The organism is Paenarthrobacter sp. NyZ202 (genome assembly GCF_049860755.1).
In the GTDB taxonomy this organism is placed as follows: domain Bacteria; phylum Actinomycetota; class Actinomycetes; order Actinomycetales; family Micrococcaceae; genus Arthrobacter.
In genome coordinates this window covers 2,625,170-2,738,624 of the sequence record NZ_CP187556.1, presented here as the reverse complement: position 1 = coordinate 2,738,624, position 113,455 = coordinate 2,625,170, and the positions used below count along the sequence as shown (strand labels likewise).

The 113,455-nt window shown below is 64.0% G+C and carries 105 protein-coding genes, 5 tRNA genes, 1 other RNA gene and 1 riboswitch (2 of these 112 cut by a window edge); of the genes, 76 read left to right on the top strand and 35 right to left on the bottom strand.

Annotated features, from left to right (window positions below; translation table 11 throughout):
• A protein-coding gene (locus ACPFL9_RS12705) for an NAD(P)H-dependent glycerol-3-phosphate dehydrogenase (protein WP_426003070.1) crosses the window boundary here: on the top strand, window positions 1–35 show its 3' end. 1,018 nt of this gene lie to the left of the window's left edge; the window shows 35 of its 1,053 coding nt (coding positions 1,019–1,053); its start codon lies beyond the left edge, outside the window; its stop codon occupies window positions 33–35.
• Complete coding sequence (locus ACPFL9_RS12700) at window positions 36–1,172, top strand: D-alanine--D-alanine ligase family protein (RefSeq protein ID WP_426003068.1); 1,137 nt, start codon at window positions 36–38, stop codon at window positions 1,170–1,172.
• A 49-nt stretch (window positions 1,173–1,221) separates the two neighbouring features.
• On the opposite strand, the gene ACPFL9_RS12695 is transcribed toward ACPFL9_RS12700, so the two are convergent.
• Window positions 1,222–1,731: a DUF3515 family protein gene (locus ACPFL9_RS12695; protein WP_426003067.1), complete on the bottom strand. Its 510-nt coding sequence runs from the start codon at window positions 1,729–1,731 to the stop codon at window positions 1,222–1,224.
• 134 nt (window positions 1,732–1,865) lie between these two features.
• Between ACPFL9_RS12695 and thiL the strand changes: the two genes are divergently transcribed.
• Genes thiL through rsmD form a run of 4 tightly spaced genes read left to right on the top strand, consistent with a single transcriptional unit; the run spans window position 1,866 to window position 6,757 of the window.
• The gene (thiL, locus tag ACPFL9_RS12690) at window positions 1,866–2,879 is read left to right on the top strand and encodes a thiamine-phosphate kinase (RefSeq protein WP_426003065.1); all 1,014 of its coding nucleotides are present in this window, start codon (window positions 1,866–1,868) and stop codon (window positions 2,877–2,879) included.
• Window positions 2,880–2,901: 22 nt separating this feature from the next.
• Window positions 2,902–3,933 (top strand): DAK2 domain-containing protein, encoded by a 1,032-nt coding sequence (locus ACPFL9_RS12685; RefSeq protein WP_426003063.1) that lies wholly within the window; start codon window positions 2,902–2,904, stop codon window positions 3,931–3,933.
• On the top strand, window positions 3,923–6,178 hold the full coding sequence (locus tag ACPFL9_RS12680; RefSeq protein ID WP_426003062.1) for an ATP-dependent DNA helicase RecG: 2,256 nt from the start codon (window positions 3,923–3,925) through the stop codon (window positions 6,176–6,178). Before ACPFL9_RS12685 ends, ACPFL9_RS12680 begins: the two co-directional genes overlap by 11 nt.
• A gap of 12 nt (window positions 6,179–6,190) precedes the next feature.
• On the top strand, window positions 6,191–6,757 hold the full coding sequence (gene rsmD / locus ACPFL9_RS12675; protein ID WP_426003060.1) for a 16S rRNA (guanine(966)-N(2))-methyltransferase RsmD: 567 nt from the start codon (window positions 6,191–6,193) through the stop codon (window positions 6,755–6,757).
• Here rsmD and ACPFL9_RS12670 read toward each other — a convergent pair.
• Both ACPFL9_RS12670 and ACPFL9_RS12665 read right to left on the bottom strand, forming a co-directional pair.
• Window positions 6,754–7,545 (bottom strand): spermidine synthase, encoded by a 792-nt coding sequence (locus ACPFL9_RS12670; RefSeq protein WP_426007558.1) that lies wholly within the window; start codon window positions 7,543–7,545, stop codon window positions 6,754–6,756. The genes rsmD and ACPFL9_RS12670 overlap by 4 nt on opposite strands.
• The gene (locus tag ACPFL9_RS12665; RefSeq protein ID WP_426003058.1) at window positions 7,542–8,792 is read right to left on the bottom strand and encodes an aminotransferase class I/II-fold pyridoxal phosphate-dependent enzyme; all 1,251 of its coding nucleotides are present in this window, start codon (window positions 8,790–8,792) and stop codon (window positions 7,542–7,544) included. Before ACPFL9_RS12665 ends, ACPFL9_RS12670 begins: the two co-directional genes overlap by 4 nt.
• Window positions 8,793–8,827: 35 nt before the next feature.
• Between ACPFL9_RS12665 and coaD the strand changes: the two genes are divergently transcribed.
• From coaD to ACPFL9_RS12625, 8 genes are all read left to right on the top strand, one after another.
• Complete coding sequence (gene coaD / locus ACPFL9_RS12660) at window positions 8,828–9,328, top strand: pantetheine-phosphate adenylyltransferase (protein ID WP_426003056.1); 501 nt, start codon at window positions 8,828–8,830, stop codon at window positions 9,326–9,328.
• A gap of 167 nt (window positions 9,329–9,495) precedes the next feature.
• On the top strand, window positions 9,496–10,023 hold the full coding sequence (locus ACPFL9_RS12655) for a YceD family protein (protein WP_426003054.1): 528 nt from the start codon (window positions 9,496–9,498) through the stop codon (window positions 10,021–10,023).
• Window positions 10,024–10,056: 33 nt separating this feature from the next.
• Window positions 10,057–10,260 (top strand): 50S ribosomal protein L32, encoded by a 204-nt coding sequence (rpmF, locus tag ACPFL9_RS12650; RefSeq protein ID WP_426003053.1) that lies wholly within the window; start codon window positions 10,057–10,059, stop codon window positions 10,258–10,260.
• A gap of 24 nt (window positions 10,261–10,284) precedes the next feature.
• Entirely contained in the window at window positions 10,285–10,995 is a 711-nt protein-coding gene (gene rnc, locus ACPFL9_RS12645; RefSeq protein ID WP_426003051.1) for a ribonuclease III, read from the top strand.
• 3 nt (window positions 10,996–10,998) lie between these two features.
• Window positions 10,999–11,955 (top strand): bifunctional DNA-formamidopyrimidine glycosylase/DNA-(apurinic or apyrimidinic site) lyase, encoded by a 957-nt coding sequence (gene mutM / locus ACPFL9_RS12640; protein ID WP_426003050.1) that lies wholly within the window; start codon window positions 10,999–11,001, stop codon window positions 11,953–11,955.
• 132 nt (window positions 11,956–12,087) lie between these two features.
• Window positions 12,088–12,768 (top strand): hypothetical protein, encoded by a 681-nt coding sequence (locus ACPFL9_RS12635; RefSeq protein WP_426003048.1) that lies wholly within the window; start codon window positions 12,088–12,090, stop codon window positions 12,766–12,768.
• 8 nt (window positions 12,769–12,776) lie between these two features.
• On the top strand, window positions 12,777–14,093 hold the full coding sequence (locus tag ACPFL9_RS12630; protein WP_426003047.1) for an MFS transporter: 1,317 nt from the start codon (window positions 12,777–12,779) through the stop codon (window positions 14,091–14,093).
• Complete coding sequence (locus tag ACPFL9_RS12625) at window positions 14,090–15,118, top strand: TolB family protein (RefSeq protein ID WP_426003045.1); 1,029 nt, start codon at window positions 14,090–14,092, stop codon at window positions 15,116–15,118. Before ACPFL9_RS12630 ends, ACPFL9_RS12625 begins: the two co-directional genes overlap by 4 nt.
• 75 nt (window positions 15,119–15,193) lie before the next feature.
• Here the strand turns inward: ACPFL9_RS12625 and ACPFL9_RS12620 are convergent, their stop codons facing one another.
• Complete coding sequence (locus tag ACPFL9_RS12620) at window positions 15,194–20,068, bottom strand: DUF4082 domain-containing protein (RefSeq protein ID WP_426003044.1); 4,875 nt, start codon at window positions 20,066–20,068, stop codon at window positions 15,194–15,196.
• Window positions 20,069–20,404: 336 nt separating this feature from the next.
• On the opposite strand from ACPFL9_RS12620, the gene smc reads away from it, so the two are divergent.
• Both smc and ftsY read left to right on the top strand, forming a co-directional pair.
• A complete protein-coding gene (smc, locus tag ACPFL9_RS12615; RefSeq protein WP_426003042.1) occupies window positions 20,405–23,983 on the top strand; it encodes a chromosome segregation protein SMC in 3,579 nt (1,192 codons plus the stop codon).
• A gap of 20 nt (window positions 23,984–24,003) precedes the next feature.
• Window positions 24,004–25,206: a signal recognition particle-docking protein FtsY gene (gene ftsY / locus ACPFL9_RS12610; protein WP_426003041.1), complete on the top strand. Its 1,203-nt coding sequence runs from the start codon at window positions 24,004–24,006 to the stop codon at window positions 25,204–25,206.
• On the opposite strand, the gene ACPFL9_RS12605 is transcribed toward ftsY, so the two are convergent.
• Entirely contained in the window at window positions 25,203–26,582 is a 1,380-nt protein-coding gene (locus ACPFL9_RS12605) for an MFS transporter (RefSeq protein WP_426003039.1), read from the bottom strand. The two genes, ftsY and ACPFL9_RS12605, sit on opposite strands and share 4 nt — an antisense overlap.
• Before the next feature lie 77 nt (window positions 26,583–26,659).
• Here ACPFL9_RS12605 and ACPFL9_RS12600 point away from each other — a divergent pair, with 77 nt between their 5' ends.
• Window positions 26,660–28,009: an ammonium transporter gene (locus ACPFL9_RS12600; RefSeq protein WP_426003037.1), complete on the top strand. Its 1,350-nt coding sequence runs from the start codon at window positions 26,660–26,662 to the stop codon at window positions 28,007–28,009.
• On the top strand, window positions 28,006–28,344 hold the full coding sequence (locus ACPFL9_RS12595; protein WP_426003035.1) for a P-II family nitrogen regulator: 339 nt from the start codon (window positions 28,006–28,008) through the stop codon (window positions 28,342–28,344). The genes ACPFL9_RS12600 and ACPFL9_RS12595 overlap by 4 nt, the downstream gene beginning before the upstream one ends.
• A 105-nt stretch (window positions 28,345–28,449) precedes the next feature.
• Here the strand turns inward: ACPFL9_RS12595 and ACPFL9_RS12590 are convergent, their stop codons facing one another.
• Window positions 28,450–29,850, bottom strand: coding sequence for a glucose-6-phosphate dehydrogenase (locus ACPFL9_RS12590; RefSeq protein WP_426003034.1), 1,401 nt, complete (start codon window positions 29,848–29,850; stop codon window positions 28,450–28,452).
• A 110-nt stretch (window positions 29,851–29,960) separates the two neighbouring features.
• Here ACPFL9_RS12590 and ffh point away from each other — a divergent pair, with 110 nt between their 5' ends.
• Window positions 29,961–31,538 (top strand): signal recognition particle protein, encoded by a 1,578-nt coding sequence (ffh, locus tag ACPFL9_RS12585; RefSeq protein WP_426003032.1) that lies wholly within the window; start codon window positions 29,961–29,963, stop codon window positions 31,536–31,538.
• A gap of 50 nt (window positions 31,539–31,588) precedes the next feature.
• Entirely contained in the window at window positions 31,589–32,311 is a 723-nt protein-coding gene (locus ACPFL9_RS12580; protein WP_426003030.1) for an alpha/beta fold hydrolase, read from the top strand.
• Here ACPFL9_RS12580 and thiC read toward each other — a convergent pair.
• Window positions 32,294–34,117 carry a phosphomethylpyrimidine synthase ThiC gene (thiC, locus tag ACPFL9_RS12575; protein WP_426003029.1) on the bottom strand — a complete coding sequence of 608 codons (1,824 nt, stop codon included), beginning with the start codon at window positions 34,115–34,117 and terminating at the stop codon, window positions 32,294–32,296. The genes ACPFL9_RS12580 and thiC overlap by 18 nt on opposite strands.
• Window positions 34,112–34,219: riboswitch (TPP riboswitch) on the bottom strand. (Overlaps the previous gene by 6 nt.)
• Window positions 34,220–34,305: 86 nt before the next feature.
• On the opposite strand from thiC, the gene ACPFL9_RS12570 reads away from it, so the two are divergent.
• The 17 genes from ACPFL9_RS12570 (at window position 34,306) to ACPFL9_RS12490 (ending at window position 47,578) form a co-directional block, all read left to right on the top strand.
• Window positions 34,306–35,394 (top strand): amidohydrolase family protein, encoded by a 1,089-nt coding sequence (locus ACPFL9_RS12570; RefSeq protein ID WP_426003027.1) that lies wholly within the window; start codon window positions 34,306–34,308, stop codon window positions 35,392–35,394.
• A 72-nt stretch (window positions 35,395–35,466) separates the two neighbouring features.
• Window positions 35,467–36,354, top strand: a complete 888-nt coding sequence (locus ACPFL9_RS12565; RefSeq protein WP_426003026.1) for a VOC family protein — start codon at window positions 35,467–35,469, stop codon at window positions 36,352–36,354.
• Between the two features lie 77 nt (window positions 36,355–36,431).
• Window positions 36,432–36,872: a hypothetical protein gene (locus tag ACPFL9_RS12560; protein ID WP_426003025.1), complete on the top strand. Its 441-nt coding sequence runs from the start codon at window positions 36,432–36,434 to the stop codon at window positions 36,870–36,872.
• A gap of 215 nt (window positions 36,873–37,087) precedes the next feature.
• Complete coding sequence (gene rpsP, locus ACPFL9_RS12555; protein WP_426003024.1) at window positions 37,088–37,504, top strand: 30S ribosomal protein S16; 417 nt, start codon at window positions 37,088–37,090, stop codon at window positions 37,502–37,504.
• 1 nt (window position 37,505) lies between these two features.
• Window positions 37,506–37,748, top strand: coding sequence for an RNA-binding protein (locus tag ACPFL9_RS12550; protein WP_207614856.1), 243 nt, complete (start codon window positions 37,506–37,508; stop codon window positions 37,746–37,748).
• A gap of 151 nt (window positions 37,749–37,899) precedes the next feature.
• Complete coding sequence (gene rimM / locus ACPFL9_RS12545) at window positions 37,900–38,442, top strand: ribosome maturation factor RimM (RefSeq protein ID WP_426003023.1); 543 nt, start codon at window positions 37,900–37,902, stop codon at window positions 38,440–38,442.
• Window positions 38,443–39,240: a tRNA (guanosine(37)-N1)-methyltransferase TrmD gene (trmD, locus tag ACPFL9_RS12540; protein ID WP_426003022.1), complete on the top strand. Its 798-nt coding sequence runs from the start codon at window positions 38,443–38,445 to the stop codon at window positions 39,238–39,240. It abuts the gene before it with no gap.
• A gap of 280 nt (window positions 39,241–39,520) precedes the next feature.
• Window positions 39,521–39,874, top strand: a complete 354-nt coding sequence (rplS, locus tag ACPFL9_RS12535) for a 50S ribosomal protein L19 (protein ID WP_426003020.1) — start codon at window positions 39,521–39,523, stop codon at window positions 39,872–39,874.
• 80 nt (window positions 39,875–39,954) lie between these two features.
• Entirely contained in the window at window positions 39,955–40,629 is a 675-nt protein-coding gene (gene lepB, locus ACPFL9_RS12530) for a signal peptidase I (protein WP_426003018.1), read from the top strand.
• Window positions 40,630–41,451: a signal peptidase I gene (gene lepB / locus ACPFL9_RS12525; protein WP_426003017.1), complete on the top strand. Its 822-nt coding sequence runs from the start codon at window positions 40,630–40,632 to the stop codon at window positions 41,449–41,451.
• A gap of 56 nt (window positions 41,452–41,507) precedes the next feature.
• Window positions 41,508–42,221, top strand: coding sequence for a ribonuclease HII (locus tag ACPFL9_RS12520; protein WP_426007557.1), 714 nt, complete (start codon window positions 41,508–41,510; stop codon window positions 42,219–42,221).
• A gap of 41 nt (window positions 42,222–42,262) precedes the next feature.
• Window positions 42,263–42,598, top strand: coding sequence for a DUF2469 domain-containing protein (locus tag ACPFL9_RS12515; protein ID WP_021470793.1), 336 nt, complete (start codon window positions 42,263–42,265; stop codon window positions 42,596–42,598).
• Window positions 42,599–42,698: 100 nt separating this feature from the next.
• A complete protein-coding gene (locus tag ACPFL9_RS12510) occupies window positions 42,699–43,064 on the top strand; it encodes a YraN family protein (RefSeq protein WP_426003015.1) in 366 nt (121 codons plus the stop codon).
• Entirely contained in the window at window positions 43,064–44,605 is a 1,542-nt protein-coding gene (locus tag ACPFL9_RS12505; RefSeq protein ID WP_426007555.1) for a YifB family Mg chelatase-like AAA ATPase, read from the top strand. Before ACPFL9_RS12510 ends, ACPFL9_RS12505 begins: the two co-directional genes overlap by 1 nt.
• A gap of 53 nt (window positions 44,606–44,658) precedes the next feature.
• The gene (dprA, locus tag ACPFL9_RS12500) at window positions 44,659–45,831 is read left to right on the top strand and encodes a DNA-processing protein DprA (RefSeq protein WP_426003013.1); all 1,173 of its coding nucleotides are present in this window, start codon (window positions 44,659–44,661) and stop codon (window positions 45,829–45,831) included.
• A gap of 65 nt (window positions 45,832–45,896) precedes the next feature.
• Window positions 45,897–46,823 (top strand): tyrosine recombinase XerC, encoded by a 927-nt coding sequence (locus ACPFL9_RS12495; protein ID WP_426003011.1) that lies wholly within the window; start codon window positions 45,897–45,899, stop codon window positions 46,821–46,823.
• A 251-nt stretch (window positions 46,824–47,074) separates the two neighbouring features.
• Window positions 47,075–47,578, top strand: a complete 504-nt coding sequence (locus ACPFL9_RS12490; protein ID WP_426003010.1) for a DUF3145 domain-containing protein — start codon at window positions 47,075–47,077, stop codon at window positions 47,576–47,578.
• Window positions 47,579–47,665: 87 nt separating this feature from the next.
• On the opposite strand, the gene ACPFL9_RS12485 is transcribed toward ACPFL9_RS12490, so the two are convergent.
• The 6 genes from ACPFL9_RS12485 to aceE all read right to left on the bottom strand — a co-directional run bounded on the left by ACPFL9_RS12485 (window position 47,666) and on the right by aceE (window position 55,691).
• On the bottom strand, window positions 47,666–48,901 hold the full coding sequence (locus tag ACPFL9_RS12485; RefSeq protein WP_426003009.1) for a beta-ketoacyl-[acyl-carrier-protein] synthase family protein: 1,236 nt from the start codon (window positions 48,899–48,901) through the stop codon (window positions 47,666–47,668).
• 132 nt (window positions 48,902–49,033) lie between these two features.
• Window positions 49,034–49,279 carry an acyl carrier protein gene (locus ACPFL9_RS12480; RefSeq protein ID WP_011692310.1) on the bottom strand — a complete coding sequence of 82 codons (246 nt, stop codon included), beginning with the start codon at window positions 49,277–49,279 and terminating at the stop codon, window positions 49,034–49,036.
• A 134-nt stretch (window positions 49,280–49,413) separates the two neighbouring features.
• Window positions 49,414–50,475 (bottom strand): beta-ketoacyl-ACP synthase III, encoded by a 1,062-nt coding sequence (locus ACPFL9_RS12475; protein WP_426003006.1) that lies wholly within the window; start codon window positions 50,473–50,475, stop codon window positions 49,414–49,416.
• Window positions 50,472–51,401, bottom strand: a complete 930-nt coding sequence (locus ACPFL9_RS12470) for an ACP S-malonyltransferase (RefSeq protein WP_426007554.1) — start codon at window positions 51,399–51,401, stop codon at window positions 50,472–50,474. The genes ACPFL9_RS12475 and ACPFL9_RS12470 overlap by 4 nt, the downstream gene beginning before the upstream one ends.
• Window positions 51,402–51,489: 88 nt before the next feature.
• Window positions 51,490–52,734, bottom strand: a complete 1,245-nt coding sequence (locus ACPFL9_RS12465) for a PucR family transcriptional regulator (protein WP_426003004.1) — start codon at window positions 52,732–52,734, stop codon at window positions 51,490–51,492.
• A gap of 158 nt (window positions 52,735–52,892) precedes the next feature.
• Window positions 52,893–55,691: a pyruvate dehydrogenase (acetyl-transferring), homodimeric type gene (gene aceE, locus ACPFL9_RS12460; protein ID WP_426003003.1), complete on the bottom strand. Its 2,799-nt coding sequence runs from the start codon at window positions 55,689–55,691 to the stop codon at window positions 52,893–52,895.
• Window positions 55,692–56,071: 380 nt separating this feature from the next.
• On the opposite strand from aceE, the gene ACPFL9_RS12455 reads away from it, so the two are divergent.
• The 7 genes from ACPFL9_RS12455 (at window position 56,072) to ACPFL9_RS12425 (ending at window position 61,042) form a co-directional block, all read left to right on the top strand.
• Window positions 56,072–56,491, top strand: coding sequence for a DUF3052 domain-containing protein (locus tag ACPFL9_RS12455; protein ID WP_364157971.1), 420 nt, complete (start codon window positions 56,072–56,074; stop codon window positions 56,489–56,491).
• Complete coding sequence (locus ACPFL9_RS12450) at window positions 56,488–56,991, top strand: peroxiredoxin (protein ID WP_426003001.1); 504 nt, start codon at window positions 56,488–56,490, stop codon at window positions 56,989–56,991. The genes ACPFL9_RS12455 and ACPFL9_RS12450 overlap by 4 nt, the downstream gene beginning before the upstream one ends.
• Window positions 56,988–57,950: an NAD-dependent protein deacetylase gene (locus ACPFL9_RS12445; protein WP_426003000.1), complete on the top strand. Its 963-nt coding sequence runs from the start codon at window positions 56,988–56,990 to the stop codon at window positions 57,948–57,950. Before ACPFL9_RS12450 ends, ACPFL9_RS12445 begins: the two co-directional genes overlap by 4 nt.
• 77 nt (window positions 57,951–58,027) lie before the next feature.
• Window positions 58,028–58,103: transfer RNA gene (locus ACPFL9_RS12440), tRNA-Val, on the top strand.
• A 113-nt stretch (window positions 58,104–58,216) separates the two neighbouring features.
• Window positions 58,217–58,507 (top strand): hypothetical protein, encoded by a 291-nt coding sequence (locus ACPFL9_RS12435; RefSeq protein ID WP_426002999.1) that lies wholly within the window; start codon window positions 58,217–58,219, stop codon window positions 58,505–58,507.
• Window positions 58,508–58,752: 245 nt separating this feature from the next.
• A complete protein-coding gene (locus tag ACPFL9_RS12430) occupies window positions 58,753–59,547 on the top strand; it encodes an IclR family transcriptional regulator (protein ID WP_426002998.1) in 795 nt (264 codons plus the stop codon).
• Between the two features lie 136 nt (window positions 59,548–59,683).
• Window positions 59,684–61,042 carry an MFS transporter gene (locus tag ACPFL9_RS12425; RefSeq protein WP_426002997.1) on the top strand — a complete coding sequence of 453 codons (1,359 nt, stop codon included), beginning with the start codon at window positions 59,684–59,686 and terminating at the stop codon, window positions 61,040–61,042.
• A gap of 70 nt (window positions 61,043–61,112) precedes the next feature.
• Here ACPFL9_RS12425 and ACPFL9_RS12420 read toward each other — a convergent pair whose 3' ends face one another.
• Window positions 61,113–62,180 carry a D-2-hydroxyacid dehydrogenase gene (locus ACPFL9_RS12420; RefSeq protein WP_426002995.1) on the bottom strand — a complete coding sequence of 356 codons (1,068 nt, stop codon included), beginning with the start codon at window positions 62,178–62,180 and terminating at the stop codon, window positions 61,113–61,115.
• 70 nt (window positions 62,181–62,250) lie between these two features.
• Here ACPFL9_RS12420 and ACPFL9_RS12415 point away from each other — a divergent pair, with 70 nt between their 5' ends.
• Genes ACPFL9_RS12415 through ACPFL9_RS12405 form a run of 3 tightly spaced genes read left to right on the top strand, consistent with a single transcriptional unit; the run spans window position 62,251 to window position 65,011 of the window.
• A complete protein-coding gene (locus ACPFL9_RS12415; RefSeq protein ID WP_426002994.1) occupies window positions 62,251–63,156 on the top strand; it encodes an NAD(P)-dependent oxidoreductase in 906 nt (301 codons plus the stop codon).
• Between the two features lie 35 nt (window positions 63,157–63,191).
• Window positions 63,192–63,962 (top strand): SDR family oxidoreductase, encoded by a 771-nt coding sequence (locus tag ACPFL9_RS12410; RefSeq protein WP_426002993.1) that lies wholly within the window; start codon window positions 63,192–63,194, stop codon window positions 63,960–63,962.
• The gene (locus ACPFL9_RS12405; protein ID WP_426002992.1) at window positions 63,962–65,011 is read left to right on the top strand and encodes an L-idonate 5-dehydrogenase; all 1,050 of its coding nucleotides are present in this window, start codon (window positions 63,962–63,964) and stop codon (window positions 65,009–65,011) included. The genes ACPFL9_RS12410 and ACPFL9_RS12405 overlap by 1 nt, the downstream gene beginning before the upstream one ends.
• On the opposite strand, the gene ACPFL9_RS12400 is transcribed toward ACPFL9_RS12405, so the two are convergent.
• Complete coding sequence (locus tag ACPFL9_RS12400) at window positions 65,008–65,736, bottom strand: FadR/GntR family transcriptional regulator (RefSeq protein ID WP_426002990.1); 729 nt, start codon at window positions 65,734–65,736, stop codon at window positions 65,008–65,010. The two genes, ACPFL9_RS12405 and ACPFL9_RS12400, sit on opposite strands and share 4 nt — an antisense overlap.
• A 228-nt stretch (window positions 65,737–65,964) precedes the next feature.
• On the opposite strand from ACPFL9_RS12400, the gene gndA reads away from it, so the two are divergent.
• Both gndA and ACPFL9_RS12390 read left to right on the top strand, forming a co-directional pair.
• Complete coding sequence (gene gndA / locus ACPFL9_RS12395; protein ID WP_426002988.1) at window positions 65,965–67,401, top strand: NADP-dependent phosphogluconate dehydrogenase; 1,437 nt, start codon at window positions 65,965–65,967, stop codon at window positions 67,399–67,401.
• A gap of 77 nt (window positions 67,402–67,478) precedes the next feature.
• Window positions 67,479–68,312, top strand: coding sequence for an oxidoreductase (locus ACPFL9_RS12390; RefSeq protein ID WP_426002987.1), 834 nt, complete (start codon window positions 67,479–67,481; stop codon window positions 68,310–68,312).
• On the opposite strand, the gene epsC is transcribed toward ACPFL9_RS12390, so the two are convergent.
• The 3 genes from epsC to msrA form a co-directional block, all read right to left on the bottom strand.
• Window positions 68,309–68,893: a serine O-acetyltransferase EpsC gene (gene epsC, locus ACPFL9_RS12385; RefSeq protein WP_426002986.1), complete on the bottom strand. Its 585-nt coding sequence runs from the start codon at window positions 68,891–68,893 to the stop codon at window positions 68,309–68,311. The two genes, ACPFL9_RS12390 and epsC, sit on opposite strands and share 4 nt — an antisense overlap.
• Before the next feature lie 41 nt (window positions 68,894–68,934).
• Window positions 68,935–69,870, bottom strand: coding sequence for a cysteine synthase A (gene cysK / locus ACPFL9_RS12380; RefSeq protein WP_426002985.1), 936 nt, complete (start codon window positions 69,868–69,870; stop codon window positions 68,935–68,937).
• 65 nt (window positions 69,871–69,935) lie between these two features.
• On the bottom strand, window positions 69,936–70,460 hold the full coding sequence (msrA, locus tag ACPFL9_RS12375; RefSeq protein ID WP_426002984.1) for a peptide-methionine (S)-S-oxide reductase MsrA: 525 nt from the start codon (window positions 70,458–70,460) through the stop codon (window positions 69,936–69,938).
• 135 nt (window positions 70,461–70,595) lie between these two features.
• On the opposite strand from msrA, the gene ACPFL9_RS12370 reads away from it, so the two are divergent.
• Complete coding sequence (locus ACPFL9_RS12370) at window positions 70,596–71,507, top strand: Nif3-like dinuclear metal center hexameric protein (protein WP_426002982.1); 912 nt, start codon at window positions 70,596–70,598, stop codon at window positions 71,505–71,507.
• A gap of 71 nt (window positions 71,508–71,578) precedes the next feature.
• A complete protein-coding gene (locus tag ACPFL9_RS12365; protein WP_426002980.1) occupies window positions 71,579–72,316 on the top strand; it encodes a zinc ribbon domain-containing protein in 738 nt (245 codons plus the stop codon).
• Here the strand turns inward: ACPFL9_RS12365 and ACPFL9_RS12360 are convergent.
• Window positions 72,313–73,077 carry a YaaA family protein gene (locus tag ACPFL9_RS12360; protein ID WP_426002979.1) on the bottom strand — a complete coding sequence of 255 codons (765 nt, stop codon included), beginning with the start codon at window positions 73,075–73,077 and terminating at the stop codon, window positions 72,313–72,315. The two genes, ACPFL9_RS12365 and ACPFL9_RS12360, sit on opposite strands and share 4 nt — an antisense overlap.
• Before the next feature lie 57 nt (window positions 73,078–73,134).
• Here ACPFL9_RS12360 and rnpB point away from each other — a divergent pair.
• The 4 genes from rnpB (at window position 73,135) to ACPFL9_RS12340 (ending at window position 76,916) form a co-directional block, all read left to right on the top strand.
• An RNA gene (gene rnpB, locus ACPFL9_RS12355) (RNase P RNA component class A) lies at window positions 73,135–73,524 on the top strand.
• Between the two features lie 738 nt (window positions 73,525–74,262).
• Complete coding sequence (locus ACPFL9_RS12350) at window positions 74,263–75,714, top strand: glyceraldehyde-3-phosphate dehydrogenase (RefSeq protein ID WP_426007553.1); 1,452 nt, start codon at window positions 74,263–74,265, stop codon at window positions 75,712–75,714.
• A 72-nt stretch (window positions 75,715–75,786) separates the two neighbouring features.
• Complete coding sequence (locus tag ACPFL9_RS12345) at window positions 75,787–75,996, top strand: hypothetical protein (protein WP_426002977.1); 210 nt, start codon at window positions 75,787–75,789, stop codon at window positions 75,994–75,996.
• Between the two features lie 119 nt (window positions 75,997–76,115).
• On the top strand, window positions 76,116–76,916 hold the full coding sequence (locus ACPFL9_RS12340) for an HNH endonuclease family protein (RefSeq protein WP_426002975.1): 801 nt from the start codon (window positions 76,116–76,118) through the stop codon (window positions 76,914–76,916).
• On the opposite strand, the gene ACPFL9_RS12335 is transcribed toward ACPFL9_RS12340, so the two are convergent.
• The 4 genes from ACPFL9_RS12335 to orn form a co-directional block, all read right to left on the bottom strand.
• Window positions 76,901–77,722: an acyltransferase domain-containing protein gene (locus tag ACPFL9_RS12335; RefSeq protein WP_426002974.1), complete on the bottom strand. Its 822-nt coding sequence runs from the start codon at window positions 77,720–77,722 to the stop codon at window positions 76,901–76,903. The genes ACPFL9_RS12340 and ACPFL9_RS12335 overlap by 16 nt on opposite strands.
• A 35-nt stretch (window positions 77,723–77,757) precedes the next feature.
• Window positions 77,758–78,330 (bottom strand): peptide deformylase, encoded by a 573-nt coding sequence (gene def, locus ACPFL9_RS12330; RefSeq protein WP_426002972.1) that lies wholly within the window; start codon window positions 78,328–78,330, stop codon window positions 77,758–77,760.
• 103 nt (window positions 78,331–78,433) lie between these two features.
• Window positions 78,434–78,509, bottom strand: a tRNA-His gene (locus tag ACPFL9_RS12325).
• A gap of 132 nt (window positions 78,510–78,641) precedes the next feature.
• Entirely contained in the window at window positions 78,642–79,235 is a 594-nt protein-coding gene (orn, locus tag ACPFL9_RS12320) for an oligoribonuclease (RefSeq protein ID WP_426007552.1), read from the bottom strand.
• A 190-nt stretch (window positions 79,236–79,425) separates the two neighbouring features.
• On the opposite strand from orn, the gene mptB reads away from it, so the two are divergent.
• Window positions 79,426–80,982, top strand: a complete 1,557-nt coding sequence (gene mptB / locus ACPFL9_RS12315; protein ID WP_426002970.1) for a polyprenol phosphomannose-dependent alpha 1,6 mannosyltransferase MptB — start codon at window positions 79,426–79,428, stop codon at window positions 80,980–80,982.
• Window positions 80,983–81,007: 25 nt separating this feature from the next.
• On the opposite strand, the gene ACPFL9_RS12310 is transcribed toward mptB, so the two are convergent.
• Window positions 81,008–81,688, bottom strand: a complete 681-nt coding sequence (locus ACPFL9_RS12310; protein WP_426002969.1) for a DNA alkylation repair protein — start codon at window positions 81,686–81,688, stop codon at window positions 81,008–81,010.
• 57 nt (window positions 81,689–81,745) lie between these two features.
• Window positions 81,746–82,345 (bottom strand): single-stranded DNA-binding protein, encoded by a 600-nt coding sequence (gene ssb / locus ACPFL9_RS12305; protein ID WP_426002968.1) that lies wholly within the window; start codon window positions 82,343–82,345, stop codon window positions 81,746–81,748.
• Between the two features lie 196 nt (window positions 82,346–82,541).
• Here ssb and ACPFL9_RS12300 point away from each other — a divergent pair.
• From ACPFL9_RS12300 to ettA, 3 genes are all read left to right on the top strand, one after another.
• Window positions 82,542–82,614, top strand: a tRNA-Arg gene (locus tag ACPFL9_RS12300).
• 121 nt (window positions 82,615–82,735) lie between these two features.
• On the top strand, window positions 82,736–83,200 hold the full coding sequence (locus ACPFL9_RS12295; protein ID WP_426002966.1) for a DUF6993 domain-containing protein: 465 nt from the start codon (window positions 82,736–82,738) through the stop codon (window positions 83,198–83,200).
• Between the two features lie 86 nt (window positions 83,201–83,286).
• Complete coding sequence (gene ettA / locus ACPFL9_RS12290) at window positions 83,287–84,969, top strand: energy-dependent translational throttle protein EttA (protein ID WP_426002964.1); 1,683 nt, start codon at window positions 83,287–83,289, stop codon at window positions 84,967–84,969.
• 67 nt (window positions 84,970–85,036) lie between these two features.
• Here ettA and ACPFL9_RS12285 read toward each other — a convergent pair whose 3' ends face one another.
• Window positions 85,037–85,942, bottom strand: a complete 906-nt coding sequence (locus ACPFL9_RS12285; protein ID WP_426002962.1) for an acyl-CoA thioesterase — start codon at window positions 85,940–85,942, stop codon at window positions 85,037–85,039.
• A 63-nt stretch (window positions 85,943–86,005) separates the two neighbouring features.
• Between ACPFL9_RS12285 and ACPFL9_RS12280 the strand changes: the two genes are divergently transcribed.
• Entirely contained in the window at window positions 86,006–86,692 is a 687-nt protein-coding gene (locus ACPFL9_RS12280) for a hypothetical protein (protein ID WP_426002960.1), read from the top strand.
• Here the strand turns inward: ACPFL9_RS12280 and ACPFL9_RS12275 are convergent.
• A complete protein-coding gene (locus tag ACPFL9_RS12275) occupies window positions 86,681–87,154 on the bottom strand; it encodes a globin (RefSeq protein ID WP_426007551.1) in 474 nt (157 codons plus the stop codon). The two genes, ACPFL9_RS12280 and ACPFL9_RS12275, sit on opposite strands and share 12 nt — an antisense overlap.
• Window position 87,155: 1 nt before the next feature.
• Window positions 87,156–87,842 (bottom strand): mechanosensitive ion channel family protein, encoded by a 687-nt coding sequence (locus ACPFL9_RS12270; RefSeq protein WP_426007550.1) that lies wholly within the window; start codon window positions 87,840–87,842, stop codon window positions 87,156–87,158.
• Window positions 87,843–87,947: 105 nt separating this feature from the next.
• Here ACPFL9_RS12270 and ACPFL9_RS12265 point away from each other — a divergent pair, with 105 nt between their 5' ends.
• Window positions 87,948–88,940, top strand: coding sequence for an epimerase (locus tag ACPFL9_RS12265; RefSeq protein ID WP_426002959.1), 993 nt, complete (start codon window positions 87,948–87,950; stop codon window positions 88,938–88,940).
• Between the two features lie 5 nt (window positions 88,941–88,945).
• On the opposite strand, the gene ACPFL9_RS12260 is transcribed toward ACPFL9_RS12265, so the two are convergent.
• Window positions 88,946–89,425 carry an OsmC family protein gene (locus ACPFL9_RS12260; protein WP_426002958.1) on the bottom strand — a complete coding sequence of 160 codons (480 nt, stop codon included), beginning with the start codon at window positions 89,423–89,425 and terminating at the stop codon, window positions 88,946–88,948.
• A gap of 48 nt (window positions 89,426–89,473) precedes the next feature.
• Complete coding sequence (gene pepN / locus ACPFL9_RS12255) at window positions 89,474–92,035, bottom strand: aminopeptidase N (protein ID WP_426002957.1); 2,562 nt, start codon at window positions 92,033–92,035, stop codon at window positions 89,474–89,476.
• A gap of 130 nt (window positions 92,036–92,165) precedes the next feature.
• Here pepN and ACPFL9_RS12250 point away from each other — a divergent pair, with 130 nt between their 5' ends.
• The 3 genes from ACPFL9_RS12250 (at window position 92,166) to ACPFL9_RS12240 (ending at window position 94,621) form a co-directional block, all read left to right on the top strand.
• A complete protein-coding gene (locus tag ACPFL9_RS12250; protein ID WP_426002956.1) occupies window positions 92,166–93,176 on the top strand; it encodes a hypothetical protein in 1,011 nt (336 codons plus the stop codon).
• Between the two features lie 117 nt (window positions 93,177–93,293).
• A complete protein-coding gene (locus tag ACPFL9_RS12245; protein WP_426007549.1) occupies window positions 93,294–93,734 on the top strand; it encodes a ribose-5-phosphate isomerase in 441 nt (146 codons plus the stop codon).
• On the top strand, window positions 93,734–94,621 hold the full coding sequence (locus tag ACPFL9_RS12240) for an Fpg/Nei family DNA glycosylase (protein WP_426002955.1): 888 nt from the start codon (window positions 93,734–93,736) through the stop codon (window positions 94,619–94,621). Before ACPFL9_RS12245 ends, ACPFL9_RS12240 begins: the two co-directional genes overlap by 1 nt.
• Window positions 94,622–94,687: 66 nt before the next feature.
• Here ACPFL9_RS12240 and ACPFL9_RS12235 read toward each other — a convergent pair.
• Window positions 94,688–94,761: transfer RNA gene (locus ACPFL9_RS12235), tRNA-Gly, on the bottom strand.
• 127 nt (window positions 94,762–94,888) lie between these two features.
• On the opposite strand from ACPFL9_RS12235, the gene ACPFL9_RS12230 reads away from it, so the two are divergent.
• The 6 genes from ACPFL9_RS12230 to ACPFL9_RS12205 all read left to right on the top strand — a co-directional run bounded on the left by ACPFL9_RS12230 (window position 94,889) and on the right by ACPFL9_RS12205 (window position 100,155).
• Window positions 94,889–94,963 (top strand) — tRNA-Pro (locus ACPFL9_RS12230).
• Between the two features lie 70 nt (window positions 94,964–95,033).
• Window positions 95,034–96,413: a trigger factor gene (tig, locus tag ACPFL9_RS12225; RefSeq protein WP_426002953.1), complete on the top strand. Its 1,380-nt coding sequence runs from the start codon at window positions 95,034–95,036 to the stop codon at window positions 96,411–96,413.
• A 246-nt stretch (window positions 96,414–96,659) separates the two neighbouring features.
• Entirely contained in the window at window positions 96,660–97,274 is a 615-nt protein-coding gene (locus tag ACPFL9_RS12220) for an ATP-dependent Clp protease proteolytic subunit (RefSeq protein ID WP_426007548.1), read from the top strand.
• A 38-nt stretch (window positions 97,275–97,312) separates the two neighbouring features.
• Window positions 97,313–97,972 (top strand): ATP-dependent Clp protease proteolytic subunit, encoded by a 660-nt coding sequence (locus ACPFL9_RS12215; protein ID WP_426002951.1) that lies wholly within the window; start codon window positions 97,313–97,315, stop codon window positions 97,970–97,972.
• Window positions 97,973–98,154: 182 nt separating this feature from the next.
• Entirely contained in the window at window positions 98,155–99,444 is a 1,290-nt protein-coding gene (clpX, locus tag ACPFL9_RS12210; RefSeq protein ID WP_426002949.1) for an ATP-dependent Clp protease ATP-binding subunit ClpX, read from the top strand.
• An 81-nt stretch (window positions 99,445–99,525) separates the two neighbouring features.
• A complete protein-coding gene (locus ACPFL9_RS12205; RefSeq protein ID WP_426002948.1) occupies window positions 99,526–100,155 on the top strand; it encodes a DsbA family protein in 630 nt (209 codons plus the stop codon).
• A gap of 3 nt (window positions 100,156–100,158) precedes the next feature.
• Here ACPFL9_RS12205 and ACPFL9_RS12200 read toward each other — a convergent pair whose 3' ends face one another.
• Together ACPFL9_RS12200 and valS are read right to left on the bottom strand one after the other, a co-directional pair.
• Window positions 100,159–101,034 carry an Fpg/Nei family DNA glycosylase gene (locus ACPFL9_RS12200; RefSeq protein WP_426002946.1) on the bottom strand — a complete coding sequence of 292 codons (876 nt, stop codon included), beginning with the start codon at window positions 101,032–101,034 and terminating at the stop codon, window positions 100,159–100,161.
• Window positions 101,035–101,365: 331 nt separating this feature from the next.
• Complete coding sequence (valS, locus tag ACPFL9_RS12195) at window positions 101,366–103,987, bottom strand: valine--tRNA ligase (RefSeq protein WP_426002945.1); 2,622 nt, start codon at window positions 103,985–103,987, stop codon at window positions 101,366–101,368.
• A gap of 73 nt (window positions 103,988–104,060) precedes the next feature.
• Here valS and ACPFL9_RS12190 point away from each other — a divergent pair, with 73 nt between their 5' ends.
• Window positions 104,061–104,828, top strand: coding sequence for an SDR family oxidoreductase (locus ACPFL9_RS12190; protein WP_426002943.1), 768 nt, complete (start codon window positions 104,061–104,063; stop codon window positions 104,826–104,828).
• A 25-nt stretch (window positions 104,829–104,853) separates the two neighbouring features.
• Here ACPFL9_RS12190 and ACPFL9_RS12185 read toward each other — a convergent pair whose 3' ends face one another.
• Window positions 104,854–105,900 carry an endonuclease/exonuclease/phosphatase family protein gene (locus tag ACPFL9_RS12185; RefSeq protein ID WP_426002941.1) on the bottom strand — a complete coding sequence of 349 codons (1,047 nt, stop codon included), beginning with the start codon at window positions 105,898–105,900 and terminating at the stop codon, window positions 104,854–104,856.
• A 324-nt stretch (window positions 105,901–106,224) separates the two neighbouring features.
• Here ACPFL9_RS12185 and ileS point away from each other — a divergent pair, with 324 nt between their 5' ends.
• Genes ileS through ndk form a run of 4 tightly spaced genes read left to right on the top strand, consistent with a single transcriptional unit; the run spans window position 106,225 to window position 111,793 of the window.
• Entirely contained in the window at window positions 106,225–109,512 is a 3,288-nt protein-coding gene (gene ileS, locus ACPFL9_RS12180; RefSeq protein WP_426002940.1) for an isoleucine--tRNA ligase, read from the top strand.
• Between the two features lie 3 nt (window positions 109,513–109,515).
• Window positions 109,516–110,877 (top strand): bifunctional folylpolyglutamate synthase/dihydrofolate synthase, encoded by a 1,362-nt coding sequence (locus tag ACPFL9_RS12175; protein WP_426002938.1) that lies wholly within the window; start codon window positions 109,516–109,518, stop codon window positions 110,875–110,877.
• 2 nt (window positions 110,878–110,879) lie between these two features.
• Window positions 110,880–111,332, top strand: coding sequence for a DUF4233 domain-containing protein (locus ACPFL9_RS12170; protein WP_426002936.1), 453 nt, complete (start codon window positions 110,880–110,882; stop codon window positions 111,330–111,332).
• A gap of 41 nt (window positions 111,333–111,373) precedes the next feature.
• Entirely contained in the window at window positions 111,374–111,793 is a 420-nt protein-coding gene (gene ndk, locus ACPFL9_RS12165; RefSeq protein WP_426002934.1) for a nucleoside-diphosphate kinase, read from the top strand.
• Window positions 111,794–111,878: 85 nt separating this feature from the next.
• Here ndk and ACPFL9_RS12160 read toward each other — a convergent pair whose 3' ends face one another.
• Entirely contained in the window at window positions 111,879–112,550 is a 672-nt protein-coding gene (locus tag ACPFL9_RS12160) for a vitamin K epoxide reductase family protein (protein WP_426002933.1), read from the bottom strand.
• 472 nt (window positions 112,551–113,022) lie between these two features.
• Between ACPFL9_RS12160 and ACPFL9_RS12155 the strand changes: the two genes are divergently transcribed.
• Window positions 113,023–113,455: the 5' portion of an Rne/Rng family ribonuclease gene (locus ACPFL9_RS12155; RefSeq protein ID WP_426002932.1), read on the top strand. It continues 2,921 nt past the right edge of the window; 433 of the gene's 3,354 nt are visible here — the first part of the coding sequence; it begins with the start codon at window positions 113,023–113,025; the stop codon falls past the right edge of the window.

Here is a 113,455-nt window from a genome sequence, read left to right as displayed (position 1 = left end):
TGGCCCGGGCGCTGAAGTCCGAAGGCGACTACTGAATGGTGACTGAACAAAATCTTCCCGCTGGACGCCGCCCCCGCGTGGCGGTCCTCTTTGGCGGACGTTCGAGTGAGCATGCCGTCAGCTGTGTCACAGCGGCAGGCGTCATGGGCGCCATGGACAAGAGCAAGTACGATGTCGTCCCGATCGGCATCGCCAAGTCGGGACAATGGGTCCTGGCGGCGGGCGACACCAGCCAGTGGTCCCTGAGCGCCGCAGCGCTGCCGGAAGTCCCGCCGTCGGACAAGACTGTCACCCTGGCCGAGATCGGAGGCGAGCACCAGCTGATCGTCACCGCTCCCAACGCTGTTCCGCAGGAGCTCGGCTCCGTGGATGTGGTTTTCCCTTTGCTGCACGGCCCCTTTGGCGAGGACGGAACCATCCAGGGACTGCTGGAACTGTCCGACACGCGGTATGTGGGAGCCGGTGTCCTGGCTTCCGCAGTGGGCATGGACAAGCACTACATGAAGGTGGTCTTCGAAGCCGCGGGATTGACGGTGGGACCATACATCGCGGTGACGGACCGCGAATGGCTGACCGATGCCGACGGTGTCCGGAAACGGGTGGACAAGCTTGGTTTCCCTGTTTTCGTCAAGCCCGCCCGGGCAGGCTCCTCCATGGGCATTTCCAAGGTGGACTCCCTGGACGGCCTGGATTCGGCCATTGAAGAGGCACGCCGCCACGACCTCAAGCTGGTCATTGAAGCCGGTATCAGCGGCCGGGAAATTGAATGCGCCGTGCTCCAGGGACGCGGCACCGATGCTCCGCGGACGTCCATGCCAGGGGAAATCGCCGTCTCTGCCGGCGAGCACCAGTTCTACGATTTTGCCGCCAAGTATGTCGAGGACGGCGCAGCGGCGCTGAGCTGCCCGGCAGACATGCCGGAGGAGGCCATTGCCAGGGTCCGTGAGCTGGCCGCTGTGGCCTTCGATGCCGTGGGCGCCGAGGGACTCAGCAGGGTGGACTTCTTCTACACGCCGTCCGGTGAGCTGATCATCAATGAGATCAACACCATGCCCGGGTTCACCCCCAAGAGCATGTACCCGCAGATGTGGGCTGCGTCCGGGCTTTCCTACAGCGAACTCATCGACGAACTGATCCACTTGGCGCTGACCCGGAAGACCGGCCTGCGCTAGAACCGGACAACAGTCAGCGGGGCAGGCCGTGCCGCTCGGCCGGGGACGGCTACTGGCTTGAGGGCAGGTCCTGCAGTTCTTCCTGGCCTACGCAGCCCTTGGTTGCCTTGATCTTGCCGGCGGCGTTGGCCAGTTCGGTCAGGACGGTCGCAGAGCTGATATTGGCCGATTCGAGCTTGGCGGGGTCGATCAGGATTTCAGTGGCGGGCTCGCGGCCGAACGTGGTCAGCGTCCACACGGGGTTGCCTTCCTTGATAACCCAGTCGACATCGTTGACGCTGACACAGCGGTCGGTGGTGGGACCGGGTACGTTGACCCCGCACCGGAGGATCACCTGGGAAGGGTCACCCCAGGCTGCTGTTGCCTGGCTGTTGGTTTTCCGGAGCGTTGCATCGCCGATTGAATCCGGCAGCGCGACCATCATGGGGGCGCAGGCGGGGTTGGCCGCGTCGGCAGCGGCCGGGACGTCCACAGCGGGGGCGCACGCCGACAAAGCCAGCGCGGAAGCCGCACCCAGCGAAAGGACAAGGCTGGTACGGCGAACGAAATCCTGGTGCATCAGTCCAGACTATCCCGGCCCGCCGGACCCGCCGGCTTTACGTTGCGCTGGTCACATAGCCTCCGGGAAGGCGGTATTCCGGCGCTGGCAATGGCCACGGCTATTCTGTCGGCCGGCCGCGATAGCGTAGATGCGTGCACGAAGATCACCTCACCGTCGGCCAGTTGTCGGAGCCACAGCTCCTTGCCCGGATTTTTCCGCGGCTTCATCAGGGCCCCGCGGTCCTCCTGGGCCCGGGCGATGATGCTGCGCTGGTGGCTGCACCGGACGGCAGGACACTCATCTCCATTGATACCCAGACCCAGGACCAGGATTTCCGTGTCGAGTGGAACAACGGGTACCGGACCACGGGCTTCGACGTCGGTTGGAAGTCCGCCGCACAAAACCTGAGCGACATCAATGCCATGGGCGGAACCGCCACGTCCCTCGTCGTGAGCCTCAGCATGCCGCCGGCCACTCCCGTCTCATGGGTGGAGGAGTTTGCCGACGGGCTCACAGCGGGCATCTCAGGTTTAGGGGCAGCGGAATGTTCCGTGGCGGGGGGCGATTTGGGCCGGGGGCGTGAACTGTCCGTGACCGTGGCCGTCATGGGGACGTTGGCGGGCAAGCCGCCGGTGCTCCGCTCAGGGGCCCGGCCCGGCGATTCCGTGGCCGTGGCCGGAACCGTGGGTCGCGCTGCCGCCGGCCTGGCCCTGCTGGAAAGCGGCATGGCGGTCACTGGCCTCACGCCTGAACAGCGGGACCTCATGGACAGCCAGTGCAGGCCCTGGCCACCTCTGGCCGCGGGCCCCCTGGCGGCGGCCTCCGGAGTGTCTGCCATGATGGACATTTCCGACGGGCTCATCCGTGACGCCGCCCGGCTCGCCGCGGCCAGCAACGTGCTGATCGACCTCGACCCCGGCGTCCTCAAAAGCTATGCCACGCCGCTCGAACCTGCCGCTGCCCTGCTGGTCGCCGATGCCATGGAGTGGGTGTTGGGCGGCGGAGAGGACCACGGGTTGCTGGCCACTTTCCCAGCCGGAATTCAGCTGCCGGAGGGGTTCACTGCGATAGGCTCAGTGCATGCCGTTGCACCGCCGGGAGACAACGGGGTCCGGATTGCCGGGCAAGCTGCCGACACCGTGGGATGGGATCATTTTGCAGACTAAGATCGCCGCGAATGCGCACGCCATGAGACGTTGGCTAGGCAAAACGGAGGTGGTCCTGGGCAACCACAGCGACCGCCTCAACGCGATCAACATCTTTCCCGTCGCTGATGGCGACACCGGTACGAACCTCTATCTGACGGCCCGCGCAGCCTTTGCCGCCCTCGACGACTCTCCGGCCGGGACTACCGAAGCCGGTGCCGACGTCGGAGCGGTCCTTGCACACGCCGGCCAGGCTGCCATCGAACAAGCCCGTGGCAACTCCGGGACGTTGCTGGCCGTCTTCCTGTGCGCGGCCGCCGAACCGCTGGCCGGAAAAACCCGGCTGAGTGCGCCTTTGCTTGCCGCCGCGCTGCACCGGGCCCAAATCAGGGCCTGGTCCGCACTGAGCGAGCCCGTTTCCGGAACCATGCTCTCCGTCCTGGAAGCAGCAGCCCACGCTGCCCAGGCAGTAGACGCCACCCAGAACGGAGACGACTCCAACCATGCGCTCGGCCTTGCGCTGGATGCCGTGGTGGAGGCAGCGTTCCAGGCTGTGGTGCGCACCGAAGACCAACTGGCACCGCTCCACGATGCCCATGTAGTGGATGCCGGCGGGGTGGGCATGCTGTTGGTTCTCGATTGCCTCCGGTCCGCAGTGCTGGGAGAGGAGCTGCAGGACGAGCTCCTGGACGGCCTGCACGGTTACCAGCTGCAGGACCCGCACATCCACCAGCACATGCCGGCAGATGACGGCGTTGAAGTGATGTGCACCATCGACCTCCTGCCCCTGGATGCGGCGATCCTCCGCCAGCGGCTTGATGAGATGGGGGATTCGGTGATCATGAGCCAGGTGGGCAGCTCGGCAAACCATCACCAAGACGACGACTCCGCGGCGGAGGTGCGGTACCGCTGGCGCGTCCATGTCCACGTCCCCGACCCTGAGCCCGCAGTGGCCTTGATCCGCTCCCTGGGGGAGCCCACGGACCTTGCCGTGAGCCAACTTGCAGTTCCCCGGGAGCCCGCGGCAGTGCAGGATGCCGGGCCCGCAGCGCACCCTTCGCCGCATGAACACTGAGCTCGAACTGCCCCTGGAACGCCGGATCGGCAAACGCTCGGCAGGGGTGCTGGAGAAACACCTGGGCATTAAAACCACGGGTGCGTTGCTCAACTACTTTCCCAGGCGCTACCTCAGCCGCGGCGAGCTGACTCCTATCTCCAAGCTGCCGCTGGACGAAGAAGTAACCCTGATCGCACGGGTCATTTCCAACAGCACGCGTCAGATGCGTGCCCGCCGCGGTTCGATTACCGACGTCGTGGTCACGGACGAAGCCGGCGGCAGCACCGTGGCCGGGACGCTGAAAGTGAGCTTCTTCAACGGATTCCGGGCCAAGGCTGAACTCCTGCCGGGCCGGCGTGCGATGTTCTCCGGCAAAGTGACCCGTTACGGAGGGGCACTTGGCTTGACCAATCCCGACTTCCTGCTGCTGGACGAGGACCCGGATGTCGAAGGCGCCATGGATCCGGAAAAGCTGGCAGCCATGCCCATTCCCGTGTATCCGGCCACTGCCAAGCTGACCAGTTGGTCGATCCACAAGGTCATCACCACCCTGCTGCAGACGCTGGACCTGCAGTCACTCCCTGACCCCTTGCCGCGGCCGGTGGTCCACCGGGACAAGCTCCTGGGCGTGGCTGAGGCCTACCGCCTGATCCACATGCCGGAAACAGCCAGGGACTGGCAACGTGCCCAGGAACGCTTCCGGTACCAGGAGGCGTTGGTCCTCCAGGCCGCGCTTGCCCGGCGCCGTGCACAGCTTGCGGCGGAGGAAGCCACCGCACGCCGTCCCGTGGCCGAGGGCATCCTGGGTGTGTTCGACCGAAACCTTCCCTTCACCCTCACAGCGGGGCAGGCGGCCGTGGGAAAGACCTTGTCCGAAGAACTCGCACGGGACACACCCATGAACCGCCTCCTGCAAGGGGAAGTGGGGTCCGGCAAGACGATTGTGGCGCTCCGGGCCATGCTGCAGGTGGTGGATGCCGGCGGCCAGGCCGCCCTCCTTGCCCCGACGGAAGTACTCGCGGCCCAGCACTACGATTCCATCCGCCGGACCCTCGGCCCCTTGGCCCGCGATACGCTGTTCGGTGGTTCCGGGATGCTGGGCGGTGATGCCGCAGAGGAAGGCGTCCAGGTGGTGCTCCTGACCGGATCCATGCCCACGGCCGCCCGCAAGCAGGCCATGCTGGATGCCGCGTCGGGAAACGCGGGCATCGTGATCGGCACCCATGCCCTGTTGAGCGACAAGACCAGTTTCCAGGACCTTGGCTTGATCGTGGTGGATGAACAGCACCGCTTTGGGGTGGAGCAGCGTGATGCGCTGCGGGCCAAAGCGCAGCGACCGCCGCACCTGCTGGTCATGACCGCCACCCCCATTCCCCGCACGGTAGCCATGACGGTGTTCGGTGATCTGGAGACCTCCGTCCTGGATGAACTGCCGGCAGGCCGGGCGCCGATCTCCACCCACGTGGTAGGCCTGGCGGAAAACCCGGGCTGGGTGGACCGGATCTGGAAGCGCTCCCGTGAGGAAATTGACGCCGGGCACCAGGTGTACGTCGTCTGCCCCAAGATCGGAACGGACGACGACGGCGATTTCAGTCCGGGGGAGGCTGAACCGGGCGATGCCGAACTGTCGGCTGAAGGACCGTCCCGCGAGCTCGCGTCCGTCACGGCCGTGGTCGAAAGCCTCCTCCAGGAGCCTTCGCTGGCGGGAGTTCCCTTGGCCCCGCTTCACGGGCGGCAGGACCCGGTGGTCAAGTCAGAGACCATGGCGTCGTTCGCCGGGAACCAGACCAAGCTGTTGGTTTCCACCACCGTTATCGAGGTCGGTGTGGATGTCCACAACGCCACGCTCATGGTGATTTTGGATGCGGACAGGTTTGGCATTTCGCAGCTCCATCAGCTGCGTGGCCGGGTGGGCCGTGGCGGACTGCCCGGAACCTGCCTCCTGGTCACCACGCTGGAACCGGGCCATCCGAGCCGGCGCAGGCTTGATGCGGTCGCCTCGACCACGGACGGTTTCGAACTGTCCCAGGAGGACTTGAAGCTCCGCCGCGAAGGCGACATCCTGGGTGCCTCACAGTCAGGTGGGCGGTCAACGTTGAAGCTTCTGCGGGTCCTTGAGCACGAAGACCTCATTGCGCGCGCGCGATCGGACGCCCAGGACCTGGTGGCCGTCGATCCCACCCTGCGGGGCCAGCCTTCGCTGGCTGCTGCCATTGATGAGTACCTGAACCCTGAGAAGGAGGCGTTCCTTGAACGCGGTTAAAGGAGCACGTGCATGAGCCGCGTTATCGCCGGCGTTGCAGGCGGGAACCCGCTGACGAGCGTTCCGGGAACGGCCACCAGGCCCACCACCGACAGGGTCAAGGAGGCTTTGTTTTCCCGTCTGGAATCACTGGACGTGGTGGACGACGCCCGTGTCCTGGATTTGTACGCCGGGTCCGGTTCCCTGGGCATAGAGAGCGCCAGCCGCGGTGCACGCAGCGTTGACCTGGTGGAATTCGATGCCCGCGCCAGCGATGTGTGCCAGCGCAACGCAGACATGGTCAACCAGGTCCTTGGCGGCAGGAAAGTTTCGGTCCACCGTTCCAAAGTGGAGTCGTATCTGGACCGGACAGGGCCGGGCGACTTGTGGGATCTGGTGTTCCTGGACCCGCCCTACCCGCTGGCCGAACCGGCACTGGGTGCGGTGCTCGGCAAGCTTGCGCCGCACCTGGACGAAGGCGCCGTTGTGGTGGTGGAAAGATCCGCCCGCAGTGCGGAGCCCCAGTGGCCGGAAAGCCTGGAGTGCTTTGCGGAGAAGAAGTACGGCGAAACCAGGTTGTGGTTTGCTGAACCGGCCTAGCCGGTGATCTTGTCGAGGTCCACGCCCGTCAGCACGGCGGCGGGGTGCGGGCCGCGGGCCAGCAGTTGCGTCGTCCAGTCCTGTGGCCAGGGCGCCAGTGTGCCGGCCAGCACGATGTTTCCCGGGTAGCGGCCGTCAAACATGCCGCTTTCGGCGAACGCAGCAACGTCCGCCATGCTTTCCCTGAGCGCGGCCACCTGGCTTCGCACCAAGGTCAAAGCTGCTTCATCGCCGACGTTGACGATCAGGACTCCGGAGGGCTGCAAACGGGCCGCCGCTTCCTCGTAGAATTCCCGGCACGCAATATGTGCCGGGGCTTCGGGACCGGAAAAGATATCGAGGATGACGACGTCGAAGCGCAGCTTGGCGGGAAGCTCTGCCAGTGCGTCGCGGGCGTCGCCGATGTGCGTGTGAAGGCGGGTGCCCTCCGGCATGGGCAGGTGATGCAGGACGAAGTCCAGCAGTTCGCGTTCCAGTTCCACGGCGTACTGTTCCGAGCCTGGCCTGGTCGCCTGGATATACCGGGCCAGCGTCAGGGCGCCGGCGCCGAGGTGCAGCGCGGTGACGGGGATGCCTGGGCGGGCGGCCAGGTCCACAAGATGTCCGATCCTGCGGAGGTATTCGTAGAAGATGTCCTCGGGGTGGGCCAGATTGACGTGGGACTGCTCAGCCCCGCCGATGCTGAGGATGCAGGCGCCCTCCACCAAGGTGTCGGCCTCGATGGTGGCATGTTGTCCCGTGGCACGCAGGAAGCGGCTTGCAGCGTGGGGACCTCCGGTGCCTTTCAGAGCCGGTCCCTCAGGGTTGCGAGCCGTTCGGCAGCAGCTTCCAGGACTTCGCGTTTCTTGCAGAATGCGAACCGCAGGAGGGTCCGCGTCCGTTCAGCACCTTCGGCATGGCAAAACACCGGAACTGGTATGGCCGCCACTCCTGCCAGTTCCGGCAGGCGCCGGGCCAGGTCCACGGAATCCGCTATTCCCAGCGGGGCAGTATCTACGTTAACGAAGTATGTCCCGCTGGGGGTGTAGACGCCGAACCCTGCCGCGCGGAGTCCCTCGGAAAGGATGTCCCGTTTCTGCTCAAGTTCCCTGGCGATGCCGGTGTAGAAGTCGTCGGGAAGGGCAAGGCCCACGGCAATGGCGCTCTGGAACGGTGTCCCGGAACTGTAGGTCAGGAACTGCTTGACCGTACGGATCGCCGCCACGAGGTCTGCCGGCCCCGTGAGCCAGCCGACCTTCCAACCGGTGAAGGAGAAGGTTTTGCCCGCCGAGGAAATCGTGATGGTCCGTCCGGCGGCGCCGGGCACCGTAGCTACCGGTATGTGCGGCACGCCGAAGGTCAGGTGCTCGTAGACCTCGTCGCTGACAATGATGGCGTCGTGCTTGACGGCCAGCTCCACGATTTTGGACAGGACTTCAAGGGGGAAGACGGCGCCTGTGGGATTGTGCGGGTTGTTGAGGAGAACCACCTTGGTGCGGTCGGTGAAGGCGGTCTCGAGGGCCTGGAGATCGGGGAGGAAATCCGGGGCCTGCAGGGGAGCGGTCACGTGGCGGGCGCCGGCCATCCCGATGATGGCCCCATAGGAGTCGTAGAAAGGCTCGAAGGTGAGAACGTCGTCTCCGGGCTGTACAAAAGCCAGCAGCGATGCAGCAATGGCTTCCGTGGCTCCGGTGGTGACCACGACTTCAGCGTGCGGGTCAACATCCAGCCCGTAGAAGCGGTGCTGGTGGGCGGCCACGGCCTCACGGAGTTCGAGGACGCCCTTGCCGGGCGCATATTGGTTGGCGCCGGCGGCGATGGCCGCCTGCGCCGCTGCCTTGATGTCGGCCGGTCCGTCCTCGTCGGGGAAACCCTGGCCGAGGTTGATGGCACCTGTGGAGTTGGCCAGCGTGGTCATCTCTTCGAAGATCGTCATACCCAGCGTTCCGTCCGCGGACAACAGGTTGGCTCCGCTGGCTGCGCGTTGCCACGGGCTGGCGGAACTGCCGGGAGCGGCCAAGGGGACGGTGCTGCCTGCGGATGACATGTCAGCCATGGTATCCCGGCGAAGCTTTGGGGTAGGTTCGTCTCATGAGACGCGCGGTATGCCCCGGATCCTTTGACCCCATCCACAACGGCCATCTCGAGGTCATTGCCCGCGCGGCCGGCTTGTTCGACGAAGTCATCGTGGCTGTGTCCACCAACTACGCCAAGAAGTACCGTTTCAGCCTGGAGGACCGGATGGAAATGGCGCGGGAGACCCTGGCCTCGCTGCGTGGCATCATCGTGGAGCCCATGGGGGAGGGGCTTCTGGCGGAGTATTGCCGTCACCGTGGAGTGTCGGCGATCGTCAAGGGGCTGCGCTCGTCTTCCGACTTCGACTACGAACTGCCCATGGCCACGATGAACAGGCAATTGTCCGGTGTCGAAACCGTGTTCCTTCCGGCGGAAGCGCATTATGTCCATCTGTCCTCCACGCTGATCAAAGAGGTCAACGTCCTCGGTGGTGACATCTCGGACTTCGTGCCCAAATCGGTGCTCAAGCGCCTCCTGGCTGGCGAGCCTCCGTCGGACAGTCCGCGCAAGGGGTAGGCTTGTCAGGTGCCTCGATGGCTTGATGCCCCGGGGATCCAAACGGAAACCGCCGTGCTTTTGCGCGCCCCGGCGCCGGTTTGAGTCCTCACTCGCGATCAGGCTAAGATGGTACGTCGGTCATATGTTCTACAGGAGTTCTCATTAAGAGCGATGCAAGTTCGCCCTTGGCGCTGTCAGTCAAGGACCTCGGGCGCAGCCCGGGCACAATGCGGACACTCAACGAGCATGTACCTGCACCAAGTGACCTTGGTGTGGCACTCATTGGCGTGGAGGAAGGCTCGGATGTCGAGCTGGACCTTCGTCTGGAGGCCGTACACGAAGGAATTCTGGTATCCGGATCCGCGATCGTCGAAGTTACCGGCGAATGCGGGCGATGCCTGGATCCCCTTGCGTATGACCTTGAGGTCAATGTGCAAGAACTTTTCTTCTATGAAGGTGTTGAGCTTTCAGAAGGAGAAGACGATGAAGAGCAACGTCGAGTCGAGCACGATCTGATCGATCTTGAGCCGGTGTTGCGGGACGCAGTGGTAACCACGCTGCCGTTCCAGCCGGTGTGCCGGGAAGACTGCCAGGGCCTTTGTTCCGAATGTGGAATACGCCTGGAAGACGAGCCGGGGCACCACCACGAGGTCATTGACCCTCGCTGGGCTGCCCTAGCTGATCTGGCTAAGAATGACCGGCAAACTGATTAGTAAGTGTTGGACTAAGAGAGAAATGAGATAGCCGTGGCTGTTCCCAAGCGGAAAATGTCTCGCGCAAACACGCGCGCACGCCGTGCCCAGTGGAAGGCAACTGCCCCCAACCTGGTCAAGACCGTCGAAAACGGTCGCGTTACCTACAGCCTGCCGCACCAGGCGAAGGTCGTCACCGACTCCGCCGGTACCGCGCTGTTCCTTGAATACAAGGGCCGCAAGGTCGCAGACGCCTGATCTGCCGTCAAAGGCTGACCAAGGATGTCTTCAACTGAAGAGCTTCTGAAGCGTCTCGGTGTCTCCATTGACACCGAGACGCTTCGTCTTGCTCTGACACACCGCTCCTACGCGTACGAGAACGGCGGGATCCCCACCAACGAGCGCCTTGAGTTCCTCGGCGACTCCATTTTGGGTTTCTCTGTCACAGATTCCCTGTACCGGGAGAACCCCGAGCTGCCCGAAGGCGAGCTCGCAAAGCGGCGCTCCGCCGTCGTGAGTACGCGGGCCTTGGCCGGTATCGGCCGTCAGCTTGGCCTTGGGGAGTTCATCTATCTCGGCCAGGGCGAGAAACTGACCGATGGCAAGAACAAGGCCTCAATCCTCGCGGACACCATGGAGGCGCTGATCGGCGCAACCTACCTGTCCAATGACATTGAGACCGCCCGCCAGCTGGTCATGCGCCTGGTGGGGCCGCTGCTGAAGGACGCCGGTGCCTTGGGCGCGGGAACCGACTGGAAAACCAGCATCCAGGAGCTGACCGCCAGCCGACAGCTTGGCACTATCCACTACGCCGTGGAAGGCTCCGGCCCCGACCACGCACGCACCTTCGAGGCCGTACTGAACATCGGCGGTACGCCCTACGGCCGCGGGTCCGGACACTCGAAGAAGGAAGCCGAGCAGGAAGCCGCAGCCGATGCCTGGCGTGCCCTGACGGCGATGGACCAGGCGCCCGCCGGACCGGCTTCCGCCTGAACCATGCCTGAACTTCCCGAAGTCGAGGTTGTCCGCCGCGGACTGGCCCGCTGGGTCAGGGGCCGCACGATCACCGCCGTGGAGGTCCTGGACCCACGTTCCATCCGCAGGCATGCCCTGGGTGTGGAAGACTTCGTCGGCAACCTGGAACACACGAGGGTGGTGGACGTGGTCCGCCGTGGCAAGTTCCTGTGGATGCCCCTGGCCATGGACGACGGCCCGGCAATGACAGCGCCGATGCCCAAGGTGGCCTTGATGGCGCATCTTGGCATGAGCGGGCAACTGCTCATGCAGGACCCGGATGTTCCGGATGAAAAACACCTCAAGGTCAGGATCCGGCTCAGCGAGTCGGCCGGCATGCCGGAGCAACTGCGGTTCGTCGACCAGCGCATCTTTGGCGGATTGTTCGTGACGTCCATGGTGCCCACCCCGGACCACGGCCCCGGCGGTCTCGGTGAGACCCCGCTGCCGGAGATTGCCGAAGAAGCCTCGCACATTGCCAGGGACCCCCTGGATCCCCTGTTCTCCCTGGATGCGTTCCACCGCAGGCTCAAGGCCAGGAAAACAGGCTTGAAGCGCGCGCTCCTGGACCAGTCCCTCATTTCCGGGATCGGCAACATCTACGCCGATGAGGCCCTATGGCGGGCACGGCTCCACTATGCACGGCCCACGGACAGGCTGCGGCGCGCGGACACGGAACGGCTCCTGCAGGCGGTCAAGGACGTCATGGATGAAGCTCTCGCTGCCGGGGGAACGAGCTTCGATTCGCTGTACGTCAACGTCAACGGCGACTCCGGGTACTTCGCGCGGTCCCTCAATGCCTACGGGCGGGAAGGCCAGGCCTGCAGCCGGTGTGAAGCCGCCGGGCTGCACAGCATCATAAAGCGGGAACAGTTCATGAACCGTTCCTCCTACACGTGCCCTGTCTGCCAGCCGCGTCCCAGGAACGGGCGCTGGTAAAAGCCCTCCGGCAAGCACGCGGACCGCGCAATTTTCCGCACCGTTCAAACTGTTCCGCATCAGGGGTGGCAACTGGCAGACTGTCCCCATGAAAAGCTTGGCGCAAGGTGATGCGACAGGGCTGGACCGGCCATGACGGCGCGGCGGCTGGTGATCGTGGGGCTGTGTCTTGCCTTGGTGATTGCCGTGGCTGCCGTGGTTTTCGATCAGCTGGCCCGGCAGGGGAGTACCGCCTCCCCGGCCCCCTCCACCAGTACAAGCAGTGCTGCCGGTGCAGACCCTTCCGCCAGTGCCGCGGCACCCGGCTCCGGCAGCCCGACGTCGAACGCTTCCGAACCCAATCCGACCTACGGCGCCGCAGAGCAACCTTCCGGCACCAAGCCCCTGGAGGTCCTTCCGCCGGTCACGGCCACGCCGACGGGACTTCCTGCTCCGTCAGAGCCCGCCCCGCTGCTCACAGGAGCGCCACCGGCGCCGGGCACGGCCCAGGGAGAAGTGGTGGACGGCTGGCCGGCAGACATCCTCACCCTGCCCAAAGGGACCACCGTAGGCTCCACCAGCATTTCGACGTCGGGGGATATCGTGCAGCTGACCGCAGACGGGATCGTCGGCGCCTCCCAGTCTGACGTCCTGGCCAACTTCCGGCAGACCCTTGTGGGCCGGGGTTTCTGGTTCGAGGACGCCCCCGCCCCCGACGGTTCCCTGGCGCAGAGGTTTGTCCGGGGCGGGGACACGGTCACGGTATCGGTTTCGACGACAGGAACAGGGAGCTCACGCTTCCAGTTGCTGGGCAGCATCCGTACGGCAGGGTAGGGGCATGGATGTATATTTCTCTTTCTGACCGCAGCGGAGGTAAGCGGGACAAGCCGAAGAGCGCCGGTCCGGCGCCGGTGGACGGAATGTCAGCGGTCGACGTTCCGTTTCGTTTGTCTCCGGTCATTCTGTGGTTGGGCATCGTCAGCATGGTCACGGATGTTTCCTCCGAATCCGTGGCCGCTGTCCTGCCGCTGTACATCACCGGGTTCCTGGGACTTGGGACGATCGCCTTCGGATTTATCGATGCGATCAACCAGGGTGCCAGCGCGATCGTGCGGATTGCAGCGGGTTGGGCCGCCGACCGCACGGGCCATCCCAAACGTGTGGCCTTGGCCGGATACGGGCTTTCCATGCTGGCCCGCATCGGTTTCCTGTTTGCCGGCGGTTTCTGGACCATAGCGGCGATCGTCACGGGCGACCGGATCGGCAAGGGCATCCGCACCGCCCCCCGGGACGCACTTATTACGGTTTCTGCCCAACCGGAACACCTGGCGAGGTCTTTTGGTGTCCACAGGATGCTGGACAACATCGGTGCCGCTGCCGGACCCATGATTGCCTTCCTTGTCCTGCTGATGATCCCCAACGGCTTCAGCACGGTTTTCGTCGTCTCGCTTGCGTTTGCCGTCATCGGCGTGGCCGTGCTGGCCCTGGTGGTGCCGGACCTCAAGGCGCCCGGACTGCGGGACGCGCAGAGCGCCAAAACAGGGCCGGGCACCGAACGCCGCCTCTTCGCTCTCTCGTGGGGGCATTTCAAAGAACCGGGACTTGGCAGGTTGCTCATCGCAGCCGGACTCCTGGGCATCCTCACGATCGGCGATGCGTTCATCTACCTTGTCCTGCAGGCGCGCGATTCCTTTGCGGTCCAGTGGTTCCCCCTGCTGTTCGTGGGGACGAACGTGGTCTTCCTGGCATTCGCGATTCCCTTGGGACGGTTGGCTGACAGGGTTGGCAGGGTTCCCGTGTTCATCGGCGGCCACGTCGCTCTGCTCGCCTGCTACTTCCTGGCTGCGTTGCCATGGGGCGGCTTGTGGAGTACCGCGGGCTGCCTCATCCTCCTCGGCGCTTTCTATGCGGCCACCGACGGCGTGCTGGCCGCCCTGGCGGCCCAACTGACGCCGCATGGCAAGCTGGCCATGGGCATTGCGTCGGCGCAGACCGTGGTGGCGCTGAGCAGAATGGCCGCTTCAGCAGGATTCGGTGTGCTGTGGTTCGCCGTGGGTGCGACCACTGCCATGGTCATTGCCGGCGCTTTGCTGGCATGCGCCGTGGTGGCTGTGCTCTTCATCCTGCCCGGCGCCAAAGGCGCGAAGGCAAGTGCGTGAGCGGGACGATCGTCACGGGGCGGCTGCGCTGGGGCATCCTGCTGGCCGTGACGGCAGTGGTGCTGGCGGCGGCGGGAATCTATGCTGCCAGTGCCTATCAGCGCTTCCAGGAGAGCCTCACGGCGGCCCCTTCCGTTGGCGTGACTGCAGGCGGTCAGCTTCCTTCGGTTCCCTTTGTCCTGTTCAGGAACACCGCTGCGGGCCAAGGCTACGGCAACGCCGCAACAGTTCCCCTGTCCGAGCCTGACGGCACCCGGGCCGTCAGTGGCCAAGCCTGTGACAGGGTGTACGGGACCAGGTCGAGCGTGGTCTGCCTGAAGACAAACCGCGGACTCGTCACAGCTTTTCAAGCCGAGGTGCTGGACAAGGACTGGAACCGCGAACGCACGTGGCCTTTGCCTGGAATTCCCAGCCGGACCCGGACCAGTCCCGACGGCTCCATGATTGCCACCACCGTCTTCGTCACAGGACACTCGTACGCCACGGCCGGATTCTCCACGGCCACCGAAATCGCCCTGCCATCGGGCACCACCGGCAATCTTGAGGACTTTGCCCTGATGGTCAACGGCCAGCAACTGACGGCGGCGGACAGGAATATCTGGGGTGTCACCTTCGTGCCCGGTCAGGAGGATGCTTTTTATGCAACGGCAGCATCGTCCGGCCGCATCTGGCTGGTTCGGGGAAGCCTGTCGGCTAAGACCCTGACCGCCGTCCACGACAACGTCGAGTGCCCGTCCATCTCTCCGGACGGCACCAGGATTGCCTATAAGAAGAACGACGGCGGGACGCTGGCCGCCCACTGGAACGTCGCAGTTCTTGACCTCGCTTCAGGACGGGAAACAGTCCTGGCTGAGAAGCGCAGCGTGGATGACCAGATTGAGTGGCTGGACAACGACAACCTGCTCTATGGCCTCGCGGACGAGTCGCTGGAGGGCGACAGCAATATCTGGAAGCTGGGTACCGATCCGGCGTCCCAACCGTCCGTCTTCATCAAGCACGCGTGGTCGCCCAGCGTGGTTCGGTAATCTTTCACAACGATGCCGGCGTCCGCTCCTGGAGTTCGGGGGAACGGGCGCCGGCAGCTTAGGGGCGGTTGGGTTTCAGCAGGTCCGCAACAGCGTGCAGAGCAGTCCGCCGGATTGCGTTGTGGTGGGTGAGGGTGTTGGCGTGGGGCTCGGGGAAGCCGTTGCCGTACTGGTGGCTGTTGGGGTTGCCGTAGCCGTCTGTGTCTGGGCTGGTGCTGCTTGGGAGGTTCCGGTGGTCGCGAAGACAACGTCAACAAAGTAGTTTGTTGCATTCCACGAGTTGCCCGGCATCACACTGCCCGAGCCGTACCGGTAGAGGCCGTTGTTGGGTCCGGACGCAGTGAAGACTCCACTGGTCCAGGTTTGGTTGAAGAAGCCCGAGGTGTAGGAGTAGCGGCCGTTGGGTGCGCGGTAGGAAACCACGTACCGCTGGCCCGCCGTGAGCGCTACCGGCGTGGACAAGGTGGCTGTCTGCCAGCCCGTCGCCGTCTCGTTGGTGAACGTCACCTGGGCTATCCGCGTTCCCGCGGAATTCCAGAGCGAGCCCACATGCGTTCCGGAATTGCCCGTCCCCTTGTAGAAACGGATCGCTGTTACGTTGCCGGGCTGGGACACAGTGAAGGCCGTTCCCAGTTCAACGGGCTGCGGATCGGACGCTGCTGCCACCTGGGGAGCCAGAGACCCGAACATCGAGGACTGCTGGATAGTGGCAGCAGCAGTAGTGAACTGCCACGTGGTGGTGGGCAGGGTCTGGCCCTGTTGGGACACCACATTTGAAACAGTCGCCGTGACTGTTGCGCTCGCGGGGAGGGCCGTGGCGGGGGTGAAGACCAGCGTACGGGCGTCGGCCGACAATGCCGCGGTTCCGGCGATGGAGGACCCGTTGGTGCCCAGCGTGAACGTGGCGCCGGGACGGATTGCGCTGGAGAAGGTGATGGACGGCTTCACGTCGCCGGGTATGCCCGTGGCACCGGGTGCCGGAACCTGCTCACTGATGGTGAACGGAGGCGGGGTTACCGCGAACACCAGATCCACCAGGTAGCTCGAACTGGAGGAGACGTTGGGGAAGTCGCTGCCGTAGGCGAAAGCGCCGGAGTCGGACGCGGTCCGGAGGGGTCCGCTGGTGAAGCCCGGGCCGAAACCATTGGCCGTGTAGGAGTAGTTGCCCGTGGGTGACTTGTACGCCACCACGTACTCGACATCCGCTTGGATGGTGACGGGCTGGTTGAGCATTGCCGTTTGCCAGCCCATGGTCGATTCGTTGGCGAAAGCAACGCTGGCAAGCAGTTGGCCCGTTGCCGTGTACAGGAAGCCGGTGTGGGCTCCGGTGTTTCCGGACGACTTGTAGAACCGGATGCCGGTGACCTGGCCTTCGGTGTCGCTGGCGAACCTGACGCCGAGGGTCAGGGGAACGCCATCGTTGGCGTCCGGCGTTGCCGGTGTCACCGTGTCCTGATAGAGCGTGCAGGGGCAGGCGCCGGGTGTCCGCGGCGCAGGAACCGTGGTGAACGTCCACGTGGCATCGCTCAGTACCTGCCGCGACACTGCTGTTGCCGTGACGGTGGCCGTGTAGCTGGTAGCCGCGGCCAGTGGTGCGCTCGGCGTGAAGGTCGCTTTCCTGGTGTCCGTGTTGTAGGTCGAGGTGCCGGCCACCGTGGCGCCGGCCGCCGTCTTGACGGAGAGGCTGACTCCCGTGGCTGCCTCGGACAGCACCGCGCTGACGGCGGTGTCCAACGGAACACTGGATGATCCTGGCAACGGTGTCTTGTTGGTCGGCGTGAAGGCGGGCGGCGGCACGTTGACGATCACATCCACCAGGTAGCTCGTAGAGGACCGTGAACCGGGGAAGTCGCCGCTGTAGGTGTAGGCGCCGGCGTCGGAGCCCGTCCGCAGTGGTCCTACGCTCATGCCTTGGCCGAATCCGTTGGGCGTGGCCGAATAGGTCCCGGTCAATGACTTGTAGGACACGATGTATTCGGTGTTGGCTGCCATCTGGACCGGTTGGCTGAACATGGCGGACTGCCATCCGGAGGCAGATTCGTTGGTGAAGCTCACCGTGGCAAGCTGCTGCCCGGATGCTGTGTAAAGGGCTCCGTTGTGCGTGCCGGTGTTGCCCGCCGACTTATAGAAGCGCATACCCAGCACTTCACCGGCAGAAACGCTCGAGAACCGTACGCCGAGGGTCAGCGGAACACCTTCCCTCAGTTCCTCGATCCCGGGGGTGACGGAGTCGTTGAACAGGCTGCACGGGCACGAACCGGGAACGGGGATCGTGGCACCGGTGGTGAAGGACCACGTGCCGCCGGCCGTCACCCCGCCACCGCTGGTGTCGGTCCCGGACAGCGTTGCCGTGTACTGGGTGCTGAAGGCGAGCGCTGCTGACGGTGTGAAGGTTGCCCTGCGGGTGGCGGAGTCGTACGAGGTGGTTCCCGCCACTTGTCCGGAGCTGGAGGCGAGGTTGAGCTTCACGGACGCAGCTGCGACGGGCTTGGAGAATACCGCGCTGACGGAGGTGTTGACCGAGACACTGGAGGATGACGGCAGCGGGTTGTGCCCGGAGACGGTCATGGGACTGGTGTCCACCGTGCTGAACACCGCGTCAACGAAGTAGTTGCCACCGTTGAAGCTGGAGGTGGGGAAGCCCTGCCCGCCTGCATAGACACCGGCGGGTTCGGCGCCGAAGCCTCCGGCCACCGTGAGGGGCGCGGCGGTGGAGCCGAAACTTGCCCATTGGAATTCCTTGACGGCGTAGTGGCCGTTGGGTGCGGTGTAGGAGACGGTGTACTTTTGTCCGGCTGCTACGGCCACGGCCTGGCTGAAGAGGACGGTTTGCCAGCCGGTGGATGTCTCGTTGGTGAAGGTGGCGGTGGCCAGGCGGCTTCCGCTGGAGTTCCACAGGGAGCCGGTGTGGGTTCCTGTGTTGGCTGCACTCTTGTAGAAACGGACTCCTGTGATGAATCCGTCCACTGTCGGGGTGAACCGCAGTCCCATCTCGTAGGATCCACCGTCGCCGGAATCCGGTTTGGCAGGAATCGTTTGTCCGAAGACGCTGTAGGGACCGTTCACTGTGAGGCTTCGGGATGTTGCGGCACCGATGTTTGCGCTGTCGTCGATCGCGCGGGCCTGGATGGCGGCGGTTGCAAATCCCTGCTGAATGTAGCTGTAGGTCCAGTTCTGTTTGCCTTGGGCTGGATGCCAGGTGGCACCGTTGTCGGTGGAAACCTCGACGCCGGCCACCACGCCGCCGGTGTCCGCTGCGGTTCCCGTGACGGTCACCTTGGCGCCATGGGCGATCGCAGTGCCGTTGGCAGGGGCCGTTATTGCGGCGGTCGGCGCAGTTTTGTCGCTGCTCGCGGTGGCTGCGACCAGGCCTGCGGCCCGGGTGGCGGGTTGTGCACCCATGTCGGCCAGGAGGTTCACCTGGGCCTGCCGCATCCGGATGTCGGCGGCCGCGCCGTCTCCGTCATGCTCCTGGTCCAGGCCCCAGGTCCATTGGACGCTGCCGGCGGAGAAGACCAGTGCGCCACTGGCCGCCCTGTAGAGGGTCACGTTGTGGGTGGTCGTGCCTGGCGCCACGGTGTTGCCGAAGTCCTGCAAATACTGGGGTACGTTGCCCGTGGTGGTGGAGAGCCGGATCAACCCGGCGGGCCTGAAGCCGTTGTCCAGGTCCTCGTTGGATTCGTACCCCACCGTATGGGGTGCCAGCGCTGCGGATGTTCCCGCCGGAAGGGACGCGAGTGACGTGTTGCGCCACAGCCGGGTCTTGCCTTCTTCCGCGGAGACCGTCACCGGCAGGTCGGAGAAGTTGGACATGTAGAGCGTGCCGGTCAACCCGTTTTCGGGAAGTCCGCCTCCATTGCTCTGGGAGGCGAACCGTGGATCGCGCCAGGTGCCCGTCCACTGCGCCGTTGGGTCGATCTTTTCATTGGCCCAGGTTTCCTTGTAGCAGGTCAGCGTCCGGCCCGCCGCGCCGTCCACGCTGGAGGGCTCGAACCGGGTCCGCCAGTACATCTCATTTCCGGAGAGGAACTGCAGGTTGACGCCGGCGTCGCGTGCCGCCGTGACATTGGCGCGCTGGGGGCCTGACCAATACTCATCGTGGCCCACAGACAGGAACACCTTGTGGTTCAGCAGTTCGGCGCCGTTGCGGTCCGCGTCCAGCCCGCTGATGTAGCTGACGTTGTAACCGTTCTGTTCCAGGAAGCGGACCATGGGGTACTCATTGGCAAAGTAGAAATCACGGCCGCCAGGGCCACCGCGCGTTGCCATGGGCCGGTTGTAGCTGACCTTGTAGGCCCGCCCGTTGGCCCCTTGGTAGTAATCGGCGCCGCCATAGGAGTTGTAGGCCTGCCAGGTCTGGTCCGCCGTTTGGAAGACGATGTCCGAGCGGTTGCCGTCATTGCGGACAATGAACGTGATGTGGCTCTGGCCCCCGGTGTCGGGACGCGTCAGCAAGGCAAGGTAGATGCCGGAGACGGCCGTGGACGGCACCTGCCAGGTGGCTGAAACGGCCCATGTGCCGCAGTCGTACAGCTCGGTGGTGAGGTCATGGCGGCACGCCGGCTGGTTCTGCCGGAAAGCAGACGGAGTCACATCGGCAATCTTGCGGGCACCGTTGCCCCCGTACCAGCCGGTGCGGTAGATCGCGATCGTGTACGTGGAAGCGTTGGTATCGACCTTGAACTGGATGGGCTGGCCCGCGTTGACACTGATGGCCGTGGAGAAGCCCTGGATGGAGTCGTCACCGGCCCCTGAAATGTCCCATTCCGACGGCGGGCTGCCGGGTTTCGAGTTCTCGCACACCACGGGATTCACCACGGGGTCGCAGGGCCCGGCCGCCATGGCCGCAGGTGCCGTCAGGGGGAGCAAAGCGGCAACCATCGCAAGGACAAGGGGCACGAGGAAGCCCTTGAAGAGTGGTTGGGGCCGGGTGGCTGAAAGTCCGGGCATCGGAACTCCTGGGGGTATGCCATTGCAGTACGGGTCCGCGCAAACCGCCCGGTCCCTGCTTGCCGCTCCCCAGCCAGGGTCAAACCAAGATCTTCAGTTATCGCAACACGAGGGCCACAAAGCCTGCGGTGCTCCAAAACCACCCCGCTTGCCCTGAAGACCATGCAAGCGAAGGCGGGATCACCGGAGTAAACCGACAAGTAACCCTTGGCAGGAGTGTAGGGGCGGGGGAAGCCACCCGCAAGGCTTTTTCGGCTCCGGATCCAAGGTTTCATTCCAAACCGCAGTAGATTTAGGGGGTACAGCACCCGGGCCACCCAGGAGAACCGAAGCGCCTTGCATTTGAAAAGTTTGACCGTCCGCGGATTCAAGTCGTTTGCGTCTGCCACGACGTTCGACTTCGAACCCGGCGTCACCGCAGTGGTGGGTCCCAACGGTTCGGGCAAGTCCAACGTGGTGGACGCGCTCGCCTGGGTCATGGGGGAGCAGGGCGCCAAGACGCTCCGTGGCGGCAAAATGGAGGACGTCATCTTTGCCGGCACTTCAGGCCGGCCACCCCTGGGACGGGCCCACGTCTCGCTGACCATCGACAACACGGACAACGCCCTCCCCATCGAGTACAGCGAAGTCACCATCTCGCGGACACTGTTCCGCACAGGTGGTTCCGAATATGCCATCAACGGCGCCCCGTGCCGGTTGCTGGACATCCAGGAGCTCCTGTCGGATTCGGGACTGGGGCGCGAGATGCACGTCATCGTCGGCCAAGGCCAGCTTGACCGCGTCCTGCATGCCACCCCGGAAGACCGCCGTGGCTTCATCGAAGAAGCTGCGGGCATCCTCAAACACCGCCGCCGCAAGGAAAAGACGGTGCGGAAGCTCGAGGCCATGCAAGCAAACCTTGCACGGCTGGGGGACCTCACGGCCGAGATCCGGAGGCAGTTGACGCCGTTGGGCAAGCAGGCCGAAATCGCCCGCCGCGCCCAGACCGTCCAGTTCGACGTCAGGGACGCCCGTGCCCGTCTCCTTGCCGATGACCTCGTCCAGCTGACCACCGCCCTGGAACAGGACGTCGCAGACGAAGAGGCCCTCAGGGAACGCCGGCAGATCGTTGAGGCGGAACTGGGCAACGGGCGCAGGCGGCAGGCGGAACTGGAACAGCGTGCAGCCCACGCCACGCCCCGGCTCAATGCCGCACGCGACAACTGGTACCAACTCTCCGCAGCCAGGGAACGCTTCCGCTCCCTGGGATCACTGGCCGCCGAACGGCGCCGGCTCCTTGGCTCCTCGGAGCTCCCACCGGATACCGGCCGCGACCCTGACCAGCTGGAGCGCCAGGCCGCCAGGGTCCGGGACGAGGAAGCTGCTTTGGAACACGACATCCTGGCCAAGCAGGCTGCCTTGCTTGAAGCCACGGTGGCCAAGGATTCAGCCGAAGCCCTCGCCGCGGCGGAAGACAAACGGCTTACGGCCATGCTCCGGGCGGCAGCGGACCGTCGCGAGGGCCTGGCCCGCCTGGCAGGGCAGGTCGCGGCCGCCCGGTCACGGGCAGAGGCCGCAGAAGCCGAACGTGGGCGCCTCCGCGAATCACTCGCCGCCGGCAACGAACGGCGTCGCCAGGCCCAGAGTGAATTCACCGCCCTGGAAACACAGGTAGCGGGTGTTGAAGACGGCGAAGAAGGCCTGGATGCAGAATACGAGTCCGCCATGGAAGCCCTTGAGGCAGTCGTCGCGGAGATCGAAGAACTCACCGCGGCCGAACGCGATGCCCTGCGCGAGCGGGATGCCCTGACCGCCCGGAAGGATGCGCTGCAACTGGGCCTCAACCGCAAGGACGGATCCGGACGCCTGTTGTCAGCCGGCATCGACGGCCTTGTCGGTCCGCTTGCCGGCATGCTGGCCATCGAACCCGGTTTCGAGGCTGCCGTCGCCGCCGCCCTTGGCCAGGCCTCGGATGCCCTTGTCGTCTTGGACACAGCCGGCGCAGTGACAGCCCTGAACCTCCTGAAAGATGAAGACGCCGGGCGGGCAGCCTTGTTGCTCGCCCCGGAGACGGACCACCCCCGCCCGCAGGACCTGGACTTGCCTGGCGGCTGCCGCTGGACATCCGACGTCGTCAAAGTCACCGAACCGTCGGCCCAAGCCGCATTGGCGCTCCTGGCCGCCACCGCCGTCGTCGATGACCTGCAGGCCGCCGCGGCTCTGGTGGCTGAACGGCCCGAGCTCACGGCGGTCACCCGCGGCGGTGACGTCCTGACCTCCCTCACCGCCCACGGCGGGTCCGCCACCGCGCCGTCGCTGCTGGAGATCCAGGCGGAAGTTGACGACGCCGCTGCCCGGCTTCAAGAAGTAACCGGAGCACTGGAACGCGGACGTTTTGCGCTCGCAGGTGCGCGGGCACGTCGTGTGGAAGCGCAGGAGCGTGCCGATGCTGCCCTGGACCGGCTCCACGAATCGGATGCCCGGCTTGCCGCCGTCGCGGAACGGCTGGGCCACCTGAACTCGCTCCTGCGCAGCGCCGTGGGCGAAAGTGAGCGCCTTGAAGCCTCGCTGGCCCGGGCCGAAGCCAACATCGCCGAAGCGCAACTGGATCTGGAAGTAGCTGCCGAGCGCTTGGCTGCCGCCCAGGAAGCACCGGACGATGAGCCCTCCACGGACATCCGGGATGAACTGGCCGCAGAAGCGAGGTCGGCCCGGGCTGCCGAGATGGAGGCCCGCCTGGCACTGCGGACCGCCGAGGAGCAGCTGGGGGCTGTCAGCAACAGGGCGGCCTCCCTGGAACGGGCAGCAGCCACCGAACGCCGGGCACGCGAAGAAGCTGCACGGCGGGCGCGGCGGCGGCAGGCCCAGGCGCAACGGGCGGCTGCGGTGGCAGCAGCCGTTGAACAGGCCCTGCAGTTCATCGATGTTTCGGTGGACCTGGCCGGGAGGGAGCGCGACCTCGCCGAACAGGTCCGTGAACGATTGGAGCGGGACCTGTCCGAAGTACGCTCCGGCAACGACGCGTTCGCCCGGGAGCTGGCCGATCTTACCGATTCAGTCCACAAGGATGAGTTGGCGCGGGCACAGCAGAGGCTCCGGATCGAAGCACTCGAACAGCGCGCTGTGGAAGAGCTCGGGCTTTCTGCGGAGCAACTGGTGGCCGGGTATGGACCTGACCAGCCGGTGCCCGTACCGGCGGGGCCGGGAGCGGACAAGTGGGCCGAGCTGCGCGCACCCGTGGACGAGGACGGGAACCCCATCGTCGAGGGCATCCCGTTCGTCCGTGCGGAGCAGGAGAAACGGCTGAAGAAAGCCGAACGGGAACTTGCAGCCCTGGGCAAGGTGAACCCGCTGGCTTTGGAAGAGTTCGCTGCCCTCGAGGAACGCCACCAGTTCCTCAACACCCAACTGGAAGACCTGAAGGCCAGCCGGAAGGACTTGCTGGACATCATCAAGGAAGTGGACAACCGGGTCCAGCAAGTATTCACGGAGGCCTTCGCGGACACCTCCAGGCAGTTCGACCACGTCTTTGCGCGGCTCTTCCCGGGCGGCGAAGGCAGGCTGGTCCTGACCGACCCCGAGGACATGCTGACCACCGGCATCGAGGTCGAGGCACGTCCGGCCGGAAAGAAGATCAAGCGGCTTTCGCTGCTTTCCGGCGGAGAACGTTCGCTGACGGCGGTGGCGTTGCTGGTGGCGATCTTCAAAGCCAGGCCTTCGCCCTTCTATGTCATGGACGAGGTCGAAGCCGCACTGGACGACACCAACCTGGGCCGCCTCATCACCATCTTCGAGGAGCTCCGGGAGTCCAGCCAGCTCATCGTTATTACGCACCAGAAGCGCACCATGGAAGTGGCGGATGCCCTGTACGGGGTGACGATGCGGGGAGACGGGGTGTCCACGGTCATCAGCCAACGGCTCGGTGACGGGGCATAGCTTTGTGAGAAGGTAGGGGAGTGAATGATTTCCTACCCATAATTCTGTCCATTGTGGCTGCGCTCGTCGTGGTCGGCGGGCTGGTACCGGTGCTGATGAAAGCCCGGAAAACCGGGTCACGGTACACGGGAACCCGCGATGCCAACGACCCCGTCCAGACCCCGGCGGCAGGCGGCGGAACCTTGGTGGAGGACCGACCGGCTCCCACGCCGCCGGCCCCTCCCTTCGATGGAACTGTAGAAGAGACCGACGTCCCGGACGACGCCGCCGGCCTGGAAACCATCTCCGTTGAGACTCCCGCGCCAGTGGAAGGCCGCCTGAACCGGCTTCGCGCACGCCTGGTGAAGTCGAACAACATCCTGGGCAAGGGGCTGCTGGCCCTGCTGTCCGGCGACAAAATCGACGAAAACGTGTGGGACGAGGTCGAGGAAACCTTGCTCCTGGCGGACCTCGGCACCGAACCCACCATGCAGTTGGTCGAGTCGCTGCGTGAACGGGTCAAGGTCCTGGGGACCCGTGATCCGGAGCATGTCAAGGCCATGCTCCGTGAAGAACTCATCAAGCTCGTGGACCCCTCCATGGACCGCTCCCTGAACGTCGCCCGCCAAGGTGACCGGCCCGCCGTCGTGCTTGTTGTCGGCGTCAACGGCGTGGGCAAGACCACCACGGTGGGCAAGCTGGCGCGCGTGCTGGTGGCTGAAGACAAGGACGTGCTGCTGGGGGCGGCCGACACGTTCCGCGCCGCCGCCGCCGAGCAGTTGGCCACGTGGGGCCAGCGTGTCGGGGTCCCCACGGTCAAGTCGGACATTGACGGCGCCGACCCCGCTTCGGTGGCGTATGAAGCCGTCAAGGCGGGCATCGACCAGGAAGTGGATGTGGTCATGGTGGACACCGCCGGCCGCCTCCAGAACAAGACGGGCCTCATGGACGAGCTCGGCAAGGTCAAGCGCGTCATCGAGAAACTGGCGGAAGTGGACGAGGTCCTGCTGGTCCTGGATGCCACCACGGGGCAGAATGGCCTGAACCAGGCCCGGGTCTTCGCAGAGGTGGTCAACATCAGCGGCATCGTGCTGACCAAACTGGACGGCACCGCCAAGGGTGGCATCGTGGTGGCCATCCAGAAGAGCCTCGGCGTCCCCGTGAAGCTCATCGGTTTGGGCGAAGGTCCGGATGACCTTGCGCCGTTCGACGCCGAAGGATTCGTGGACGCCCTGCTGAACTAGCGCCGTCCGCCCGTGGACCCCAGGGGTTCACGGGCGGGCAGCCAGGCAGCTGCCGCCAGCAGGAGGATCCCGCCGGTGGCTGCGAAGGCCGGACCGTACCCCCAAAGGTCGGCAATGAGCCCGGCTACCACGGGACCAACAATGGCCCCGGTGTCGGCAGCCATCTGGAAGACAGCCAGGACCTTGCCGCCGGAGCGGCCCCTGCCGATCACATCGGCAACGGCCGCCTGCTGGGCAGGGCCCAGGAGGCCCGACCCGAAGCCCGCCACGGCGGAGGCTGCCAGCAAGGCCACGAGGTCCGTGGTGAACCCGATGAATCCGGTGGCCAGACCCGTCACCACCAGGCCAGGCAGCAGCAGCGGTTTGCGGCCCCACGCGTCGGCCAGCCGCCCGGAGAACGTCAAGGCGGCTGCGTTCCCTACAGCGAAGACGGCCAGTGCCCACGCTGCGGTTTCCGGCCGGGACTGCAGGACAGCCACCGCGAACAGTGGAATGGTGGCCATGCGGACGCCGAAGGTGGCCCAGCCATTGCTGAAGCTGGAGAAGACGGCCGCGCGGTAAGCCGAATCGGCCAGGGCCTCCTTGAGCGGCATGGGAGGGGCTGCGGCATCGTCCTGGCGTGTCACGCCCGAGCCGCTGAGCATGGTCCGCACCACCAGGGCTGCCAGCAACAGGGCAGCAGCATAGACAAGGAACGGAATCCTGAGCCCGAAGCCCGCCAACAGCCCGCCCACCACAGGACCCAGGACGCTGCCGATCAGGAACGCCGAAGCGTAGGCGCCGGACACCCTGCCGCGCCGTTCCGGCGGAGCCAGCCTGATCAGCAGGCCCATGGCAGCAACTGTAAACATCACCGAACCCGCCCCGCCCAGGCCGCGGAAGACCAACAGTTGCCAGTAATCCTGCGCAAAGGCGCACGCAGCGGTGGAGACGGCCACGATCAACAGGCCGGAGACGTAGACGTTCCGCTCCCCGAAGCGTCCGATCAATGATCCGCCGGCTGGGGCGAAGACCAACCGCATGAAAGCGAAGATGCTCACGATCACGGCAGCGGCGGTGGCGCCGACATCGAAGGTCGCGGCAAACTGCGGCAACACGGGTGCCACCAGGCCGAAGCCCAGGGCGATCAGGAAGGCAGCGGCCAACATCACCTTGATGTCGCGGGGAAGTGGTTCCTTTTCCGGCTTCACCCTCGTCGATTCAAGGGATCCGGGGGACTTGGCCATGCAGTGCTTGTCCTTCTTTTTCTGGTGGCTCGGGGCATATGTAACGCCTGAAACATACCCGTAACAACCACGATATCCACCATTTACGTTGGGGAGGTTGTTGTAACGGGCCCGCAATGTAAAACCTGCGCAGGTGAAACACAGCGGCACAAAACTCTTTAAGCAGGACGCACAAAGCGTCAGGTCAGCGGACGAACCGCAGAACTAGCAAGAGAGGAACGTGCACCATGGAACTTACCGCAGGTCACGTATGGGTCATGGTGGCGGCGGCGCTCGTGCTGTTGATGACTCCCGGTTTGGCATTTTTCTACGGCGGCATGACACGCGCCAAGGCAGCCCTGAACATGATGATGATGAGCTTCATCTCCATTGGAATCGTGGGCGTCGTCTGGGTGCTGTGGGGCGCTTCCATGAGCTCGGGCGAGGGCTTCCTGCAGATTGTCGGCAACCCCTTCGCCACGTTCGGACTTGAGGGCATTACCACCCCGGACGGCCTGATCAAGGTCGGCTACGCCGCAACGTTCGCCATCATCACCGTGGCGCTGATCAGCGGTGCCATTGCAGACCGCGCCAAGTTCGGCGCCTGGAGCCTCTTCGTGCCGGTGTGGGTCACCCTGGTGTACTGCCCCTTGGCCTACATGGTCTGGGGTGGCGGCCTGTTTGGTCCCGAAGGCGCCATCGGCCAGGCACTCGGCCCGGCCATCGACTTTGCAGGCGGAACCGTCGTGCACATCAACGCCGGCGTAGCGGCCCTCGTCCTGGTGCTCATCATCGGCAACCGCCGCGGCTTCGGCAAGGACCCCAACCACCGTCCGCACAACATTCCGTTCGTCATGCTGGGTGCAGCAGTGCTGTGGTTCGGCTGGTTCGGCTTCAACGGCGGCGCAGCAACTACTGCTGAGCAGGGCGGCCTGATCTGGATCAACACCCTCGCAGCACCGGCTGCAGCAATGCTCGGCTGGCTCATCACCGAACGTATCCGCGACGGACACCCGACCTCCCTGGGTGCCGCATCCGGCGTCGTCGCCGGCCTCGTGGCCATCACTCCGGCCTGTGCCAACGTCAGCCCTGTCGGTGCGTTGGGACTCGGCCTGGTGGCAGGCGTGGCTTCCGCCCTGGCGGTCGGCCTGAAGTTCCGCTGGGGCTTCGATGACTCCCTTGATGTTGTGGGCGTCCACCTCGTCTCCGGCGTCATCGGCACGGTGGCCCTGGGCTTCATCGCCCTTCCCACGGACGGCGTTGGTGGCGGCCTCTTCTATGGCGGCGGCTGGGCCCAGATGTGGGCACAGCTTGCAGCAGCAGGCATCGCGATCGCCTTCTCGGCCATCCTGACCGCCATCATCGCGTTCGCCATCCACAAGACCATGGGCTTCCGGGTCTCCACCGAACAGGAGAACGTGGGTGTGGACCTCAGCCTCCACGCGGAAACTGCTTACGAGTTCGGTGTGGGTGGCCACGGTGGAAGCTTCCAGCCGCTGCATGACGCGGTGACCGGCAAGGGCGACGCCCCGGCAGAAGGCAAGGCTCCGGCACAGGCCAAGGTTCCCGCAGAAGGCAAGGAGAGTGTCCAGGCATGAAACTCATCACAGCGATCGTCCGTCCCGAGAAGCTTGACGCAGTCCGGGAGGGCCTGGAGGCCTACGGAGTCCAGGGACTGACGGTCAGCGCAGCAAGCGGCTACGGCAGGCAGCGCGGCTACACCGAGGTGTACCGCGGCGCCGAGTACAACGTGGACCTGCTGCCCAAGATCCGGATCGAGGTTCTCGCTACGGACGAACAGGCCGACGACATCCTGGATGTCCTGATCGCCAGTTCCAACACCGGCCGCGCCGGTGACGGGAAAGTCTGGACCGTGGACGTATACGAGGCCGTCCGGGTCAGGACGGGGGAGCGCGGCGCAGCCGCCATCTGATCCCGGGCACGATGAACGGGCCGGGTACCGCACAGGTACCCGGCCCGTTCTGTCTTTTGGCTTATGCCCCGGGCAGGACGACGGCGGCAGGCGGCAGCGGCTTGCCTAACCCCCGACGGCGGTCGGCCAGGACGCCGGACCCGCGCTGCCGGCGTCGTACTCCTCCAACGGGACGGCGCCCCGGGACCAGGCGTGCAGCACCGGTTCGATGATCCGCCAGCAGTCTTCCGCGGTGTCGCCGCGGACAGACAGCAGGGGGTCCCCGGCAAGGATGCCCTCCAGCACTTCGCCGTAGGGAAGCATGCCCGGGGCGTTCAGTTCGGCAAGGAGGCTCGCGCGGTCCAAGGTGAAGATGTCGCCCGGGCCGTTGACGTCCACATCCAGCTGCAGCACATCCGGCCCGAATCCAATCCGGAGCTGGTTGGGCGAATCCACGCCGGAGAACCCGACCGGCAGGTGCGGCACCGGCCGGAACGTGACGATTGCCTCCTTGCGTTTGCGGCCCATCGCCTTGCCCGAGCGCAGGATGAAAGGCACCCCTTTCCAGCGCCAGTTGTCGATGTCCACGCGGACTTCGGCGAGCGTCTCGGTCTCCTTGGCCGGATCCACGCCGGCCTCGTCGGTGTAATCGGGAACATGCCGCTCGCCAAGGGTGCCGACCGTATACCGGGCCCGGCGGGTGGAGTCGCGGTAGGGCGCTTTGATGCTGCTGGCCCTCAGTACGGTGGCTACGGCATCCCGGAGGTCGCGTTCGTCGATGCTGGCGGGAGCGTCAATGGCCAGGAAAGCCATGATGTGCAGCAGGTGGCTCTGGATCATGTCGCGCAAGGCGCCGGCGTTGTCGTAATAGCGCGCCCGGCCTTCCAGGGCGAGATCTTCATCGAAGATGATCTCGACCTTTTCAATGTGTTCGCGGTCCCACACCGGCTCCAGGAAGCGGTTGGCGAAGCGCAGGCCCAGGATGTTCAGCACCGTCGCCTTGCCCAGGAAATGGTCCACGCGGTGGATATGGCCCTCCGGCACCAATTTCACCAGTGTCCGGTTCAGGTCGCTGGCCGACGCCGTGCCCGAACCGAAGGGCTTCTCCAGGACCAGCCGGGTTCCGGGTGGAACCTGCTCGGGCCGGAGGATTTCGCACGCTTTCTGGCTGACCTGCGGGGGCAGTGCGAAGTAGACGGCCACGGGACCTTCCAGCGAGGCCAGCAGTCCGGCCAGGGGGCCGTCGGCGGTCACGTCCACCTGATGGTAGACCGTGGTCGCGGCGACCGCGGAAAGGTCCCGTATTCCCTCCGGCCCCGCGGACTTCAGAGCGGCTGCAAAGGCCCCGTCAACCCGTTCCTTCCACTGGCCCGGGGTCCAGGGGTCGGACCCGGCGCCGACCAGTTTCAGGCCTGACGCCCTGCCCGTCGCCAGCAGCCCGGCCAGCCCCGGCAGCAGCAACCGTCCCGTCAGGTCTCCCGAAGCACCGAGGATGAGCAAGGTTTTCACAGTTGTTTTGCTGGTCACTGTGCCAGCATGCCATCTTGTAGGCTCGACTTGGTACCCTAGATAGTCGTCAAGACTCCGGCGGGCCGCAGTGGCCCCATTCGCAGACCATCGAAAGAAGTGCACGGCGCGTGTTCAATTCACTCTCTGACCGCTTGACAGCAACCTTCAAGAACCTCCGCGGCAAGGGCCGCCTCACGGAGGCCGATGTCGACGCCACAGTCCGGGAGATCCGTCGTGCCCTTTTGGACGCCGACGTTGCCGTGCCGGTGGTCCGCGGGTTCACGTCCCGGATCCGCGAACGTGCCCTCGGTGCGGAAGTATCCGCTGCGCTGAACCCCAGCCAGCAGATCGTCAAGATCGTCAACGAGGAACTCGTGGAGATCCTTGGCGGCGAAACGCGGCGCATCCGCCTGGCCAAGAACGGCCCCACCATCATCATGCTGGCCGGCCTCCAGGGTGCGGGCAAGACCACCCTCGCCGGCAAGCTGTCCAAGTGGCTCAAGGCCCAGGGCCACAGCCCCCTGCTGGTCGCCTGTGACCTCCAGCGCCCCAACGCCGTAACTCAGCTCCAGGTCGTGGGCCAGCGTGCCGGCGTTCCCGTCTTCGCGCCTCATCCCGGTGCCACGTCCGAGGTGGAACACCCTGCAGGCGACCCCGTCGCCGTTGCGCAGGCCGGTGTTGCCGAGGCCCGTCAGAAGCTCCACGACGTTGTGATCGTGGACACCGCAGGACGTCTTGGCGTGGACGCCGAGATGATGGACCAGGCCCGACGCATCCGCCAGGCGATCATCCCCAACGAGGTCCTGTTCGTCATTGACGCCATGATCGGCCAGGATGCCGTGAACACGGCCATGGCTTTCGATGAGGGCGTCAACTTCACGGGTATCGTCCTGTCCAAGCTCGACGGCGATGCCCGCGGCGGTGCCGCGCTGTCTGTTGCATCGGTCACCGGCAAGCCTGTCATGTTTGCCTCCACTGGTGAAGGCCTCGACGACTTCGAGCTGTTCCACCCGGACCGCATGGCTTCCCGCATCCTGGACATGGGCGATGTCCTCACCTTGATCGAGCAGGCGGAGAAGGCTTGGGACAAGGAAGAAGCCGCCCGGATGGCAAAGAAATTTGCCGACCAGGAAGACTTCACCCTGGACGACTTCCTCGCCCAGATGCAGCAGATCCGCAACATGGGCTCCATGAAGAAGATGCTCATGATGATGCCGGGAGCCCAGAACATCCGGCAGCAACTGGAGAACTTTGACGAGCGGGAGATCGACCGCGTCGAGGCAATCGTGCGTTCCATGACACCGCATGAGCGCGTGGCTCCCAAGATCATCAATGGTTCCCGGCGAGCCCGTATCGCCAAGGGCTCGGGCGTTCATGTTTCTGAAGTCAACGGCCTCCTGGAGCGGTTCGCCCAGGCACAGAAGATGATGAAGAAGCTCGCCCAGGGCGGCGGCATGCCGGGGATGCCGGGAATGCCTGGCCTGGGTGGCCCTGGTGGCGGGCGCAAGGGCGGCAAGAGCGCGCCGAAGAAGAAGGCGCGTTCGGGCAACCCTGCCAAAGCCGCCCAGGAACTGCGCGACGCCGAGGCCAAGCGGGCTGCGGCCGCATCGGCGCCCACGGGGGCTGCGTTCGGCCAGGGTGCCCAGGACTTCGATCCGTCCATGCTTAACCTCCCCAAGGGCTTCGATAAGTTCCTGGGCAAGTAGGCAGCCAACCCCCGGTTGGGATGTCAGTGCCGTGGAATACGCATTGGTCAATGCAGAAGCAGCGCGTTGTTTTTGTCCACGGCCTGGGCAGTTTCGGCGCTGCGGCCTGGCCCAAGCAACATGGCATGGCTTTGGACTATGACGCCTTGTTCCTCCGGCGCCACGGTTTCCATCCGGTGGAGGAGCCGTTGTCATCGGATGTGGCAGCGGACGTTGAAATCCTCGTCGGTGCGCTGGCAGACGTCGGCGGAGGCCATGTCGTAGCCCATGAACAAGGGGCGATCGCTGCCATGTTGGCAGCCCTGGACCGGCCGGAACTGGTGTTTTCCCTCTCCCTGGTGGAGCCGGCGTGCCTGTCCCTGACCGCTGAACTGCCCGCGACGGCAGCGCACCGGGCGCTGATGGAACCGCTTTTTGACGTGCGGAGCCAGCTCAACGACGCCGACTATGAACGCGAGTTCTACCGCCGTGCGTTTTCATCCGTGGCAGGCGTGCCCGATACACCCCAGGCCAGGCGCTCTGCCCGGCGGCTCAGGTTGCAGGCTCCGCCCTGGGAAGCCCCCTTGCACATCGTTCCGGGGGTCCCCACGCTGGTGCTGACCGGCGGTTGGGAGCCCCTTTACGAAGAGATCGCCGCGTACCTCCAGGAAACCGGTGCCCTCCGGCGCGTGGCCGCGGGAGGGCACCGGCCCCAGGACTCGGTGGAAGGTGACCGGATCATCCGATCGTTCATCGCCGAGGTCGGGCGGACTATGTCAGTTCGCGCGTCCTGAGGCTGCCGGTACCTGGAGTTCCGGCAGGTAGACCTTGCCGCCAGCTGCGAGGAATTCCTCGCTTTTTTCCCGCATGCCGCTGTACATGTCGGCGATCGCGGCCTGCGCTTCGGCCGAACCGTATTCGTCGCGGATGTCCTGGCTGATGCGCATGGAGCAGAACTTGGGGCCACACATGGAGCAGAAGTGCGCCGTCTTGGCCGGTTCGGCCGGAAGCGTCTCGTCGTGGAACGACTCCGCGGTCACCGGATCCAGGGACAGGGCGAACTGGTCCCGCCACCGGAACTCGAAACGCGCCTTGGAGAGGGCATCGTCACGTTCGTTCGCGCCAGGGTGTCCCTTGGCCAGGTCCGCGGCGTGGGCGGCGATCTTGTAGGTGATGACGCCGGTCTTGACGTCGTCCTTGTTCGGCAGGCCAAGGTGCTCCTTGGGTGTCACGTAGCAGAGCATGGCCGTGCCGTAGCGGGCGATCTCCGTGGCACCGATGGCGGAGGTGATGTGGTCATAACCGGGGGCAACGTCTGTCACGAGCGGCCCGAGGGTGTAGAACGGAGCCCCCTGGCACAGTTCCTGCTGGCGTTCCACATTCTCCCGCACCAGGTGGAAAGGGATGTGGCCCGGTCCTTCGACCATGACCTGGACGTCGTATTCCCAGGCTCGCTGGGTCAGCTCGGCAAGGGTGTCCAGTTCGGCGAACTGCGCGGCATCGTTGGCGTCGGCTGTGGCTCCGGGGCGGAGGCCGTCACCGAGTGAGAAGGCAACGTCGTACTTTGCGAAGATTTCGCACAGCTCATCGAAATGCGTGTAAAGGAAGTTCTCCTTGTGGTGGGCCAGGCACCAGCCGGCCATGATGGAGCCACCGCGGGACACGATGCCCGTGACCCGGTTGGCGGTGAGGGGCACGTACCGCAGGAGGACGCCGGCATGGATGGTCATGTAGTCCACACCTTGCTCGCACTGTTCGATCACCGTGTCACGGAAGATTTCCCACGTGAGGTTATTGGCCTCACCATTGACCTTTTCCAAAGCCTGGTAGATCGGAACCGTGCCGATGGGCACGGGTGAGTTCCGGATGATCCATTCGCGGGTCGTGTGGATGTCATCTCCCGTGGACAAATCCATGACGGTGTCTGCGCCCCACTGCGTGGCCCACTGCAGCTTGTCGACTTCCTCGGCAATGGAGCTGGTGACAGCCGAGTTGCCGATGTTGGCGTTGATCTTCACCAGGAAGGCCTTGCCGATGATCATCGGTTCCGATTCCGGGTGGTTGATATTGTTCGGGATGATGGCCCGCCCTGCAGCGACTTCGCTGCGGACCAGCTCCACGTCGCAGTTCTCCCGCAGGGCCACGAACCGCATTTCCGGGGTGACGATGCCCTGCCTGGCGTAATGCATCTGGGTGGCGGTCTTGCCTTCGACGGCGCGGCGGGGCACCGGTTGTGCACCCTTCCACTCCGCAGACGCTGCTCCGCGCCGCACGGCCGACTTGCCGTCGTCGAGCAGGTTGCGTTCCCGGCCCGTGTAGCTTTCCGTATCGCCGCGTTCCTCGATCCAGGCCTTCCTGAACGGTTCCAGACCGACTACCGGATCACTTCCCGGGCCGGCCGTGCGGTACACCCGCAAAGGATCGTTGGCCTGCCCGTTGGGGGAGGGTTCCAGGGCGATCTCGGTCACCGGTACGCGGATGCCGTGGCCCGGATCCTCCACCCAAGCCAGCGAATGGGACTTCAGCGACTGCGTGACGGCTTCCCCGGCTGGCGCAGTCTGGTTCCGGGCAGGGCTGTGCTGTGTTTCTGTGGTGCTCAAGGATTACTCACTTCCTTCGCCGGCATTACCCGGACAGGTTCGACGGTCGCAGACTGCTTCAGCCTGATCTCAGCCCCTGCAAGGGCTCCCGTGTGGTCAGGGAAGAAGCTACCACAGGGGCAGCGGGTGCTCCCAGTCACAAGCTTTCGAAAGGGGCGGGGCGGGGTTCGTCGCACTAGGCTTCTGCCATGGCCAACATCATTGAATTCAGCGGTCCGGTGCTGGTTGCAGCCGATGACGAACGCCGGGGATTGTGGTCAGTTGACGGAAAGCTGACTTTTGAACGTCCCGCAACGCCGCCGGACAGAGTGCTTGCCGGATGGGTGCTGCCGGGCTTCGTCGACGCGCATTGCCACATCGGGCTGGGGCCCGGCGGTGCGGTGGATGAGGAGACCACGCTCGCCCAGGCCATGGCGGACCGGAACGCCGGAACGCTGCTGATCCGCGACGCCGGTTCGCCCGGTAATACCCGCTGGGTCCAGCAAAGGGAGGACCTTCCGCACCTCATCCGGGCCGGCCGGCACATTGCCCGCAGCAAGCGGTACCTGCGGGGGCTGGGCCACGAAGTGGAGCCGGATGAACTGGTGGAGACCGTCCGGAAGGAAGCGCGCGACGGCGATGGCTGGGTCAAGCTGGTGGGCGACTGGATTGACAGGGGAGTGGGGGACTTGACCGCGTCATTTCCAGCCGGGGTCGTCAAGGAAGCCATAGCCGCCGCGCATGACGAAGGCGCCCGGGTTACCGCGCATTGCTTCGCGGAACAGACCATCGACCACATGCTGGACGGCGGAATCGACTGCATAGAGCATGTCACCGGGTTGCTGCCGCGGCACATTCCGCGCCTCGTGGAACAGGATGTTCCGATCGTTCCCACCCTGGTCAACATTGCCACCTTTCCCGACATCGCGGCGCAGGCCAAGCCAAAGTTTCCCGACTACGCGCAGCACATGACCAGCCTGTGGGAACGCCGGCGCGAGCGGGTTTTTGAAGCCTATGAGGCCGGCGTTTCCATTTATGCCGGCACTGACGCCGGCAGCGTCATCAAGCATGGCCGGATCGCCGACGAGATGCAGGAACTGCACGACGCCGGCCTGCCGCCTGCCGCGGTGCTGAATGCCGCCACGTGGGGTGCCAGGGCATGGTTGGGGACGGAAGGAATCAGCGAGGGGGCACCTGCCGATGTGGTGGTGTGCCGCGCGGATCCCCGTCAGGAGCTTGCCACCGTCCACCGGTTGAGCCACGTGGTCTTAAGGGGCAACGTCCTCCGCTGGGAATAAATTGAAGCTTCAAGTAATTTAGAGAGGTAGAACGAGCCGAAAAGCGGCCAGCTTGATCACCGGGAGCTTCACATGACCACTTCATCCAGCCAGGACCTGCTGCCTGCCGATCTCTCCATGGGCACTGTCATGCTCAAAGTGGGCGACATGAAGCTCATGAGCGACTACTACCAGCGCGCCTTGGGGTTGCAGGTGGTCGCGGAACAGGACGGCGGGCTGTACCTGGGCCGCCTCGGCAAGCCCGTAGTCCACCTGGCTCCGGCCGCAGGCCTGCAGATTCCCGGCAGGGGCGAGGCCGGCCTCTTCCATACTGCGATCCTGTTCGAAGACCAGCCCGCCCTGGCCGCGACCATTGCCACTGCCGCGCAATACGAGCCCCGTGCCTTCGTCGGCAGTGCCGACCACCTGGTCAGCGAGGCGTTCTACTTCACCGATCCCGAAGGCAATGGCATCGAGTTGTATTACGACAAGCCCCGGAGCGTGTGGCAGTGGGACGGAAAGAACGTGGTCATGGACAACGTTGCCCTGCCGCCGCAGGCCTACCTTCAGCAGTACCTGAGCGAAGAGGCGGTGACGGGCCAGGCCCGGGCCGGTGCCGGCGTCGGGCATGTCCACCTTCAGGTAGGCGACGTTGCGACGGCGCAAAAGTTCTACGTGGACACTCTGGGGTTCGAGCGGACCGCCGGCTGGCACGGCCAGGCCTTGTTCGTCTCGGCGGGCGGCTACCACCACCACATGGCCATGAATGTCTGGAACAGCCGCGGTGCCGGGCCGCGCCGGGACACGCTGGGCCTGGGTGAAGTCCTGATTGAAGTCCCTGGCGACGACCACGTCCTGGCGTTGGCGGACCGGCTGAAGGTTGCGGGCCTGTCCAGCCACCACACAGGCAAGGAGCTTCGTTTTGAGGACCCGTGGCGCAACCAGTTGCGGGTGGCGGTCGCGGGGCCCGGCCTGCACTAGGCTGGGCAATGTTGGAGCAGGGGCCGGCATGTCCTGCGCCCCTGCCGTGTCAGCACGACGGAATGGGATGACTTTCCATGGGCTTTGCCGAAATTTTTGTAGCCACCCACGATGAAGCACTCAAGCGGGCCGCCGCCCTCGACGGCGGAGCCGGCGTTGCCGGATCTGCTGTCCGGATTGACGGCATCAGTGACTTTGAGGTTGAACAACTCGGTGACCTCGCCGGGCAGGCGGTCCACGCAGCCGGCGCCGACTATGAGCTGGCCCTGGTGGATGTCACCAGCGATGCCCTGCTTGGGGTCCCCGAAGCGATGGTTCGCGCGTTGGCTGAATTGCTGACGTATGAAAGCGAAGGTGACGGCAATGTCCTTGATGACGTCGCCGAGGCCTGGGCAGGGCAGGAAGACATGCCTTTCGGGGCGGCCGAGTCCAAAGGGTACGTCCAGCAACTGGCAGCCCTTGCCTCCGATGTGGAGAAAGCGGACCGTGCCGGGCTTTACGTCTGGTCGGTGTCCTGACCCTCGCATGAAGGTGGACGTGACCAAGTCCACAGGGGTGGAGTCCGGCCAAGTCGTAATTGTGCGGCCCATCTGGCACAATGGACAGGTACTCGATCGGTGCGGCCCCTCTCTCCGTGCTCGTATCTTGTCCTTCGAACCCCCAAGTATGGCCCGCCCCACGGGTGCAGAACGTCGGGTTCAACCCCGTTTCAGAAACAGGAGTGACCACAAAAGTGGCCGTAAAGATTCGCCTTAAGCGCCTCGGTAAGATGCGCGCACCGTACTACCGCATTGTTGTCATGGACTCCCGCGCCAAGCGCGACGGCCGTGCCATCGAGGAAATCGGCAAGTACCACCCGACCGAGGAGCCCTCGTACATCGAGGTCGCTTCCGAGCGTGCCCAGTACTGGCTGTCCGTTGGCGCCCAGCCCACCGAGCAGGTTGCTGCGATCCTCAAGATCACCGGTGACTGGCAGAAGTTCAAGGGCCTGCCTGGCCAGGAAGGCACCCTGAAGACCAAGGCTCCGAAGGAAGCTTTCGTGGCTCCGGAGAAGGGTTCCGTCATCATTCCGGAAGCCATCACCAAGAAGGCCAAGAAGGACGACGCCGAGGCCGAAGCTGCTGAAGCAGAGACCACCGAGGCTGAGTAAGTTGCTGGCAGAAGCGCTCGAGCATCTGGTCCGTGGGATCGTTGACAGCCCTGAGGATGTCAAGGTCAGTGCCAAGAACAACCGCCGTGGGGAATCCCTCGAAGTGCGGGTTCACCAGGACGACCTCGGCCGGGTAATCGGCCGCCAGGGACGCACCGCCCGTGCCTTGCGCACTGTGGTTGCAGCCTTGGCTGGAGGCGAGCAGGTCAGGGTCGACGTCGTCGACACCGACCGTCGCCGGTAACGCGCTCAGCAACATTTGCCTTAGGTCCGGCCCCTTCACCGAATATGGTGGAGGGGCCGGACTGCTTTCTCGACAATCAGCTCCAGTAAGAATCCCATCAGCGCCCACCCGCCGGCACGGCACGGGGCACAACAAGAATCCAGAGGAATCCATGCAGCTCCAGGTGGCCCGGGTCGGCAAACCACACGGTATCCGCGGCGAGGTGACAGTCCAGGTGCTCACCGATGCTCCGTCCGAGCGGTTCGTTGCCGGGACAGAGTTTTTGGTGGAGCCGGCCACGGCAGGTCCCCTGACCATCCGCAGCGCCCGGTGGAACAAGGACATCCTCCTGCTGGGCTTCGAGGAAGTGCCGGACCGCAATGGCGCCGAACTGATCCGCGGGGCCAAGCTGTTCATCGAAACCGACGACCTCGACGAGGTGGACGACGAAGGCTGGTATGAGCACGAGCTGGTCGGCCTTGAGGCGCGGGTAGGAAACCAGGCGGTAGGCAGGATTGCCGCCCTGAACACCATGCCGGCCCAGGACCTGCTGGTCGTCGAAACCCCCGGCGGCAAGGAGATCCTGATCCCGTTTGTGGACGAAATCGTCCCCGAGGTCAATGTGGACGGCGGCTACGTCCTCATTACTCCCCCCGCGGGGCTCTTTGAGCTTAACGATGACGACGCCGGCACGTCCGATGGAGACGATGCCTGAATGAGGATCGACGTCGTCAGCATCTTCCCGGAGTACCTGGCTCCGCTGGAGCTCTCACTTATCGGCAAGGCGCGCCAGGACGGAATCCTGGACCTGAAGGTGCACGATCTCCGCACTTTCACCACTGACAGGCACCGGACCGTGGACGACACTCCTTATGGCGGCGGCGCGGGCATGGTCATGAAACCTGAGCCATGGGCGCAGGCGCTGGAGTCCGTGATGGGGGATACCGATGCCAAGCCCGTCCTCATTGTTCCCTCGCCGGCGGGGGAGCGGTTCAACCAGGCGCTGGCCTATGAGCTCGCAGAGGAGGAGCAGTTGGTGTTCGCCTGCGGGCGCTACGAAGGCATTGACGAACGCGTCATTGATTGGGCCCGCGAACATTTCACCGTCCGCCCCGTGAGTCTGGGAGATTATGTGCTCAACGGCGGGGAAGTGGCGGTGCTCGCCATGGTTGAAGCCATCGGACGTCTTCTCCCGGGGGTTGTTGGAAATCCCGAGTCGCTCATCGAAGAGTCCCACTCCGACGGGCTGCTTGAGTATCCGGTCTACACCAAACCGTCCTCCTGGCGGGACCACGAGGTTCCGCCGGTCCTGCTCAGTGGCAACCACGGGAAAATCGCCCAGTGGCGCCGCCACGAACAGTTCCGCAGGACCGCCGAGCGCCGGCCGGACCTGCTCACCGGCTTCGATGCCACCGGCTTGAGCCGCGCCGACCGCAACGCTTTCGCGGACCTGGGGTACGACGTCGTTGATGGCCGCCTTCGCGCCCGTCCCGGCGGCGACGGAAAGCAGTAGCTGAGCACCGCCGTCGTACTGGTGCGGCTGACTGGTGCGGCTGAGCGGGAAATTGGCCTGAAGGCAGGGGCCTGTGGCAGAATTAACCCTTGTGTCTGCTGGGCTGGCACCTGCCACAGGGGGAGTTCAGCCAACAGCCAGGCAACCCGGCCACGCCAACCACGGCGGCGCCGGTCACCTTGAATCTTCGGCGGAGATTTCCGGTCGGCCTTCATGGCCGGCGGGCTTGTCCGCCGTAACCCAAAGTGAATGACCTGTGGCGTTCACCAGGAGTGGATTAATGCATATCCTCGATAGCGTAGATGCAGCTTCGCTGCGCACCGATGTTCCTGAGTTCCGCGCGGGTGACACCCTCAAGGTCCACGTGAACATCATCGAAGGCAAGAACTCCCGTGTTCAGGTATTCCAGGGCTTCGTCCTGGGCCGCCAGGGCGACGGCGTTCGCGAAACCTTCACCGTGCGCAAGGTTTCCTTCGGTGTCGGCGTTGAGCGTACCTTCCCGGTGCACTCCCCGATCATCGACAAGATCGAGGTCGTTACCAAGGGTGACGTCCGCCGCGCCAAGCTTTACTACATGCGTGCACTGCGCGGTAAGGCTGCGAAGATCAAGGAAAAGCGCGACTTCGGCAACTAAGCGCCAGCTTTAGCAACGGGTCCAGGATTCGTGCCCGGCCAGTTCCGGAGCAATCCGCAACGCAACACAGGATACGAACCATGGACACTGCAGAACGCCAGCCCCGGAAACAGGGCTGGCGTTTTGTTGTACTGGCGCTTGTCCTGGCCATAGCCATCAGCGGGCTGGTGAGATCGCTCTGGGTTGACGTGTACTACATCCCCTCGGAGTCCATGGAGCCCCTGCTCGGCACGGGCGACCGTATCCTCGTCTCGCGCACCGCTTTCAGCAGTGAACCCATCCGCCGCGGCGATGTTGTGGTGTTTGACGGTCGCGGCTCCTTTGCACCACTGAACAGTGGCAAAGGACCGTTCGTTGATGCAGTCTCGGCAGCAGGACAGTGGTTCGGGCTGACAGGCAGCGATACGACCTACGTCAAAAGAGTCATCGGGGTGGCCGGCGACCACGTGGCGTGCTGCGAACCCTCGGGGCACCTTACAGTCAACGGCCAGGTGTTGGTGGAACCCTATATCTACCCGGGGGACGAGCCGAGCAAGCAGAAGTTCGACGTCGTGGTTCCGGCAGGCCGGTTGTGGCTGATGGGCGACCACCGCTCCCGATCCGCGGATTCCCGTGGCCTGCTGGGTGCGCCCGGCGGGGGCATGGTCCCGGTTGAGCGTGTCATCGGAAGACCGGTCCAGATCATCTGGCCGCTTGATAGATTTGCAGAGATGCCTCACGCAGTGCAGGCCGAACCATCAAAGAACGGACACTAAATGCCGGACAGAGCTCCCGGGAATCCCGAGCGGCGCGATGACGACGCCCTGCTCTCGGACGGAACGGACAGCGCGGCCGATGGCAACGGAGCCAAGGGCCACGACGCCGGTTCCGAAGCCACCGGGACGGACGGCAAACCGCGCCAGAACCTGGCGCTCGTTTGGCTGAAGGAGATTGCCACCGTGGTGGCGATTGCGCTGGTGCTGTCATTCCTGCTGAAGACCTTTCTCTTCCGCGCCTTCTACATCCCGTCCGAATCCATGGAAAACACCCTGGACGTATACGACCGGATTTTCATCAACCTGCTGGTACCGGGCCCCTTCGAACTGCAACGCGGCGACGTGGTGGTCTTCAAGGACAGCCAGGGTTGGCTTGAACCGGTGGAGAAGAAGCCCGCCGGGCCCATGGACTGGGTTGGCGACACGTTGGAATTCGTCGGACTCATGGCTGACGACAATGAGCAGCATTTGGTCAAGCGCATCATCGGGCTGCCCGGCGACAGGGTGTCCTGCTGCGATGCCGGCGGTAGGGTCAGCATCAACGGTGTGCCGTTGAACGAGACTTATATCAACCCTGCGGAAGTACCGCAGCCCAGCCCTTTCGACATCGTGGTCCCTGAAGGGAAGGTCTGGGTGATGGGCGACAACCGGAACCACTCCGCCGATTCCCGCGCGCACCAAGAGGTCAACGGTGGTTTCATTAACATTGAAGACGTCGAAGGCAAAGCCACCGTCATCGCCTGGCCCATCAACCGTTGGACGGTCCTGGACAACTACCCGGATGTCTTCAAGGACGTCCCCGCTGGTACATCAGGAAAATAATGGCCCGCGCAACCGGCATCACCAAAACACCAGCAGCCACGGCTGCTGAAACGGGCATGTCCCGCGGCAAGGGGAAAACCAAGGCCAAGCCCCAGGCGAAGACTGGTCCGGTTTTCCCGACCTTGGACGTTGAACGCTCCTTCCTGTCTTCCGGCGTCCGGCTGCTCGCCGGTGTGGATGAGGTGGGCAGGGGAGCCCTCGCCGGACCGGTAACGGTGGGAATTACAGTAGTGGACCTCGCGGACCACGGCCTGCTGGCCGACGTCCGCGACAGCAAGCTGCTCAAACCCGAGGACCGTGACAGGCTGGAACCCTTGGTCCGGGACTGGGCAATAGCCAGCGCCGTCGGTCATGCCTCGGCCCAGGAAATCGACCGGATCGGCATCATTGCCGCGCTGCGCCTGGCAGGTACCCGGGCGTGGGTGGACATTCTGGCGGGCGGTGTAACGCCGGACGCCGTGTTGCTGGACGGAAGCCATAACTGGCTCTCACCCGAGGTCCAGGCATCGCTCTTTGATACTGCTTCCGGCGAGCCTGCCTGCGACGCTCCGGTGCACACCCGGGTCAAGGCGGACATGAGCTGCCTGAGTGTCGCTGCAGCCAGCGTACTGGCAAAAGTAGCGCGGGACAGGATCATGGTGGAGCTCCATGCGGAGGCTCCGCACTACGGATGGAACGAGAACAAAGGCTACGCCACCGCGGCCCATCGTGAGGTCCTCCGGCTGCAGGGGCCAAGCCCGTATCACCGCACCAGCTGGCATCTCATGTAGTCCTGCCCACGGGGCGGGTCCCGATGGTGCAAGATGGAACCATGAGCGCCGAGGACCTTGAGAACTATGAAACCGACATGGAGCTGCAGCTCTACCGCGAATACCGGGACGTCGTTGGTCTCTTCAGCTACGTGGTGGAAACCGAGAGGCGTTTCTATCTTGCCAACCACGTTGATCTCCAGGCCCGCAGTGCCGACGGAGAGGTGTATTTCGACCTCACGCTCCAAGATGCCTGGGTTTGGGATGTCTACCGTTCCGCGCGGTTCGTGAAAAACGTCCGGGTCATCACCTTCAAGGACGTCAACGTGGAGGAACTGCCCCGTAACGAGGACCTTGCCCTCCCCAAGGACGGCGATCTCGGGGACCTGGGCAACTAGCCCTCCTTAGGGTTGACTCCTCCTCCACAAACAGGGTTGCCCACATAGCCCACCTGCTCCCTGCCGGTTCCAGCCTCCACCGTGAAGGCTGGAACCGGAGGTGGTGCTCATGCGAGCCAAAGACATTCTGGGCCGTGCCGGGGAGGCAGCGGCGGCCGGATTCCTTGAAGACCAGGGAATGCTCATCGTGGACCGTAACTGGCGGTGCCCTGACGGTGAGATAGACATCGTTGCACTTGATGGCGGAACCGTGGTCATTGTGGAGGTGAAGACCCGCCGCACCCTTGACTACGGTCATCCTTTCGAAGCCGTGGGGCCGGACAAACTGGCCCGGTTGCTGAGGCTGGCCTTCGCCTGGTGCAGGGACCACGGCCCCATCGATCCGGCCATCAGGGTAGATGTCGTCAGTGTCGTCCACGATGGCGTTGGTGAACCCCGGCTTGAACACCTGCGGGCGGTGGCGTGATGGCCGTCGGACGGAGCTACTGTGTGGCGCTGGTGGGCCTCAACGGCTACATCGTCGAAGTCGAAGCAGACATCGGGCAAACCCTGCCCGCCTTCGTCATCCTGGGCCTGCCGGATGCTGCCTTGAACGAAGCCAAGGAACGGATCCGGTCGGCCGCCCTGAACTCGGGCATACCGCTGAGCCGCCGGAAGATCACGGCCAACCTCATACCGGCGTCGCTGCCCAAACGTGGGTCGGGCTTTGACCTGGCCATCACCATGGCGGTCCTCCGGGCCGCAGGGGATATCCGCTCCATCAGCGGCACGGTGTTCATCGCCGAACTGGGCCTGGACGGAAGGCTGCGGCCGGTCCGGGGTATCCTTCCAGCGGTGATGGCTGCCGTCCAGGCCGGCCACGAGGACATCGTCGTCGCCGAGGCAAACGTTGCCGAGGCAGCCCTCGTCCCGGGGGCCAACGTTCGGGGCTACAAGACTCTTGCCCGGCTTGTCTTTGAGTTTGGCGCCGATCCCAGGGATCTTGCACTGGACTACAACCCGGGGCCCGAGCCGGTTCCCGGGGATGACGGCCCCTCCACGGGTACTGCACCGGACCTGTGCGATGTTGCCGGCCAAGCTGAGGCCAGGCGTGCCCTGGAGGTCGCCGCTGCCGGCGGCCACCACATGTTGTTGACGGGTCCTCCCGGAGCCGGCAAAACGATGCTTGCCGAACGTCTGCCTGGTCTGCTTCCGGACCTGGGGGACAAGGCATCCATGGAAGTGACAGCCATCCATTCCCTGGCGTCGGTCCGGGGTTCTGCCGCGCAGCTGATCCGCCGGCCACCCTTTGAGAGTCCCCACCACAGTGCCACGGCTGCGGCCATCATCGGAGGCGGCTCAGGTCTGCCCCGTCCTGGTGCGGCGTCCAGGGCACACCGCGGTGTCCTCTTCCTGGACGAGGCTCCGGAGTACGAGCGCCGGGTCCTGGATGCCCTGCGGCAGCCATTGGAAAGCGGGGAGTTGGTCATCCACCGCTCCGCCGGCACCGCTGCCTACCCTGCGCGCTTTCAGCTGGTTCTTGCCGCCAACCCGTGTCCGTGCGGGAAGGCTGCCGGCAAGGGAATGGACTGCACTTGTACGCCCGTCATGCGGAGGCGCTACTTTGGCAGGATGTCCGGGCCCTTGCTGGACCGGGTGGATATCCAGCTCCAGGTCCACCGCGTGGCCCTGGCCGGCTTCGGGCAGGCAGGGGACGGGGAAGACACTGCCACGGTCGCCGCCAGGGTGCGGGTAGCCAGGGGCAGGCAAAGGGAGCGGTTGCAGGACTTGGGGCTGGAGGCCAACAGCCAGATCCCCGGGCGCATCCTTCGCGGCACGTTGAGGCTTCCCCCTGCCACAACCCGCATCCTTGACACTGCCCTGGAACGGGGCATCCTCACGGCCAGGGGTTACGACCGCGTCCTCCGGCTTGCGTGGACGCTTGCGGACCTTGAAAAGTGCGACACCCCCTCTCCCGATCACATCGGACAAGCACTTGGCCTCCGGCAAGCCACGGCTGCGGCATGACAGGCATGATGAAAGGAGCACCGGCATTGGGATCGTTGGGAACACAGGAAAAGATGAGGCTTGCCAGAGCGGCGCTGGCGCGGCTGATGGAACCCCAGGACATGGCGGGACTGGCTCTCGTCCGTGCCGTGGGTCCTGTTGATGCCCTGGGGGTTGCCTCGGGGGAGTTGGATGCCGGAGCTGCCCTGGAACAGGAGATAAGTACCCTGCTTGCGGAGGAGGGCGGCGTGGTGTCGTGGCCCGGGCTGGCAGCGAGCAAGCGCCGCTGGTCCCCGCGCGTCCCTGATCTTGCACCGGAACGTGACCTGGACACGATGAAGCGCCTTGGCGGTCGGGTGGTGGTGCCGGGAGATGAGCTATGGCCCAAGCAACTGCAGGATCTCGGGCTCCAGGAACCGCTGTGTCTTTGGTGGCGCGGCCATGCCGAGCCCCTTCCGGTACTCCGGAACTGCGTGTCCCTGGTCGGCTCCAGGGACAGCACAAGCTACGGTGCAGCCGTGACCGGTGACCTCGCCTACGGCCTGGCGCAGCGGGGGTTCACCGTGGTGTCCGGTGGGGCATACGGCATAGATGCGCACGCCCACCGCGGGGCACTCAGCGGCGCTGCGACCGCCACCCCCACCATTGCTGTCATGGCGGGGGGAGTGGATCGCTTCTATCCCTCCGGGAACGAAGACCTCCTGCGCGCCGTTGCCCAGCAGGGCGCAGTGATCTCGGAGGTGCCGCCCGGGTCGGCGCCAACGCGTTACCGGTTCCTGCAACGGAACCGGATCATCGCGGCAATGGCGTCCGTGACGGTGGTGGTGGAAGCCCGATGGAGGTCCGGCGCCCTCAACACCGCCCACCATGCTGAAACCATCGGGCGGATCGTGGGCGCAGTCCCTGGATCCGTGCACAGTGCCAACTCGGCAGGATGCCACAGGTTGTTGCGGGATGGCGGCGCCGTTTGCGTCACGGACGTTGGCGAGATCGCTGAACTTGCCGGTCGCAACGGGGAGGCCCCTGCCGCGGACCGGGCGGCCAGTGCGCAGGAACACGACGGCCTGTCCCTGGAGGACCTGATCCTGCTGGATGCGCTCCCGCTCCGTTCCGCCAGCTCTGTGGAGAAGCTGGCAGCGGTGGCCGGATTAAGCCCCGATGCCGTTCGTGCCGGCTTGGGCCGCCTGGGACTCCTAGGTTTGGCGGCCTCGGAGCGGGGTGCCTGGAAAAGAACCAGGAAGGCCTAGGCAACTGACCTCGCCATGCATGTTGATTCAGCACAGGGGGAGCCATTGCTGGCACAGTTGGGAGTATGGACGGAGAATCCACCCAAGACCCATTCGAGGCAAACCTGGACGGGTTCCGACGCTACCTTGCCGGGGAACGTGCCCGGTCGGAACACACCATCCGGGCCTACCTCGCGGACGTCCGGAGCCTGCTTGAATTCGCTGCCCTGGAGGGCGACAAGGAGTTGCCGGACCTTGAACTTGGCACGCTCCGCCGGTGGTTGGGTGCACAAAGCGAAGCGGGGGTGTCGCGGTCCACGTTGGCGCGGCGCGCAGCTACGGCACGCTCGTTCACCAAGTGGGCCCTGAGGGAGGAGCTGATCTCCGTGGACCCCGCAATCCGCTTACAGGCCCCCAAGCGGGATAAAGCGCTGCCTGGCGTGCTGCAACAGCAACAGGTCAACCGGGCCGTCAGCAGTCTCGAGGACGCCGCCGAGGACGGGAACCCGCTCGCCGTGCGGAACCGGGCCATGGTGGAACTGTTGTATGCCACGGGCATCCGTGTTGGAGAGTTGGCCGGACTGGACATCGATGACCTTGATCCCGACCGGCGCACCCTCCGCGTCATCGGCAAAGGCAACAAGGAACGAACCGTGCCTTTCGGCGTCCCGGCCGCGGTCGCCGTCGACGACTGGCTTAGGAGGGGACGCCCCGCGGTGGTGACAGCCGGCAGCGGTCCTGCATTGTTCCTCGGAGCCCGTGGCAAGAGGGTGGATCAGCGCCAGGTGCGCAGTGTGGTGGAAGAGGTCCTCCACGCGCTCGGTGACACTGCTGCGACGGGGCCGCACGCCCTGCGGCACAGTGCCGCCACGCACTTGCTGGACGGTGGCGCGGACCTGCGTGCCGTGCAGGAGATTCTGGGGCACAGCAGTCTTGCCACCACGCAGATCTACACCCATGTCTCCGTGGAGCGGCTACGGAAGAGTTACCAGCAGGCCCATCCAAGGGCGTGAACATGACGTCCGGTGGCCCGCACTGGCGGAAAGGTTACTGGTACGGCACAATGTAAGCACCAAGGCCGAACCTTCAATGTATGGTTGAGGGTTCGTTCTGTGTAACAATCAAAGCACCATGCTTCGCGTGCGGAGCAGCCGGTGTCCATAACTTCATAGTTTGCAGGAGCCACGCCGTATGGCAGGGGGCAGCAAACAACCATCCAGTGGAGGTCGTTGGGGAAGACGTACCTACAGCTATGGAGGATGGAATGTCTGTTGCAACAACCCGCGGTGTCCTGTTCGTGCACTCGGCCCCAACGGCCCTGTGCCCCCACGTGGAGTGGGCCATTGGATCGGTCGTTGACAAGCGGACCGATCTTGAGTGGACCCCGCAACCTGCCGCGCCGGGAATGTTCCGCGCCGAGTTGTCCTGGACCGGCGCCCCAGGCACCGGCGCCCTTTTGGCGTCTGCTTTGCGTGGGTGGGCCCATCTGCGCTATGAGGTAACTGAAGAACCAAGCCAGGGCGTGGACGGTGCCCGGTGGTCACACACCCCGGAGCTCGGAATCTTCCATGCGGTCACGGATGTCCACGGGAACATCATGGTCAGTGAAGACCGGATCCGTTACGCCTACGAGTCAGGAGCGGGCGATCCTTCGGCTGTCTACCACGAATTGTCCCTTGCCTTGGGCGAAGCCTGGGATGAAGAGCTGGAGCCTTTCCGCCACGCTGCAGAGGGCGCCCCGGTCCGGTGGCTGCATCAGGTCGGGTAACCGGCGAACCTTTCCCTTTCCATAGCAAAAAAGCAGGGCCCCACCCGTGAACAGCGGTGGGGCCCTGCTTTGCGTGAGCTGGTGTTTCTAGATGCTGCGGACAGCGATGACCGCGTTGTGGCCACCGAAGCCGAAGGAGTTGCTCAACGCCACAATGTCGCCGGCCGGGAGGTCGCGGACCGACGTAACGACGTCGAGGGGAATCTCCGGGTCCTGGTTCTCCAGGTTGATGGTGACCGGTGCCTTCCGCTCGTGAACTGCAAGCACCGTCAGCACTGCTTCCACAGCCCCGGAGGCACCAAGCAGGTGGCCCATCTGCGACTTGGTGGCAGACACGGCCACGTTGTCCACGTGCGAGCCGAGGGCAGCACGGAGGGCCGTGTACTCGGGTTTGTCGCCCACGGGGGTGGACGTGGCGTGCGCGTTGACGTGGACCACGTCGGCTGCCTGGATGCGGCCGTCGAACATCGCCGCCTTCAGGGCGCGGGTAGCGCCGAGGCCTTCGGGATCCGGTGCCGTGATGTGGTAGGCGTCGGCCGTGACCGAAGTACCTGCAAGCTCGGCATAGATGCGGGCACCGCGGGCAATGGCGTGTTCCTCGGCCTCGAGTACCAGCGCACCCGCACCTTCGCCCATCACGAAGCCGTCGCGATCGGTGTCGTACGGACGGGAAGCGCGCTCGGGTTCGTCGTTGCGGCGCGAGAGTGCCTGCATGGAGGAGAACGCTGCCAGGGGCATCGGGTGAATGGCTGCCTCTGCCCCGCCGCACATGACTACGTCTGCCTTACCGGAACGAATCAGGTCCAGGCCGAGGTGCATGGCTTCGGTGCCGGATGCACAGGCGGAAACAGGGGTGTGCGCGCCGGCGCGGGCGCCGAGGTCAAGGCTGACTGCGGCCGCCACACCGTTGGGCATGAGCATGGGCACGGTCATGGGAAGGACCCGGCGGGGACCTTTTTCCTTGAGCGTGTCCCAGGCGTCCAGGAGGGTCCAGACGCCGCCGATGCCGGTGGCGAAAGCTACGGCAAGGCGGTCGTGGTCGATGTTGTCGATGCCGGCGTCGGCCCAGGCTTCGCGGGCAGCGATAACGCCAAACTGCGTGGAAGGGTCCATGCGCTTGGCTTCAACACGGCTCAGGACATCAAGAGCCGGCGTCGAGCACCGTGCAGCAAAGTGGACGGGGAGGTCGTACTTGGTTACCCACTCGTCGTGGAGTGTGTGGGCACCTGAGACCCCTTTCAGCGCGTTCTGCCACATGGTGGGTACGTCGCCGCCGATGGGAGTGGTGGCCCCCAGACCGGTTATGACTACTTTGCGTGCCATTCGATCACTCTCTGTCGGATCAGCCGTCCATCCTGCGGGTAAAGCCAGGACGCGGCCGGAAAATCTTTGGGCTGTGGTGCGGCTGTGCCGGGCGCAGGGTCAGTACCCTGGCCCGGCACAGGAAATCAGGCCTTAGGCCTGGGCGTTGGCGATGAAGCTCACTGCGTCACCGACGGTCTTGAGGTTCTTGACCTCTTCGTCCGGGATGCGCACGCCGAACTTCTCTTCGGCGTTGACCACGATGGTCATCATCGAGATGGAGTCGATGTCCAGGTCCTCGGTGAAGGACTTGTCCAGCTCGACGGCTTCGGTGGCCAGGCCGGTCTCTTCGTTGACGATTTCAGCCAGGCCGGCCAGGATCTCTTCGTTGCTAGCCATGATCGGCTCCTTTTCTTGTTGGACCGGCTGCTGCCGGAAAGGGGGACAAACCGTGGATTACGGCTTGGGTTTGTAAGTCATATTCAGTTGACTGGTGGCCGCCAGGGTCTACCAGGTCTGTTGCGGTGCCGACCCTAGGGAAGGACGACTACCTGGGCGCCGAATACCAGTCCGGCGCCGAAACCGATTTGCAGGGCGAGTCCACCGGTGAGCCCGGGGTTCTCCTGGAGCAGCCGGTGGGTTGCCAGCGGAATGGATGCTGCCGAGGTATTTCCGGCCTGGGCGATGTCGCGGCCGATCACCACGGACTCGGGAAGCTGAAGCTTCTTGACCATCTCATCGATGATGCGCATGTTCGCCTGGTGGGGAACGAAGGCTGCCAGGTCCGTGGGCTGGATGCCTGCTGCGTCCAGTGCCTGCTGGGCAACCTTTGCCATTTCCCAGACCGCCCACCGGAACACGGTCTGGCCGTCTTGCCGCAGGGTAGGCCAGACGTCCTGGGCGGCGGAAAGGATGGCGGGGTCGTCGGTTTCGTCCGAGTGGCGGGCGGACTCTCCGAGGTTCTTCACGTCCACCAGGGAGTGCGTCATGCCGATGGCGTCCCACTTGCTGCCGTCGGATCCCCACACGGACGGGCCGATGCCTGGAGTATCGGAAGGCCCGACCACCACTGCGCCGGCGCCGTCTCCCAGGAGGAAGGAGATGGTGCGTTCGTGGTTGTCGATGACATCGGAGAGTTTCTCCGCGCCAACAACAAGGACGTATTCAGCAGCACCTGAGCGCACCAGGGCATCTGCCTGGGCAACTCCGTAGCAGTACCCGGCGCAGGCGGCCGAGATGTCAAAGGCCGGAGCCGGCGTCGCACCCAGACGATCGGTAAGCGCCGCGGCAGCGGAGGGGGTTGCGTACGGATGGGTCACCGTGGAGACGATGACGCCGCCCAGTTGCGACGGCTCGATGCCGGCCTGCTGGAGGGCTTCGCGCGCTGCGCCCTCGGCCATGTCGATCACGCTGACGTCGGCGGCAGCACGGTGCCGCGTGATGATGCCGGTGCGCTGGCGGATCCATTCATCGGAGGAGTCGATCCACTGGCAGACGTCCTCGTTCGTTACGGTGATGTCCGGACGGTAGGCGCCGATGCCGTGGATCCGCGAGTACGCGTTGACGGGGGCCTGCTTCAGAACCGGGGTGCTCATGCCTGTCCCTCCAGTTCGGCAAACAGTGCCAGAGCGGCGGTGAGGTCTTCGGGCGTTTTGACGGCAACCGTCTTGACTCCAGGCATCCCCCGCTTGGCCAGTCCCGCGAGGGTTCCTGCGGGAGCGAGTTCAATGACACCGGTCACGCCGCGGGCAACCAGGGTCTCCATGCACTGGTCCCAGCGGACCGGGCGTGAGACCTGGGCGATCAGGCTGTCGACGGCGGCCGTTCCCGTGGTTACTTCCTTGCCGTCGAAGTTGGACAGCAGCGGAACGGTGGGGTCCTGCGGGGAAAGTGAGGGCTTGAGGGCCTCGAGCGCGCTGACGGCCGGTGCCATGTGTTCGGTGTGGAAGGCGCCCGCAACTTTCAGGGGAATGACCCGTGCCTTGGCCGGCGGGTTTTCCGCGAGGCTCTTGAGCTGTTCGAACGTCCCGGCGGCAACGGTCTGTCCTGCGCCGTTGACGTTTGCCGGGGTGGCGCCGGAGGCCTTGATGGCGTCCAGGACCTCAGTGGGGTCCCCGCCTACCACGGCGCTCATACCGGTTGGAGTGACGGCGGCTGCTTTGGCCATGCTGTTGGCGCGTTCACGCACGAACGTCATGGCTTCCTTATCCGTCAGCACACCGGCCAGGGCCGAGGCCGTGATCTCGCCAACGGAATGGCCGGCAAGGACCACCGGAAGCGTGTTGAGTTCGACGTCGAACAGCGACGAGGCGGCCACGAGGCCTGCGGCAACGATCAGTGGTTGGGCCACTGCGGTGTCCTTGATGGTTTCCTCGTCGGAGGTGGTGCCGTGGGCCTTGAGGTCGATGCCTGCGATCTCGCTCAAGCCAGCCAATTGTTCTTCGACGGAGGGGAGTTCCAGCCATGGGGCCAAAAATCCAGGGGTCTGGGAGCCCTGTCCAGGGCAGACGATTGCAAGCACGTATCCAGCTTTCCAAATTGCCACGTGATCCTCTGGTGTTTTGGTGCACCAAGCTCACTGGGTCAGTTTGTAGGAAGTCTACAACGGTTCAGTTCTGTGAACGCGATCCGTGACGCTCCGGAGAGGTCTTCGGAGGAGCCGACAAGCGACCCACCACAAGGGCTGTCTGGAGGACGAAAGCTTCCCGCGGAAGCAGGGGATCCCACCCTGTCACGTCGCAAACACGCTTCAAACGGTAGCGCACGGTGTTGGCGTGGACGAATAATTCACGTGCCGTGGCTTCAAGTGAATGCCCCAGTTCCAAGTAGGTTCCCAAGGTTTCCACCAGCCCGTTGGAGGCTGCGAGAAGGGGCCGGTAGATGTTCTTGATGAGTGACCTGCGGGCCGCGTCGTCGCCGGATACGACACGCTCGGGCAGCAGATCGTCGGCAGCGACCGGCCGGGGAGCAGACGGCCATGCCCGTGCGGCGGTGAGCCCGGCAAAAGCGGCCTGGGCGGAACTGCTGGCCTCAAGAAGCGATCCGGCCTCCGGCCCGTAGACAACGGCGCCCGGCGCGAAAAGTTCGCTGAGTTTAACGTAGGCCGTGTCACGGTCCTGGACGCCGCCGAGGATCAGGATGAGCCGGTCGCCCTGGATGCCCACGAGGGCGTCTTCGGCGAACCGTCCTGCGGTCCGGCGGAGTTCGCTGACGTAGCTGGCGCTTGGCTCCGACGGGGAGTTGCCCACCATGACGGTGAACCGTTCCTGTGCCTTCCACCCGAGCGCGGCAATCCTCGACCGGAGGGCATCGGTATTTTCCCCGCGCAGGATGGCGTCGACGATCAGGGCCTCCAGGCGGGTATCCCATGACCCCCGGGATTCGGCAGCGCGGGCGTACACGTCAGCGGCGGCGAAGGCGACTTCCCGCGAGTACCGGAGAACTGCTTCCCGCAGCGAGGGCTGGTCTGGTTCCGGGGCAATCACCGGCACCTGGTCTTCGACCACTTCCACCACGATCCGGATCAGCTGGAGGGCCTTTTGCAGGCTGATGGACCGGGTCAGCTCCGTGGGTGCGTTGCCAAAGACGTCGGTGAGGATCCACGAGGGTGAGCTGGGGCGCTCGTACCAGGTGACGAAGGCTGCGATGCCGTTCTGGGCGACCAGCCCCAGGGCAGACCTTTCATCGGAGCTCAACCGGCTGTACCAGGGGAGGGATTTTTCCAATTGCCGCATGGTGGTGGTGGACAGCTGGCCGACGTTGGCGCGGAGCTGGCGCAGGGTTTCGGCTTTCTCGGGAGACAATGCCGGGGTTGCTGTCTTGCGCTTGACGGGGGTCTTGGTCGACTCAGCCATGAGACGAGCATACGGCGCTTCGTTGGCAAGCTCCATTTGTGCGAAGGCTACAACTGGTGATGTCGCCGGTCACCCTCCGGCGGCAGGCTTCCAGACCCCGTTAAAGCCCGACGGCGGCCCCCACCTTCCGGTGGAAGCCGCCGCTGGGTCGGGGGAGGCTAGGCGTCGCCGCCTGCTCCGCCGGTGGTGCCGGCATTCACGTCCAGGAGCCGGTACTTGTCGATGGCCTTTTCCACCGCATCTGCGTCAACTTCGCCCTTCGCGGCGAGCAGTTGCAGGGTTTTGGTGACGATGGAGTGGGTGTCGTTTTTGAAGTAGCGGCGGGCGGCGGCGCGGGTGTCGGAGAAGCCGAAGCCGTCGGCGCCGAGGGTGGCGAAGTCGTTGGGGATGAATTGGCGGATTTGGTCGGGGATGGCTTTCATGTAGTCGGTGACGGCGATGACGGGTCCGGTGTGGCCGGCGAGTTGTTCGGTGATGAATGGTGTGGGTGCTGGTTGGCCGGGGTTGAGGAAGGCGTGTTCTTCGGCGGCGAGTCCGTCGCGTCGGAGTTCGTTCCAGGAGGTCACGGACCAGATGGTGGCGGCGACGTTCCAGTCTTCGGCGAGGGTCCGTTGGGCTTCGAGGGCCCAGGGGACGGAGACGCCGGAGGCGAGGATGTTCGCGGTGGGCCGGTTGGGGTCGCCTTCGGGGGCGTCGGCGAGTTTGTAGATGCCTTTGAGGAGCCCGTTGATGTCGAGGTTTTCGGGTTCGGCGGGTTGGGTGATGGGTTCGTTGTAGACGGTGAGGTAGAACATCACGTTTTTATCCGACGCTGTTCTTGTTCCTTGCGCGTCAGCGTCGCCGTACATGGTTTCGAGGCCGTGGCGGATGATGTGGCCGATTTCGTAGCCGTAGGCGGGGTCGTAGGTGCGCACGGCGGGGTTGGTGGAGGCGAGCAGGGGTGAGTGTCCGTCGGCGTGTTGGAGGCCTTCGCCGGTGAGGGTGGTTCGTCCTGCGGTGGCGCCGATGATGAAGCCGCGGGTCATTTGGTCGGCTGCGGCCCAGAAGGAATCGCCGGTGCGTTGGAAGCCGAACATGGAGTAGAACACGTAGATCGGGACCAGGGGTTCGCCGTGGGTGGCGTAGGAGGTTCCGGCGGCGGTGAACGCTGCGACGGCTCCGGCTTCGTTGATGCCGGGGTGGATCAGTTGCCCGGCGGGGGATTCTTTGTAGGCCAGGACGAGGTCGCGGTCCACGGAGAGGTAGTTCTGGCCTTTGGGGTTGTAGATTTTCGCGGTCGGGAAGAACGCGTCCATGCCGAAGGTGCGGGATTCGTCCGGGACGACCGGGACGAGGCGGTGGCCGAAGTTCTTGTCCCGCATGAGGTCCTTGAGCAAACGCACGAAGGCCATGGTGGTCGCGGCTTGTTGTTTCCCGGACCCGCGTTTGGCGACGTCGTAGGACTTGGCCTCGGGCAGGGTTACGGGGGTGTGGGTGCTGCGGCGTTCGGGTACGAACCCGCCCAGGGCGGCGCGGCGTTCCATGAGGTACTGGATTTCCGGGGCGTCCATGCCGGGGTGGTAGTACGGGGGCCGGTAGAGGTCCGCGTCGAGTTGTTCGTCCGTGATGGGGATGCGCAGGTGGTCACGGAAGGCTTTGAGGTCTTCCATGGTGAGTTTTTTCATCTGGTGGGTGGCGTTGCGGCCCTCGAAGTGCGGGCCCAGGCCGTAGCCCTTGACCGTTTTGGCCAGGATGACGGTGGGTTTGCCCTTGAACTCGGTCGCTGCCTTGTACGCGGCGTAGACCTTGCGGTAGTCATGGCCGCCGCGTTTGAGGTTCCAGATCTGCTCATCGCTCAGGTCCGCGACCATGTCCTTGGTCTGCGGGGACTTGCCGAAGAAGTGTTCCCGGACGAACCCGCCGGATTCGGCCTTGTAGGTCTGGTAATCGCCATCGGGGGTTTCGTTCATGATTTTCACCAACGCCCCGTCCTGGTCCGCTTCGAGCAGCGAGTCCCATTCCCGGCCCCAGACGACCTTGATCACGTTCCAGCCCGCGCCGCGGAAGAACGCCTCGAGTTCCTGCATGATCTTGCCGTTGCCGCGCACCGGCCCGTCCAGGCGCTGGAGGTTGCAGTTGATCACGAAGTTCAGGTTGTCCAGGTTCTCGTTCGCGGCCAGCTGCAACAGGCCACGGGACTCGGGCTCGTCCATTTCCCCGTCACCGAGGAACGCCCAGACCTGCTGATCACTGGTGTCCTTGATCCCGCGGTGGTGCAGGTACCGGTTGGACTGGGCCTGGTAGATCGCGTTCATCGGGCCGATACCCATCGACACGGTCGGGAACTCCCAGAACCCCGGCATCAGGCGCGGATGCGGATAGGACGAGAGGGCATGGCCTTCCCGGGACTTCTCCTGCCGGAACCCGTCCAAATCCTCCTCGGACAGGCGCCCTTCCATGAACGCCCGCGCGTACATGCCCGGAGACGCGTGGCCCTGGAAGAACACCTGGTCCCCGCCCGAAGGATGGTCCTTGCCACGGAAGAAATGATTGAACCCGACCTCGTACAACGTCGCCGCGCCCGCGTAGGTGGAAATATGCCCGCCCACCCCAATATCAGACCGCTGCGCACGATGAACCATCACCGCCGCGTTCCACCGCATATACGCCCGGTACCGGCGCTCGAACTCCTCGTTCCCCGGGAACTCAGCTTCCTGGTCCACCGGGATCGTGTTCACATAATCAGTGGTCGTCACCATCGGAACACCCACGCTCCGGGCACCGGCACGCTGCAACAACGAACGCATAATGAACTGCGCCCGCTCCGTACCCTGCTCCGCGATCAACGCATCCAGGGACTCAATCCACTCCGCCGTCTCTTCCGGATCACGATCAGGCAACTGGGCAGTCAACCCACTAAGGATGTGTGAGGTCTCTTCTCCTGCAGCCACGTCCAACCTTCCTTTTGGCGCATCCATCGGCGCCTCAGGTCCGGCAGGGTAACTGCCCGGCATGAACGCGTCGTGTGCGACATCTCAGTTCAACAGCCCGGTCGGATGCGCCGGGCGGGTCATGTGAGCGCATGGCTGCCCAGTAGAATTCCTCGGGGCGATCGCCCTGCAGCCATTGCGCTCATGGCCACTCTAGCTTTGACGGCCCTGCGATGCGTAGCCGCGGCGCCTCAAGGGCGTTGTATGTCACACCCCGGCAGGCTGCATGACGCCGGACACCGGATTGTCACAGCTTTGAAACCACGCAGGTGATGCGGATTATGGCGGATCGCGGGGACAATGGCTTGAAGCACAAGCCCAAAGGGTGTTGGCTGTTAGTAATGGAAGTCACTTCAAAAGGAGGAAACGTGAGCGAGGCCGACGCCGCCACATCGGTAAATGTGGCGGAAAGATTGGGTTTCAAGGATGGGGATCTGATTCAGGAACGCGGCTACGACGACGACGTCGATTTCGACTTGCGTGACGACATTGAAGATGTCACGGGCTCCGAGCTGCTTGATGAAGACGACCACGATGTTGTCGACGCGGTGATTTTCTGGTGGCGCGACGGCGACGGCGACCTGGTCGATGCCTTGATGGATTCGCTCACTACCCTGAAAGAAGGCGGAGTTGTCTGGGTGCTGACACCCAAGTCGGGCCGCGACAACTATGTTTCCCCCGCTGACATCCAGGACGCAGCCCCGACATCCGGCCTGCACCTGACGACGTCTGCCGGTGTCTCCAAAGACTGGAGTGCCACGCGGCTGGTGGCAAAGAAAAACAAGTGACTGACGGAGACCAATCGCGGGAAGATCCGCAGGTTCCCCGTCCGGGGCAGCAGGCGCCCGACTTTGAGTTGTCCAACCAGTACGGAGAGCCGGTCCGGCTGTCGGCTTTCCGCGGACGCAACGTGGTGATGATCTTTTACCCCTTTGCGTTCTCCGGTATCTGCACCAGCGAATTGCAGGCGGTCAGGGACCATCTCCCGGCATTCGAGGAACTGGACGCCGTGGTGCTGGCGTTGTCAGTCGACAGCAAGTTCGCCCTGCGGGCTTTTGCCGCGCAGGAGATTTTCGACTTCGATCTCTTGGCCGATTTCTGGCCGCACGGAGCCGTAGCCCGGGAGTATGGCGTTTTCGATGAGGCCACTGGGATGGCCCGCCGGGGATCCTTCGTCATCGATGCCCACGGCATCGTGCGGTTTGCCGTGGTGAATCCCCGTGGCCAGGCGCGGGAGCATACAGACTACTTGCGTGCCCTCTCCAATCTGGCGGGAATCCAGGCATGAGCGGCCAGCGGCCCGGCGTCGGTATGACTGGTTTCGCCAGTATGGCACCGGCCGGGCTTTTGCCCGCCTTGGGTTCTGCCGAGCAAAAGGCCATGGACCAGGCAGTGGAGATTCTCCGCGGCAAGCCCTTGGCCGTCCTCACGGGCGCCGGACTCAGTACGGATTCCGGGATTCCGGATTACCGGGGTCCCGGGTCGGCACCGAGGAATCCGATGACATACCAGGAGTTCATCAACAGTGCGGCGAACCGTCGCCGGTACTGGGCCCGCAACCACCTGGGTTGGTCGCATTTGCGGCATGCGGATCCAAATGCCGGTCACGCGGCCATTGCCGCGATGGAGCAACGGGGCCTCCTGACGGGGCTTATCACCCAGAATGTGGACCGCCTGCATGAGGACGCCGGGAGCAGGAACGTCGTGGACCTCCATGGCCGTTTCGACCAGGTGATCTGCTTGGAGAACGGGCACGTCATGTCGCGCAAGCTGCTGGCCGCAATCCTGGAGGAGTTCAACCCCGGCTTCGTTGATGCCGCGTTGGAGGCCGGCATTGTGGAGATGGCTCCGGATGCTGACGCGACCGTCGAGGATCCCGCTCTGATCAAGTCCTTTGTTGTTGCGGTATGTCCTGCCTGCGGAGGCACGCTTAAACCGGACTTCGTGTACTTCGGGGAAAACGTACCCAAGCCGCGGGTGGAGCGGTCCTATGCCATGGTGGACCAAGCCGGAGCACTCCTGGTGGCCGGTTCATCCCTGACCGTCATGAGTGGTCTCCGGTTCGTCCGCCATGCAGCCAAGGCCCGCAAACCGGTGGTCATCATCAACAGAGGGACAACGCGCGGGGACGGTTTGGCCGACTTGAAACTCGAGCTGGGCGTGAGTGCCGCCCTCGATTACCTGGCGCGGCATTTGCCCGATCTTCAAGGTGCCGTGAACCCGATTGGTGTTTCAGCCGACGCATGATGTAAAGTCATTGTTCGTTGGTTGAGCCGCCAAGGTAAACAACCCCGGTAGCACCAACGCCCTGCACTGCAGGAATTGGGTCTTTAGCTCAGCTGGTAGAGCGCCACGTTTACACCGTGGATGTCATCGGTTCGATCCCGGTAGGACCCACCAACCAAGCCCCGCCCTTCCGCACCTGTTGCGGAAAGGCGGGGCTTTTTGTGTGGGGAAGCGGGCCCTGCCGGCCGCCGGCATCAATGTCGGTGCCACCGCCTACCGTTCCATGCATGGAACACGTATTTCTCCGCAACGGACCTGGGAACGTGCCGGAGGCTGTTGTCAGGGGCGGCAGGGAATGGCAGATTGCAGTGACTCCGGTCCGTTGGTTCGAGCGGATTCCGTGGTGGGAACAGTCGAGGCGCATGCCGGCTGGCCAGGGCCGGGTGGATGTTGAGGTTCTGCAAGTGCAGGTGCGGCTGGGAAATAACCAGCGCTCCACCCTGGCCACCTGGGAGCTGGTGGGGGATGGCATGGGTGGCGGCTGGCAACTGCGGGCAGAGGAAGCCGTGGCCGCCTGACCGTCGCCGGTTCGATGCCGGTCGGAAACTGGATGAGCTCTCCACCACGACTATTGGGGGATGCCGCGGTGGAGAGCTCGAAAATGAATATACAGCGAACTTTTGGATTTTGAAAAGCGCGGGGCCTGATGCGCTGCAGTGTGTCGTGCGGGAGACGCAGCAGCGCTGACTGGCCCGGCGAAATGCCACTATGATGGTTTGTGTTCAGCTGAATGAACAGCCGGTTTCAATGACGAAGGAGAATCATGGCAGATTCCCGAACAACCCGGGCCGAAGGGCTTGGGACATCATCGCCGGCTCCGGCTGTGACCCGGGCCGCCGCGGTCCTCGAAGCATTGGCGGAGTCGCCAACAGGCCGCTTGACGCTCAGCGACTTGTCGCGGGAGCTCGGAATTCCCAAGTCGTCCACCTCCAATCTTTTGCTCGCCCTCGAGGAAGCGCGCCTGATCACACGGCAGGGCGCGGACTTTGCCCTGGGCCGAAAGCTTGTGGAACTCGGTGCGGCCTACCTGAGCAGGCTGGACGAGGTCCAGGAGTTCTATAAATACTGTGAACAAGCTCCGACCCTCTCCGGGGAAACAGTCCGGATCGCGATGCTCGACGGCGACCACGTCATTTATCTGGCCCGCTATGAGGGTCACCCGGCTGTACGCCTGACCTCCAATATCGGCGACAAAATGCCGGTATCTCTCTGCAGTGTCGGCAAGGCCTTGGTCGCGCAGCTTCATGACCACGACATCGAGGCGATGTTCCCGGACGGCATGCAGCTGCCGGTCATGACAGCCAACTCGCTGAGAACCGCAGAAGAGCTGAAAGCCCAGATCACTGCCATCCGCAAGCAGGGCTTCGCTTTCGAAGATGAAGAGTCCACGGTGGGCGTGGTCTGCCTGGCGGTGCCTGTCCCTACGCACGGTGCGCACGGTCCGAGTCTTGGCCTGTCGGTCACAGCGCTCAAGGCTACGTACTCCGAGGAGCAAGGGGCGCTCATGGTCAAGGAACTCAAGGAGCTGGCCAGATCTCTCGGCAACCCCATGGGCTAAGTACTGAAGGCAATAAATCTGATTACAACCTTGGCAGTGCGTTCATCAGACTGTACGCTGTTCACCATAGTGATTGATGCAGTAATGCCGTCGCTATCTCGCCGGGCCAACGGGGGCCTGTCGTGATTTTGAGGGAGTGCCAGTGACAACTCGAACCAATACCAAGCCTGCAGCGGAGGCGGATGACGCAGTCGTCGAGCCGGACCAGCTGAGAAGGGCAACCCTTGCCAGTTCCGTAGGTTCCGCCTTGGAGTACTACGACTTCTACATCTACGGACTGGCCTCGGCCCTGATCTTCGGGCCGTTGTTTTTCGCTCCATTGGGTCCGGACGGTGCCTTGATCGCTTCGTTCGCCACGTACGGAGTGGGCTTTGCGGCCAGGCCCTTCGGCGGCCTGCTCTTTGGCTACATAGGGGACCGCTTCGGGCGGAAGATGGTCCTGATCCTGACCATTGCGCTCATGGGAACCGCAAGCTTCGCGATTGGGCTTTTGCCCACGTTTGACCAGGCAGGAATGCTCGGCGCCATCCTGTTGGTCACTTTGCGCATCGTCCAGGGCCTCGGTGCCGGAGCCGAGCAGGCAGGAGCTACGACCCTGATCTCGGAAGTGGCCCCGCGCCGCCGTCGTGGTTTCTTCGCTTCACTGCCGTTCGTCGGCATTCAGCTGGGCACGCTGCTGGGCGCCGGTACCTTCGCCCTCATCGCCTTGGCGGACAAGTCCGTCCTCCAGGGCTGGCTGTGGCGCGTTCCGTTCCTCGCCAGCTTCGTCCTGATCGTGGTGGCAGTGTTCATCCGGCTCAAGCTGAAGGAAACGCCGGCTTTCCAGGAGCTGGAGAAGCACAAGAACGTGGTCAAGAATCCGATCGGCGCTCTCTGGAAGCACTCCAGGAAGAACGTGCTGGTGGGCATCGGCCTGCGCATGGGCGAGAACGGCAACTCCTCCATCTACTCCGCCCTGCTCGTGTCGTTCATGAGCATGCCGGCGGGCGTCTTTGCCGGCAACAACTCCATTGGTCCGGTAGGCCTGCTCATCGCTGCGGGCTTCGCCGCAGTGCTGGTGGTCACGTTCGGTGCCTTGTCCGACAAGTTCGGCCGCGTACCCGTCTACCGTTACGGTGCCTTGTTCCAGGCGCTCATCGCCATTCCTGCCTTCTATCTGGTGACGCTGGGCAACGTGACCCTCGTGTGGGTTGTCATGGCGGTCGGCATCGCGATTGGTGTCCAGTCAATGCTTGGCCCGCAGTGCCCGCTCCTGCCGGAGCTCTTCGGCTCCCAGTACCGTTTCACCGGTGTTGCCATGAGCCGCGAAATCTCGGCCGTCATTGCCGGTGGCGTGGCGCCGCTCCTGGGTGCCGTGCTGCTCGCTGCCACCAACCACTCGTGGTGGGTCCTGGCCATCTACTCGCTGGTGCTTGCCTTGATCTCCTTCGTGACCACGTTCTTCACTCCGGAGACCGTGGGCCGCGACCTTGTCAGTACCGAAGACGCCAAGTAGCCGCCACGGAACAAGCAGAAAAGGCTCCGACCCCCGCGGGGGTCGGAGCCTTTTCGGTGGCCCGGAGACCTCAGTAGAAGTGGACCGGATCAACCAGGTGCGGAAGTTCGCCGCCGTCCAGGAAAGTGCGGAGATTGGAACAGAACCGCTCCGCAATAAGCCGGTTCTCCGCCGAGCTCAGCGCGGAAGTGTGCGGGGAAACAAGCACCTTGGGGTGGCTCCAGAGCGGGCTGTCCTGCGGAAGGGGTTCCACCGCGAAGACGTCCAGGCAGGCATAGGAGACCTGACCGCTGTTCAGGGCGTCCAGGAGGGCTTCCTCGTCAACCACCGTGCCGCGTCCGACGTTGACGAAGACGGCGCCGGGCTTCATGGCGGAGAAGATATCCGCGTTGAACAGCTTTTCCGTGTACGGCGTCCCGGGGAGGGTGTTGACCACGGCGTCGGCGGTTGCCACAAGATCCGCAAGCCCGTCGTTGGTGGTGACCTGCTCAATTCCGTCGATGTCCCCGACGTTGCGTTTGGTTCCGCTGACCTTCATTCCCAGGGCACGGGCAATCCGGGCGGTTTCGAGTCCAATCTCGCCCAGTCCGGCGATCACCAGGCGGGACCCGTTGACCAGCTTGGTGGGCGTGCGCAGTTCGGGCCACACTTTGTTGGCCTGGTCCTGCGCCATCTCGGCGCTGCGCTTGAAACCGTTGAGGATGCCGAACGCGGAGAATTCGGCCAGCGGCAGGGCGTGCACACCAGCGGACGTAGTGACGTGGAACTTTTGGAGGGTTTCGGTATCCAGGCCGGAGGCCTTGACCGCTCCGCCGGCACCGGCGGCCATGGCGTGGATCCACTGGAGGTGCGGGTTGCTGCCGGCGATGCGCGCCAGACCCGCCGGGCTTTCATTGGGGAACCCGTAGAGGATGCTGGCGCGGTTGAGCATGGCCCAGTAGCGCTCTTCCTGTTCCGGGGTGCGTTTGAACGCAGGATCGCCGGCGTGGTCCGCGGGGAACCGTTCCGGCGGCAAAAGGTCCGGTTCGTACAGGACGGTTACGGCGGGGTCTACGGCGCGGATTCGCTCCACATGCTCGGCTTCGAGTGGGACGGCGATCGCGACGATAAGTTCATTAGTCGTCATAGTGTTCATCATACTGAATGGAGGCTAGGATATTGAACAGATTTCCTTCCTGTGACCACGACGAAGTGAGGTGCCACCCCCAATGAACGACAAGCGAGTGGGTTTCGCCGGGCTCGGCCTCATGGGTGCTCCCATGGCCGCAAACATCGCCCGCGCCGGATGGGATGTCAGCGCCTGGAACCGTTCGGACGCAGCCTTCCATAGCCTTCCCGCGGTCCAGCGGGTACCGGACCCGGCATCCCTGCGGGATGAACCCGTCATCATCTTCATGCTGCCGGACCTTCCCGTGATCGAGGACGCCGCTGCCGGCCTGCTCGAATCCTGGGCGGACCGGCCACCACAGCCGGGTACCGCCGTCGTCGTCATGAGCAGTGTCTCCCCGGCGGGAGTGAAGGCGTTCGGCGAGAAGGTGCGCCAAGCCAGCCACGGCAATGCCGTGGTGGTGGACGCCCCTGTCAGCGGTGGCACAGTGGGAGCCCGGCAGGGCACACTCGCCATTATGGTCGGTGCCTCCGGGCCCGACTTCGATCGCTTGCAGCCACTGTTGGCCACCATGGGTACCACGGTGCGCCGGATGGGACCGCTCGGGTCAGGCTCGCTTGCCAAGGCGTGCAACCAACTGATCGTAGGAACCACGACGGCGGCACTCGCCGAGGCGGCCGAAGTCGCCGAACGCGCGGGCATGGACGTTCAGGCGCTCTACGAAGTCCTTGCCGGAGGGCTGGCCGCCAGCCGGGTCCTCGAGGTGGTGGGACCCCGCCTTGCAGCCAAGGATTACGCTCCCACGGGACCGGCCAAGTTCATGCACAAAGACCTGGGCTTCGTGCTGGACACCGCCGGCGAGGTGGGATCGGCAACGCCCATGGCGGCGGCCGCCATCGACCTGTACGCGGAACTCAAACGCCAAGGCCTGGGAGACCTCGACCTCGCCGTGGTCCGCCAGGCGATCGCCAACCTTCCCGCCGGCGCCACCGGTTCCGGCAACTGACCACATCACCAACCACAAGGAAAGCAAACAAAGACATGAGTGGACTCTTCGACCTGTCCGGGCGCGTTGCCTTGGTCACCGGCTCCAGCCGGGGGATCGGCAATGCCCTGGCCCGAGGCCTGGCCGATGCCGGGGCAACGGTGGTGCTCAACGGCATCAGCACCGAGCGGCTGGAAGCCGCCCAGCATGCCATGGCCGCCGACTATCCCGAAGGGCGCGTCCACAGCCGTGCGTTCGACGTGACTGATGCCGCATCAGCCGCAGCGGGGGTGGAGTGGATTGAAAAGAACGTCGGTCCACTGGACATCCTGGTCAACAATGCCGGCATCCAGCACCGCGTCCCCATGCTGGAGTTGGACGTCAAGGACTGGGAGCGGGTCATCACCACGGATCTCACCAGTGCGTTCCTGGTAGGACGCGAAGCAGCGCGGCATATGATCCCCCGGGGGCACGGCAAGATCATCAACATCTGTTCGGTCCAGACGGACCTTGCCCGCCCCACCATCGCCCCGTACGTTGCTGCGAAGGGTGGCCTGCGCAACCTGACGCGGGCCATGACCGCGGAATGGGCGTCCTCGGGTCTGCAGATCAACGGGGTCGCTCCGGGCTACATCCACACCGAGATGACGCAGAACCTGGTGGACGACCCGGACTTCAACTCCTGGATCCTTGGCCGCACGCCGGCCAACCGCTGGGGCACCGTGGCCGACCTCGCAGGACCCACGGTATGGCTGGCGTCCCAGGCATCCAACTTTGTTAACGGCCAGACAATTTTTGTCGATGGCGGAATGACGGTGGTGGTCTGATGGGTATCACGCTTCCTGCATCCGGATCCGCGGTTGTGGCCCACGGCAAGGGCGATCTGCGCATTGAGGACATCCCGCTGAAGCCACCCGCAGCGGATGAGTCGGTGGTGGAGATCGCCTACGGCGGCATCTGCGGCTCGGACCTCCACTATTGGCTTCATGGGGCGGCCGGAGAATCAATCCTCAAGGCTCCCATGGTCCTTGGCCACGAGATCGTGGGCGTCGTGGTCCAGCAGGCCGCGAACGGCAGCGGTCCCGGCGTCGGAACACCCGTCGCCGTGCATCCAGCCACTCCCGCCCCTGGAGACGTCCGTTATCCCGAAGACCGCCCCAACCTGTCTCCGGGATGCACGTACCTGGGCAGCGCCGCGCGGTACCCCCACACCGATGGTGCTTTCAGCCGCTACGCGAACCTGCCGGCCAGGATGCTGCGCGAACTCCCGGCGTCCTTGGAACTTCGGACGGCAGCGCTTGTGGAACCTGCGAGTGTTGCCTGGCACGCGGTGGCCCGTGCCGGCGACGTCGCGGGCAAGAGCGCACTGGTCATCGGCAGCGGACCGATCGGCGCCTTGACTGTCGCCGTCCTGAAACGGGCCGGGGCGTCCCGGATCACCGCCGTCGACATGCATGACAGGCCACGGGAAATTGCCCGCGCCGTGGGTGCCGATGCGGTCCTGAAGGGCGACGATGCCGAGGCGATCGCGGCAGTGGACGCGGACGTCGTCATTGAGTCCTCGGGTAGCCATTTCGGTCTCGCTTCAGCCATCAAGGGCGCCACCCGGGGCGGCAAAGTGGTGATGGTGGGGCTGCTTCCCTCCGGACCACAGCCGGTGTTCATTTCGCTGGCCATCACCAGGGAGCTGGAGCTGCTGGGGTCGTTCCGCTTCAATGACGAAATCGACGAGGTCATCGCTGCGCTGGCTGACGGTTCACTCCAGGTGGATCCCGTGGTGACGCACGAGTTCGACCTCGCCCATGGCCTTGAAGCGTTCGAAGTGGCCAGGAACTCAGCCGAATCCGGGAAGGTCCTGCTGAACTTCCAGGGCTAGGACTTGGCGACGGGTACGAAAACGCGGGGCTGGTCGTCCCAGCTGGGGGCCAGCTCCGCGATGGTCTGGCGCATGATCTGCGCAGACGCGTCCCGCGCTTTCCGGCCGTCGCCCGAACCGATCGCCGCCGCTACGTCGATATGCCACTGCAAGGCCTGCGGCTGCGGGTGCTCAGGCATCAGGCCGTGCACGGTACGGCCGGTCAGGGTCTCGGTGACCTGGCCGATCAGGTTGGCGAACATCTCGTTCCCCGAACCGGAAAGGACCAGTGCATGGAAGCGGATGTCCAGGTCAAGGAACCGGGACATGTCGCCGGCGTCGCCGGCTTCCTTCATGGCCAGGGAGATCCCCGCCAGTTCCTTGCGGAGTTCTTCCGGAGCGTTTGCAGCCGCCAGTTCAGCGGCCACGGGTTCGACGGCGGAACGCAGCTCGGCGAGCGACCTCAACTGGGCGCCCCGGCCTTCGCCCGCCAACCTCCACCGTATGACCAGGGGATCGAAGGGATTCCAGCGGTGTGCGGGAAGGACGCGGATGCCGACGCGTTTGATGGTCTCCACGAGTCCCAGCGACTGCAACACACGGACGGCTTCCCGGACTACGGACCGGGAGACCTTGAGTTCGTCTTCCAGATGCTCGGCCAGCATGACATGTCCGGTGGGAAGGGAACCCCCCACGATCCGGGTTCCGAGGTGCTCAACGGCGCGGTGGTGGAGGCTGGTCGACATAGTGGTAAGCATAGTGGCGCGGGCTCCGGAGGTGCGCAACGCCCGCATCACGGCCGCAGGAAGAACGTGGCCGCATCATAGACTGTTTATGACGCGGCACCGTTCCACAAAGTGGGCGTGGCTTTCCCGCCCGCCGCTTAAATACGTATGGTTTATTACAGCCCCTGGTTATGAAATCGCTTCCTGCGTGCCCGCAGGATTTTTTCACACGATCGAATTGGAGTTTTGATGTCAGCACACATCGGTGTCACCGGCCTTGCGGTGATGGGCGCCAACCTGGCCCGCAACCTTGCCCGCAACGGCTTCACGGTGGCACTCCACAACCGCTCCGTGGAAAAGACTGACGCCCTGCTGGAAAAGCACGGCTCCGAGGGTGATTTCATCCGCACCGAGACCCTGCAGGAACTGGTGGACTCCCTGGAGAAGCCCCGCCGTGTCCTGATCATGGTGAAGGCCGGTGCTCCGGTGGACAACGTCATCGAGCAGCTCGAGCCGCTGCTTGAAGCCGGCGACATCATCATCGACGCCGGCAACTCCCACTACGAAGACACCCGCCGCCGGGAAGCGGCCCTGGCCAAGAAGGACCTCCACTTCGTGGGTGTCGGCGTATCCGGCGGCGAAGAGGGTGCCCTCAACGGCCCGTCCATCATGCCCGGTGGTTCCCGTGAGTCCTACGACGCCCTCGGCCCGCTGCTGGAAAAGATCTCCGCCAAGGTCGACGGCGAGCCCTGCTGCGCGTGGATCGGTACGGACGGTGCGGGCCATTTCGTGAAGATGGTCCACAACGGCATCGAATACGCCGACATGCAGGTCATCGGTGAAGCTTTCGACCTGCTCCGCTCCGGTGCAGGCATTGAGCCGGCCGAGCAAGCCAAGATCTTCGCTGAATGGAACAAGGGTGACCTGTCCTCCTTCCTGATCGAAATTTCTGCTGAGGTCCTGGGCCACGTGGACGCCAAGACAGGCAAGCCTTTCGTGGACGTCGTGGTTGACGCTGCAGGCCAGAAGGGTACCGGCCGCTGGACGGTTATTTCCGCCCTGGAACTCGGTTCCCCGGTCTCCGGTATCGCCGAGTCCGTCTTCGCACGCGCCCTGTCTTCCCAGGCAGAGCAGCGCAAGCTGGGCCAGGAACTGCTCGCCGGTGAGGAAGCCGCCGTCGAAATTCCCGAAACCTTCGTCGAGGACGTCCGCCAGGCGCTGTACGCCTCCAAGCTGGTTTCCTACGCCCAGGGCCTGGACATGCTGACCTCTGCCGCCAAGGAATACGGCTGGGACCTCAAGCTGGACGAGATCGCATCCCTGTGGCGGGCCGGTTGCATCATCCGCGCGGAACTGCTCAAGGACATCACCAAGGCCTACGCCGCGGATGAAAAGCCTGCCAACCTGCTGTTCGCACCGGCCTTCACCAAGGCGATCGCCGAGGCACTGCCGGCCTGGCGCCGCGTGGTGGCCACCGCTGTCCAGCTGGGCATCCCCGTTCCGGTGTTCTCTTCTTCGCTGGCCTACTACGATGGCCTGCGCCGCAAGCGCGTAGCCGCCGCCCTGATCCAGGGCCAGCGCGACCTCTTCGGTGCACACACCTACGGCCGCGTTGACGCCGAAGGCACCTTCCACACCCTCTGGGGCGAAGACAAGTCGGAGATCTCCGCCGTCGACACCCACTAGGCGCCAGGATGCAAGGCCGGTTCCTCCCGTAGGCTGGGAGGGACCGGCCTTTGCCGTCCCATCGAAGGAGTATGTCCATGCCTGACCGCGTCGCTCTGGTAACCGGGGCATCCTCCGGCATTGGCTTTGAAACTGCACGTGACCTAGCTGCGCAAGGCTTCGTGGTCTATGCAGGGGCCCGTCGCGTGGAGCGGATGGAGCCGCTTAAAGGGATCGGGGTCAACGTGATGTCCCTGGACGTCATGGTTGATGAATCGATGACGGCTGCCGTGGCTGCTGTCGAGGCGGCCCATGGCCACGTGGATGTCCTCATCAATAATGCAGGCTACGGGTCCTACGGTTCCCTGGAGGACGTTCCGTTGGAGGAGGGCCGGAGGCAGTTCGAGGTCAACGTGATGGGCCTGGCGAGGATGTGCCAGCTCGTCATTCCCGGGATGCGGCGGGCGGGGTCCGGCCGGATCATCAACGTGTCGTCCATTGGCGGGAAAATGTATGAGCCATTGGGTGCCTGGTACCACGGAACCAAGTTCGCGGTGGAAGGCATGAGCGATTCGTTGCGCTTGGAGCTCGGGCCACATGGCATCGACGTTGTGATCATCGAACCCGCCGGAACTGATACCGAGTGGGGGACCATAGCGGGGGAGTCATTGCTCTCACGGTCCGGGGACGGCCCCTACGGCGCCCAGGCGCATACGGTAGCTGCTGCTCTGGCATCGACGTCCGGTCACGTGCTGGCCACCCCACCCGGTGCGGTGTCGCGCTCCATGGTCCGCGCGGCAACAGCACGACGCCCCAGGACCCGCTACCCGGTGGGCAGGGGTGCCTGGAGCATCCTGGCGTTGCGGCGGGCGCTGCCCGACCGCGTATTCGATATCTTCCTTGAGAACCTCTACAAGAGGCTGGGCAGCTAAATCCGGTACTCGATGTAGTACTCGGCCGGATCCACCGCCGGTTTTGTTTCCAACCTGGCGTCGCGATGCCGCCAGGTGGCCGGGATGCCCGTGATGATCGATTCGGGCGGTGCGTTCTTGACCACGACGGCGTTGGCGCCGATCGCGCTGTCGTCACCGATCGTGATGGGGCCAAGGACTTTGGCTCCGGCGCCGATGGTCACGCGGTTCCCGATGGTGGGGTGCCGTTTGACCTTGGCCAGGGACCGTCCGCCCAGGGTCACCCCGTGGTAGATCATCACGTCGTCGCCGATCTCGGAAGTCTCGCCGATGACGACGCCCATTCCATGATCGATGAAGAAGCGGCGCCCGATGGTTGCGCCCGGGTGGATTTCGATGCCGGTCATGAAACGCGCCAGCTGGGAAATCAGCCGTGCCGGAAAGCGGAGGGCCGGGTTCTGCCACAGCTTATGGGTCAGGCGGTGCGCCCAAATGGCATGAAGGCCCGAGTAGGCGAAAAAGTTCTCAAAAGAACCTCGAGCCGCCGGGTCGTGGGACCGGGCGGCATCGAGGTCTTCCTTAAGCCTTGCGAAGAAGCTCACAAAGACCTTTCTACAGGAAACGGATGACTGCGGGCCAAGTGTTAGCCGCGGATGTCATCAAAGAGGACAGTGGAGATGTAACGTTCACCGAAGTCACACACCACAGCCACAATCAGCTTGCCCTTGTTCTCGGGACGCTTGGCCAGCTCCAGGGCGCCCCAGACGATGGCACCGGAGGAGATGCCGCCCAGGATGCCTTCGCGCGCACCGAGGTCACGGGCCACGCGGACGGAGTCCTCGAGGGTTGCGTCCAGGACTTCGTCGTAGACGTTGGTGTCCAGGATTTCGGGCACGAAGTTGGCACCGATGCCCTGGATCTTGTGAGGGCCGGGGGCGCCGCCGTTGAGGATCGGGGAGTCCTTCGGTTCGACGGCCACGATCTGGACGCCGGGCTTGCGTTCCTTGAGGACCTGGCCCACGCCGGTGACTGTTCCGCCAGTGCCGACGCCGGCTACGAAGATGTCTACTTCGCCGTCGGTGTCATCCCAGATTTCTTCTGCCGTGGTGGCACGGTGGATCGCCGGGTTGGCCTCGTTGGCGAACTGCTGTGCCCAGATCGAGTTCTCCGTGTTGGCGACGATTTCCTGTGCCTTCTCCACGGCACCGCGCATGCCTTCGGAACCGGGGGTCAGGACGATCTCCGCGCCGAAAGCACGCAGCATGACGCGGCGTTCAGTGGACATGGTCTCGGGCATGGTCAGGATGACCTTGTAGCCGCGGGCAGCACCCACCAGGGCAAGGGCGATTCCGGTGTTGCCGGACGTACCTTCAACGATGGTTCCGCCCGGCTTCAGGGCACCGGACTTTTCTGCAGCATCAACGATTGCCACGCCAATGCGGTCCTTGACGCTGTTGGCCGGGTTGTAGAACTCAAGCTTCACCGCGACGGTGGCCTCAAGCCCCTCGGAGAGCCGGTTCAAGCGGACCAGCGGGGTGCGGCCGATCAGCTGTGTGACGTCGTCGTAGATCCTTGCCATGAAATATTTGCCTATCTCTCAAGAGGAATGCTGAGGTCAGCCTAACCAGCGGCGGCGAAACCCTGCTAAGCACTAAGCCATGCAGAGTAATATTTCCTGGCCTTGGCAAGCTTCGGGTTAATAATCACCTGGCAGTAGCCCTGGTAGGGGAACTTTGCGTAGTAATTCTGGTGGACGTCCTCTGCTTCATAAAAGTCGGGCAGCCGCGTCACCTCAGTGACGATCGGATCGGACCACAGGGACTGGGCACGCACAATGGCCTCCTCGAACAGGATCTTCTCTTCCGTGGTCGAGTAGAACATGGACGAGCGGTACTGGGTGCCCACGTCATAGCCCTGTCGATTCAAGGTGGTGGGATCGTGCAGGGCGAAGAACATGTCGAGGATGACTTCTTCCGGAACCACTGATTCGTCGAAGGTCACGGCAACCACCTCGGCGTGCCCGGTGGTACCGGAGCACACCTCGTAGTAGTCGGGATTTGGAAGATGGCCACCTGTGTAGCCGGATACAACCGAGCTGACGCCGCGGGTCTTCTGGTAAACGGCATCGAGGCACCAGAAGCAGCCGCCGCCAAGTACGAAAGTTTTCATGATTTCTTCAATGGCTTGGAGGAGGTGATGATTCCCGCAACACCTTACGGGACCATGACGGACTCATCAGCCCGCGCCGTGCTTTGCCCGTAGTCGGACCCTGACCGAATCGGTCCAGTAGGTAAGAATAAAGGTATGGAAGCAGTAGACACCGCCCTTTCCAACGGGGACTCCGGCGATGAGGCCGGGACGATCGAAGCGAATGCCGAACCGACCCTGGGCCAGGTCCTGCTGGCAGTGGAGGAACTCTGGCCCGAATCCCTCGCAGAGGACTGGGACGAAGTAGGCCTTGTTGTGGGGCGTCCGAACACTCCCGTCACCAAGGTCATGTTCGCCGTCGACCCCACACTGGCCGTGATCGATGAAGCGTTGGAATGGGGTGCAGAACTGCTCATTACCCACCACCCGCTGCTGTTGAGGGGTGTGAACTCCGTGGCTGCCACGTCGGCCAAGGGCCTTGCGGTTCACCGGCTCATCGAGGGCGGAACGGGCCTCCTCACCGTCCACACCAACGGCGACTCCGCCGTGGGCGGCGTCTCGGATGTGTTGGCGGACGCGTTCGGGCTGGAAAACGTCACCCCGTTGACGGTCGCTGCGAACGGACTTCCGGAAGAAGGAATCGGCAGGGTGGGCGACCTCCCGGAACTGCAGACGCTCGGTGACTTCGCGGCCCGGGTCTTCGAGATGTTGCCCGCTGTTGCAGGAGGAGTCCGGGTGGCCGGGGACAAGGACGCCCTGGTGCGGAGGGTGGCTGTCTGCGGCGGTGCCGGAGACAGCCTCTTCGATGCTGTGCGGACCCATAACGCGGACGTCTACGTGACCGCGGACATGCGTCACCACCCGGCGTCGGAGGCCCGGGAGGGGGCGGTCAATGGCCGCCCCTACCTGATTGACGTTTCGCACTTTGCCAGCGAATGGCTGTGGCTCCCCGTGGCGGCCGAAGCGCTCGGAAACGTGCTCACGGACCAGGGCTACGACGTCGAGATCCGCGTCAGCACCACCAACAGCGACCCTTGGGACTTCATCCTTACTCCCGGCGGCGACTAGCATCTACAGGACAGGGCCGGAAGGCCCGCCGGCCTGATCCCCAGTGCCGGCGACTACAGGCGGAGGTAAGCGTGGCGAAAGCAGCACCGGCAGAACAACTGAAATTGCTTGACCTGCAGGGACTGGACGCCAAGCTCAAATCCTTGGCCGGCCGGCGGAAGGTGCTGGAAAACGATCCCCGGATCGTGGACCTCGAAGATGCCCTGCGGGTGGCCCAGGGCGAACTGGGTGCCGCAAAACTTGCCGTGCACGACGCCGAGGCGGAACTTCGACGGTCCGAGGCGGACGTGGAGCAGGTGGCCACGCGCATTGAACGCGACGAGGCAAGGCTGAACAGCGGGACCGGCCTGTCCAAGGACCTGGTGGCCCTGCAGAACGACATCGCTTCACTGACCAAAAGGCGGTCGGATCTTGAGGATATTGAACTCGAAATCCTGGAACGCCTGGACACCCTGCGGGAACGGGAAGCAGCCCAGCAGGCGATCGTGGACGACATCCGGAACTCGTTTGGAAGCATCCGCGCCGAACTCGACCAGGCCATAGCGGAGATTGCGGCAGAGGAAACCACAGTCCGCGGGCAACGGGCGGCCTTCGCCGGATCGCTGGACCAGTCAATGCTGGCCGTCTACGAAAAAACCCTTGCCAAGCGCGGAGTTGGGGCGGCCCGGCTGTTCCATGGCAAGTCCGAGGGTTCCGGGATGACGCTCAGTCCCGGCGACCTCGCGGAAGTGAAGGCTGCTGCCGAAGATGACATCGTCTTCTGCCCGGATTCAGGATGCATCCTGGTCCGTTCCGCGGAGTGGAACTAGCCCTTCAGAATGATGTTGAGGGCATGCGGCTTCCTGGCCGTACCGTCAACAAGCTCTGACGGCCACACTTCACGGGCGGCTTTGAGGAGCTGACCCGGCGTCGCAGGTGCCTTGCCCCTGCGCGTCAGAAGGTGACGGGCGAGCTCGCCCCGCGTGTGCTTGGCGAAGTGGCTCACCACCGTGCGCTTGCCGTTTGATTCGCTGAAGACGTTGACGGCAACCGTCTGCTGAGCCGGCGGCGTCCACGCGGCCGCGTAGGTGCTCGAACGGCAGTCCACCACGAGCTCGCCTTCCGCCCTCCCGGCGAGGGCGGCACCCAGTTGGGGCTTCCAGTAGGAGGCGAGGCGTCCGACGTCGGGCAGTGCCGTTCCCATGGACAGCCGATAGGCGGGCACGTGGTCGCCAAAGCCGATGGCACCCCAGAGGGCAGAGACGACGAGGATCGTTTCGGTCGCCTTGCGGCGCTGCGTCGGAGTCATTGAGTCGTAGCCCAGAGCGTCATAGAGCACGCCGGAGTAGACCTGGTGCGCCGGTGCGGCCGGTTCCGCATGCAGCCGTGTATTGCGCTCGACGTCCTCACGCAGCGAAGCGCCGACGCCGAGGAGGGCGAGTGCGTCCTCATGCGCACTGACCGTACCCAGCGCCTCCAGGACTTTGGCCCGGGAAGGGTTCAGTTCCGGAAAGCTCAGGCTTTCCCATTCGACGGCGGGGCCTGGGGCGGCGGGCGTCTTGCCTTCGGAAGGCGGGAGGAGAATCAGCACCCGTCGATATTACCGGTGACAGGACGGCCGGCTGACGCCGGTAGACTGTAGGGCGGATGGGTTGACCAGGCGGTCGCGCGCCACGAGAGTGGCTCGAGGAACGTCCGGGCTCCGCAGAGCAGGGTGGTGGGTAACGCCCACTCGGGGCAACCCGCAGGCCAGTGCCACAGAAAACAGACCGCCTGCGCGGTCCGATGCCAGCATCGGCGCAGCAGGTAAGGGTGAAACGGCGGTGTAAGAGACCACCAGCTCCCCGGGTGACCGGGGAGGCTAGGTAAACCCCACCCGGAGCAAGGCCAGACAGGACACGTTCGAGGGCTGCTCGCCCGAGTGTCCGGGTAGGCCGCTGGAGGGCGTCGGCAACGGCGTTCGTAGATGGATGGCCGCCACTCCCGTGCCGGTAACGGCACGGGATGACAGAACCCGGCGTATCGGTCAACCCATCCACTACAAGGGGTCGTTTCTCCCATGAATCCGCGGGTTTGAGTACTTGTCATACTGCGTTAACCTTTGTCGGGCGTCGGGCCCTATACGACAGAAGCTGTCACGTTACAAGTCAAGTTAATCGAAACGATTGAGTTGCAGATAGCCTGCACCTCATGGGGCCATTTGGTACAGCTGCAGACAGCGACGAAACATCTCAATCCACCCACGACGTCGCGCAGGAACTCCCTGCCACTTGCCCCGTGTGCGGCGCCATGCGCTGGCTGTGTGAATGCACGGGTTTTGAAGAACCGGACATGGAGAACATCCTGATCCGGGGACGCGTGTCCTGCGTAACGTGCGGAAGGAACACCACAGAACAGCCGTGCGTGGACCACCAGCCGCGCGCGTGGGCGGCTTACCTGGCGGAAAACCATCCGGGCGCCGGGTAGCCGTTCTTGTGCCGGGAGTGTCCGCCTGAAGGGCCGTGTGAGTGACTTCACGCTTCGCGACGGCCCATCTACCTTCCGCCCAGCCTAGAATGGTTACTGAACGTAGATGTTCTGCCGCCTGGCCTGCGTTCGCAGCCGGCGGTTTTTCTCTGCAATCGTTCACAGCGTTCCGGGCAGACCGAAGCCCGTGATGCTTGTGCCGCAGGATTACTCCCGGCGGCCATCGCCATCTGCATACGAGGACGTATGTGGTTGACCCAAGGAAGGTAGTTCTGTGAGCCAGACGTCAGATTCTTGTCTTGATAAGTGGATGGGCCGGGAGGCTCTCGCTGAGGCGATGATTCCGGTTATCGGCCGGCTGTACCGGGAAAACAACGTGGTCACCAGCATCCACGGCCGGAGCCTGATCAACAAGTCGACCATGAACATCCTCAAGGCCCACCGCTTTGCGCGCCGGATGAGCAACACCGAGCTTCAGTTGGAGGAGACGGCTCCCTTGCTCAATGCCCTTGCCGGGCTTGACCTTGGCGCGGCAGCGATCGATATTGCACGGCTCACGGAGAAGTTCCGTGCAGAAGGCGAAGGCACCTCGCTGGATGCCTTCCTTCGCGCCGAACTCGCGGAAATCGTCGGCAAACGCGGCGCCGACGACCGCACGAGCACCGATGTCGTCCTCTACGGTTTCGGCCGTATCGGCCGCCTCCTTGCCCGGCTGCTGATCGAAAAGGCCGGTGGCGGCCATGGTCTCCGTCTTCGGGCAATCGTGGTCCGCAAGGGCGCGGACAATGACCTCGTCAAGCGTGCAAGCCTGCTGCGCCGCGACTCGGTACACGGATCCTTCGAAGGAACCATCCGAGTGGATGAAGAAGCCAACACGATCACGGCCAACGGTGTACAGATCCAGGTCATCTACTCGGACAACCCCGCCACGGTCGATTACACTGCATACGGCATTAAGGACGCCCTGGTGGTGGACAACACCGGACGTTGGCGTGACGCTGCCGGCCTGTCCCAGCACCTGCAGAGCAAGGGCGTCGCCCGCGTTCTCCTGACAGCGCCGGGCAAGGGCGAGCTGAAGAACATCGTTCACGGCATCAACCAGGGTGACATCACCAATGACGACAAGATCGTGACCGCTGCCTCGTGCACGACGAATGCGATCACTCCGGTCCTGAAGGCGATCAACGACAAGTTCGGCATCATCCACGGCCACGTCGAGACCGTCCACTCCTTCACCAACGACCAAAACCTGATCGACAACTTCCACAAGGGTGACCGACGGGGCCGTTCCGCGGCGCTGAACATGGTGATCACCGAGACCGGTGCTGCCAAGGCCGTGGCCAAGGCGCTGCCGGAACTCCAGGGCAAGCTGACCGGCAATGCCATCCGCGTCCCCACGCCCGACGTTTCCATGGCTATCCTCAACCTCAATCTTGAGAACGGCACCACCCGTGAGGAAGTCAATGACTACCTCCGTGAGATGTCGTTGCACTCATCGCTGCGCAAGCAGATCGATTACATCGACTCCCCGGATGTCGTCTCCACCGACTTTGTGGGCTCCCGTCGGGCGGGCATCGTCGACGGCCTGGCCACCATTTCCAACGACAAGAACCTGGTTCTCTACGTTTGGTACGACAACGAGTTCGGTTACTCCTGCCAGGTTGTCCGGGTCATGGAAGAGATGGCTGGCGTGAACCCGCCGTCCTTCCCGGCCCGCGACGTCGTGGCACCCATCGCGGTGCTCGAAGGCGTCAACGCTTAGACACGCAAGTCCATGATCGGTTTCCCGGCTGGGTCTCTGGCCTCAGCCGGGAAACCTGATCACAATTGGTTCATGGAAAATGAATCAACACTCGAGCACGAAACCACCCTGGAGCACGCCCTCGACGTCGCCAAGGCCAACCAGAAGCAAGCGCAGAAGCTTCTTGACCAGGCCATCAAGGCTAACGCCAGCGGGGACGTCACGGACGAACGCGTGGAACAACTTCGAGGCTTGCTTGCCGTAGCCAACGAAGACCTCCAGCGGGTCATGCGCGAGCAATAACCCGAGGTGTGCCCCGATCTGCAGGGTGACTTCTCCTGCACACTGTGGATACCGGCTCCGGCTGTCAGTGCCTTGTCCTAGTCTCTAAGGACATCGCCACACTGACAGGACGGAGCCCTTTGAGTATCACCTGGTCTGCCTATCGCCGGGCACGCCGCCGCTCGCGGCAGGCATGGACCATCCTCGTACTGTTCGCCGCCGGCATGGTCGGGAGCCTTGGCTGGTTCTTCACAACGGGCCAGTTCACTGTTGCGGACCCATGGGTAAGCGGACCCCGGGAGGCTCCGGTCTTCAACCCGGAATGGATGAAACCGTTGTCGGGTGCAGCAACTGTCCCTCCTGGCAGTGCCATGGCCGCGTTGGACAGCCTTGAAGTAAAGGGTCGCGCACAGGGCAATGATTATGACCGCGCGGCTTTTGGGCAGGCCTGGTTCGATGCCGACCGGAATGGCTGCGATACCAGGAATGACATCCTGCGCAGGGACCTGACCGGTGTGGAGTTCGCCGCTGATTCCTCCTGCCGGGTAGCTGGTGGTGCGTTCCAGGAGCCGTATACGGGAGAACATGTGACGTTTCGCCGCGGTCAAAACACCAGTGCTGCCGTCCAGATTGACCACATTGTGGCGTTGGCTGACGCCTGGCAGAAGGGCGCCCGGCGGCTGAGCGTCCAAGAGCGGCAACAGCTCGCCAACGACCCCCTTAACCTTGTGGCCGCCGACGGCCCGGAGAATGTGAAAAAAGGTGCCGGCGATGCCGCCACATGGCTGCCGCCCAACAAGAACTTCCGTTGCCACTACGTTGCCCGGCAGATATCTGTAAAAGCGGCCTACAAATTGTGGGTTACGCAGGCCGAAAAAGACGCCATGAAGCGTGTGCTGGCCAGTTGCCCGGAGCAGCAGACACTTCACAGGCAGAGGTGACCGTGCCCCAGTTGCCAGGTGCCGCCGTCGTCGATCCGCTCCAGCACTACGCGCTGAAGGGATGTGTCCCGGGGGAGTTGTTCGAGGTTGTCGAGGCCCCGTTGCCTGAACGTGAAGTACACCGCATCCGTCGGGGCATCAGTGCAACGATCCACGGTGAAGCGGCGTGCGAAGGAGGCGATATTGCTTCCCGGCAGGTGCCTGGCCAGATAGGGATCGAGCATCCAGGAATCACAGGTTGCAACCGGAGCGGGCTTGTCGGGAAAGTAGCGGGGAAAGAAAGCCCGCGCCTCGGCAAAGCTGGCATCCACCAAGGCGGGGGAGAGGCTGCCGTCTTCGGGAATGTGCACGCCCAACTCCCAGCCGGAGGCTCCGACAGCCGTGTCACGTTGCAGGGGCACCAGATGGAACTGCAGCCGGCCAAGCCGGAACAGGTTGCCCGCCATGTGAAGGGTCATCCAGCCCCACGTATCCAGCCCAAACCGGCCATGGACCCTGCGGTTGATACGAAGCTGGAGTCCCAGGTCCGCCAGGGTGGCAGCTGAGATGTCAGGGGGGATTCCCAAGCTGCTGTGATACCTGTGCACCTCCGGGGCGAACCGCAGGAGCGCTTCGATCCACTCCGACTCGTCCGCCCCGCTGCCGGGCGCATCGCCTTGGGGAAAGGTTCCCAAGCGTTCACGCAGGGTTGTGAGTGCGGACAGAACGCCGGTGCTTGGTTCCCCGGACAGGAGTTTGCTGCACTCCGTGGCATCAGGCCCGACGATATTCAGGAGATCGAAGAGCTCTTTCTGCGAATCGGTCATGCTTGCCCCGGCCTTCCCATCCTCGTCGCCATGGATCAGTGACCGAACGGATCCGGATCCACCCCGGGCATCCATGTCAGGCCCGGAACGCCCCATCCGTTTCTCTTGGCCTGCTTCAGCGCCTTCCTGGCGTAGCGGTCCACTAGCCGGTTGATGTAGAGCTTGCCGTCAAGGTGGTCGTATTCATGCTGCATGACACGGGCGAACCAGCCCGTGGCTTCGAAGTCCACGGGATTGCCGTGGCCGTCAAAACCCTGTACCCGGGCCCACTCGGCGCGTTGCACTGGATAGTGCTCGCCGGGAAAGGACAGGCAGCCTTCCACGTGGTCGTCCGGGTCGGGCATCGCGCCGGATACTTTGGACAGGGTCAGCACGGGATTGACCAGCACCCCCTGCTCGGGAGCGTTGTCGTCGTTGGCGTACTTGTAAACAAAGATGCGCTTGCCGACGCCCACCTGGGGCGCTGCCAAGCCGACGCCGTTGGCTGCGTCGTTGGTTTCGAACATGTCATTGATGAAGCTGCGCAGCTCATCATCGAAGACTTCGACTTCGCTCGCCCGACGGTGCAGTACGGGTTCTCCCCAAATGGTGACCGGCAGGACTGTCATGTCAGTACATCCTCATTCGTTCGAAAGTAGCCCAAACAACACAAAGGCCGCACCGGATTACCGGTGCGGCCTTTGGGGAAACCGGCTTATCAGCCAATTCCGGTGGGGTGAGCGACGGGGGTTGAACCCGCGACCTCCTGGACCACAACCAGGCGCTCTGCCAACTGAGCTACGCCCACCATGTGCCTGTGACGGCTAGTCCGTTTGACTGGCTCTCCGTGAAGGCAACGACAAATAGCTTACCTGCTGTTTTGGGGTGCAATGTCCACTTTTGCCCGTTTCGACGAAAAAAACTTCGAAAATGGTGCAGATCACATCTGTTTCGGAGCCCCGAGGGTTGCCGCGGTGGCAGTGATGCCCTGCGAAATGCGCTGCGCGGTAGCCGTGTCCGGTCCGGGGGCCGGGACAAAAACGGCTTCCCGGTAATAACGGAGCTCATCGATCGAGTCCTTGATGTCCCCGAGTGCGCGATGGCCGCCGTGTTTGGCCGGTGATTGGAAGTAGGCGCGGGGGAACCAGCGGCGGGACAGTTCCTTGATGGTGCTGACATCAATGACGCGGTAGTGCAGGTGCTCCACGACGTTCGGCATGTCCCGGGCCAGGAACATACGGTCCGTGCCGACGGAGTTACCGCCCAGGGGTGCCTTGCGGGGATCCGGAACCCACTTCTCGATGTACTCCAGCACGAGCGCCTCGGCCTCCGCCATGGTCTTGCCCTGGGGAAGCTCATCGAGGAGCTTTGACCGGGTGTGCATATCCCGGACGAAGTCGTTCATCTGCTCAAGGGCTGCGTCATCGGGCTTGATGACCACGTCCACACCATCGCCGAGGATGTTGAGTTCTGAATCCGTGACGAGGGCTGCGACCTCGATGAGGGCGTCATTCTTAAGGTCAAGGCCGGTCATTTCGCAGTCGATCCACACGATGCGTTCATTAGTAATAGGCACGCGCCTAGCCTATCGTTCGGCAGGTTCCAAGTGCTCCGATGGTACGATTTTTGAGCGCGGCAGTGTCGTTTCTACCTGCTGTAAAAAAGCCCCCAGCCCTTCAGATTCCTGTCCCGAAGCATTCGGGCCAACGATTGGATAAAACCACATGACGGTGCCTGTACCCGCCGACCACAAGGCAGGGATGGAAGCGCCGCCCGCGGAAGCAGCAGCGGCCGAGGTGGACAACGCCCGGTCCCCGCTGATTGCCGGATTCGTTGGTTCCATGTTCCTGGTGTTCGGGTCGCTGGGTGTGGGCTGGCTTGCGCCGGTGTCGGAACTGCGCCGCCTGCCGCTGTTTATCTGGATGCGGACAGAGGGCGTCGGGGTAGGCCTCTCCATCGTCCTGCTAGCCGTTGGCGGCATGCTGTTGGTCCGGGCCTGGTTGCGCTTGGGCCAGCGTGTGCGGGTCTGGGGCCTGGAAGCCCGCAAAGCGACCCTCCAGGCCGTGATCGCGTGGGGTCTGCCCATGATGTTCACGGTTCCGCTGTTCAGTCGTGACGTCTACGCCTACATCGGCCAGGGCCGGCTGATGGTGGAAGGCATGAATCCCTACGAGAACGGGATTTCTGCCCTGCCCAACTACTTCCAACTGGGTGCAGACAAGATGTGGACCGAAGCGCCGGTTCCCTACGGGCAGTTCTTCCTGTGGATCGAGCAATTCGTGGTCTGGGTGACCAATGTGCACCCCGAGGCTTCCATCATGCTGTTTCGTCTGGTGGCCCTGGCGGGCGTGGTGCTGTGCATCATCTACGTACCCAAACTGGCTGAGCTCCACGGGGTGAACCCGCACCGGGCGCTGTGGCTCACAGCAGCGAATCCGCTCTTCCTGACGAACTTCATCGCCAGTGTCCATAATGATGCCCTGATGATCGGGCTGGCCTTGGCCGGCCTGTACTACTGCGCCACCCGCAGGGTCATCCTGGGCATTGTCCTGGTGACACTTTCCATCTCGGTGAAGCCGATTACTGTGGTCTTCCTGCCCTTCATCGGACTCTTGTGGGCAGGCAAAGGAGCATCCTGGCCCCGCAAGTTCCTGTACTGGTTCCTCACTGCTGCCCTCACATTCGGCCTCCTCTACGCCATGAGCCTGGTCAACGGCTTCGGCTTTGGCTGGATCAAGGGCCTCTCGGCTCCGGGCAGCGTTTGGATCTGGTATGCGCCTGTCGGGTTGATCGGCCTGATTGTGGCGTCCATTTTCAATGTCTTCGGCCTGGACGGCTGGGGCATGGCCAAGTGGGTCTACGATGCCGGCAAGCTGCTGATGGTGGCGGCCATCGCCTGGCAGGTCTTCAGGGGCGACCACGACAGGCTGATGCGCCGCCTCACACTTGCTTTCGCCGCGATCGTGCTGCTCGCACCCATGATCCAGTCCTGGTATGTGGTCTGGCTGATACCCCTGTTCGCCGTGACGGGGATTCGAAACGACTGGCAGGTCAAGGCGGTGTACTTCGTGGTCTCCTTCTTTATGGTCTATGCCATCTCGGACCAGCTGGACGTCTTCCCGTACCTCCAAAGCGAAGACCTTGGGTTGGCCCTCACGCTGGCGCGCAATGCAGCCGCCATCATCGCGCTCCTCTTCGCTGTCTACTTGATCTTTGTGGATCCCAAGACGAAGAGCCTGTTCCGCAAACGGGACGAGCCCGGACTGCGCCCCATTATCTGAGCCTGGTGGCCGAAACCGCGGTCCCTCAGAAAAGCAGGCGGAGGGCTTCCCGGCGGGACAGGGGGCTGAGGGCTGCCATGTGGGTGTCGGCAAATGCCCGCACCCAGCCGGGATCCGTCTTACTGTATTCGCGCAGCGCCCAACCAATGGCCTTGCGGATGAAGAACTCCTTGTCCTGGAGGTTTGGCTCAATGACTGCAGACAGCAAGCGCGTATCCGTAGCAGATTTGGCAGCCAGCTGGGACGTGATGGAGGACCTCCGGATCCACATGTCCGGGTCTTTGGACCACTGAAGCAACAGGGGAGTCATGGTCTCCTTGTTGGCCTGGAGCAGGGCACAGATCCTGGGTGCCACACCGTCCACCAAGTCCCACCATGCACCGGTCCTGATGATCTCCTCATACACCGGCACCATGCCCGGATCCCCGCTGACCAGCCGCGCTCCGGTGAGGTCGATGGCCGCATAGCGTTCTTCCCTTGCTTCGGCTGTGCGCCACAACTCGAGGACTGCCTGGCGAAGGTCGTCAGGAGTCTTCACCGGATGGTGTTTGAGGGCTGCCTTGGTGATTCTTCTAACGTCAGGTACGCGGACGCCCCAAGAGGGCATTTCCGACTTCATGTACGCTTGCGCACCCCTTGCGCGCTCTGCATCCCCGGCGGCCTTCAAGGTGGTTCGGATGTCCTCGACCAATCTTCCGGTGTCCATGGCTACACTCTAGGACCCGTTCCGCAGGGGACCTGCCACGTGGCCACAGCATCCACCTCAACCCATGGCGTCCACCAGTTCACCTGTGGTTGTGTCCAGTATGAGGCCGGCCGGTACGTCGTCGGGGTCCGTGTTCCCGGTGGATTCGTCTTCAAGCGGGAGGCTGCTTCCTCCAGTGTGCTGATCGTCCGGAGCTGCGCCGTCCGGGTTTTCCGCATCCCATGGCACGTCTTCCCTGGGTTGGTCAGACGCCGCTCCACTGGGAGTTTCCGACGGTGTGCCTTGTGCGGGTCCTGCAGCGCCGTTCATCCGCGTGAAGTTTGCCGAACCCCACATGAGGTCATGGCCCACGGATTCGGCGTCTACCTCCGCCACGTGGTAGATGCGGCCCTCATGCTCCCACTGCCGCAACCGGAGCCTGCCTGTGACCATGACGCGTTGTCCCTTCTTGATGCTGCACCCCACGTGTCCGGCCAGGTACCGGAACGCCTGGATCGTGTACCAGTTGGTGTGTCCGTCCACCCAGGAATTGCTCGCCCGGTCATACCTCCGTTCAGTTGTTCCGAGCCGAAAGGAGGCAGTGGATGTTCCGTGGGTGGTCGTGGAGCTCCTGACGTCAGAGGCAACAAATCCCCGGAGGGTAATGGTGTCGTTCATGATGGTCCTTCCTTTTGTAGGCAAGTGCCGGCTGGCTATTTCAGCTTCCGGCACGCCGGATAGTCCGGGCAGGGGCCAGATGGCGTATGTGTAAAAAGCGCATTGTGGAGGACGGGTGGCGGTGGCCCGGCACGGAGCGATTGCACTGTAAACTCTTTGTGGCGCCAGCCGCCGCGACACTGTTGCGGCACCGGATGCCCCAGTAGCTCAGGGGATAGAGCAGCGGCCTTCTAATCCGCCGGTCGGGGGTTCGATTCCCTCCTGGGGCGCCGAGTCCCCCGGATCCACCTGGATCCGGGGGATCACTTTTCAGGAGTCATTGCCGAGTGACATTGGGGGAAGCGCGTGTGGCATGAGCACAGCATGGGCGGCAGGGCCAAGAAGCCGGCCTTGATTTCCATCCTTCTTGCCGGTGCGGTGACGCTGGCAGCGTGCTCCGGCACGGTGCAAAGCAGCGCGTCCACAGGCCCGGACGGCGTGCCTGCGGTGCAGCCACCGGCTTCCGCGGAGGTCCCGGTGACCGCCGAGGTCCCGGCACGCTCCCTGGAAAGCACCTCGACGGACGTGGCAGCAACCGCCACGGCGATGGAAAGAACCCTCAAGGACCTGGTGTCCGCCAACCCGAAACCGGACCGGCAGGCCGTTCGCACCGCGTTGGCGGCCGCAGGCGTGCCCAATGATGCCATCGAGGTATCTGCAAGCCGGACCCCTACAGGACTTGATGTTGACGCCATGGAAGCCGCCGCCTTGTCCGGTGAAGAGTGCGTCGTTGGCCAGATCCGCGATGGAGCCGTGACCGTCACGGTCCTGCCGGTCCTTTCCACAGGGAAGTGCTTCATCGGCGACTCGCGGTAGCCGCGGGCAACCCGGAGCGCACGACGACCGTCCCGCCGCAGTGGCCGAATGTGAGTTCCAGCCGCCTAGCCACTAGATTTAAGGGCATGGCGGAATTCATTTACACGATGACCAAGGCCCGAAAGGCCGTTGGCGACAAACTTATTCTGGACGATGTCAGCATGTCGTTCTATCCAGGCGCGAAGATCGGCGTCGTTGGCCCGAACGGTGCCGGCAAGTCCACCATCCTGAAGATCATGGCAGGACTGGACACCCCTTCAAACGGCGAGGCCCGCCTGAGCCCCGGTTACACCGTGGGCATCCTCTTGCAGGAACCGCCGCTCAATGAGGAAAAGACGGTCCTCGGCAACGTCCAGGAGGGCGTCGGCGAGATCTACGGCAAGATCCAGCGGTTTAACGAAATCTCCGAGGAGATGGCCAACCCGGATGCCGATTACGACACCCTGCTCGAAGAAATGGGCAAGTTGCAGGAAGCCATCGACGCGGCCGACGCCTGGGACATCGACTCCCAGCTCGAGCAGGCCATGGACGCACTGCGCTGCCCGCCGGCCGACGCCGATGTCACTGTGCTCTCCGGTGGTGAACGCCGCCGTGTGGCACTGTGCAAGCTGCTCCTGCAGAAGCCGGATCTCCTCCTCCTGGACGAGCCGACCAACCACTTGGATGCCGAAAGCGTGCTCTGGCTTGAGCAGCACCTCTCCAAGTACCCGGGTGCCGTCCTTGCCGTGACCCACGACCGCTACTTCCTGGACCACGTTGCCGAGTGGATCGCGGAGGTCGACCGTGGCCACCTCTACCCGTACGAGGGCAACTACTCCACGTACCTGGAGAAGAAGAAGGCCCGCCTGGAGGTCCAGGGCAAGAAGGACGCCAAGCTTGCCAAGCGCCTCACCGAGGAACTCGAGTGGGTGCGTTCCAACGCCAAGGGCCGCCAGACCAAGTCCAAGGCCCGTCTGGCACGGTACGAGGAAATGGCCGCAGAAGCAGAGCGGACCCGCAAGCTGGACTTCGAGGAGATCCAGATCCCGCCGGGACCCCGCCTGGGCAACCTGGTCATCGAGGCAAAGGATCTCAAGAAGGGCTTTGACGACCGTGTCCTCATCGAGGATCTGTCCTTCTCTTTGCCCCGCAACGGCATCGTTGGCGTGATCGGTCCCAACGGTGTGGGCAAGTCCACGCTGTTCAAGACGATCGTCGGGATGGAACCGCTCGACGGCGGCGACCTCAAGATCGGTGACTCGGTCAAGATCTCCTACGTCGACCAGTCCCGCGGCGGCATCGACCCGAACAAGACGCTGTGGGAGGTCGTGTCCGACGGACTTGACCACATCCAGGTCGGCCAGGTGGAAATGCCCTCCCGCGCCTACGTCTCTGCCTTCGGGTTCAAGGGCCCGGACCAGCAGAAGAAGGCCGGAGTGCTGTCCGGTGGTGAACGCAACCGCCTCAACCTGGCCCTGACCCTTAAACAGGGCGGAAACCTCCTGCTCCTTGACGAACCAACCAACGACCTCGATGTCGAAACCCTGAGCAGCCTCGAGAACGCACTTCTTGACTTCCCCGGCTGTGCAGTTGTGGTCTCGCACGACCGGTGGTTCCTGGACCGGGTGGCAACCCACATCCTGGCTTACGAGGGCGATGACGAGAACCCCTCCAAGTGGTACTGGTTCGAGGGCAACTTCGAATCGTACGAGGAAAACAAGGTGGAGCGCCTCGGCCCGGATGCGGCCAAGCCGCACCGCGTCACGCACCGCCGCCTGACCCGCGACTAAGCACCAAAAGCGATGAAAATGGCCGCCCCGCAAGGGGCGGCCATTTTCGGGTTTCAAGCGAACTGCGTCAGGGAATCCTGACCATGCCTTCCTGCGCCACGGTTGCCACGTGGTGGCCCTCCCGGTCGAAGATCCGGCCGGTGGCCAGCCCCCGGGCGCCCTGTGCGCTGGGTGACTCCTGGACATAGAGCATCCATTCATCCACCCGAACGGGCCGGTGCCACCACATGGCATGGTCCAAGCTGGCCACGCTCATTCCGGGGGTCATCCAGGACAGCCCGTGTTTGCGGAGGATGGGTTCCAACAGGGTGTAGTCGCTGGCAAAGGCCAGTGCTGCGCGGTGAAGGTTGGGGTCATCCGGCAGGGGTCCCATGGTCTTCATCCACACTGCGTTGGTCGCAACGTGTTCGCGCGGCGGGTTGACGTAGAGGGCGGGGTCCACGTGCCGGACATCGAACGGACGCTCCGAGGACATATGCCGGGCCATGGGATGGTCAAAATGGGACAGCAACTCGGCGGTGCTGGGCAGGGACTCGGGGTCCGGGATGCCTTGGGGCATGGCCGCCTGATGGTCGAGGCCTTCGTCCTCCACCTGGAACGAGGCAATCATGGAGAGGATCGGGACCCCGTCCTGGTACGCGTGGACGCGGCGTGCAGAGAACGACCTGCCGTCACGGAGCCTTTCGACGCCAAAGGTGATGGGCTTGTTGGCATCCCCCGGCCGGAGAAAGTAGCCGTGCATGGAATGCGCCACGCGGTCATTGTCCACGGTACGCATGCCGGCCATCATGGACTGTGCCAGGACCTGCCCGCCGAAGACCCTGTGGCGGGGTTGTTTCTGTGAGGGCCCAAGGAAGATGTCCTCGTTGGTCCGGGCTCCATCGAAGTCGCCCAGGTCCAGCAATCCAATCAGTATCTCCATGGGATCGCCGGTGGAGGTGTCCACCTCGACGCCGGCGTTTGTGTCAGTCATGGTTCGACTCTAGACGGCGCCCTGAGCCCTCTCAACCGAGGACATGCCGGTAGAGTCGATGATGTGACCGACGTTTTGACCCAGTCTTTCCGCTTTACCGATCCACGCGACCTGACCGATCTCCGGACGTATATCATGCGGGCCAAGAGCATCGATGACGGCGCGATCCGGCTCCAGGCATCCGGACAGGTGCTGGCGGCCTACGTCTGCGTTTTGCGGCCGCGGATTCTCGGTGAGTCCACGCCCACCATCCTCGGCCTGCGCACCATGGCCTTGGCCGAGCCCGCGCAGGCCGACGCCACCGTCAGCCTCGCCTCGGTGATGGACCGGTTGGCCCGGTCCGGTGAGGGAGACGTTGAGTTGCCGGTTCCACCTGCAACGGTCTCCGAATCGTGGGCGGGCGTCAGTGCCCCGCGCAGCGGCTGGGAGGCACTCGGCACGCTCTCCGACGATTTCCTTCGGACCGCTGCCGAGTCGGGGATGGCCGAAGTGGCAGGCGTGGTGCCCGCCATGGCGGGGGCCGCCGTCGTGAATACTGCCCGTGCCGCGGTTTGGGGGCGGGAACTCGAGGGGCAGCCCGGGCTGCCGGCCGGCGCCGCTTTCGCGGCGTTCGCCTTGGGCTTCCTGGGCGGGGGCAGCCATCAGGTGTTCCGGAACGGCCGCTGGTTCCGCCTCAGCGGATCCCGCGGGCACGTCCTGGTCCGCACCGGCACCGGCCTTGGCTTGACGGGCCGGGAGTCACCCCGCTGAGGGACTGTTCACCATGGTCAGCGCTGCGCGTTCCATGTAATCCCACAGGGTGCCCTCGTGCAGGGGCGAGAGCCCCAGGGAATCCACGGCGGTCCTCATGTGGAAGAGCCAGCGGTCTTTGGCCTCGGGGGTGACCCGGAACGGCATGTGCCGCATGCGCAGGCGCGGGTGCCCGCGTTCCTCGCCATAGGTGGTGGGGCCACCCCAGTACTGTTCCAGGAACATGAGGAATCGCCGCTTGGCCGGTTCGAGGTCTTCTTCCGGGTACATGGGCCGCAGCAGCGGGTCCTGCGCAACGCCGTCGTAGAAGACATCGATCAGTTTCACGAACGTGTCGTGGCCACCGACGGCTGCGTAGAAACTGTCCGTGTAGGCCGGTTGGCTGAAGGGGTCGTTCTGCATCAACTGGCGTCGGGGTCCCGCCGCCGGTCCTGCCGCTGCCGGTTGCCGGCCCGCAGTCATGTCACTCATTTGCCTTCTCCTCGGGCTTCTTGGCGGATCCGGTGGCTGCCCCGGCTCCGGCGGGAACAGCGGTTGCGTGGCCGTCGTCGCCGGATTCCGGTGTTTCCAGGGGAACGTAGTCGCCTTGGGACCTGTTGCCGACGCGGAGGATTTCGCCGTTCCGGAGGTACCAGATGGCGCCGTCCTCGGCCCGGACACGCGTAATCCGCAGGCCTACGGATTCAACGGTACCAATGACTTCGCTGGTGACGATCACGTCGCCGATTCCGTATTGGTCTTCGATGGTGATGAAGATTCCGGCGAGGAAGTCGCGGATCAGCTGTTGCGCGCCGAAACCGATGGCTACACCGAGGATGCCGACGCTGGTGAGCAGGGGAGCGACGTCCACGTTCATGAATTTGAGGACGTAGATGATCACGATGACCACCACGATCACGCTGACCAGGCTGGTCAGCAGCGAACCGATGGTTTGCGCCCGCTGCGACCGGCGTTCATGGTCCAGGGCCCTGATGGCGGGCTGCACCCATTTGAAATGCGGTTTCTTGAAGAACGAGCTGCCGGAGGCAACCCTCCGTGTGATGCGCAGGATGATGAAGCGTGCCACGGTCCACACCAGCAGGCCAACGCCCACTGTGATGAGGATCGAGACTACATCGATCTTTTCCGGTTCAATCGTGAGGGTTTCCATGGGAGGGAAGAAGGTCAAGGTGTGCAAGCTCCTTGTCGTCGGCCCGTGTTCGCCTGGCGCGGAACACTCTGTCCACCATTAACCCTATCGCCGTAGCGTAGCCGCATGCGCATCCTCGTCCTGGGCGGTACCGCCTTCCTGTCCGCCGAAATCGCCCGGCAGGCCGTGGCCGCCGGGCACGAGGTCACCTGCCTGGCCCGGGGTACTTCGGCACAAGCGCCCGACGGCGTAGCCTGGGTCCGCGCGGACCGCGCCTTGGGTTCCGCCGTCTTTGACGGGCTCGCAGGCCGCCGTTGGGACGAAGTGGTGGAGGTGTCACGGGACCCTGTTCAGGCAAGGGTGGCCCTTCAGGCCCTGGGCGCGGATGCCGGCCACTGGACCTTCGTCTCCAGTTGCTCTGTTTATGCTGACCATTCGGTTCCGGGCGCTGCCGAAGACTCGGCGCTGCTCAAGCCCCTGCCGGAGGATCAGGCCGGGACGCCGGAGACCTATAGCGAATCAAAGTCCGCGATTGAGCGAATGACCCGGGACCTGGTGGGGGAGAAGGCCCACGTTGTCCGGTCAGGGTTGATCGGGGGACCGGGTGACGCTTCCGACCGCTACGGCTACTGGCCTGCACGGTGCGCCCAGGGTGCGGAACGTCCTGTGCTGGTGCCCGACATTGCCGGTGATCCCACCCAGATCATCGATGTGCGCGACCTCGCCTTCTGGGTCATTGACGCTGCCGTGCGCGGGCTGGCGGGCTCCTTTAACGCCCTGGGGGACGTGGTGCCTTTTGGCGACTACCTGGAGGCTTGCCTGCGTTTGGCCGAGGACCGGCCCCACGTGGTGACGGCGCCGGAAGAATGGCTTGCTGACCAGGGTGTCGGGTACTGGTCGGGTCACGATTCGTTGCCGCTGTGGCTGCCGCCGGGGCATGAGGGATTCCAGGCCCGCAGCAACGACGCTGCGCGGGAACAGGGCATGGTGTTGCGGCCCTGGCGGGAAACCCTGCGGGACACCCTCGCCGATGAGCGGCTGCGGGGACTCGGGCGGGACAGGAAAGCCGGGCTGTCACCGGGTACGGAAAAAAGGCTCGTGGCACTGATGCCCGCCTGACAGCGTCAGGCAACTGCCGCCGTCGTCACGGGCTCGTGGCGGACCGGGAAGTTGACGCTGCGCGCTATGAAGCAGACCTGGTTGGCTTCGTGGTGCAGCTGCGCCATGAGCTCGGCATGGGCGGGGTCCACGACTGCCACCTGCGGCTTCAGGGTGACGCTTTCGAACTGGCCGCTGCCGTCGCGGTTGAGTTTCATGAGCCCTTCGGCGTGGTCCTCGTAGGCCGTGACCACAACGCCGTGCTTGACCGCCACATGAAGGAAGGACAGCATGTGGCACTGCGACAACGCCGCCAACAGGAGTTGCTCCGGGTTGTAGCGTGACCGGTCGCCATGGAAGGTGGGGTCCGAAGAACCCTGCAACGTGGGCAATCCCGGGATTTCGACGTCGTGGTCGCGTGAGTACCCGCGATAGCTGGACGTTCCCTCGCCGAGGTTTCCGGTCCAGCGGACGGTCAGCGCGTAGTGGTGTTCGTTCAGGCCCATGCGGACAGTCTGCCACTTATTGGAGACTGTCCGCAGGACCTCAACGTCTCAGGCGTCGGCAGCCCTGGCCCGGAGGGCGCGTGCCACCGCATCGCGGTTCTCCAACATCATGCGGCGCAGTGCCGCACTCTCCTCCGGCAGGCCGGCAAGGAACCGGTCGGTACGGTCCACGGTGGCCTGTGTGGTGAGCTGCGCCGGGTAGAGCCCCACCACGATCTGCTGTGCCAGCGCATGGGTACGTTCCTTGACGATTCCCGGCACGGCGTCGAAATACTTCCCGGCATACGGCTCCAGCAGCGCGGTATCGGCAACCCTCATGAAACCTGCGACGGCGGATGCCTGTAGCGCGTTGGACAGCTCGCCCTTGACCACGATCGAGTCCCAGGCTGCGGCTTTGGCTTCCGGGGTGGGGATGGCTGCCTTGGCCTGGGCTGCAGCGTTCTGCCCGTTGGAGGTGTTGTCGCGGGCCAGTTCCTCGTCGATGCGCTCCTGTCCTTGCCGCCCGCCGGCAACCAGGGCAGTCAGGAGCTCCCAGCGCATGTCCTGGTCCACGGTCAGCCCGGCCAGGGTATCGGTGCCGTCAAGGAGTGCCTGGATTTGGTCGAGCTGGTCCCCGCTGCGGGCCAGTTGGGCAAAGGACTTGGCAAACTGCAGCTGGGCATCCGAGCCCGGTTCAACCTGCGACGCCAGGTCCCAAAGCTTTCCGGCTGCCTCCGTGGTGGAGTGGAGCTTGTGCTCTTCGGCGACGAAGTATGTCAGTGCCGTGGCCAGTTGGCGCAGCTGCACCAGGATCACGGAGGAGTCCGTTTCGTGCGCAATGTTGGCCAGGATCAGGTCAACGTACCCACGGGCCGGTGTTTCGCCGTCGCGCGCGGCGTCCCACGCCGAGCCCCATACGAGTGTGCGGGGAAGGCTGGCGGCGAAGTCCTTCAGGTGTTCCTTGGCCGTGGCCCACGAGTCCGGGTCCAGCCGCACCTTGGCGTAGGCGAGGTCGTCGTCATTAAGCAGCACCAGGTCCGGACGCTTGAGGCCCACCAGTTCCGGCACCTCGGTCCGGGGACCGTCAACGTCGAGTTCTTCACGGTGGGTGCGTTCGAGTTTTCCTTCGGGAGTCCTGCTGTAGAACCCCACTGCGAGGCGGTGGGGCCGCAGGGTGGGGTGCTCGTCGACGGCAGTCTGGTTGATCGCGAAGCCGGTGATGGTGCCCGCTTCATCTGCATCGATGGCGGGAGAGAGCGTGTTCACCCCCGCTGTTTCCAGCCATAGCCTGCCCCACTGGTCAAGGTCGCGGCCGCTGGCTGCTTCCAGTTCCACCATGAGGTCTGCCAGTTCGGTGTTGCTCCACGCGTGCTTGCCGAAGTAGGCCCGCACTCCGGACATGAACTGTTCAGGACCAACCCAGGCCACCAGTTGGCGCAGGACGGATGCTCCCTTGGCATAGGTGATGCCGTCGAAGTTGACCTCAACGTCCTGGAGGTCGTTGATCTCGGCAAAGATCGGGTGGGTGGTGGGAAGCTGGTCCTGCCGGTACGCCCAGGACTTCTCCACCGAGGCGAACGTCGTCCAGGCCCGGTCGAATTCGGTGTTCTCCACGGCTGCCAGGTGCGACATGTACTCGGCGAAGGATTCGTTCAACCAGAGATCGTTCCACCAGCGCATGGTCACCAGGTCACCGAACCACATGTGGGCCAGTTCGTGCAGGACCGTGATGGCGCGGCGTTCAACCTGTGCCTCCGTGACTTTCCCGCGGAAGACATAGCCCTCAAGGATGGTGACGGCGCCGGCGTTCTCCATGGCTCCGGCGTTGAATTCGGGGACGAAGAGCTGGTCGTACTTCTCGAACGGGTACGGACACCCGAACTGCGCTTCGAAGAACTCGAAACCCTGCCGCGTCAGTTCGAAAATGTTGTCGGCATCCAGGTACTGCATCAGGGACTTGCGTGCGAAGACGCCCAACGGGACAGTGCGGCCGTCGCTGCTGGTCACTTCGGAGCGGACGGATTGGTAGGGCCCGGCGATGAGCGCGGTGACATAGGACGACAGCCGCGGTGTCGGAGCGAACTTCCACACGGAACGGGCTGATCCGTCTTCCCCCGCGTCTGCGGGTTCCGGTGCAGGCGTGGGGGAATTTGAGATGACATCCCAGTGGGCCGGTGCAGTGATGGTGAAGGTGAAGGAGGCCTTCAGGTCCGGCTGCTCGAAGACGGCGAACATGCGCCGGGAGTCGGGAACCTCGAACTGCGTGTAGAGGTATACCTCGTTGTCCACCGGGTCGACGAACCGGTGGAGTCCTTCGCCGGTGTTCATATACGGGGCATCGCTGACAATCGTCAGTTCATTGTCCGCCTCCAGGGCGGGCAGGCTGATCCGGACGCCATCGGATACCTCGGCAGGGTCCAGTTGCCGGCCGTTGAGCGTCACGCTGTGGACTGTTTCGGTAATGGCATCAATAAACGTTGAGGATCCCGCGGTGGCGGAGAACCGCACCACGGTGGTCGATCCGAAGACGGTGGCACCCTTGGTGAGGTCCAAAGTGACGTTGTAGGACTCGACGTTGAGTATCGCAGCGCGCTGCGCAGCTTCTTCGCGCGTCAAATTCAGGCCTGGCAAGATGCCTCCAGAGTGGTCGGGGTGGCAGGCCGGGCTGTTCCGGCCTCAGTGTGAAGCCATTCTTTCACTCCACGCGGTGATGGCAAGGAGGCGGCGTCCCGGTGTCGCTGGTTCGGAGTAGCGTTGGATCATGGGAACGTTCCGCGATTCATTGGATATCCGGGCCCTGCGGTTTGCAGTGGTCTTTCCGTTGTTGCTGGCCGGCGGCTTTGTTGTCTGCGCCCAACTGCTGCGGAACAGCTTGCCGGAGCCCGTTGCGGTCATGTGGAATTCCGACGGCGGAAGCTCGTTTGCGCCTTTCGGCGCCTACGTTTCAGGAGGCGCAGCCCTGATCACCCTCGTCGGCTGGATCGCGTTTTTCCAGGCTGTTCCCGTTTCCCGTCCGGTCATCATGCGGCGGGTCATGATGGGGATGGGCCTGCTGGTGAGCTTGTTCGTGACAGCTGTCCTTGCCGCCGGGCTGGTGGGGCAGTCGGGTGCCGTCGATGCCCGGTCCACGCACGTTGACCCCGTCATCCTTGCCATGGGCAGTGGTGCCGCCGTGGCACTCAGCGTCGTCATGATGATGGCCTTCAAGCCCGACCCGCGATGGACGAGGGAGGACGACCAGGCGCTGGAAACTGCAGCCTTGCTGGCTGCCGACCCGGACCTTGCACGGGACAGCCTGAGGATGTGGGTCCATGCCCGGAGTTCGGTCTTCATCATGATCATCGTTGCAGCGGTCTTTCCTGCCGTCCTCATTGCGGTTGCCCTTCCCTGGCTGGGTGCCCTCCTGGTGGTTGCCGCGCTGGTCGGGGCCGGTTTCCTCTTTGCCCGGGTACGGGCGGACAGGGGAGGCCTGCAGGTCTTCGCCGGGGGAGTCGTGCGCGTCCTGACCGTTCCCGCCGTCGACATCGCTGCTGCCGCCCCTACCGACGTGAAGGCTGCGGACTACGGCGGTTGGGGCTGGCGCCACCATGACGATGCCACTGCCATGCTGGTCAGCAGCGGGCCCGCTGTGGTGGTGCGGAAGCTGAACGGGCGGCGGGTCGCGCTCAGTGCCGGCACGGCGGCAGCGGCCGACAACATCGCCGGAATACTCAACCGGGCCGCGGAGAGGGCCCACCGCGGAGGAGAACCCGGGCAGCCGGGGTCGCGGTAACCTAGGTAGCGCATCCCTCCCCACCGCGCCCCGGCAAGGATCCGGACCAGCGCACTCGAAAGAAACGGACTTCCTGTGACTAAACCCCGCGTCCACATCGCCACGGACCACGCAGGCATGGAACTCAGCGCCCACCTGGTCAGCCACCTCACCGCCCAGGGCTACGACGTGGTGGACCACGGTCCCAAGGAATACGACGCGCTGGATGACTACCCCTCGTTCTGCATCAATGCAGGTGAGGCAGTGGTAGCGGACCAGCAGCAGGGGATCCACGCGCTCGGAATCGTCCTGGGCGGCTCCGGCAACGGCGAACAGATCGCCGCCAACAAGGTCAAGGGCGTACGCGCTGCCTTGGCGTGGAACCTCTCCACGGCAAAGCTGGCCCGCGAACACAACGACGCCAACGTCATCGCCGTCGGCGGCCGTCAGCACAGTGTCGAGGAAGCCACCGGGCTTATTGAGGCGTTCCTCCAGGAACCGTTCAGCAATGACGAGCGCCACGTCCGCCGCATCGGCAAGATTGCCGTCTACGAAACCACCGGCGAGATCGTCCAGTAGTGCCCGAAGGTCATTCCGTCCACCGGCTGGCCCGGCAGTTCCAGGACGTGTTCGCCGGAGAGCGCCTCCAGGTCAGCAGCCCCCAGGGGCGGTTTGCCGAAGGCGCTGCCCTCCTGGACGGGCACGTCCTTGAGGAAGCCATGGCGCACGGCAAGCAGTTGTTTCTGCAGTTCGGGAACGGCCTGTCCCTGCACGTGCATCTGGGGCTTTACGGTGCATGGAGCTTCGGCGGCGACAGTTCGTTCACGGGCGCCTCAAGCATCGGTGCGCCCCGCCGGATCGGAGAACGCGAGACCGGTCCGGCGGGGGACGAGCCTGTCTACACGGGGCCGCCGCCACCGGTTGGTGCCGTGCGTGTCCGGCTGGTATCCGGCCATGGATGGGCGGACCTTCGAGGAGCCACCACGTGCGCTGCCATCACGGCGGACGACGTCCGGTCTGTCCTTGACCGCCTGGGGCCGGATCCGCTGCGGAATCTGCCAGGTGACCGGGAGGAGTTCGTCCGCAGGCTTCGACGGCGCAAAACGGCGGTCGGCCTGCTGATGATGGACCAGTCGGTGCTGGCCGGCGTCGGCAACATCTACCGTGCGGAAGTGCTGTTCCGGCAGGCTGTTGATCCCTGGACCCCGGGCACGGCGATCGACGCCGAAACGGCCGGGAGGCTGTGGGACGACACTGTCTCCACCATGTCCGACGGTGTCCGTGACGGCAGGATCGTCACCACGCCTCCGCGGCTCTGGACCGGGGGCCACGGCAGCGCGCCCGACGCCGATGCCCACTTTGTCTACAAGCGACAGGGTCTGCCCTGCCGGGCATGCGGAACGCTGGTGGGCATGACTGAGATCGGTGCGCGGAAACTCTATTGGTGTCCCGCCTGCCAGGTTTAGTCGCAACGGGTGGTCTTTAACGCCGAAGGAGCCCCGATCCTGGTGGATCGGGGCTCCTTCTTGTCCTGGAGGGGACGACGGGAATCGAACCCGCGTAATCAGTTTGGAAGACTGAGGCTTTACCATTAAGCTACGTCCCCGGGAAAAGATCTCCGTTCCGGACATCTTCCCGGTGGCTGTTCGAGCCGGGTACAACTAAACCTAATTACGGCGGCGGTGTCAAATGTGCATTCCCGGCCCGCTTGCCCGTAGACTGTCCTGTGCATTCGGGGTGTAGCTCAGCTTGGCTAGAGCGCCTGCTTTGGGAGCAGGAAGTCGCAGGTTCAAATCCTGTCACCCCGACTCTGTGTTTGTGCCCGCTCCGAGGGGCGCGGCAGAACCCCATACCCACAAAACCAGGAGTACTTAGACTGTGAAGAGCGCTGTCGAGAACCTCACCGCCACGCGGGTCAAGCTCAATGTTGAGGTTCCGTTTGAAGAACTGAAGCCGAGCATCGATGCCGCTTACAAGACCGTTGCTTCGCAGATCCAGGTACCGGGATTCCGCAAGGGCAAGGTTCCCTCCCGGATCATTGACCAGCGCGTCGGTCGCGGTTACGTCCTGGAGACGGCCATCAACGACGGCCTCAATGGCTGGTACCAGGCTGCAGTCCAGGAAACCGGTGTGCGTCCGCTGAGCCGTCCTGAGGTCGAGATCACCGAGGTTCCGGACCCGTCCGCTACCGAGGGTGAGCTCAAGTTCCAGGTAGAGGTCGATGTCCGACCGGAGATCGAACTTCCCGACTACGCCGGCATCAAGGTTGAGGTTGCCGCCGCAGAGTCCTCCGAAGCCGACGTCGACAAGGCCCTGGACGAGCTCCGTGGCCGTTTCGGCACGCTGAGGTCCGTTGACCGTCCTGCGCAGAACGACGACTTCCTCACCATCGACATCACTGCCACGATCGACGGCGAAGACATCGATTCCGCAGCCGGTCTGTCCTACCAGGTTGGCGCCGGGACCATGCTCGAAGGCCTTGATGAGGCCGTCACCGGTCTTTCCGTTGACGAGGAAGCAATCTTCGACACCACCCTCGTTGGCGGTGACCACGCCGGCGAAGCCGCCCAGGTGAAGGTCGTCGTCAAGGCCGTCAAGGAGCGCGAGCTTCCCGAGGCCAATGACGATTTCGCCCAGCTCGCTTCCGAATTCGACACCCTTGCTGAGCTCCGCGAGGACCTCGCCAAGCAGGCGGCCGACTCCAAGGTCGTCGGACAGGGCGTCGAAGCCCGCGACAAGGTACTCGACAAGCTCGTTGAACTTGTTGAGGTTCCCGTCCCCGCTTCAGTTGTTGACGAGCAGGTTGAGGCCCACTTCAACCCGGAGAACTCGCACGGCGAAGGTGACCACGACACCGAAGAACACCGCGCCGAGGTTAAGGCCAACACCGAGCGCGCCTTCCAGAACGAGGTCATCCTCGACGCCATTGCGGACAAGGAAGAAGTCGAAGTCAGCCAGAACGAGCTGATCGACTACATCGTCACCACGGCCAGCCAGTACGGCATGGACCCGAACCAGTTCGCCCAGATCATTGATCAGAGCGGCCAGGTTCCCATGATGGTTTCCGAGGTTCGCCGCCGCAAGGCCCTGGCTGTCGTGCTGGGCCAGGCCGAGGTTGTTGACTCCGAGGGCAACAAGGTCGACCTCACCGACTTCGTGCGCCCCGCCGGGGAAGTTGAGGCCGGCGAGGCCGCTGCCGAGGCCTCCGAAGAAGCCGAAGTTGCTGCAAGCGACGACCCCGCAGCAGTGAAGTTCTAACCAGCTGTAAAGGACGGCCCTGGATTCCAGTAATCCAGGGCCGTCCTGTTTTAACCCCTCCGCACCATCGCCCCGGCGCCGGAAGACGTCACCCGCCGGCCAATGGTGCGCCGTCAGCGAACAGCGCGATTCCGGCGAACAAAACGCCTGTCAAAACGGTTAGTGTCCAAGTAGTGAAGTTCAGTGAGGTCACTGGCACAGAGCGAGAGGTAAGCACTTATGTCACAGCAATCAGCGGCTCCCCGGATGGCAACTGTCGATCCCGCAGCCCAGGACAACTACATCTACAACCGCCTGCTGAAAGAGCGCATCATCTGGCTCGGCTCTGAAGTCCGTGACGAGAACGCGAACGCGATCTGCTCACAGCTGCTGCTGCTCTCGGCTGAGGACCCCGAGAAAGACATCTACCTCTACATCAACTCGCCCGGCGGTTCCGTCACGGCAGGCATGGCCATCTACGACACCATGCAGTTCATCCCGAACGATGTTGTCACCGTCGCCACCGGCCTTGCCGCTTCAATGGGCCAGTTCCTGTTGTCCTCCGGCACGAAGGGCAAGCGCTATGCCACCCCGAACGCCCGTATCCTGATGCACCAGCCGTCCGGCGGCATCGGCGGCACGGCCTCGGACATCAAGATCCAGGCCGAACTGATCCTCCACATGAAGAAGGTCATGGCCGAACTGACGGCGGAGCAGACGGGCCAGACCGTCGAAACCATCCTCAAGGACAACGACCGCGACAAGTGGTTCACTGCCACCGAGGCACTGGAATACGGCTTCTTCGACAAGATCTCGGCGCATGCCGGCTCCGTGGCCGGTGGCGGCGGAACGGCCAACCAGTCGGATGCCAACAACAACTAGCCGGCATAGAGAACCACTGAAAACCAGGAGCAATTGACATGAACTACAACTTCGGATGGTCCGCCGGCAACCTCCCCACCAGCCGCTACGTCCTGCCCCAGTTCGAAGAGCGCACGCCCTACGGCTTCAAGCGCCAGGACCCGTACACCAAGCTGTTTGAGGACCGCATCATCTTCCTCGGTGTGCAGGTGGACGACGCCTCGGCGGACGACATCATGGCCCAGCTGCTGGTCCTGGAATCCACCGACCCGGACCGCGACATCACCCTGTACATCAACTCGCCGGGTGGATCCTTCACGGCCATGACAGCCATCTACGACACCATGCAGTACATCCGGCCCGAGATCCAGACGGTTTGCCTGGGCCAGGCTGCCAGCGCTGCGGCAGTACTCCTGGCGGCAGGCACGCCGGGCAAGCGCCTCGCCCTTCCGAACGCCCGCGTGCTGATCCATCAGCCCGCGCTGTCCGGAGGCCAGGGCGGGCAAGCCTCGGACCTGGAAATCCAGGCGGCTGAAGTCATGCGCATGCGGACCTGGCTCGAAGACACGCTGGCCCAGCACTCCGGCCGGACGTCCGATCAAGTCAACAACGACATTGAGCGCGACAAGATCCTCACCGCGGAAGAGGCCCGGGCTTACGGTCTGATCGACCAGGTCCTGGACTCCCGCAAGATCAAGCCCCAGGCAATCGCCCGGTAGCACTCGGAAATTCACGCCGGTGCGGTTCGCGAAACATGGACCGCACCGGCGTTCTGTTTCCACCCAAGCAGCCCATTGTGACCTAGAGTGGATGTTGTCACGGTGGTGCCAACCGCGGCGAAGCCGCACACTTGAGTACGGCGCGGAGCCGCATCACCCGCATGCAACGAAGGGATTCCCACATGGCTCGGATTGGCGAGAGCACGGACCTGTTGAAGTGTTCTTTTTGCGGAAAGAGCCAGAAGCAGGTACGCAAGCTAATAGCCGGTCCCGGTGTGTACATCTGCGATGAGTGCATCGAGTTGTGCAACGAGATCATCGAGGAAGAGCTCGCCGAAGTTTCCGATCTCGGCAGTTTTGAGTTGCCCAAACCGCGGGAGATCTTCGACTTCCTGCAGGAGTACGTGATCGGGCAGGAGCCAGCCAAACGATCCCTCGCCGTTGCCGTCTACAACCATTACAAGCGCATCCAGGCCGGCCACGCGCCCAAGAGCGGAAGCCTCGGAGAGGGCGGCCACCACGAGGACGTGGAGATCGCCAAATCCAATATCCTGCTGATCGGTCCTACCGGCTGCGGAAAGACCTACTTGGCCCAGACCCTGGCCCGGCGCCTCAATGTTCCGTTTGCCGTGGCAGATGCCACGGCCCTCACGGAGGCAGGCTACGTCGGTGAGGACGTGGAGAACATCCTGCTCAAGCTGATCCAGGCCGCGGATTATGACGTCAAGAAGGCCGAACAGGGCATTATCTACATCGACGAGATCGACAAAATCTCCCGCAAGAGCGAGAACCCGTCCATCACCAGGGATGTTTCCGGTGAGGGCGTCCAGCAGGCCTTGCTCAAGATCCTCGAAGGGACGGTTGCCTCCGTTCCGCCGCAAGGCGGACGCAAGCACCCGCACCAGGAATTCATCCAGATTGATACCACCAACGTGCTGTTCATCGTTGCCGGTGCTTTTGCAGGGCTCGAAGACATCATTGGTTCGCGTTCGGGCCGCAAGGGGATCGGCTTCGGTGCCCAGCTCAACGAAGTCCGGGACAACGTGGACACTTACGGTGAAGTCATGCCGGAGGACCTGCTCAAGTTCGGGCTTATTCCCGAATTCATCGGCCGCCTCCCGGTCATTACGACGGTATCCAACCTGGACCGGCCTGCCTTGATCCAGATCCTGTCCACGCCCAAGAACGCGCTCGTCAAGCAATACCAAAAAATGTTCCAGCTGGACGGCGTGGAGCTTCAGTTCGACGACGACGCGCTCAATGCCATCGCCGACCAGGCCCTGGAGCGCGGAACGGGAGCCCGTGGACTCCGCGCCATCATGGAGGAAGTCCTGCTTCCCGTCATGTTCGACCTTCCCAGCCGGGACGATATTGCCACGGTTGTGATTACGGCCGATGTCGTGGCCAAGAAGGCCCAACCGACCATGATCGCCCACGACGTCGTCGCCAAGCGGCGGAATAAGTCCGCCTGACGCCCGGTTGCAGCAAAGAGCGGGGCTTGCCGCTTTACCACGCCCCTAGCGTCCTATTCCGTCCTTCAGAGGAGTTTTGCCGTGCCTGAACAGAACACGCCCGATCAGACCGTCACCAAGGCCGATTTCTGGTTCGACCCCGCGTGCCCGTTCGCGTGGATTACCTCGCGCTGGATCGGTGAGGTGGAGCAAGTGCGCGGCATCGAAACGGAATGGCACGTGATGAGCCTCTCCGTGCTTAACGAGGGCCGTGACCTTCCGGAAGAGTACCGGGCCCTGATGGACCAGAGCTGGGGGCCGGTGCGCGTCATCATCGCAGCCCAGGAGTTGCACGGCAGCCAGTACGTCAAGCCGCTGTATGACGCCATGGGCGAGGAGATCCACCACGAGGGCAACAAGGACCGCCCGTCGGTCATCCGCAAGGCCCTGGCTGAGGTGGGACTTCCCGCGGAACTGGCGCGCTTTGCCGAGTCGGAAGAATATGATGCCCAGTTGCGTGCCAGCCACGAGGCGGGCATTTCCCTGGTCGGCCAGGATGTGGGGACGCCCGTGGTGGCATTCAACGGCACTGCCTTCTTTGGCCCCGTGCTGACCCGTATCCCGCGCGGCGAGGATGCAGGCAGGATCTGGGACGCCAGCGTTGCGTTGGCCGGCTACCCGCACTTCTTCGAACTCAAGCGCAGCCGCACCGAGAGCCCTGAATTCAACTGACCCCTACTTCAGGAAACGGGACGTCCGTCTGTCCGCCAGGATCTTTCCGTCGGTCTGGCAGGTAGCACAGTATTGCAGGGAGGTGTCCGCAAAGGACACCTCCCTCACAGTGTCACCGCACACAGGGCAGGGTTGTCCCGTCCTGGCGTGAACCCTGAAATTGCTCCGCTTGGTGTCCTTCAATTCGCTGGAAGGCTTACCGGAAGCCGCATTCACGGCGCCTACCAGGATCTCCTGCATTGCGGCGTACAAATGTTCAATGGTTTCCCTGTCCAGTGATTTGGCGATGGCGAAGGGTGAGATCCGGGCAGCATGCAGGATCTCGTCGCTGTAGGCGTTGCCGATTCCGGCGATCACGCCCTGGCTCCGCAGCAGCCCCTTGATCTGCTGCGGGCTGTTCCCGACGATCGCCGCGAGGGCCTCGACGTCGAAATCCGGGCTGAGTGGTTCCGGCCCCAGGCCCGCGATGCCGGGGACGTCCTGGGGATCCCGAACCACGTAGATGGCCAGGCTCTTCTTGGTTCCGGCTTCGGTCAGGTCCAGGCCCAGGTGGGCGTCGTCACTGGAGCGGTGCAACAGCAGACGCGCTGCTATGTTGCTTTTGCCCATGCGGAGGCCGGCAGAGGACGGATGCTCGGTGTACCGGACCCAGCCTGCCTTGGCAAGATGGAACACGAAGAACACACCGTCAGTATCGACGCAGATGAATTTGCCGTAGCGCCGCACGCCACTGATGGTCCGTCCCTCCAATGCGGTGTAGGGCGGATCTGCCGTCTTGAGCGCGGCGATGGAGTTAATACGGACACTCGTCAGCACCGCTCCGTTGAGTTGCGTGTCCAGGTAGGTGCACAGGCCGTGCACTTCGGGCAGTTCCGGCATGGAATTACTCTGCCACAAGCTGCCCCAAAAGACTCCGGAAACTACAGGATTGTAGTTTTCCCGGAGGCCTTGTGGAACGCTCCGGGCAGGACAACAATGGTTCTTACCCACTTCGAAAGAAGAGGGACACGGAAACCGAAGATTCAGTGATATGCAGTCAACGCAGCCTTTGGCAAAGTTGGCAGCAAGCTACCAGTGACGAGGTAGGAAGACCTGAAATTCCAAGGATTCCGCCAGACTGTCAAGCCGTCACCGGACAGCCGAAAAAGTCGAAGCCCCACCAACGGCAAAACGCTGATGGGGCTTCCCCTTTGCCCAAAAACCGGGCCGGCTAGGAGGCGGGTGTCTCCTCTGCCGGAGCCAGGACCACATCGCTGACGGTCAGGTCGCCTTCCCCGGAGAGCAGGGTGATGTCCTTGGCGTTGGCGGCGGCCTTCAGGTCGGACAGACCTGCCTTGAGCTGCGCAACCAGGACCTCCGTGGCGGTGATGGTGGCTGACAGGACCTCGGTGCGCTGTTTCACCTTCGCTTCGGACTTGGCCTTGCGGATGCCGCTGAGGGCAATGCCCACGGTTCCCAGCATGGTGGTATCCCCGTCTGCGACTTCCAGAGTGGAGGGCCACTTTGCACGGTGGACGGATCCGGCGCGCCACCAGCTCCAGACCTCTTCGGTGGCGAAGGGCAGGAACGGTGCGAACAAGCGCAGCAAGGAGTCAAGGGTCGTGGCCAGGGCGGCAAGGACCGAAGCCTGCTCGGCTTCTCCGGCGGCACCGTAGGCACGGTCCTTGATGAGCTCTACGTAGTCGTCCGTGAACTGCCAGAAGAAGGATTCGGTGATCTGGAGCGCACGGGCGTAGTCGTAGTTGTCGAACGCCTTGGTGGCTTGGGCAACGACGTCGGAGAGCTGGGCCAGGAGCGCACGGTCCAACGGGTTGGTCAGCACCGAGAGGTCATGGGAAACCACGGAGTTCTCGGTCGCACCCAGGTTCAGGACGAACTTGGAGGCATTGAGCAGCTTGATGGCCAGGCGCCGGCCGATCTTCATCTGCGCGATCTCGTAGGCAGTGTCCGCTCCGAGCTTGGCCGAGGCTGCCCAGTACCGTACAGCGTCCGAGCCGTACTCGTTCAGGACATCCGTGGGGACAACCACGTTGCCCTTGGACTTTGACATCTTCTTACGGTCCGGGTCGAGGATCCAACCGGAGATGGCAGCGTGCTTCCAGGGCGCACTGTTCTGCAGGGCGTCGGCGCGGACGGCGGAGGAGAACAGCCAGGTGCGGATGATGTCGTGGCCTTGGGGGCGGAGATCGAACGGGAAGACCTTGGCGAACAGGTCCTCGTCGCGGCTCCACCCGCCCACAATCTGCGGGGTCAGCGAGGACGTTGCCCAGGTGTCCAGGACATCCGCATCACCGGTAAAGCCATTGGCCTGGTCGCGCTGTGACTCCTCGAAGCCCGGTGCGGCGTCGGCCGCGGGGTCCACCGGAAGCATCTCGTCGGACGGCAGGATCGGGTGGTCGTAGTCCGGGTTGCCCTGGGCATCCAACGGATACCACACAGGGATCGGGACGCCGAAAAAGCGCTGGCGGGAGACGAGCCAGTCACCGTTCAGGCCAGCGATCCAGTTCTCATAGCGGGAACGCATGAAGGACGGGTGGAAGGTGATTTCGTGGCCACGTCCGATCAGCCGCTCACGCCGGTCTTCGTCCCGGCCGCCGTTGCGGATGTACCACTGGCGCGATGTCACGACCTCGAGGGGCTTGTCACCCTTTTCGAAGAAGTTCACCGGGTGGGTGATCTTCTTGGGCTCCCCATCCAAGAGGCCGGCCGCGGTGAGCAACTCCACCACGGCTTCCTTGGCGGAGAAGGCGGTTTTGCCTGCGATGGCTGCGTAGGCTTCCTTGCCGGCTTCGGTGGTGATCCACTCCGGGGTTTCGGCGATGATCCTGCCGTCGCGGCCCATGATGGCACGCGTAGGCAACTGCAGTTCTCGCCACCAGGTGACGTCGGTAAGGTCGCCGAAGGTACAGACCATGGCGATACCGGACCCCTTGTCGGCCTTGGCCAACGGGTGTGCCTTGACCTCAAGTTCGACATCGAACAGGGGCGATTTCACGGTCTTGCCGAAGTACGGCTGGTAGCGCTCGTCGTCGGGGTTTGCCACCAGGGCGGCGCAAGCGGCCAGCAGTTCGGGGCGGGTGGTTTCGATGAAGAGCTTCTGGCCGTCTTCCGTGAAGAACGGGTAGCGGTAGTACGCGCCTGGAACTTCGCGGTCCTCAAGCTCAGCCTGTGCCACGGCGGTGCGGAACGTGACATCCCAGAGCGTGGGGGCTTCTGCCATGTAAGCGTCGCCGGCAGCGAGGTTGGCGAGGAACGCACGCTGGGAAACCGCACGGGAGGTGTCGTCAATCGTGCGGTACGTCAGGTTCCAGTCCACGGACAGGCCGAGCGTCTGGAAGAGGTTCTCGAAGACCTTTTCGTCCTCAACGGCGAGTTCCTCGCACAGTTCGATGAAGTTCTGGCGCGAAACGACGTCGAAATCGCGCTGGTTCTTGGCCGGCTGTGCAGGCGGACGGTAGTCGGCGTTGTACGGGATGGCGGGATCGCAACGCACACCGTAGTAGTTCTGGACCCGGCGCTCTGTGGGCAGGCCGTTATCGTCCCAGCCCATGGGGTAGAAGACGTTCTTGCCGGTCATGCGCATGTAACGGGCCTGGACGTCGGTCTGCGTGAAGGAGAACATGTGTCCCACGTGCAGCGAGCCGGAGGCAGTCGGCGGGGGAGTGTCGATCGAGTAGACCTGCTCCCGGGTGGTGTCCGGGTTGAACTTGTAGGTTCCTTCCTGCAGCCAGCGCTGCGTCAGGGCAGCCTCAAGGCCTTCAAGGGCCGGCTTGTCGGGAACGTTAATGGGGGCGGTGGCGGGCGTGTCTGTACCCTGCGTTGATTCAGCCATGGATCAATTGTTTCATGGCCTGCCGTTACAGCCTGCCTTCGGCAGCAGCCCGGGCCGTCGATAGGCTGGTGCCATGACTTTGGCAGCGCAAACACAGAACAAAACGGCGGTCGTGACAGGTGCAAGCACCGGCATCGGCGAAGCAACGGTCCGGACCTTGACGGCGGGTGGCTGGAAGGTCTTCGCAGTGGCCCGCCGTGCGGAGCGGCTGGAAGCCCTCGCCGGGGAAACCGGCGCCACGGCTTTTCCGGCGGATATCACCAACGACGACGACGTCGCGGCCCTGCTGGGGGCCGTCACCGCGGCCGGGGGAGCCGATACGCTCATCAACATTGCCGGCGGCGCCCGCGGCGCCGATACGATCGCCAACGCCGACACGGACGACTGGGACTGGATGTACCAGGTCAACGTGCTGGGAACCATGAAGATCACCCGCGCCTTCCTGCCCATGTTGCGGGCCCATGGGGAAGGTACCGTCCTGAACCTGACGTCGACCGCAGGCCTGGCGGCGTATGAAGGCGGAGCCGGCTACAACGCCGCGAAATTCGCCCAGCATGCCATGACAAATGCCCTCCGGTTGGAGGAAGTCGGCAACAACCTGCGCGTCATCGAGGTAGCGCCCGGCCTGGTCCACACACAGGAATTCGCCCTCAACCGGCTCGGTGACCAGGAAGCGGCTGCCAAGGTCTACGCCGGAGTGGAAAAGCCGTTGACGGCCGCGGACGTCGCCGACGTCGTGGGCTACGCCGTCTCCCTGCCACACCACATCAACCTGGACCACATCACCGTCCGGCCCGTCGCTCAGGCAGCAAACCATAAGCTCATCCGCAAGGAAGGGTGACGGTGGGGCCGCCCTGGAGGAAAGGTCAGGACGCCGGAACCTCCAGCGCGGCCAGCACGGCTGCGTGGTCCGTGCCCGGGACCCGGTGGACCGAGTAACCGCTGTGCCGGATGTCGGATGAGGTCACCACGTGGTCAATGACGATGCCCGGCAGCGCCAGGTTCTCCATCGGCCACGTGGGCGCGAACCGACCGCCGGATGCCATGCCGATATCCACCAGCCTTGAGCCGTCTGCGCCCTTCTCCTGCAGGGGTCCGTCCAGGAACTGCCGGAATTCCAGGTGGTCGTACGTGGCGTTGAAGTCGCCCAGGAGCACCTGGCGCCCAGGGCGTGATGCCTGCCGGGACAGGGCCATGAGGTCGCTCCGCCACTGGCCGATGCGTTCATCAACAGGCGGCAGGGTGTGGACGCTGGTCATCGTCACCACAGCCGTGGCCTCCCCGGACACTGCCGTGACCCGCACCACCGGCATCTGGAACGGTGTGTCCGGAAGCTGGCCCACGGCCTCCAGCGGGAACCGTGAATACACGGCACTGCCGGAAGCATCATCGGTCGGGCTGCTCAAGAGGTGGGGAAGAACTTCCCGCAGGCGTGCCGCATCCAGGCGGTCTTCCAACGCCTGGGTATGTTCCTGCACCGTGAGGACATCCACATGCTTGTCGCGAACCAGCTGCGCAATCGCCCCGGCATCGGCTTGGCCGAATTCCGAATTGATGGTCATCACCGTCAAACTGACCGGCGCCGGGGCACCGGCCTGAGGCGGGACGGGCCGGCCCATGTCAAACGGAAAGAGCCAGAAGAGCTGGGCGGCGAGCAAAACCGCCGTCGTCATCACTACCCAGGTACGACGGCCCGCAAGGGCCAGCCCCAATGCCAGGCCGGCCGGGACCGCCAGCCAGGGCGTAAAGGACAACAGTTGGATTACCGGCAGCGGCCATTCCGCCGGTACCGCGCGGAACAACGAAACACCGGCGACAGGGAGAGCGACAACCGCGGCAAACACGGACCAGGCGAGGGATGCCGGGCGCCGGCCACGATGGACAACCGGGAGGGTGGCGGCAGGTTCACTCATGCGTCGAGTCTATGCAGCCATGCCGGGCCGACCTGTCCACCTGCGGGATGATCCGGGTGGAAGGGTGCGCTGATCAGCCGCTAGACTGGGGAGAGCAGCTTTGACCCGGCCATCACCGGCGAGCTTCCGGAAGAACGGCACTGAGAGCCCAGCAGTAATCAGAGCCAAGTAGAACCGGACGGGTAAGCCCGTCACAGCAGTAATGAGCGGCCGGGAAATCATTTCCGGTAAGTGAGGTGGTACCGCGGTACCTGCGTTGTTGAAAAGCAGCATGGGAGCCGTCCTCGCATCCTGACAGTCAACCAGCTATCACCAGGATTCGAGATGACCCACTACCCCAAGGCCTCAGCATCGCCTTCCGGCACGCAGGGCGTGTCCGCTTCCGTGAAGTTCCCGGAAATCGAAGAGCGCATCCTCAAGTACTGGGATGAAGACGGAACGTTCCAGGCAAGCATCGACCAGCGCGAGGCCGGACAAGACGGCAGCAATGAGTTCGTCTTCTACGACGGTCCTCCCTTTGCCAACGGCCTTCCGCACTACGGTCACCTCCTCACCGGCTACGCCAAGGACCTGGTGGGCCGCTACCAGACCCAGCGCGGCAAGCGAGTGGAGCGCCGCTTCGGCTGGGACACGCACGGCCTCCCCGCAGAGCTCGAAGCCATGAAGCAGCTGGGCATGACGGACAAAACCCAGATCGAAGCCATGGGCATCGACAAATTCAACGACGCCTGCCGTGCCTCGGTAATGAAGTACGCCAACGAATGGAAGGCCTACGTCACCCGCCAGGCCCGCTGGGTGGACTTCGACAACGACTACAAGACGCTCAACGTCGAATATATGGAGTCCGTGCTCTGGGCCTTCAAGCAGCTGCACGAAAAAGGCCTGACCTACAACGGTTACCGGGTCCTCCCGTATTGCTGGAAGGACGAGACGCCGCTCTCCAACCACGAGCTGCGCATGGACGACGACGTCTACAAGAACCGCCAGGACCAGACCGTCACGGTCACTTTCCCCATCAAGGCAGGGGAGTCCGAGGTGTCCAAGGCGCTTGCAGGTGTCCAGGCGCTCGCCTGGACCACCACCCCCTGGACGCTTCCCACCAACCTGGCGCTCGCCGTCGGGCCTGACATCTCCTACGCCGTCCTGCCCGCTGGACCCAACGGCGTCAAGGCCGCTTCCGCAGAGGCGCCGGTGACCGGCAGCTTCCTGCTGGCTGCCGACCTTGTGGGGTCCTACGCCAAGGATCTGGGGTACGACGACGCCGCTGCCGCAACGGCCGCCGTCACCGCTGCTTATACGGGCTCCCAGTTGGAGGGCCTCGAATACGAACCGCTGTGGAACGACTTTGCCGACACCGAGAAGTACGGCACGCAGAACGCCTGGCGCATCCTCGTGGCGGAGTACGTCACCACCACAGACGGTACGGGAATCGTGCACCAGGCCCCGGCCTACGGTGAGGATGACCAGAAGGTCTGTGAAGAAGCCGGCATCCCGGTGGTTCTGTCCGTGGACGAAGGCGCCAAGTTCCTGCCCCTGTTTGCACACGGAGAACTCGCCGGCATTGTTGGGCTCCAGGTCTTTGAAGCCAACAAGCCCATCACCCAGGTCCTGCGCGCCGATGGCCGACTGGTCCGCCAGGCCAGCTATGAGCACAGCTACCCGCACTGCTGGCGTTGCCGGAACCCGCTGATCTACCGCGCCGTGTCCTCCTGGTACGTGGAGGTCACCAAGTTCAAGGACCGTATGTCCGAGTTGAACCAGGAGATCAACTGGATCCCGGGCAACGTCAAGGACGGCCAGTTCGGCAAGTGGCTCGAGAACGCCCGTGACTGGTCCATCAGCCGCAACCGCTACTGGGGTTCGCCCATCCCGGTGTGGCAGTCCGACGATCCCGAGTACCCCCGGACGGACGTCTACGGGTCCCTGGCCGACCTTGAGGCCGACTTCGGCCGCCTTCCTGTCAACAAGGAAGGCCAAGTCGACCTGCACCGCCCGTTCATCGATGAACTGACCCGCCCCAACCCGGACGATCCCACGGGCAAATCCACCATGCGCCGTGTGGAAGATGTCCTGGATGTCTGGTTCGACTCCGGGTCGATGCCCTACGGCCAGGTGCACTACCCCTTCCAGAACGAGGAGTGGTTCGACACCCACAACCCCGCCGACTTCATCGTGGAGTACATCGGCCAGACCCGTGGCTGGTTCTATATGCTCCACATCCTGTCCACGGCGCTGTTCGACCGTCCCGCGTTCCGCAATGTCATCAGCCACGGCATCGTGCTGGGTTCGGACGGGCAGAAGATGTCCAAGAGCCTGCGCAACTACCCGGACGTGTCCGAGGTCCTGGACCGCGACGGCTCGGATGCCATGCGCTGGTTCCTGATGTCGAGCCCCATCCTTCGCGGTGGCAACCTCATCGTCACGGAGCAGGGCATCCGCGACGGCGTCCGCCAGGTCATCCTGCCCCTGTGGAACGTGTACAGCTTCTTCACGCTGTACACCAACGCTGCCAACGGTGGCGGCGGTTACGATGCCAAGCTGCGCTACGACGGCTATGCCGACACCCTGGACCAGTACCTCATGGCCAACACCGGCGACCTCGTCCGGAAGGTTACGGAAAGCCTGGACAGCTACGACATCTCGGGTGCCTGCGATGAACTCCGCGGCTACCTGGACATGCTGACCAACTGGTACGTCCGCCGCAGCCGCCAGCGCTTCTTCGACGAGAACGTGGACGCTTTCGATGCCCTATACACGGCATTGGAGGCCGTGTGCCGGGTGTCAGCATCCTTGCTGCCGCTGGTTAGCGAGGAGATCTGGCGTGGCTTGACCGGCGGCCGTTCGGTACATCTGGCCGATTGGCCGGAGGCCTCGCTGTTCCCGGCCAACCCGGAACTCGTGGAAGCCATGGACCGCGTCCAGCAAATCTGTTCCACCGGTTCCAGCCTGCGCAAGGCAGCGAATCTGCGAGTGCGCCTGCCCCTGCAGGAACTGGCTGTGGTGGCACCTGGCGCGGATGCGCTGGAAGGGTTCGCCGCCGTCGTCGCGGATGAACTCAACCTGCGTTCCGTCCGGTTGCTGGATGCTGCTTCAGCCTCTCCGGAAGAGTTCGGCATCCAGCAGAAGCTGGTGGTCAACGCCCGCGCGGCCGGCCCGCGCCTGGGCAAGAACGTCCAGCAGGCCATCAAGGGCTCCAAATCCGGCGACTGGTCCATCAACGACGCCGGTGTGGTGGTGGCCGGTGGCCTGGAACTTGAGCCGCAGGAGTACACGCTGGAGACAGTCGTGGCCGAAACGCCCGACGGCGGAGCTGCCGCGGCTGCCGTACTGCCAGGTGGCGGATTCGTGGTCCTCAACACCGAGGTCACGCCTGAGCTTGCCGCCGAAGGCCTGGCCCGTGACATGGTCCGTGCCATCCAGCAGGCACGCAAGGACGCAGGATTGAACGTGAGCGACCGGATCACCACCACGGTAGAGGCACAGCAGGACGTTGCAGACGCCCTCAAGGCCAACGCGGACCTCGTCAAGACCGAAACCTTGACCCTGGAACTCGAGGTGCTGCTGTCCAGCGCCGACGAACCGCAGATCACCGTAGCGAAGGCAGGGGCCTGATCCATGACTGATGAATTCTCGGTCGAAAGCGTTTATGCCGAACTCCTCGGCAGGGCACCGGAGAACAAGATGGAACCGCGCCTTGCTCCGCTGTTCCGTGCCATGGATGTCCTTGGCGAGCCCAACAAGGCCTTCCCGATCATCCACATCACCGGCACCAACGGCAAGACATCCACGGCCCGGATGATCGAGGCCGGGCTGCGTGCCCACGGACTCAGCACTGGCCGCTACACCAGCCCGCACCTGTCCAAGGTCACCGAACGGATCAGCATCAACGGCGAACCCGTATCGGATGAGACCTTCGTCCGGATTTGGGACGAGATCCGGCCCTACCTGGAGATCGTGGACAACGAACTCGTCGCCGATGGCCAGCCGCGCCTGACCTACTTTGAGTGCGTCACCATCCTCGGCTTCGCGATCTTCGCCGATGAGCCGGTTGATGTTGCAGTGTTCGAGGTGGGTCTTGGCGGCATTACCGACGCCACCAACGTGGGCGACGGCCAAGTATCGGTGATCACCCCGATCTCCCTGGACCACACGGACCTCCTGGGCGACACCACGGAGGACATCGCCTACGAGAAAGCCGGCATCATCAAGCCAGGCGGCTTCCTGGTCAGCGCCGCCCAGCCCGTGGATGCGGCACAGGTCCTGTTGGACAAAGCCCGCGAGGTGGATGTGCCGTTCCGCTTTGAGGGCGTTGAATTCGGCGTGGAGTCGCGCAGCGTGGCTGTCGGCGGGCAGGCCCTGACAATCCAGGGCCTCGCCGGCCGCTACGAGGACCTCTTGCTTCCTTTGCACGGAGCCCACCAGGCGGAGAACGCAGCGGTCGCGGTCGCCGCGCTTGAGGCTTTCTTCGGCGGCGGAGAGAAAGAGCTCGACGCCGATGTCCTCCGTGAGGCGTTCGGAAACGTCACCTCCCCGGGCCGACTGGAAGTAGTGCGTACCGCTCCGACAATCGTGGTGGATGCGGCCCACAACCCGGATGGCATCCGGGTTTCTGCCGAGGCCATCCACGAGGCCTTCAGCTTCAGCAAGCTCGTGGTGGTGGTCGGAATCCTCCAGGAAAAGGACGCAGAGGAAATCCTCAAGACCCTCAAGGAGCAGTTGGGAGACCTGGCCGAGGAATTCTGCTTCACCCAGTCCAATTCGCCGCGGGCCATCCCTGCCGCGGAACTGGCCGAACTCGCGGTCGATCTGGGTTTTGGCGAGGAGAACGTCCACATTGCCGAGAAGCTCGACGACGCCCTCGAATGGGCCGTGGAGAGGTCCGAATCCAACGACGACCTCGCTGGCGGCGTCCTCGTGACGGGTTCCATCACCTTGGTGGCAGAGGCCCGCATCCTCCTTGGAAAGGCCGGTGCCTGAGCATGGCAAGACTCACCAAGGCCCAGCGCGAGTGGCGTCCAGGGATGCCAAAAAAGCGTCGGTCCACCAAAGTGATGTTTGGATCCACCGTCCTCCTGTTGGAGGCATTTGTGGCCTTTTTCGGCACGCTGGTGGTCTTCGGCCTGAAGCGGGGAGAGGTTCCGCCCGCCATCATCCTCAGTGTTGGGATCGCCCTGAGCATTGTGCTGGTCCTGACCTGCGCAGTGCTCTCCAAGCCGTGGGGCATCGGGCTTGGCTGGGCGCTCCAGGTAGTGCTGATCCTTACCGGCCTGGCAGAACCCACCATGTTCATCGTGGGCATCCTGTTCGCGGTCTGCTGGTGGTATGGCATCCGCACCGGAATACGGATCGACCGGGAAGTGGCCCAGCGGGATCGCGAGCAGGCGGAATGGGACGCAGCGCACGGTGACGAGACGGGCCGGGAAACCCCGTAAACTGGCTGGGAAACCCACAAAGCAACCCCATTGGAGCAACTGTGAGCATTGAACGGACCCTTGTCCTGATCAAGCCCGACGGCGTCGCCCGCAACCTCAGCGGCAGCATCCTCGCCAGGATCGAAGCCAAGGGCTACACCCTGTCCGAACTGAAGAAGGTCAACGCGACGCGCGAACTGCTGGAACAGCACTACGAGGAACATGTCGGCAAGCCGTTTTACGAGCCGCTGGTTGAATTCATGCTCAGCGGCCCGGTCATCGCTGCTGTCTTCGAAGGCCACCGCGTGATCGAGGGCTTCCGTTCGCTCGCAGGAACCACCGATCCCACCACGGCAGCACCCGGAACGATCCGCGGTGACTTTGGCCGGGACTGGGGCCTGGCAGTGCAGCAGAACCTTGTTCACGGCTCGGATTCTGTTGACTCCGCCGAGCGTGAGATCAAGATCTGGTTTGCCGCATAGCGCACCTTCACCGAGATGACAGTTAAGGCCAATGTTCATCACGAACATTGGCCTTAACTGTCATCTCGCGGTGTCTGTGGAAGTGCTAGTAGCCCGACGTCCCGGCAAAGACGTGGATGAAGGCGAAGAAGATAGTCGCGATGACCGCTACGTACAGCAGTGCCACGATCGCCCAGCCGGAACCGGCCAGCAGCCTGGTCAGCGCTGGTGGAGCCTTGATGACCCCGTGGGTGATGTTCCGGATGGTCACGAACACGAACATGGGGATCATGGCCGCCCACACCACCATGCAGAAGGGGCAGAGGACGTGGATGACATACAGGGCCTGCGACCACAGCCAGACCACAAAGGCGAAGCCAAGGGTCACGCCGGCCTGGAGGCCCAGCCAATAGCCGCGCGAGTATTTGGCGCCGGCGAGGATGCCCATGGCCGTGGTGATGATGACCGCGAATGCAACGATCCCAATGAACATGTTGGGGAACCCGAAGACCGAACTCTGGGGCGTCTGCATGACCGTGCCGCAGGAAACCCACGGGTTAACATCGCACACGGTCACGTGGTTCGGGTCCTTGAGGACCTCCAGCTTTTCGAGCACCAATGCACCTGATGCCAACCAGCCAATGATGCCCGTGACCAGGAGCAACCAGGCGAAGGGCTTGTCCCGCAGGATTTTCGGCAGCAGGGACTGATCGACCGTGGCGTCGTCCCCGGAAATGGTGGATGGGTTGGCCAGGTTTCCCCTGGCGGTGCTTGTCATCGCGGATGTGATCCTTTTCGACAGGTGGCCCGGCTGCACCGGGAAAGGTTCTTGGGAGGATTGTAACTCCGGAGGCTGGAGGTGGCGCCCAGACTCTTCCGCCTGCCGTACGACACACGCTCCCTCCCCTCGAAATGGCAAGCGTATGAGAGAATGAACATGGCCGGACGCCGATCCACATTCGGAATCCGGTCCGGTGACTTGTTCCCAAGACCGCCAGCATGAGCAGGGCATGCCCCGGATCAGAGGATCCTCGGTAGGCCCGCCATGACAATGGACGGCACCTGGTTGTGGCAGCAGAACAACGGGTTCCAGAACCAAGCCACTGGCCTTCCCGGGCTGCCGCACCCCAAGGATGGTGCGAACCGGAAGGAACACTGACGACTTCTGTCAACGCCTGAGGGTTTTGACAATAAATGCCCCACTGGGCGCCGGATGTGGCGGCGTCGCTGGGGCAGGAGTGTTGCCACATATGGATAATGACCAGGTTGTAGCCGTTAATGATGAGGCCGCTGCCGCGGAGACTGCGGAAGCGCCCAAGAAGACCACCCGGGCCAGAACCACCCGGACGCCACGGAAGGCCGCAGCCAAAACTGCCGTGCCCGCCGCAGAAGACAGCGCCGCGGCCGTTGCTGAAGTAGACAGCGCCGCGGCCCACGCTGAAGTGGACGGTGCTGCGGCCGGCGCCGACGTCCCCACACAGCCGGAAGAAGTGCCGGCCAAGACCCCCGCCCGCCGCAGCAGGGCACGCAAGAAGGCAGAGCCTGCCGAGCCCCTGCCCGGATTTGACCACGCCGCCGCAGAGTCACCTGCCGCCGCCGGAGAGCCGCAAACTGACGCCGTGGCTGAACCCCTTCCCGAAGCCGTTGCCGAACCGGCCCCCGAAAAGCCGGTCCGCCGTCGTC

What these genes read in the sequence shown, in the direction of transcription:
- ACPFL9_RS12370 (WP_426002982.1), top strand. Translation starts at nt 70,596, where the DNA reads ATGGAAGCAGTAGACACCGCCCTTTCCAACGGGGACTCCGGCGATGAG.
- ACPFL9_RS12435 (WP_426002999.1), top strand. Translation starts at nt 58,217, where the DNA reads ATGGAACACGTATTTCTCCGCAACGGACCTGGGAACGTGCCGGAGGCT.
- ACPFL9_RS12635 (WP_426003048.1), top strand. Translation starts at nt 12,088, where the DNA reads ATGACGGCGCGGCGGCTGGTGATCGTGGGGCTGTGTCTTGCCTTGGTG.
- ACPFL9_RS12275 (WP_426007551.1), bottom strand. Translation starts at nt 87,154, where the DNA reads ATGACTGCGGGCCGGCAACCGGCAGCGGCAGGACCGGCGGCGGGACCC.
- ACPFL9_RS12430 (WP_426002998.1), top strand. Translation starts at nt 58,753, where the DNA reads ATGGCAGATTCCCGAACAACCCGGGCCGAAGGGCTTGGGACATCATCG.
- ACPFL9_RS12420 (WP_426002995.1), bottom strand. Translation starts at nt 62,180, where the DNA reads ATGATGAACACTATGACGACTAATGAACTTATCGTCGCGATCGCCGTC.
- ACPFL9_RS12495 (WP_426003011.1), top strand. Translation starts at nt 45,897, where the DNA reads ATGGACGGAGAATCCACCCAAGACCCATTCGAGGCAAACCTGGACGGG.
- ACPFL9_RS12490 (WP_426003010.1), top strand. Translation starts at nt 47,075, where the DNA reads ATGTCTGTTGCAACAACCCGCGGTGTCCTGTTCGTGCACTCGGCCCCA.
- trmD (WP_426003022.1), top strand. Translation starts at nt 38,443, where the DNA reads ATGAGGATCGACGTCGTCAGCATCTTCCCGGAGTACCTGGCTCCGCTG.
- ACPFL9_RS12465 (WP_426003004.1), bottom strand. Translation starts at nt 52,734, where the DNA reads ATGGCTGAGTCGACCAAGACCCCCGTCAAGCGCAAGACAGCAACCCCG.
- ACPFL9_RS12630 (WP_426003047.1), top strand. Translation starts at nt 12,777, where the DNA reads ATGTATATTTCTCTTTCTGACCGCAGCGGAGGTAAGCGGGACAAGCCG.
- ACPFL9_RS12685 (WP_426003063.1), top strand. Translation starts at nt 2,902, where the DNA reads ATGAGACGTTGGCTAGGCAAAACGGAGGTGGTCCTGGGCAACCACAGC.
- ACPFL9_RS12285 (WP_426002962.1), bottom strand. Translation starts at nt 85,942, where the DNA reads ATGACTGACACAAACGCCGGCGTCGAGGTGGACACCTCCACCGGCGAT.
- ACPFL9_RS12515 (WP_021470793.1), top strand. Translation starts at nt 42,263, where the DNA reads ATGAGCGCCGAGGACCTTGAGAACTATGAAACCGACATGGAGCTGCAG.
- ACPFL9_RS12220 (WP_426007548.1), top strand. Translation starts at nt 96,660, where the DNA reads ATGGCAACTGTCGATCCCGCAGCCCAGGACAACTACATCTACAACCGC.
- ACPFL9_RS12570 (WP_426003027.1), top strand. Translation starts at nt 34,306, where the DNA reads ATGGCCAACATCATTGAATTCAGCGGTCCGGTGCTGGTTGCAGCCGAT.
- ACPFL9_RS12600 (WP_426003037.1), top strand. Translation starts at nt 26,660, where the DNA reads ATGGAACTTACCGCAGGTCACGTATGGGTCATGGTGGCGGCGGCGCTC.
- ACPFL9_RS12700 (WP_426003068.1), top strand. Translation starts at nt 36, where the DNA reads ATGGTGACTGAACAAAATCTTCCCGCTGGACGCCGCCCCCGCGTGGCG.
- ACPFL9_RS12475 (WP_426003006.1), bottom strand. Translation starts at nt 50,475, where the DNA reads ATGAGCACCCCGGTTCTGAAGCAGGCCCCCGTCAACGCGTACTCGCGG.
- coaD (WP_426003056.1), top strand. Translation starts at nt 8,828, where the DNA reads ATGAGACGCGCGGTATGCCCCGGATCCTTTGACCCCATCCACAACGGC.
- ACPFL9_RS12310 (WP_426002969.1), bottom strand. Translation starts at nt 81,688, where the DNA reads ATGGACACCGGAAGATTGGTCGAGGACATCCGAACCACCTTGAAGGCC.
- ssb (WP_426002968.1), bottom strand. Translation starts at nt 82,345, where the DNA reads ATGAACGACACCATTACCCTCCGGGGATTTGTTGCCTCTGACGTCAGG.
- mutM (WP_426003050.1), top strand. Translation starts at nt 10,999, where the DNA reads ATGCCTGAACTTCCCGAAGTCGAGGTTGTCCGCCGCGGACTGGCCCGC.
- clpX (WP_426002949.1), top strand. Translation starts at nt 98,155, where the DNA reads ATGGCTCGGATTGGCGAGAGCACGGACCTGTTGAAGTGTTCTTTTTGC.
- ACPFL9_RS12200 (WP_426002946.1), bottom strand. Translation starts at nt 101,034, where the DNA reads ATGCCGGAACTGCCCGAAGTGCACGGCCTGTGCACCTACCTGGACACG.
- lepB (WP_426003018.1), top strand. Translation starts at nt 39,955, where the DNA reads ATGGACACTGCAGAACGCCAGCCCCGGAAACAGGGCTGGCGTTTTGTT.
- ACPFL9_RS12350 (WP_426007553.1), top strand. Translation starts at nt 74,263, where the DNA reads ATGGGCCGGGAGGCTCTCGCTGAGGCGATGATTCCGGTTATCGGCCGG.
- orn (WP_426007552.1), bottom strand. Translation starts at nt 79,235, where the DNA reads ATGACCGGCCTTGACCTTAAGAATGACGCCCTCATCGAGGTCGCAGCC.
- ACPFL9_RS12595 (WP_426003035.1), top strand. Translation starts at nt 28,006, where the DNA reads ATGAAACTCATCACAGCGATCGTCCGTCCCGAGAAGCTTGACGCAGTC.
- ACPFL9_RS12400 (WP_426002990.1), bottom strand. Translation starts at nt 65,736, where the DNA reads ATGTCGACCAGCCTCCACCACCGCGCCGTTGAGCACCTCGGAACCCGG.
- msrA (WP_426002984.1), bottom strand. Translation starts at nt 70,460, where the DNA reads ATGAAAACTTTCGTACTTGGCGGCGGCTGCTTCTGGTGCCTCGATGCC.
- ACPFL9_RS12520 (WP_426007557.1), top strand. Translation starts at nt 41,508, where the DNA reads ATGTCCCGCGGCAAGGGGAAAACCAAGGCCAAGCCCCAGGCGAAGACT.
- cysK (WP_426002985.1), bottom strand. Translation starts at nt 69,870, where the DNA reads ATGGCAAGGATCTACGACGACGTCACACAGCTGATCGGCCGCACCCCG.
- gndA (WP_426002988.1), top strand. Translation starts at nt 65,965, where the DNA reads ATGTCAGCACACATCGGTGTCACCGGCCTTGCGGTGATGGGCGCCAAC.
- mptB (WP_426002970.1), top strand. Translation starts at nt 79,426, where the DNA reads ATGACGGTGCCTGTACCCGCCGACCACAAGGCAGGGATGGAAGCGCCG.
- rsmD (WP_426003060.1), top strand. Translation starts at nt 6,191, where the DNA reads ATGAGCCGCGTTATCGCCGGCGTTGCAGGCGGGAACCCGCTGACGAGC.
- aceE (WP_426003003.1), bottom strand. Translation starts at nt 55,691, where the DNA reads ATGGATGCGCCAAAAGGAAGGTTGGACGTGGCTGCAGGAGAAGAGACC.
- ACPFL9_RS12160 (WP_426002933.1), bottom strand. Translation starts at nt 112,550, where the DNA reads ATGACAAGCACCGCCAGGGGAAACCTGGCCAACCCATCCACCATTTCC.
- valS (WP_426002945.1), bottom strand. Translation starts at nt 103,987, where the DNA reads ATGGCTGAATCAACGCAGGGTACAGACACGCCCGCCACCGCCCCCATT.
- ACPFL9_RS12260 (WP_426002958.1), bottom strand. Translation starts at nt 89,425, where the DNA reads ATGGGCCTGAACGAACACCACTACGCGCTGACCGTCCGCTGGACCGGA.
- ACPFL9_RS12265 (WP_426002959.1), top strand. Translation starts at nt 87,948, where the DNA reads ATGCGCATCCTCGTCCTGGGCGGTACCGCCTTCCTGTCCGCCGAAATC.
- ACPFL9_RS12445 (WP_426003000.1), top strand. Translation starts at nt 56,988, where the DNA reads ATGAGCGGCCAGCGGCCCGGCGTCGGTATGACTGGTTTCGCCAGTATG.
- ACPFL9_RS12410 (WP_426002993.1), top strand. Translation starts at nt 63,192, where the DNA reads ATGAGTGGACTCTTCGACCTGTCCGGGCGCGTTGCCTTGGTCACCGGC.
- ACPFL9_RS12245 (WP_426007549.1), top strand. Translation starts at nt 93,294, where the DNA reads ATGGAACTCAGCGCCCACCTGGTCAGCCACCTCACCGCCCAGGGCTAC.
- ACPFL9_RS12560 (WP_426003025.1), top strand. Translation starts at nt 36,432, where the DNA reads ATGGGCTTTGCCGAAATTTTTGTAGCCACCCACGATGAAGCACTCAAG.
- ACPFL9_RS12680 (WP_426003062.1), top strand. Translation starts at nt 3,923, where the DNA reads ATGAACACTGAGCTCGAACTGCCCCTGGAACGCCGGATCGGCAAACGC.
- ACPFL9_RS12270 (WP_426007550.1), bottom strand. Translation starts at nt 87,842, where the DNA reads ATGGAAACCCTCACGATTGAACCGGAAAAGATCGATGTAGTCTCGATC.
- ACPFL9_RS12580 (WP_426003030.1), top strand. Translation starts at nt 31,589, where the DNA reads ATGCAGAAGCAGCGCGTTGTTTTTGTCCACGGCCTGGGCAGTTTCGGC.
- ileS (WP_426002940.1), top strand. Translation starts at nt 106,225, where the DNA reads ATGACCCACTACCCCAAGGCCTCAGCATCGCCTTCCGGCACGCAGGGC.
- lepB (WP_426003017.1), top strand. Translation starts at nt 40,630, where the DNA reads ATGCCGGACAGAGCTCCCGGGAATCCCGAGCGGCGCGATGACGACGCC.
- rplS (WP_426003020.1), top strand. Translation starts at nt 39,521, where the DNA reads ATGCATATCCTCGATAGCGTAGATGCAGCTTCGCTGCGCACCGATGTT.
- ACPFL9_RS12175 (WP_426002938.1), top strand. Translation starts at nt 109,516, where the DNA reads ATGACTGATGAATTCTCGGTCGAAAGCGTTTATGCCGAACTCCTCGGC.
- ACPFL9_RS12415 (WP_426002994.1), top strand. Translation starts at nt 62,251, where the DNA reads ATGAACGACAAGCGAGTGGGTTTCGCCGGGCTCGGCCTCATGGGTGCT.
- ACPFL9_RS12480 (WP_011692310.1), bottom strand. Translation starts at nt 49,279, where the DNA reads ATGGCTAGCAACGAAGAGATCCTGGCCGGCCTGGCTGAAATCGTCAAC.
- ACPFL9_RS12485 (WP_426003009.1), bottom strand. Translation starts at nt 48,901, where the DNA reads ATGGCACGCAAAGTAGTCATAACCGGTCTGGGGGCCACCACTCCCATC.
- ACPFL9_RS12565 (WP_426003026.1), top strand. Translation starts at nt 35,467, where the DNA reads ATGACCACTTCATCCAGCCAGGACCTGCTGCCTGCCGATCTCTCCATG.
- ACPFL9_RS12215 (WP_426002951.1), top strand. Translation starts at nt 97,313, where the DNA reads ATGAACTACAACTTCGGATGGTCCGCCGGCAACCTCCCCACCAGCCGC.
- ACPFL9_RS12695 (WP_426003067.1), bottom strand. Translation starts at nt 1,731, where the DNA reads ATGCACCAGGATTTCGTTCGCCGTACCAGCCTTGTCCTTTCGCTGGGT.
- ettA (WP_426002964.1), top strand. Translation starts at nt 83,287, where the DNA reads ATGGCGGAATTCATTTACACGATGACCAAGGCCCGAAAGGCCGTTGGC.
- ACPFL9_RS12335 (WP_426002974.1), bottom strand. Translation starts at nt 77,722, where the DNA reads ATGACCGATTCGCAGAAAGAGCTCTTCGATCTCCTGAATATCGTCGGG.
- ACPFL9_RS12170 (WP_426002936.1), top strand. Translation starts at nt 110,880, where the DNA reads ATGGCAAGACTCACCAAGGCCCAGCGCGAGTGGCGTCCAGGGATGCCA.
- ACPFL9_RS12505 (WP_426007555.1), top strand. Translation starts at nt 43,064, where the DNA reads ATGGCCGTCGGACGGAGCTACTGTGTGGCGCTGGTGGGCCTCAACGGC.
- ACPFL9_RS12620 (WP_426003044.1), bottom strand. Translation starts at nt 20,068, where the DNA reads ATGCCCGGACTTTCAGCCACCCGGCCCCAACCACTCTTCAAGGGCTTC.
- ACPFL9_RS12190 (WP_426002943.1), top strand. Translation starts at nt 104,061, where the DNA reads ATGACTTTGGCAGCGCAAACACAGAACAAAACGGCGGTCGTGACAGGT.
- ACPFL9_RS12250 (WP_426002956.1), top strand. Translation starts at nt 92,166, where the DNA reads ATGGGAACGTTCCGCGATTCATTGGATATCCGGGCCCTGCGGTTTGCA.
- ACPFL9_RS12405 (WP_426002992.1), top strand. Translation starts at nt 63,962, where the DNA reads ATGGGTATCACGCTTCCTGCATCCGGATCCGCGGTTGTGGCCCACGGC.
- ACPFL9_RS12185 (WP_426002941.1), bottom strand. Translation starts at nt 105,900, where the DNA reads ATGAGTGAACCTGCCGCCACCCTCCCGGTTGTCCATCGTGGCCGGCGC.
- rnc (WP_426003051.1), top strand. Translation starts at nt 10,285, where the DNA reads ATGTCTTCAACTGAAGAGCTTCTGAAGCGTCTCGGTGTCTCCATTGAC.
- ACPFL9_RS12345 (WP_426002977.1), top strand. Translation starts at nt 75,787, where the DNA reads ATGGAAAATGAATCAACACTCGAGCACGAAACCACCCTGGAGCACGCC.
- def (WP_426002972.1), bottom strand. Translation starts at nt 78,330, where the DNA reads ATGACAGTCCTGCCGGTCACCATTTGGGGAGAACCCGTACTGCACCGT.
- rimM (WP_426003023.1), top strand. Translation starts at nt 37,900, where the DNA reads ATGCAGCTCCAGGTGGCCCGGGTCGGCAAACCACACGGTATCCGCGGC.
- ACPFL9_RS12665 (WP_426003058.1), bottom strand. Translation starts at nt 8,792, where the DNA reads ATGGCTGACATGTCATCCGCAGGCAGCACCGTCCCCTTGGCCGCTCCC.
- ACPFL9_RS12390 (WP_426002987.1), top strand. Translation starts at nt 67,479, where the DNA reads ATGCCTGACCGCGTCGCTCTGGTAACCGGGGCATCCTCCGGCATTGGC.
- dprA (WP_426003013.1), top strand. Translation starts at nt 44,659, where the DNA reads ATGAGGCTTGCCAGAGCGGCGCTGGCGCGGCTGATGGAACCCCAGGAC.